Genomic DNA, 109,186 nt, shown 5'->3' with positions numbered 1-109,186 from the left:
GCTCCACGCCGACCCGGACGCCCCGGCCCTGCTCCTCCAGCCAGGCCACCACGCCGGAAGCGGCGTCGAGCCCGTACGCGCTGCCGCCCGTGAGGACGATCGCGTCGACCCGCTGCACCAGGTTGCGCGGATCCAGCGCATCCGTCTCCCGCGTCCCCGGCCCACCACCCCGCACATCCACGGCCGCCACCGCCCCGCCCTTCGGCGCCAGCACCACGGTGGTCCCGCTCAACGCCCCGACCCCGTCCACCTGCGCATGCCCGACCCGGATGCCGGCCACATCGGTCAACGCATCCAGCAACGGCAGCGCGTCCTGCCGCAACGCGTCCTCCTCCAGCAACGGCTGCGCTTCCTCCGACAACGGCGGACGCGGGTCCTCGGCGGCGGTCATCGGGTACTCCTCGGTTCGGCGGCCGTCGCCCACGACCGGGCGCGGCCTCGTCCACGTACGCTCCGAACGTACCGGCGCCACCCGGGCCTGTCCCCTGCGCCTGTCCGGGCGACCCGCTCACCCTCTTACCGCCCAGAACGGGTCCAACTGCTGTAAACGGTCCTACGGTGGCCGAGTGACCGAGCCGCCAGAAGCCTCCGCCGCCCCCGCCCCAGCCGACCCGGATCCCGCCGGCAACCACACGGACACGCACTCCGGCAACCGGACGGGCACGCGCCCCGGAGACTCCGCGAGCGCGGCTCCCTCCACCGGCCCCCGCTCCGTCACCGCACGGGCGACCCTGGCCGGCGTCGTGGTCTCCGCCCTCCTGATCCTCGCGATCGTGCTCGGCAGCCGCATGCTGCGCAACTTCGACTCGGCGCTCCTCCCGTACGCCGTCGCCACCGTTTTCCTCGCCTTCGGCGTCGCCTACCGCTACACGGTCTGGATCTCCGCCCCGGGCGCCCGACGCCTCTTCAAACAGGGCTGGCGCAGCCTCTTCTCGTACGAGAACTTCCGTCAGGCCCCCACCGCTCTGCCGAAGATGATCGCCACCTACCTCGGCTTCCAGAAGTTCCTCGGCGCCCGTTCCCACGCCCGCTGGGCCGCCCACCAGCTGATCTTCTGGGGCTGCGTCCTCGCCGCGCTGATCACCTTCCCGCTCACCTGGGGCTGGTTCACCTTCACCTCGGGCAGCGGCTCAGGACCCGGCTACGAGATGCGGATCTGGGACATCAAGATCCTCGGCTTCGACTCGCTCTCCTTTCTCGGCTGGCTGATGTTCCACGGCCTGGACATCGCCGCCGTGCTCGTCATCCCCGGTGCCTCGTACTTCTTGTGGCGCCGGATGAAGGACCGCGGCGCCTCGACCGGCCAGCGCTTCGCCTACGACCTGGTGCCGCTGATCGCGCTGATCGTCATCTCCGTGACCGGGCTGCTGCTCACCTTCTCCTCGATCTTCCTGCACGGCGGCGGCTACCAGTTCCTGGCGATCATCCACATGGCCTCGGTGGTCTTCACGCTCATCTACATCCCCTTCGGCAAGTTCTTCCACATCGTCCAGCGCCCGGCCGCGGTCGGCATGCAGCTGTTCAAGTACACCGGCCGCCAGGACGACAAGGTCTTCGCCTGCCGCCGCTGCGAGGAACCCATCGACACCGGCCCGTACGTCGAGAACCTGCGCGGCACCATGCGCGACCTCCGCCTCGACTTCGACGCGTGGGCCGAGTACTGCCCGCGCTGCAAGCGGGTGCTGCGCGGCAGCGCCTACCTCTCCCATGTGAAGAAGGGCTTCAAGTGACCGCGGAACCGCGAGCCGCCGCCGACCGCCGCACCTTCATCCCGCTCGACCCCTCCCTCGCCCCGCCCGGCACCCGCGCCTTCCGCGACGCCGGCTCCATCCCGGCCGACCAGTGGCACGCCGACCAGAACGGCGAGACCCTCGTCCCCACCCACTGCTGCTTCTGCGGCGTCCAGTGCGGGATGTATCTGCGCGTGGACCGCGGCGGCAAGGTCTTCGGCGTCGAACCCCGCAACCACGACATCAACCGGATGCGGCTCTGTCCGAAGGGCATCAACGCCTACCAGCAGGTCAACCATCCCGACCGGCTCACCGCCCCGCTCATGCGCCGCTCCCGCGACGAGGAGTTCCGCGAGGTCTCCTGGGAGGAGGCGCTCGACTTCACCGTCGCCGAGGTCAAGCGCATCCAGCAGACCTACGGCAACGACGCCTTCGGGCTGCTCGGCGGCGCCAGCCTCTTCTCCGAGAAGACGTATCTGGTCGGCAAGTTCGCCCGGGTCGCGCTCAAGTCCCGGCACGTCGACTACAACGGCCGCCTCTGCATGGTCAGCGCGGCCGGCGCCAACAAGCTCGCCTTCGGCATCGACCGGGCCGGCAACCCCTTCTCCGACATCCTCCTCACCGACTGCCTGCTCATCGCAGGATCCAACGTCGGCGAGTGCTTCCCCGTGATGACCCAGTACGTCTGGGGAGCCCGGGACCGCGGGGCCAGCCTCATCGTCATCGACCCGCGCGAGACCGCCATCGCCCGGACCGCCGACATCCACGTCGCCCTCAAGCCCGGCACCGACGCGGCCTTCTTCACCTCCGTACTGAACGTCGTCATCACCGAAGGGCTCACCGACGAGAACTACCTCGCCGCGCACGCCACCGGCTGGGAGGAGGTCAAGGCCAAGGCCGCCGAGTATCCGCCGTCCCGCGCCGCCGCGATCTGCGGAATCCCCGCCGAACAGATCGTCCAGGTGGCCCGCACCTTCGCCCGCGCGCCGAAGGCCATGGCCTGGCACGCCCGAGGCATCGAACACCACTCGCAGGGCGTCGAGAACTGCCTCTCCGTGATCAGCCTCTGCACCGCCACCGGCCACATCGGCAAGCCCGGCGCCGGCTACGGCACCCTCACCGGCCAGGGCAACGGGCAGGGCGGCCGCGAGCACGGCCAGAAGTCCGACCTCCTCCCGGGCGGCCGCTCCATCACCAACCCCGAGCACCGCCGCCAGATCTGCGAGATCTGGGGCATAGAGGAGTCCGAACTCCCGCCCGCCGGGACCTCCATGATGGAGATGGTCTGGCAGATGCGGCGCCGTGAGATCCGCGGCCTGATCGGCATCTGCAACAACCCCTTCGTCTCCCTGCCCAACTACCAGGTGGTCAAGGAGGGGTACGACGCCACCGAGTTCCACGCCCAATTCGACTTCTTCCTCTCCGAGACCGCCGCCAACGCGCACGTCGTCTTCCCCGTCACCACCTGGGCCGAGGACGAAGGGGTGATGGCCAACGCCGAGGCCCGCGTGGTCAAGCACAACAAGGCCCAGGACCCGCCGCCCGGCGTCCGCACCGACACCTGGGTCATGTGCGAACTGGCCCGCCGCCTCGGCGCCGGCGACAAGTTCGACTTCCCCGACTCCCGGTCCGTCTTCGAGGAACTGCGCACCGCCTCCGCCGGCACCGTCAACGACTACTACGGCATCACCTACGAACGGCTGCAGGAGACCGGCGGCATCGCCTGGCCCTGCCCGTCCACCGACCACCCCGGCACCCCGCGCCTCTTCGAGGACGGGAAGACCTATCATCCCGACGGCAAGATCCACCTCCAGGTCGTCGAGTGGCACCCGCCGATGGACCCGTACGACGACGAGCACCCCATGTCGCTCACCACCGGCCGGACCGTGGCCCACTTCCTCTCCGGCAACCAGACCCGCAGGCTCGGCGCCCTCGTCGAGCAGACCCCGCGCCCCTGGGCCGAGATCCACCCCTCCCACGGCTTCCGCAACGGCGAGCCCGTACGGATCGTCACCCGGCGCGGCAGCGAGGTCTTCCCGGCCCTGGTCACCGAGGCCATCCGCCCGGACACCGTCTTCGTCCCCTACCACTGGCCCGTCCCGACCGCGGCCAACGCCCTCACCATCGACGCGCTCGACCCGCGCTCCAAGATCCCCGAGTACAAGGTGTGCGCCTGCCGCATCGAGCACGCCGAACGGATCGACGAGGTCCCCGCGCCGCCGGTCGCTCCCGGCCATGTCGCCTACCCGGAGACCCAGGTCTCCCGTACCGACCCGCTGCCTCCCACGGCCCCGCAGGGTCGTGGCACCTCGGAGAGGAGCTGAGTCCCCATGATGGGCCGCACGATCTTCATCGACCCGGGCCGCTGCATCGGCTGCCAGGCCTGCGTCTCCGCCTGCCGCGAATGCGACTCGCACCGCGGCACATCGATGATCCATCTCGACTACACCGACGAGGGTCACTCCGTCGCCTCCCTTCCGACCGTCTGCATGCACTGCGAGGACCCGGTCGCGCCCTGCGCCGAGGTCTGTCCCGCCGACGCGATCCTGGTGACCGCCGACGGTGTGGTGCAGCAGGCCGACACCACCCGCTGCATCGGCTGTGCCAACTGCGTCAACGCCTGTCCCTTCGGCGTACCGAAGATCGACCTCGGAGCCAAGCTCCAGCTGAAGTGCAACCTCTGCTACGACCGCACCGCCTACGGCCTCGCCCCCATGTGCGCCACCGTCTGCCCGACCGGAGCGCTCTTCTACGGGACCGTCGAGGAGCTCCAGGCCGAGCGGCCCGGCGTCCAGGTCGCCGACACCTTCGTCTTCGGCGAGACCGAGGTCCGCACCGGCGTGGCCATGGTCGTCCCCGCCGAGAAGGTGCAGTGGCCGGTCCCCGGCGGCCTGCCCGTCGTCGAGATCAACGGGAAGGACGTCCGCCGATGAGCGTCACCGAACAGCAGCAGGGCGGCGACCACCCGACCGGAGGAGACCCGCGCGAGGCGCTCCACGACCGGATCGCCGCCGACTCCCTCACCACCCGGCGCGACTACCTCCGGATCGTCACCACCGTCTCCGGCGGCCTCGCCGTCGGCGGCATCGGCGTGGCCGCGGGCATCCTGCACCGCCACGGCGACGACGAGGACGGCAAGGCTCCCGAGGCCAGACGCATCGCCCAGCGGCTCCAGCCCGGTGAATCCATCGCCTTCCGCTACCCGGGCGAGGAGGACCGGGCCGTCGCCGTCCGGCTCGACGACGGCACGCTCGTCGGCTACTCCGCCGTCTGCACCCACCTCGCCTGCGCCGTCCTCTGGCGCAAGGACCGGGGCCGGGAGGGCGAGCTGTACTGCCCGTGCCACGAAGGCGTCTTCGACGCCCGCTCCGGCGAGGTCACCGCCGGGCCGCCGCCGCGCGGGCTGCCGAAGGTCGTCGTCATCGAGGAGACCGACGGCAGTATCTGGGCCGTCGGGACGACCCGCTCCGGCGAGAGCGTCGAGGCGGGCCTCTGCCGCCAGCTCGGCGGCGACCGCCCCGACCTCGCCGCCCGCATCGGCTGCCCCGACATCGGCTCCGGCGCCGAATCCCCGCCCCGGGCTCCCGGCCCCGCCGCTTCCGCCACCTCCGGCCCCACCGAGACCTCCGGCAGGCGGGCATGACCGACGCCCCGCACCCCGAGCAGCCGCTGCCGCCGCCGGGCAGCCACTATCCGACGTACCACCCGGGCAGCGCCGACCCCGCGCTGAACCGGCCCGTCCATGAGCGGTATCCGCAGATCCGCCCCACCAGCGGTTACGGAGACCCGCGCGTCCGCCGCACCGGGCCCGGCCCCGGTGCGGGCACCGACCAGGAGCCCGAGCGCTCCTCCAAGCTGACCGCCCGCCTCACTCTGGCGATGACCGTGGTCATCGGCCAGCTCTGGGGCCTGACGGTGCTGGTCGACGAGTGGATGGAAGGCAACACCGGGACGGCTTGGTGGGGAGCCGGCTTCCTCTGTCTGTCGTTCCTCGCCGTACTCGGCCTCTGGCTGATCGACCCGAAGGACCGCTGACCGCCGCCGGTCCCGGAAGCCGGACGCGACCCGCCGACGGATCTGCCCGGTCCGCCGGCGGCCCGCGCCCCGCACCCGGCCGCCGTACCCTGGAGACATGAGTTCCGCCCCCACACCCGGTCCGCGAGAGTCGAAGCAGCAGCGACAACATCGGCCGGCACAGCCGCCGCGGGAACCGCGACCGAAGCCCAAGCCGGTCCTGATCTTCGACGATCCGCTGGACCAGCAGTCGGCGGACGACACGGACCGGGGCTGGGGTGAGCGGCCCTCCGGCGGCTCCGGCGCCGCCGACCTCGCGCGCTTTCTCGACGAGAAGCCGCCCCACCACATCTGAACCGCCGGCCGGCGGACTACCTCTCCCCGTCCCGGCCCCGGCCCGGCAGCGTCCCTTCGCCCTCGCCCGGTCCACCGAAGCCGCCGGTCCCGGCACCACCGACGCCGCCCGCGCCACCACCGCGCTGCGCGACCAAGGCGTCGCGGATCTCCTTGAGCACCTCCAGCTCGCTCACCTCCAGCGTCTCGCGCACGCCTTCCTTGGCGGCCTGCGACGCCGCCCGCCGGGCCAGGTACTTGGCCATCGGCAGCACCAGCAGGAAGTACACGACAGCGGCGGTGATCAGGAAGCTGAGGGTGGCGCTGAGCACCGAGCCCCACAGGATCTCGATCCCGTCCATCTCGCCGGTGGCCGGGTCCGTCGTGCACGGGCCCCGCAGGCAGGAGCTGTAGTTGTCCAGATCCTGCGTGCCGAACGCGCCGACCAGCGGATTGATGATGCCCTTGACGAACGCGTTCACGATGTTCGTGAACGCGGCGCCGATGACGACGGCCACCGCGAGGTCGATCACATTGCCGCGCGTCAGGAAGGCCTTGAAGCCCTCCAGGAGACTGACCTTCTTCTCGCTCACAGGTGAGCCTTCTTTCGCACGTGCGGTGACGGGAGCAGACTGCTCCGCCACCTAAGGCGGGAGAAGGCGACACTGTCCAGTCCCGTAATACGCACGGGTGACCTGAGGGTGCGTCAGTTCGCATCGGACACCGCCACCGCCAGCCGCCCGGAAGCGCCCGCGCCCAGCAGCGCCGTAGCGGCGGACCGCTCCACGGACAGCACCACCAGAGCCCCCTCCGGCGCCGCGCCCATGCCGGCCACCCCGTCACCGCCACCACCACTCAGGCCACCGTCACCGCCGGCCGGTCCCGGCACGTGCGACACCCGCACTCCGCGTACCACCGCGCGGGCGTCGTCGCCCGCCTCGCCGACCGCGATCACATCGACGCGGTCTCCCGGACGCAGCAGCCGTACGGTCGCCGCGTCCGCGATCCGCACCGGCGCCGAGACGAGACCTTCCGCCGAGCGCCCGGCCTCCGCACCCGTGCCGCCAGTGCCCGAGAACCCCGCGCCCGAGACGCCCCTCTCCGAGACTTCCGTGCTCGGAGCGGTCGCATCTGGGACGGCGGCGCTGCCCAGACCCGTCGTGGCCAGCGCCGCGCCCGCCAGCGCGACTGCCGCCGCGATCGCGCGCCGCTGTCTGCGCAGCATCCGCCGCAGCCGGTACGTCCCGCCGCCCCGCACCCGCAGCGGCGCGAACGGCCCGACTCCGCACGGGGCGGGCGGCGGAGCGGGAGGGCGGGGCGGCGGTTTCACGCGGTCCACGGCGCTCGCGGGAGCGGCGGAGATGTGGGACGCGGGGAAAGGAGACGGAGACATGGCGTCACCTGCAATCGGATGCGAATGGATGCGAACGGACGAAGGAAGGCCGGCCGGTGGTCCCGGCCGAACTCCCCTCACGATCCACGGTCCGCGCGAATCCCGCTGAGGCCTGTGGACGGCCCCGCGCATGTGGATAACTCCGTCACCCGATCCGGCGACCCGCCTGCGGCACTCCCGGCACCCCCGGCGGGCCGCGACCCGCCGCGATCCCGGCGTCCCGACCCGCCGCGCCCCGCGTCCCGACCCGCCGCTACGGCAGCGCGACCCCCGTGTCGATCCCGTCCAGCGCGTGGGCGCAGGCGCAGTTGCGGGTTCCCGTCTCCGGCAGCCCGCTCACCGCGTCGAACAGCACCGACCGGAGCCGGTCCACGTTGGCCGCGAAGACCTGGAGCACCTCCTCGTGCGAGACGCCCTCACCGGCCTCCGCGCCCGCGTCCAGGTCGGTCACCAGGGTCATCGTGGTGTAGCAGAGTCCCAGTTCGCGGGCGAGCACGGCTTCCGGATGTCCGGTCATCCCGACCACCGACCAGCCCATCGCCGCGTGCCAGCGGGATTCCGCGCGGGTGGAGAAGCGCGGCCCTTCGACCACCACCAGGGTCCCGCCGTCCACCGGCTCCCAGCCGCGTCCGCGCGCAGCGGTGAGCGCGGCCTTCCGGCCCTCGGGGCAGTACGGATCGGCGAAGCCCAGGTGCACGACGTTGGGTACGGTCCCGTCGGCGCGGGCGTCACCGTCGTAATACGTCTGCACGCGGTTCTTGGTGCGGTCCACCAGCTGGTCCGGGACGAGCAGCGTGCCCGGGCCGAACTCCGGGCGCAGCCCGCCGACGGCGCACGGGCCCAGCACCTGACGGACACCGACCGAGCGAAGCGCCCAGAGGTTGGCCCGGTAGTTGATGCGGTGGGGCGGCAGATGGTGACCGCGGCCGTGGCGGGGCAGGAAGGCCACCCGGCGGCCGGCGATCTCGCCGAGGAAGACCGAGTCGCTGGGCTTCCCGTACGGGGTGTCCACGGCGACCTCGGTGACGTCCTCCAGGAAGGAGTAGAAGCCCGAGCCGCCGATGACCCCGATCTCCGCGCCCGGCGCCGTACCCGCGATGTCTGTGCCGGAGCTCGTGTCCGTATGTGCGTTCACCATGCGGTCACCGTATCCGGGTGCGTATCCGGAGCCGCGCGTGGGAAACGCACGGACCCCGCCGAGTCGTTCGGCGGGGTCCGGTGAAGCGTGTGGGGCGTACGCGGGCTCAGGCGGCCGACGTACCGCTCGACGACGAGGCCGGCGCGGCCGCCGACGACGAAGCGGAGGACGGGGACGACGACGAAGCGCTCGACTTCGCGTCCGAACCCGTCGACGGGGACGACGAACCGGAGTCGGACGACTTCGAGGACGACGACGCCGACGTGCTGCTCGACGAGGAGCCTCGGCTGTCGTTCCGGTAGAAACCGGAACCCTTGAAGACGATGCCGACCGCAGAGAACACCTTCTTCAGGCGTCCGTCGCAGCTCGGGCACACGGTCAGGGCATCATCGGTGAACTTCTGCACCGCCTCGAGGCCCTCGCCGCACTCGGTGCACTGGTACTGATAGGTCGGCACTTGCTCCTCCTGGCACTCTCACTCAATGAGTGCTAACGACGCTCCATACTGACGTATTCCGCGGGATCAGTCCACCGTGACCGGCTCGCGGTGACCGATCCCACGTGCCACCGTGCGGCCCACGGACCTCGGCGCCAGTCGCGAGCGCAGGGCCAGCAGGGTCGCCAGCGCCAGTACGGTACCGGCCAGCGGGACCAGGAAGCCGGTGCTCGCGCCGTGGGCGTCGGCGAGTTGACCCGCCACGGTCACGGCGGCGGCCTGGCCCAGGGCCACGGCGCCGGTCAGCCAGGTGAAGGCCTCGGTGCGAGCGGTGGCGGGCACCAGCGACTCGACCAGCGTGTAGCCGCTGATCAGCGCCGGAGCGATGCAGAGGCCGACCAGCAGGCCGAGCCCGGCCAGCAGCGGAACGGAGTGCACGGCCCAGAGGCCGGACGCCATGAGCGTCAGTGCCACATAGCCGACGACGAGGCGGCGCTGCGGGCTGCTCTTCCAGGCGATGGCACCGCAGACGATGCCGGCCAGCATGTTGCCCGCCGCGAAGATCCCGTACAGCAGACCGTTGACGCCGGGGTGGCCGATCTCCTCGGAGAACGCCGTCAGTGAGACCTGCATGCCGCCGAAGACCGCGCCGATGCCCAGGAAGGCGACGACGAGCACGCGGACGCCCGGCACGGAGAGCGCCGAGGTGTGCGGCCGGTCCGCCGTGGCGGCGGGCCGGGGAGGGGGCTGGGTGGCGCGCTGCGCGGCGAAGAGCAGACCGCCGATCAGCGTCAGGGCGGCCTCGGTGATCAGCCCGGCCGCCGGGTGCACGCCGGTGCAGAGCGCGGTCGCGATCACGGGACCGAGGACGAAGGTGAACTCGTCCGTCACCGACTCGAAGGCGGCGGCGGTGGACATCAGCGGAGAGGCGGGCCGGTCCGGGGTGGCTCCCAGCATCGCGGCCCAGCGAGCGCGCACCATCGGACCGATCTGCGGCACCGAGGCGCCGGTGGGCACCGCGGCGGCGAACAGCGCCCACAGGGGCGCGTCGGCCAGCGCCAGCGCGGTCAGGGCGCCGACGGAGACGGTGTGAATCAGGACGCCGGGCAGCAGGACTGCCCGCTGGCCGAACCGGTCGGCGAGTTTGCCGCCCTGCGGGGCCACCAGCGCCATGGAGACGCCGGCGACGGCCGCGACGGCGCCCGCGCTGCCGTAGGAGCCGGTGGTGTGCTGCACGAGCAGCACGATGCCGATGGTCAGCATCGCGAAGGGCTGCCGTGCGGCGAAGCCCGGAAGGAGGAAGGTCCACACACCGGGAGTGCGGAGCAGCTGCCCGTATCCGGGGCGGTCGGTGACCGTGGTCGCCACGGTCCTTGCCTTTCTGCTGCCTGGTAGCGCTGCTTCCTGGCGCCTTTGTGGGGCGGGCCGGACGGAAGCGGCCGAGAGCTGTCCTCTTCGCGCGGAACTGCGGTAGATGCCGGGCGACTCGCTGCCATCGGCGAAGAAACGCCGGGCGAAGAGACACCACGACCGCCATACGGTCGCGCCAGCTCTGCATCAGACAGAGTTGGTCGATCAGTGTGCCTTTTATCGTACAGGCCGGAAGCCCTGTACGCCTGTGAATGCGCACAGAGCCTCCTGGTGGGCCTGTGATCCGCGTCCTAGGAGCGACGCGTGTGCCTCCTTCTAGCGACGCGCGTTCGTCCTAGGCGTTTCGCTGGAGGAGTCACCAGGGATGTCGTCGGCCGGTCCGAGCTTCTTGACCGGCGTCACGGGTGTCACCGGCCTCACCGGCGTCACCCGCCTCACCGGTTTGACGGACCCAGCCGAGCCCGGGGCCTTCGGACGCCCGGACGGTCCGGGGTTCCCGGGTGTACCGGACGACCCGCTACCGCCGCCCGTGCCCAGCCAGCCGGCCAGCTTACCGCCCTCGCCGACTGCCCGCAGCCGGGCCTCCGCCTGGTCGCGTACCGGGTCGGTCGCCACCACCAGCAGCTCGTCGCCGCGCCGCAGGACCGTGGTGGGCGATGGCACGAAGCTCTCGTCCTCGCGGACCACCAGCGTGACCGCGGCCCCGGCCGGGAGCCGGAGCTCGCCGACCTCGACGCCGTGCATCTTGGACTTCTCCGGGATGTCGACCGACAGCAGGTGGCCGCGCAGCCGCTCCAGCGGAGCCGACTCGACGCCCAGGTCGTCGGCCTCGGCCTCGTCGTCGGCGATCTTCAGCTTGGCCGCGACCCAAGGCAGCGTCGGGCCCTGGATCAGCGTGTAGACGATGACCAGGACGAAGACGATGTTGAAGATCCTCGTGCTGCCCTCCACGCCGGAGACCATCGGAATGGTCGCCAGGATGATGGGCACCGCGCCGCGCAGCCCGGCCCACGAGATCAGCGCCTTCTCGCGCGCCGGAAGCCGGAACGGCGCCAGGCTGAGGAAGACCGACAGCGGCCGGGCCACCATGGTCAGCACCAGACCCACCACGACGGCCGGCCAGAAGTCGTCGACCAGGTCGTGCGGGGTGACCAGCAGGCCGAGCAGCACGAACATGCCGATCTGGGCCAGCCAGCCCAGCCCGTCGGCGAAGCCACGGGTGGCGGGCCAGTGCGGCAGCTTGGAGTTGCCGAGGATCATGGCCGCCAGGTAGACCGCCAGGAACCCGCTGCCGTGGGCCATGGCACCGGCCGCGTACGCCATCACGGCGATGGCCATCACGGCGATCGGGTAGAGGCCGGAGGCGGGCAGGGCCACGTGCCGCAGGCCGAGCGAGCCCAGCCAGCCCACCGTGATGCCGATGGCGGCGCCGATGGCCAGCTCCAGGGCGATCTCGCCGACCAGCAGATACCAGTGCTCGACCGGGCCGACCGCGGAGAACGCGACGACGAGGATGACGACCGGTGCGTCGTTGAAGCCGGACTCGGCCTCCAGGAGGCCGGTGATCCGGGACGGCAGCGGCACGCGGCGCAATACGGAGAAGACGGCGGCGGCGTCGGTGGAGGAGACGACCGCACCGATGATCAGGGCCTGGCGCCAGTCCAGGCCGACCAGGTAGTGCGCGGCGGCGGCCGTGATGCCCACGCTGATGCCGACGCCGATGGTGGAGACCACCGCGGCCGCGGGCAGGACGGGCCTGACCTCCTTCCACTTCGCTCCGAGTCCGCCCTCGGCGAGGATGACGACCAGCGCGGCGTAGCCGATCACCTGGGTCAGCTCGGCGTTGTCGAACTTGACGTCGAAGATGCCGTCCTGCCCGAGGGCGATCCCGATGCCGAGATAGAGGAGCAGGCTGGGAAGCCCGCTGCGCGAGGAGATCCGTACCGCCGCCACGGCGACGAGCAGGACGAGCGAGCAGACGAGCAGGAGTTCGTTGAGCGCGTGGACAGTCAGGGTCCGTTCCTTCCCTGCGTGCGCCTGCCGGATCGTCCTCCGGCAGCCAGTTACTTCGTTACCTTACCTAATCTTTAACGTTTTCTTGACGGCTTCGGCGAACGGATGACGGCCACGCGTGTCCCTACAAGGGATACGCGCAAATGGATGCATCCCTATACCGCGTCCGAGTGGCTTCCCGGCTGCGCCTATGGTTGCTCCTGCACTCCCAGGACCACCCTGCCCCTCGAAGGACAGCGATGCCCGCCAATACAACCGACTCTTCCGGCCCTTCCGACGACGCGAAGAAGCCCGGCAGGAAGAAGAAGGGGCGCCGCGTTCGCCTCCTTCTGCTCGTCCTGGTGCTGGCGCTCGTCGCGGGTGTCGGGTTCGGTGCCTACTGGTCCGTCTCCACCGTGCGGGCCTCGTACCCGCAGACCACCGGAACGGTCACCCTGGACGGCCTGTCCGGTGACGTCGAGGTCAAACGGGACTCGTACGGCATTCCGCAGATCTACGCGGACTCCGACGCCGACCTCTTCCGCGCCCAGGGCTTCGTCCAGGCCCAGGACCGCTTCTGGGAGATGGACGTGCGACGCCATCTGACGGCGGGCCGGCTCTCCGAGATGTTCGGCTCCGGACAGGTGGAGACCGACTCCTTCCTGCGCACGCTCGGCTGGCGGAAGGTCGCGCAGGAGGAGTACGACACGGTCCTGGACGAGGACACCAAGAAGAACCTCCAGTCGTACGCGGAGGGCGTCAACGCCTACCTGAAGGGCAAGGAAGGCCGGGACATCTCGGTCGAGTACGCGGCGCTGGGGCTGACCAACGACTACAGGCCGACCGAGTGGACCCCGGTCGACTCGGTCGCCTGGCTCAAGGCGATGGCCTGGGACCTGCGCGGCAACATGCAGGACGAGATCGACCGCTCGCTGCTGACCAGCCGGCTCGACGGCGACCAGATCCAGGACCTGTACCCGGACTACCCGTACGACACCCACAAGCCGATCGTCGACCGCGGCGCGGTCTCCCCGGGCACCGGGAAGTTCGACCTCGACGCCGACCCGTCGGCCGACGACACCGGCTCGCAGACCGCGCAGGGGGCCACCGAGGGCCTCAACACCCAGCTCTCCGCGCTCTCCGACACCCTGGACAAGATCCCCGCGCTGCTCGGCCCGAACGGCAACGGCATCGGATCGAACTCCTGGGTCGTCGGCGGCGCCCACACGACCACCGGCAAGGCGCTGCTCGCCAACGACCCGCACCTCGCGCCGATGCTGCCCTCGCTCTGGTACCAGATGGGCCTGCACTGCCGGCAGCTCTCCAAGAGCTGCCAGTACGACACCGCGGGCTACACCTTCTCCGGCATGCCCGGTGTGATCATCGGCCACAACCAGGACATCGCCTGGGGCCTCACCAACCTCGGCGCCGACGTCACCGACCTCTTCCTGGAGAAGGTCTCCGGCGACGGCTACCTGTACGACGACAAGGTGAAGTCGTTCGTCACCCGTGAGGAGACCATCAAGGTCGCCGGCGGCAGGGACCGGAAGATCACCGTCCGCGAGACGAACAACGGCCCGCTGGTCTCCGACCGCAGCAAGGAACTGGACAAGGTCGGCCAGAAGGCCCCGGTCGGCAACTCCGCCCCCGACCGCGCCGACGGGTACGCCGTCGCGCTGAAGTGGACCGCGCTGAAGCCGGGCAAGTCCATGGACGCGGTCTTCGCGATCAACCGGGCCAAGGACTTCGACACGTTCCGGGCGGCCGCCAAGAACTTCGAGGTCCCCTCCCAGAACCTCATCTACGCCGACACCGAGGGCAACATCGGCTACCAGGCGCCTGGAACCATCCCGGTCCGTCTCAAGGGCGACGGCACGCTGCCCAGCCCCGGCTGGGACCCGGCGTACGGCTGGGCGAAGGACCCGATCCCCTTCGACGAGCTGCCCTGGGAGTACAACCCGAAGCGCGGCTACATCGTCACCGCCAACCAGGCCGTGATCGACGAGAGCACGTACCCGCACCTGCTGACCAAGGACTGGGGCTACGGCGCCCGCAGCCAGCGGATCAACGACCTCCTCGCCCAGAAGATCAAGGGCGGCGAGAAGGTCTCGACCGACGACATGCAGAAGCTGCAGATGGACAACTCCAGCGAGATCGCCAGGCTCCTGGTGCCCGAGCTGCTGAAGATCAACATCTCCGACCCGAGCGTGCGTGAGGCGCAGAAGCTGCTGGAGGGCTGGGACTACACGCAGGAGTCCGACTCGGCCGCCGCCGCTTACTTCAACGGCGTCTGGCGCAACATCCTCAAGCTCGCCTTCGGCAACAAGCTCCCCAAGGAGCTGCGGGTCGAGGGCGACTGCATCAACGTGCCGCCGGCCAAGAACAGCGGCCCGGCCGACCAGCAGAAGAAGCTCGTACGCGAGTGCGGCCAGCGCGACGGCGACACCGCGCAGCCGGACGGCGGCGACCGCTGGTTCCAGGTGGTCCGCGACATCGTCAAGGACCAGGACAACGAGTGGTGGAAGGCGCCCGCCAGGGGCCGCGAGGCCGCGCTGGAGAACCGGGACGACCTCTTCGCCCGGGCGATGGAGGACGCGCGCTGGGAGCTGACCTCCAAGCTCGGCAAGAACATCTCCACCTGGAGCTGGGGCCGGCTGCACCGGCTGATGCTGAAGAACCAGACCCTCGGTACCGAAGGGCCCGATCTGCTCCAGCGGGCGCTCAACCGCGGCCCCTGGAACCTCGGCGGCGGCGAGGCGACGGTCAACGCCACCGGCTGGAACGCGGCGAGCGGCTACGAGGTGATCTGGGTGCCGTCGATGCGGATGGTCGTCAACGTGGGGGACTGGGACAAGTCCCGCTGGATCAACCTCACCGGCGCCTCCGGGCACGCGTTCAACGCGCACTACACCGACCAGACCGACAAGTGGTCCAACGGTGAACTGCTCGACTGGTCCTTCGGTACGGACGCGGTCGACGCGTCCACCGTCGACACGCTGACGCTGAAGCCCTAGGGCGTGTCCGGCGGACCCGGTCAGGATCCGCCGGACACGCCATAGAGGCCTCCGCGGTGCTTGACCGGCCGTCAGGCGGTGAAGCGCCGCGCTCCGGCCGGGGTGACCACGGCGTCCACGGGGTGGTCGTGCGGTTCCACAGGGACCCGCGCGACCACCTCGTTCGCGTACAGGAGCACGACCAGCGCCGGGTCGGCCCCGGCCGCCGCGAGCCGGGCCAGCACCCGGTCGTAGCTGCCGCCGCCGCGTCCCAGCCGCATGCCCGCCCCGTCCACGGCCAGCCCGGGCAGCAGGACCGTTTCGGCCTCCACGACGGCGGCCGGGCCGAGCCGGGGCCCGTCCGGCTCCAGGAGCCCGCGCCCGGCCGGCAGCAGGTGCTCCACGCCCTGGTACACCGCCCAGTCGAGGTCGTTGTCGGCCAGGAGCACCGGAAGCAGCACCCGTACGCCCCGCTCCCGCAGCGCGTCCAGCAGAGCCCGCGTCCCCGGTTCGCGTCCCACGGAGACGTACGCGGCGACCGTTCGGGCGCCAGCCAGTTCGGGGAGGGCCAGCGCGCCGGCCGCGAGAACCGTGGCGGCTTCCGTGACGTCCTCCTTGGTCAGGAGGGCCCGCGCGGCGAGCAGTTCGTGCCGGAGAGAGGCTTTTGCGGGCACCTTCACAGATGCCTTTCCGGACTTGTCAGGGTTCATTAGAGACTCGCACGGTTCTCGTATGGGCATATTTAAGGGCAAAGTTAACCGGAAGCTCATCTTCCGGGTGTGTGCACCCGTTAAGGTTCTGCGCATGACTCAGTCGCCCTCCAGGATCAGCAAGGCCGTCATCCCGGCAGCAGGTCTCGGCACCCGCTTCCTGCCCGCCACGAAGGCCACTCCCAAAGAGATGCTGCCTGTCGTCGACAAGCCGGCCATCCAGTATGTCGTCGAAGAAGCCGTGGCAGCGGGCCTCTCCGACGTACTGATGATCACCGGCCGGAACAAGCGTCCTCTTGAGGACCATTTCGACCGCAACTACGAACTGGAGTCCGCGCTCACCCGTAAGGGAGACGCCGAACGGCTCGCCAAGGTCCAGGAGTCCAGCGACCTGGCCACCATGCACTACGTGCGCCAGGGCGACCCGCGCGGCCTCGGCCACGCCGTGCTCTGCGCCGCTCCGCACGTGGGCGACCAGCCGTTCGCGGTGCTGCTCGGCGACGACCTGATCGACCCGCGCGACGCCCTGCTGGCCCGCATGGTGGAGATCCAGGAGCGGGAGGGCGGCAGCGTCGTCGCGCTGATGGAGGTCGACCCCTCCCAGGTCCACCTCTACGGCTGCGCGGCCGCCGACACCACCGTCGACAGCGACGTCGTCCGGGTCACGGGCCTGGTCGAGAAGCCGGAGCCGGCCGACGCGCCCAGCAATCTCGCCGTCATCGGCCGGTACGTCCTGGACCCCGCGATCTTCGACATACTGCGACACACCGAGCCGGGCCGCGGCGGCGAGATCCAGCTCACCGACGCTCTCCAACTGCTGGCCCAGGACGAGAAGATCGGCGGCCCCGTGCACGGCGTCGTCTTCAAGGGCCGCCGCTATGACACCGGTGACCGGAGCGACTATCTGCGTGCCATTGTCAGACTGGCGTGCGAACGTGAAGACCTGGGACCGGACTTCCGGACCTGGCTCCGCAAGTACGTCACCGAGGAGATGTAACCCCGTGAGCAGCACGATCTGGTCGGTGGACGAGCACCTGGACGACATCCTCGCCACGGTGAGGCCGCTCGAACCCATCGAGCTGCAGCTGCCCGACGCGCAGGGCTGCGTCCTGGTGAAGGACGTCGTCGTGGAGGTGGCCCTGCCGCCCTTCGACAACAGCTCGATGGACGGCTACGCGGTGCGGATCGCCGATGTCGAGGGGGCGAGCGAGGAGTTCCCCGCCGTCCTCACGGTCATCGGCGATGTCGCCGCGGGCAGCGCCGGGCTCGCCGACGACCAGGTCGTGGGGCCGGGACAGGCGGCCCGCATCATGACGGGCGCGCCGCTGCCCGCCGGTGCGGAGGCCGTGGTCCCGGTCGAGTGGACGGACGGCGGTACGGGCGAGGGCCCGGCGGCCGCCATGCGCGCCCACTCCGACGCGCCGGAGGGCGCCACCGGTGAGGTCCGTGTCCACCGTCCGGTCGAGGCCGGCGCCCACGTCCGCGAGCGCGGCAGCGACGTCAAGCCGGGTGACCTGGCCCTGCGCGCCGGCTCGATCGTCGGCCCGCCGCAGATCGGGCTGCTCGCCGCGATCGGCTGCTCGACCGTCGTCGTACGGCCCCGTCCACGCGTCGTCGTCCTCTCCACCGGCAGCGAACTGGTCCAGCCCGGCGAGGAGCTGACCGGCGGCCAGATCTACGACTCCAACAGCTTCGCGCTCACCGCCGCCGCCCGGGACGCCGGAGCCATCGCCTACCGGGTCGGCGCGGTCACCGACGACGCCGAGACCCTGCGCGCGACGATCGAGGACCAGCTGATCCGCGCGGACGTCATCGTCACCACGGGCGGCGTCAGCGTCGGCGCGTACGACGTCGTCAAGGAGGCGCTCTCCTCCGTCGGCGACGAGGACGAACCGGGCAGCGGGATCGACTTCCGCAAGCTCGCCATGCAGCCGGGCAAGCCGCAGGGCTTCGGCTCGATCGGCCCCGACCACACTCCGCTGCTGGCCCTGCCGGGCAACCCGGTCTCCAGTTACGTCTCCTTCGAGCTGTTCGTCCGCCCCGCCATCCGCGCCCTGATGGGCCGCACGGACGACCTCCACCGCCCCACCGTCCGGGCCGTCCTGTCCGTCGACAAGGCGCTCACCTCACCCGCCGGCCGCCGCCAGTTCCTGCGCGGTACGTACGACGAGGAGGCGGGCACCGTCACTCCGGTCGGTGGCTCCGGATCGCATCTGGTGGCCGCTCTCGCCCAGGCGGACGCGCTGATCGTGCTGCCCGAGGACACCACTTCCGCCGAGCCCGGCACGGAGACGGACGTGATCCTGCTCCGCTGACCGCCGCCCGGTGGCGGTACGGTATCTGCCGCCGTGCCTTCCGGAGACCGCTCCGGGCCCGGGCCGATCGGCGCCCTTACCGCTGGGTGGAGTGAGTTGAGTACGCAGAACAGGCTGACGCACATCGACGAGGCGGGTGCGGCCCGCATGGTCGACGTGTCCGAGAAGGACGTCACCACGCGCGTCGCCCGCGCGAGCGGCCGGGTCCTCGTCTCGCCGCGCGTCATCGAGCTGCTCCGTGGCGAAGGAGTCCCCAAGGGCGACGCCCTCGCCACCGCGAGGATCGCCGGGATCATGGGCGCCAAGCGCACCCCGGACCTGATCCCGCTCTGCCATCCGCTGGCCGTCTCCGGCGTCAAGGTCGACCTGAGCGTGGCCGACGACGCGGTGGAGATCACGGCCACGGTGAAGACGACGGACCGCACGGGCGTCGAGATGGAGGCGCTGACCGCCGTGTCGGTGGCGGCGCTGACGGTGATCGACATGGTCAAGGCCGTCGACAAGAGCGCGGTCATCACCGACGTACGGGTCGAGGCGAAGTCGGGCGGCAAGTCCGGCGACTACCGGCGCACCGCGCCGGCGGGACCGGACGCATGACGCCGCCCGAGCACGGAGCCCCGGGCCACGAACAGCCCGCGAACGCGCAGGCGCCGGCGCACCACCGGAGCGCACACCCGCCCGAGCCCGCCGGATCCGCCCCCACCTCCGCGTACCGCGCCCTCGTCGTCACCGCCTCCAACCGCGCCTCCGCCGGCGTGTACGCGGACAAGGGCGGCCCTCTGATCACCGATGGCCTCACCGCGCTCGGCTTCACGGTCGACGGCCCGCAGGTCGTGCCCGACGGCGACCCGGTCGAAGCGGCCCTGCGCGCCGGAGTGGCCGCCGGATACGACGTCATCGTCACCACCGGCGGCACGGGCATCTCACCCACCGACGCCACGCCCGAGGCCACCCGCCGCGTCCTGGACCACGAGATCCCCGGGATCCCCGAGGCGATCCGGGCCGAGGGGCTTGCCGAGGTCCCGACCGCCGCGCTCTCCCGGGGCCTCGCGGGCGTCGCCTCCGGCACCCTGATCGTCAACCTGCCGGGCTCCACCGGCGGGGTGAAGGACGGCCTCGCGGTCCTCGGCCGGCTCCTGGTGCACGCCGTCGACCAGCTCCGAGGCGGCGACCACCCCCGACCGGGGAGCCCGAGCTGAACATCGCGACCTGGCCGGTGACGCTGACCGACGGCGAGATCGTCCTGCGTCCGATAAAGATGCGCGACCAGCGGGTATGGCGTGAGGTCAACCGGCGCAACCGCGACTGGCTGCGCCCCTGGGAGGCCACCGTCCCGCCGCCCGCGCCCGGCGGCCCGGTCGCACAGCGACCCACGTACCGGCAGATGGTCCGCCACCTGCGCGCCGAGGCGCACGCCGGGCGGATGCTGCCGTTCGCCATCGAGTACGAGGGCCGGCTCGTCGGCCAGCTCACGGTCGCGGGCATCACCTGGGGCTCGATGTGCTCGGGTCATATCGGCTACTGGGTCGACCGGAGTGTCGCCGGGCGCGGAGTGATGCCGACGGCCGTGGCGCTCGCCGTGGACCATTGCTTCCGCTCGGTGGGGCTGCACCGCATCGAGGTCTGTATCCGTCCGGAGAACGCGCCGAGCCGCCGGGTGGTGGAGAAGCTCGGGTTCCGCTCCGAGGGCGTGCGCCCGCGCTATCTGCACATCGACGGGGCCTGGCGCGACCACCTGATCTTCGCGCTCACGGTGGAGGAGGTGCCGGAGGGCATGCTCCGGCGCTGGCGCCGTACGCGGCCGGTGACGCCGCACGGTCCGGTCGAGTCTGGACCGTGGCCGGAGCAGTCCGCGTAATAAAATAAGTGTTCGAATTTGATCGACAGATGACAGCAATGGGTTGCACTATCGGTGACTGTTGATCCGATCAATCACAAAAAAAGTCCGTGATATCAGCCGGATCGTGCGACACACCGGGCCAATTGGCGGATGCCTCCGCGTAAACCCCTCTACGGTGTGAGCGTGAGCAGCAGCGGCCTCATCTACGCAGTCATCGTCGGGGCCTGGGCCGCCTACTTGGTGCCGATGTGGCTCCGCAGGCAGGACGAGCTCAACGAAGCCCGTCCGACGGAACGCTTCAGCACCGCCATCCGGCTGCTGTCCGGACGGGCGGCGATGGAGCGCCGGTATGCCAGGGAGCTGCGGGAGCGCAGCGCCGAGGAGGCGGGGCCCGACGTGGACCCGGACGCCGAGACGGATCGTATGGATTCCGTCGACGTCCGGGCCTTTGCCGCGCCTCCGGCGCATACGGAAGCCAGGGTGCACAACCCGGCGCACGCTCCCGAGCGCGCCCCGGGCTCCCACGCCTCCGACCGCCAGGCGCACGACCGTCGGACACACCAGCCACCGGACCGCCCGGCGCACGACCGCCGGTCCGGCGAGCGTCCCGCGCCCCTCGGGCAATCCGCGCCTCCCGGCCCTCCGGCCCAGCGCCGTCCGCGCACCGGAGCCGCCGACGCCGACGCCGAGCGGGCCCGGCGCGCCCAGCGCTCCCAGGTTCTGGCGCGGCGCAGGCGGACGACCGTCATCCTCTTCCTCGCCTTCACCCTCGGCGCGGTGGTGGCCGCGGTCGGCGGGCTCGGCTTCCTGTGGGCACCGGCCGTTCCGGCCGTCCTGCTGAGCACGTACATCGTGCATCTGCGCGCCCAGGAGCGGCGCCGGTTCGCGTTCACCATGGACCGCCGCCGCGCCGAGGTCGCGGCACAGCGGCTGCGCGAGAACCGGCCCCGCAGGCACCAGCCCGCCACCTCCGCCCCGGCCGACCAGGACGACGACTCCGACTCCCACCACCCGGAGCCCGAACCCACCCCCACGGTCTCCCCGCAGGAGGCCGGCCGCCGTGCGCTCGTCGAGCAGACGGACCACGCGGAGTGGGTGGACCAGCAGCGCGAACGCGGCCGGGTCCAGGGCGACAGCTGGGAGCCCGTCCCCGTACCGCTCCCGACCTACGTCACCGCTCCCGTCGCCCCCCGGGCCACCGGCGGCGTCGAGGTCGGCGACCCGGAGACGTGGAGCGCGGCCCGCTCCAGCACCGCCGAGCCCACCCAGACCGGCACGTCGCACCCGGCGACCCCCGCGGTGGACCCGGCGCCGCGCCAGCGCACCAACCAGACCCGCCGCAGCCGCGACCGGGGCCGGACGCCGCTCTTCGACCAGTACGACGACGAGGACCGGCCGCGCGCCGCCAATGAGTGAGACCCTCGGAATCCCGGCACCGCTGACCAGCGGAGGAACGGATTTCCAAGCACCGGGGTGAGGGTGCTAGAGTTTCACTCGTTGCAAGGGCCTGTGGCGCAGTCTGGTAGCGCACCTCGTTCGCATCGAGGGGGTCTGGGGTTCAAATCCCCACAGGTCCACAACAACAAGCCGTCCGGCGAGTCAGCTCGCAGACGGTTGACGGAATCCCGTCCGATCACTTCGATCGGGCGGGATTTCTTCGTTCCCGGCCTATCGCCTCCTGTCGGCCGGCCTGATCATTCATCACGTCGCCCGCCGCTGTGGGTGACGGGCCCGGGCGGGTGCTCGGCCGGAGTTCCGGTCGGGTGCCCGCCCGGCGTCGTGTGCGGCCTCGGGCGGACAAGGGCGTGGATGCGGTGCGGGAAGCGACCGGAGGCGTAGCCGGCCGGCTTCCGCCGATCACGTCCGCTGTGTTTCCGCCGCGTTTCACTACAGTTCTCGGCCAGTTCTGTAGATAAGAGCCCCATCTCCGGTCCTTGTCGCGGCAGTTCCGTTTAGGCGAGAGTTCGAGGCGCGGCGACAGGAACATGTCATCGCCGCCGGGCAGTGTCCATGGAACACATCGCGCGTCCCCAAGCGTGGTGTGGCCACCCCCCATTGTCTGGACGCTTCGCCCGTGTAGCGGAAGGAATCGCGTGAAGCACGGAAAGAAGAACGCGCGCAGATACATCGTGGCGGCCTCCATCGGCGCCCTCCTGTCGGCCGGAGTCGCCACAGGGGCTTACGCCGGTGCGGCGGAATCCGCGCCGCTGAAGTATCAGCCGGAGATGGTCCAGGCTCTCGCCACCACCCTGGGCGTGAGCGAGCAGGAGGCCGTCGAGCGGCTGGACCGGGAAGCGCGGCAGCAGGGCCGGTTCGCGAAGTTGCGGGCCGAGAAGGTCTCCACCCTCGGGGCCTTCTTCGCCAAGGACGGGACGCTCGTCGTGAACGCCGCCGATGCCGAGGCGGCGAAGGAGGTCAAGGCGGCGGGACTCGCAGCACGGGTCCCGGAGCGTGGCGAGAGCGAGCTGAACCGAATAAAGGCGCAGCTCGACGCCAAGGCCCTCAAGAGCGCCCCGGCCGGCGTCTCGGCGTGGTCCGTCGACCTCGCCTCCGACACCGTGACCGTCGAGGTCAACGGGGCTTCCGACGCCGCCACCCGTACCTTCCTCAAGGCCGCGAAGAGCAACGGCGACGCCGTACGGGTCGTCCAGGGCCAGGAGAAGCTGGAGACGCAGGCGGTCGTGCCGCCGGGCAGCCGCATGACGTTCAACGGCTACCTCTGCTCCGTCGGCTACGGCGCCAAGGACCGCAACGGCAAGCAGGTGCTCGTGACCGCCGGGCACTGCATCGAGGACCTGCCGGCACTGGCCTACAACGGGACCCGGTTCGCCAAGGGCACCCACACCCGGTTCGCGCTCGGCACCCGCAGCGTGGACATGGGCATCGCCTCCGTGGACGCCGGCCACTCCATCGGCCTGGACATCACCACGTACGGCAAGGCCGGCACCGTCGCCGTCCGGGGCAGCCAGCGGGCCCCGCAGGGTTCGGCGCTCTGCAAGGCCGGCCAGACCACCGGCTGGACCTGCGGCAAGGTCGGTTCGTACAACGTCAGCGTCACCTACACCGACGAGACCGGCGGGCCCGACACCGTCGTGACCGGCCTCGCCAGCTCCTCCGTCTGCACCCAGGGCGGCGACAGCGGCGGCGCGTACGTATCCGGCAACCAGGCCCAGGGGATGACCTCCGGCGGGCCGATCGGCCAGCGGTGCAACGGCCAGGTGAACTCGCCCGGTTCGTCGTACTTCCAGCCGCTCGACGACGCCCTCAAGTACTACGGGCTGACGCTCAACACCAAGTAGCCCCGGACCGGGGTGAAGGTGCCGCATACGCGGGAGACCGTCCACTGACCCTGGGCGGTCTCCCGTTTCCATCATTTCCGCCATGCGCCATCCGTCATTCCGCCTTGTCGAAATCCCAGGCCACCCCGTGCACACCGGGTTTGCAGCGCGAGGCGAGCACATGGGTGCTGTGGGAATCGTTCATCGAAATGCGTCGCTGCGCGCGGGGCGGGGAGCCCACCTGGTCCCGGAAGTACCGCCGGCAGCCGGAGGGAAGCGCGTCCGGATGAAAGAAGACCTGCTGAAGATATTCGTGCAGATTCGCCCGCGACCAGCGTTCGTAGTGCGTGGCCGGTTCCCGGGACGGGCTCACATCGACCGCGTAACTCACCACTGTCGTATCGAGTTTGGCGAGTTCGCGGCCGAAGTGGATTTCCAGCACCAGCGATTTCAGTCCCTTGAGGTACGTCGCCTCGCCGAGGCGTCCGCTGGTGACCCGGATGTCGAGCGGCTCCGCCTGCTCGTCGTCGAAGCTGAGCACGAACAGCGCGCGGTCGGCCCCGGCGCGGCTGGCCCGCAGCACGTTCGTCGTGGAGAGGTTGCTCAGCGTTCCGCGCTCGCCCAGCGTCACCACATCGTGGATCAGCAGCGAGCCGGTCTCCTGGTTGAAGTGGCGGAACCGCTCGCCGAGCGCCTTCTCCACCACCGAGTCCTTGCCGAGCACCTGGAGCGCCGCGCTCTCGCCCCGGGCCGGCGCGACCCGGCCGCGCGGCCGGCGCGGCCCGAGCAGCGAGCGCAGCGCACCGCCCGGCAGCTCCAGGATCTCCTCCAGCACCTCCACCGCCCGCAGCGACCGGGCCCGCTCCGGCTGGCTCCGGCCGCGCTGCCAGCTGCTCAACGTGGCCTGGCTGACGCCGATCCCGCGCGCCCGCAGCCGTTCGCTGACCCGCTCCAGCGAGAGGCCCCGGCGGCCCAGCGCCTCCCGCAGCGCCGCCGGGAAGGCGTCGGAGGCCGGGGGAGGAGTTTCGGCGGCCGACGATGCCGACGACCGGCCGTGGGTGGACCCTTTGCCGGCAGGCCCGCCGTGAGGCGGCGTTCCGGCTGCCCCGGCCTTCAGCGTCTTCCGCAGATCGCGCGCGCTCGTGGCACCCGAGGCGCTCCGCGCGCCCTCCGCGTCCGGCAGACCGACGCCGGCTTCCATCCTGCTCGACATGTCCCTCCCCCATCCCGGCACTCCCGCCGCAGGGCATCCGCACGGCCCCCGCATACTGGTTGACCACCGGAGAGGGACCGGATAACAAAACCCCCGGGAGTGAGCTGTCCCACACTCCGGGGATGCGCTGACCGGCGGCCTCCGCACGGCCCGAGGAAGTGAGCACGTGGTGAACAGCGTGAACGGCGTGGACGCCACCGCCCTGGTCGTCGCGGCCAGGGACGGGGACCAGGTGGCCGGGGAGCGGCTCGCCGCTCTGTATCTGCCGCTGGTCTACAACGTCGTGGGCCGCGCCCTCAACGGCCACCCGGATGTGGACGACGTCGTGCAGGAGACCATGCTGCGGGCGCTCTCCGGCCTGTCCTCGCTGCGCGATCCGACCCGGTTCCGGTCCTGGCTGGTGGCCATCGCCATGAACCAGGTCCGCACCCGCTGGGCCGTCCTCGGTCACCGTCCCGCCGCGCTGGAGGAGACCGAGGAGCCCGCCGACCCGGCCGCCGACTTCGTCGACCTGACCATCCTGCGCCTGGAACTCTCCGGCCAGCGCCGCGAGACCGCCGAGGCGACCCGCTGGCTCGACGACGCGGAGCGCGATGTGCTCTCGCTCTGGTGGCTGGAAACCACCGGCGACCTCACCCGCGCCGAGCTGGCGGAGGCTCTCGGACTGCCGCCGCAGCACGCCGCCGTACGCGTCCAGCGGGTCAAGAACCAGCTCGACATCGGGCGCGCGGTCGTCCGGGCCCTGGCCGCCGAGCCCCGCTGCCCGGCCCTGGACGACCTGGTGGCCGACTGGGACGGCGCGCCGACGCCACTGTGGCGCAAGCGGACAGCCCGCCACATACGCGGCTGCGCCTCCTGCTCGGCGACCAGCTCGGGGCTCGTACCGCCGGAGGGTCTGCTCTCCGGGCTCGCTCTGGTGGTGCCGCTGTACGAAGGCGGCCAGCACGCCGCCGCCGCTGTCGCCCCGGCCGTGGCTCCGGCCGCGTTCTCGGCCGGAAAGGCGGCGGGGCTCACCGTCGCGGCGGCCGCCGTGACCGCCATCGCCGTACTCCTGTGGCCCTCCGCGCCCGCTCCGCCCGCGCCACGCGCCGAAGGCGGTACGACGCAGCTCCCGGCGCCCTCGCCGCCGCCGGTCACCACAGCGGCCTCGCCGTCTCCGACGCCCACCGCCACGCCGTCACCCACGCCGAGCACCGCCGCGCCGAGCGCCTCGCCGTCCACGGTCGTCCCGCCGTCACCGCGCCCTGCGCCCCGGGCGCGGCCGCGTCCCGAGACGCGCCTGGTCGCCGAGGTCAACACCCTGCGCGCCCGCAACGACTGCCCGCAGCTGGCCACCGATCCCCGGCTCACCGAGGTCGCTCAGCACCACTCCGAGGACATGGCGGCATACGCCTATTTCGGCCACACCGACTCGGCGGGCCGGGGCATGGGCGACCGGGTGACCGGGTCCGGTTACCTCTGGTCCGCCGTCGGCGAGACCATCGCCACCGGGAACGAGGACCCGGCTGCCGTCGTCGACGAGTGGCGCCGCAGTTCCGGCCGGGACGACGACATCCTGAACTGCGACTTCACGCACGTGGGCGTCGGCATCGCGGACTCGCCGCGCGGGCCCTACTGGACGCAGGTGCTGGCCACGCCGAGGTAGGCGGCTACGGCAGCCGGAGCGGCTTGGTCATGCAGATGCTGCTGTCGTACGTCCGGTAGTGGCCGAACTTCTCCGTGCAGACCGTGTAACCGCACGAGGTGTACAGCGCGACCGCCTCCGGCTGCTGGTCACCGGTCTCCAGGACCATCCGGACGCGGCCTGCGGCCCGGGCGTCCTCCTCCAGCGCGGCGAGCATCCGGCGGGCCAGGCCCCGGCCACGGCCCTCGGGGATCACGAACATCCGCTTGATCTCGGCGTCGCCGTCGCCGTAGCCCTCCTCGTTACGGTCCTGCGTCCGCCATCCGCCGGTCGCCACCGGGCGCTCCAGCTCGTCGTAGGCGAGCAGATACAGACCGTGCGGCGGCACGAACATGGCCGGATCGAGGTGTGTGACATCGCCCTCGTCGCCGTAGCGCTCGGCGTATTCGAGCTGGACCTGGTCGTTGAGTTTGACGGCGTCGGGGTGGTCGAAGCGGGACGAGCGGATGTTCATGCTGATTATCGTATATCTATGAGTGGGTGGGGTAGGTACTGTTTCTGGATGCTGACTGTTACATCAGTCACCGTGTTTAAAACATGCGGTACGGAGGCCGCGGTAGAGCGAGGCCGCCGCAGCGCCACCCGCGTACGGTACAGAACGTAGTGCGCCCCCGGAGCCGTACCCGCTCCGGGGGCGCACTGTTGCGGCGGGCTACTGCGGAGGCCCGCCCTCCTCGTGGTGGCAGGAGCAGGCGCACCGGCCCTTGGGGCGGGCGCACTCCATGTGTACCCTCGGCCGGTTGGCAAGGGCGGCAGCGCGGCAATGCGGGCCCGTGGGCATGCCAGTGTCAGCCCCAACCCTGACGACGATCTCGCGTTCCCTGCGGTGCTCCTGGGCGATCTCTCGCGCCTTCCGTGCCATCTGGGAGAGACGCTTTCCGTACGGGCAACTTCCGGGCCGCGCGCGGCATGTCTCGCACTGCGCCGTGTGGTCTATCACCGCCCGGTACAACACCATGTCATCCGTGACGAGGCGCCACTGAGTGGCCGGCTGAGTCACCACGTCACCACCGCCCACACGATTTTGCCGAACGCCCGCTCGGCCGTACCCCAGGACTCGGCGAGCAGCTCGACCAGGTGGAGTCCGCGGCCTCGGCCGCGCTCGTCCGAGGCCGGCCGAGGCCGCGGACGCTTCCGGCGGGTGTCGTGCACCTCGATCCGGCACCGCCCCGGCTCGGCGTCGACGACCACCCGAATGGAGTCTCCCGGCTCGGACCCGTAGCGCACGGCGTTGGTCGCCAGCTCGGACGCCAGCAGCTCCAGCATGTCGAGCGCGTCGGCCGTGACGCCCGGCTCTTGGTAGGCGGCAGCTTCGCGGACATAGAGCCGCACCGGTCGTACCGACTCGGGCATGGCATCGCAGATCAGCTGCGGTGGCACGGCGGGCGGGTCACAGGGCTGTGCGGGCGGTAAGGCGTGCGGACGCATGGTCATCATGCGGACCCCTCACGTTAAGCCGATCCGGACTCTCGCGGCCGTGTCGGCGCGGACGGAAATCTGGAATCATCGTGCGTCCCATACAGTGACGATTGCAAGTCTCTCACCGATGAAATCAGAATTTGCATATGCCGTGTAGAACGGCTGTAGGAAGGGGTGGTGAAAGGTGACAGGGCGGCGCGGATCGCGGCAGACTGATCCTGACCAAACGGCGAGAGGGCAGGGATTCGTGAGCGCACCGACGGTGAGACGGCGGCAACTCGGCCGTACGCTGCGGGCCCTCCGCGAGTCCATGGGGCTCAAGCAAGAGGACGTGGCGAGCCGTAGCGGCGGCAAGCTCAACGGTGCCAAGATTTCGCGCATAGAGACCGCAGTCACCGCGGCGTCAGCCGCAGACGTGAAGCTCATCCTTGACGCCTGCGGGGTCGATGACGAAGAGACCCGGGCGGGCCTGCTTCGACTTACTCGCGAGGGTGCGCGCCGCGGTTGGTGGCAGTCGTACCGCTCCGTCCTCACCCCGGCCTACGAGGATCTCATCAGCCTGGAGTCCGAGGCCGAACAGATCAGCACGTGGCAACCGGTCATGATTCCGGGCCTGCTCCAGACCGCCGACTACGCCCGCCGGATAATCTCTGCTACCGCCATGGGCGACGCGGTCGCGGAGCGGGTCACGGCCCTCGTCGAAGTGCGTCTCGCGCGGCAATCCGTGCTCACGCAGCATGATCCGTTGAACCTGTGGGCGATCATCGGTGAGGCTGCTCTCCGTACCCGCACGGAGGACCCACGGCTCATGTCCGATCAGCTCGGCAAGCTTTTGGCAGCGTCAACGTGGCCGAACGTCACGATTCAGGTGCTTCCGCTGAGTGAGCCGCCGCACGTCGGGCAGACCGGTGCTTACTCCATCCTGGGATACGGAGCGCACGCGAGCCTGGACGTGGTGCACATCGAGTCGCTGACACAGGCGCTGTATGTCGAGGGGCGAGAGAACGTCGTCGCCTACCAGGACGCCATCGGCACCCTTCGGACGCAAGCACTCTCCCCCGAGGCTTCCGCCGAAATGATCACTGAGATTAGGGACCAGATATGACCACTCGCACCGCCCCTGACGCTTCTGCCCTGCCCGTGAAGTGGTGGAAGTCGTCGCGCTCGGCTGCACAGTCCGACTGCGTCGAGTGCGGCCTCCTCGACGGCGGCGCGGTCGCCATCCGCGACAGCAAGCACCCGGCCGGGCCCGCGCTCGTCTTCAGCCGTGACGCCCTCGCGGCCATGGTCGGCGCGGTCGCCTTCGGCGCTCTGTAGCCCCTCGGGAACGACGAATCCGCCCCCTCCCGCACTGTGCGGGAGGGGGCGCGTTCACTTCTGGGCGAGCTGCCACAGGGTCAGGGTGAGGCCGATGACGGCCACCAAGGCGGCGATGCTCGGAAGCGGCCAGCGGGTTCGTTCGAGTGCGTCGAGCCGCTGCTCGTGGTCGCTGAGGATGCGGTCGGTCTGGTCGGTGCGCTGCGCCACCAAGGCCAACGACCCATTGACCGTGGCGAACCCGGTCTCCATCGTGCCGCGCAGCTTCTCCAGCTCGACGGCGACCGCAGCCGGGTCGGACGGGGTGGGGATGGTCACGGGCGCCCGTCCTCGGAGAGGCCGAGCCCGACCCTGTCGAGCAGCTGCTCGACCTGCGGGAGGGCCATGACGCGGGCGAGGCCAGCCGCGACGGCGAGGGCGCCGGCTACCCACGGCAGGGACTCGGGGATGCCGGACGCGGCGACGATCGCGGGGAGCGCGACCGCGACCCCTACGGCGGCCTGGAGCGCGGTACGGATCGTGCGCCTGGTGCTCGTCTTCATGCTGATCACTTCTTCCGGCCGTAGGCGATGGTGTGGAGGGCGGCCCACCCGCGCGGGCCGATAGCGGGGTCGTAGTGCCTCCCGGTGGCGCGGTACGCGGGGTGCGCCTGGTGGAAGCGGGCGACGGCGGCCTGTGTGGCAGGCCCGTAGTTGTCCGCCTCGGGGATGCCCTGGGACATGAATCCGCCGGCCTTGAGCGCGCGCTGAAGGCGGCGGGCCGACGGGGACTTCCGGCCCGGGGTGAGACCGGTGGGAAACACGGGCGGCACGTACGGCTTCGGCTTCGGAGGAACGCTCGGCGCGGTCGGCTCGTCCAGCTTCAGCAGCTCGGCGACGCGCGCCCGGATGCGCCCCATGGTCAGCGCGGAGCCACCCGCAGAACCGATCGGGCCGCGCGGGTCGATCTTGCCCGGCTGCCATTCGCTGTGCCCGATCACCGACCGCTCCGACCAACCGTGCGCGCGGCAGATACCGGCCGCGGCGCGGGCGATCGCCTCGACCTGTACGGCCGGCCACGGGTCGCGGTTGTCGCCCAAGTTGACGCACTCGAACCCGTAGAAGTACCGGTTGCCGTCGGTGTTGGACTCGTTGTCCGGGGGGAGCTGCGCGGCCTCCGCGATCACGGCGCGCAGCACGTCGCCATCGCCGAGCCCGGCGTGATTGGCCCGGCCGTTCGCGATCAGGTGGACAGTGCCCGCCTTGTCAATCACGCCATGACAGAGCGGGCCCGGCAGGGTGGCGTGCCCGTCGCGGCACAGCCGTACGGACGCGTCCGTACCGGTGCTCACGGTGTGGTGGATCATCACGCCGTGAGCGGGCCCCCAGGCCCCCTTGTGGTTGCGGTTCCGGGTGCGCCACCCGTCGACCTCGACGACGCGGGCACCCGCGCCCTGGATGGCGCCGAGCAGTTTCTCGGCAGTAAGCGGTGCGGCCATGAGCGGTGTCTCCAGACATGAAAAAGGCCCCGGCCGGATAGGCGCGGGGCGGGGTCGGGCGGAGTGTGGTGGCTACGGGAGCGGTTGAACGCTCAGCTCCCTCATCGCAATCGACCCGGTGCCGGCGGTGACCCTGTGAACAAGTCGCGCGTTGTACGTGCTGCCGGGGGCAAGTCCGGACAGAAACCGACAGATTCCGGTCCGGCTGAGGGTGTTGCCGTAGTTGCTGGTTCCGCTGGCGTCCGTGGCGGCGTCCACCACCGTGCCGGCGCCTACGGTGCTACCGGTACGGACCTCGGCTGTGACGAGCGTGCCGCCGGTACCGTTGTTGGTGAGGCGGGCGGCGAGGTCGCACCGGACCCGACCACTGGTCGGCGCGACGAAAACCACGGCCACCTCTGCGTACGCGCCGCCACTCGTAGCGGTCGTATACGCGGTGCTGGTGGTGTCGTAACTGGCGCTCGCCACCGCGCTCACCGCAGGAGGGGTATCAAGGGCCAGCATCGTCGTGCCGGCTAGCAGGTCAGGCATGGTGTCCTCTCTCGCTCATAGGGCGCGTACGGCCGGTCGAGCCAGGCGGACCCTGGCGCCAGTGCTATGCGGTTTCGTGATGCCGTTGACACCGCGCGTCACGCTGAATGCCTGGGCCGCGGTAATGCCGGTGCAGGTGGTCACCCGCATCACCTCGCCCCCCACCTCGATGTCCAGGGGGTAGGTAGTCGGGTACGTGGCAGTGTCTGCCCACCTCGGGCCCAGCGTGGTGAGAATGGACGCGGTGGTGGCTGCTGCGGTCATAGGGGCGCTTAGGTGCGTACCGGCGGTGTCTCTGCGGCCCTCATTTCGGACCCCGACCCGGTAGGGGCCGGCCGGAGTGCAGCTCAGCGTCATCGCCCACGCCCGAGGGCGGGGTTCGTGCTGGATCTGCCGAACGATCAGGTCCAGCGGACCCGGCCCCGTGTAAAGCGGGGGGTTGGTGATCCGTACGAGATCCCCGATGCGCAGCCGGAGCGCGGCCGGAAGCAGCTCCGGCCGTCGGTGCAGCTCGACATGGACCGTGGGGTATCGGGCCTCATCCCAGGTGCCGAGGTGAGCCCGCCATGCGGCGATCGGCTCCGTCTGCTCATCCGTACCGAGCGAGAGCGTCACCGCCTCTTCGTAGACGCCCACACCCCCGTCCTCGGGCGGTCTGGCGCCGTTGGGGCCGTCCTCGATCACCACGCGGCCGGAGCCGCCGCCGGCGCGCGTCACGGTTACGTCGTTGGGCCGGTCGGCGTCGTCCTCGGCAGGCTCCAGCGGCGGGGCGACCTGCCCGGCCGCGTAGTCCAGGACCAGGCGGGGCGTCTGGTTGTAGAGCGTCGCGCGGTCCCGGTAGACCAGCCCGAGCCGGTCCATGGTCTCTGCGAGGATGCCGCTGTCGGTGTCGACGATCTCGCCGAGCAGTGTCGTCAGCTCGGCCCGGCCCTGCGGTCCCATCGCCTCGGCGGCGGACCGGTTGTCGCCGTCCCGGCCGGACAGGCGGAGAACCGGCTCCTCGGCGGCCAAGCGGCGTACGCGGTCGAGAGCCGACTCCCGGTTGAAACCGCTGTCGGCGCCGTTGTAGACGGTGACGCCGGCCAGCGCCCCGTCACCGTTCTGCACACCCGGCACGTTGAAAGCGCCGAGATGGCCGAGGGTCATTCCTTGGGTGGCCGCTCCCCAGTTGCCCACGACCGCGGTGGCTGTGCCCATGGTCCCGGTGAACGTGGTGTTCGAGCGCCACCAGTCACCGGCAGCGATGTCGCGCCACGCGGCGATCAGGCGCGTCTGCGTGGCTCCCACAGGCGCCACGAAAAGCGAGAGCCGGTTCCAGACCCCGGCGAAATCCGCGATCGCAGCCGGGGTAGCGAAGTTGAAAAACTGGATGGTGCCACCGTCGGAGTTGCGGGCCTCCACCCGGATTCCCGTATTCGACGCGAACACGTGCGCGGTGGCCATCACCGACCCGGCGATGTTCACCCGCAGGATTTCGGTCAGTACGGCCGGCATGGTCGGCAGGTGGTAGACCATCTCGACGTGCCAACCCGGAGTGGGCGAGTGAGGAACCGTCGCGGTCATCGACGCCACGGCGTTGAGCGTTGGCAGCGGCGCCGAGCCCGGCAGGCTGTCATCCGCCGCAAGGGACATGCCGGAGGCCCGCAGCGGGCGGACACCCGGGGTCGGCGAGTAGAGCTGTGTGGCTCCGTCGGCGTCCTCCATCGGCCAGTACGCGAGCAGGCCCGGCCCGGACGGGACGCGCCGCCGGAGGGTGGACTCCAGCGGGCGGCGACCTTGGCCGAGCCGCCGCAGAATGCCAGCAGCCCGCACAGGCACCCACGCATCGTGTCCGGCTCCGGTCCAGTGCGGCGGCCAGTCCGGTACCTCGCCCGTGAACAGCGGTTCGCGCCGGCTGATCTCGGCCGCGCCGGTCAGCGACCACACCCGGCCCGCGCTGTCCGTTACGCCCGTGGCGCCGTCCGCCAGGCCCGTGAAATCGGGCGCGGTGAGGAGGGCCCCGTCGATGCCTGATCGGACCTCGGCCCGGTGGACGCGGCCGGCGAGCGGGATCCCTGGCAGGCCGAGGCCGGGCAGCGTGCCGATGACCAGGGGCGTGGAGGGCGTGGCCACGGTCGTCGTGCCCGCGCCCACCACCGGGTCGCCGAGCGCCGTCCACGGGCCCGCCATGGTCGGCGCCGTGTAGAACGTGGTCGTACACCCGGATGAACCGTTGTTCACGTCCAGCGTCGCGCGCAGGCACAGCCGACCATCGGCCGGCCCGCCCACCGCAACCGTGCTGATCGCGTTGCGCACACCTCCAGCCGCCCCGGTGGACGACCACGCCAGCTCGACCGTGCCGTCGGTCAGCACCGCCAGGCGGTACCCGAGCAGGACGGCCGCGGCATCCCACCGGGCGATCAGCGGCCGGACCCGCCCGTACACAACCCAGTCGTCCGGAGAGACCTCAACCCGCACGTCCAGGTCCCCCGGCGTGGCGAGCGCCGCCGAGTGCGGCGTAGCGGCGTACCCGCCGTCGAGCCGGAGCCACGACTCCGCCGCAGGCACCGTGATGCGCAGCGGAACGTTTCGGTTCAGGAGCCCGTAGTGGGGCCCCATCGCGTTGCGCGGAGAGTACCGGCCGGCCGCGTTGTTGAGCAGCAGCGAGCACGACGCGGGGTCGGGCTGCGCCCCCTCGTTTGCGGTGCCGTGCACGATCCGGATCGGCTCCCGGGTGAACACGTCCTTCGTGATGTTCACCCAGGAGCCGCCGAGCTGGAGCTCGGCCCGCAGGCCGAGCGCCGTTTCCGGGAACGCCACGGCGCGCCCTCCCTCCTACTTCTTGCCCGCTAGTACGAGCTGAACGTCCCCGCCGCGCACACGGATCGCGTGCCGCAGTTCTTCCACCAGGTAGTCGTCACGGCGCGAGCCGGACGACCTGATCTCGATCACCGTGCGGCCGGGGGCGGACGTGCCGCCTACCGCGCCGTACGAGCTGGCGGCGGATCCGGTCGGGATCGGCACGGCCGACGGGTCGACCAGAGCGGACAGGGACCGGTCGACGGCCGCCCGCCCACCGTCGATGCCGCGTACGAGCCCCTGCGGGATGAACCGGCCGATCGCCGCCATCACCCGCGACGGGGATTTGATCCCGAGCGCCTGCCGAATCGCCTTTTGCATTCCTCTGGCGATCAAGAGCATCTGACGCTCGATGGACTTCTGTTCCTTCTGAAGTCCCCTCACCAGGCCCTGCGCGGCCTGGATTCCCGCACCATACATGGCGTTACCGGCTGTGCTACCGGCCGATCCAGCAGCCTTTACGAGCGCTGCCTGCTGGGAATTGATCTGCTTGATTTGCGAGGCTGACGAGTTAGCAAGAACTGCAGCCGAGGCCGCACCCTGCTCCACACCGGCAGACGCAATCTGTGCGATCAGATCACTGCGGACGCCCTTCTTTCGCAGGGTCGCGAGCTGCTTAGCGAATTGCTGCGCCTGTGCTACCCGGGTCGCCAAGGTATGGATGATCGTGTCCGCCGTAGCGGGCCCGTCCATTGCCGTAATATTCCCGGAATCCAGGACGCTCTTACGGACATCGGCCGCTAGTTTATCGCGCGCCGCAATCTGATTCGCGAGCCGCTTTTGCGCGGCCTTCAGCTGGTTGGCTACCCGAACTTCCCGGTTCGCCAGTGCCACAAGCTTCTTACTACCCGCACTGATTTTGCCGAGTGCCTTCGACCGCTTCTTGCCCGGCTTCAGACCATCGGCCACCATGTCCGCAGCCCTCGCCGCAGCAGCCCTTATCTGTTTGGTGGAGCCGAGCAGCCCATCGATAAGGCCGCGAGCAATCCAGCGCCCTTGCTCCCTCGTGACGCGAGACGGAGAGTGAATCCCCAGCGCCTTAGCGATCGGGCCTGGAATGGCGCTCTTTGCCCAGCTGATCAGCTTGGATTTAATCCACCCGGTCATGCCCTGAATGCCGGTCCAAAGACCTTGGACGACGTTGCGGCCCTTATCGAGCAGCAGGCTACCCAAGGCTCCGAGAGCGGTCACCATCCGGCCTGGGAATCCACGCATCCAAGACACCAGCTGTGCGCCCTTGGTGGCCACGCCAGTTTTGATGCTGTCCCAGTGGCGGAGGAAGATCCCGACAAGCGACCACCTGATAAAGAACTGCAGGATCGCCGTACCAACCGACTTGAGCTTCCCCCAAACCCATTCCCAAGCCTGGCCGGTCCACTTTTTGATCTTGTCCCAGTTTTTCCAAATCAGAATTCCGAGACCGACGATTGCAGCAATTACCCAGCCGATCGGGCCCATGGCGATGACCCACGCTGCGGCCATCCGGGCACCCTGGATGAGCGACTGCACTCCCATGAGGAGCCAGGCCCCCACTACGCGGGCACCGGCGGCCACCTGCGCCGCTGCCGATCCGGCAGCAGACGCACCGGTCATCAGCCACCCAACCACGACCTGACCGGCGGACAGAAGCGCGCGGCCTCCCATGAGGAGCCACGCCCCCACCACGCGGCCGGCGGAAGCGATCTGCGTACCGGCCGACCGAAGCGAGGCGACACCGGACATAACCCAACCGGCTACAACCTGGCCAGCACGGACGGTTGCCGTGATACCCATGAGGATCAAGGCAGGGACAAGTACGCCCGTGACCACGGCGGCCACGACCTTGAGCGTCCCGCTATTGCGCTGCATCCACTGGCCGAGCGTCACCAGCGCCGGAACCACCCGACCGCCGATGATGTTCACTACGCCCTGCTGCATTCCGCGCTTGAATTGCTCAAGCCGTACGCTCGCATTGTCGCGCAGAGAATCGCCCATCTTGTCGGACGCGTCCTTGAAGGTGCCGAGCGCGCCAATGGCCTTTGACGGGTCGAGTGCCAGCAGAGCCTTTTGTAGATCCTCGCTCTTGGTGCCGAACAGCTCGGCTGATGCTGCGTCGCGCTGGACTTCATCGTCCATCGAACGAAGCTTGTCGAGCGTCATTTGCAGAGCCTTTGTGGCTTGCGGACCACCGGCCGAAATCATGTTGATCATGTCACCGGAATTCAGACCAATGGCCTTGAAGCCACTCACCATCTTTTCCGAACCGGCCACGCCTTCAATCGTGAATTCCTTGAAGGCGTCCGCGATTACGTCAGTGTCTCGCGCACCGGCCTTCAAGCCCTGCGACATAAGGCCGGTGGCCGTTTGGGCATCAAAGCCCAGCCGCTGAAAAATCACGGAATACTCGTTGAACGTATCCATGATGTCGTCCGCGCGCGGGCCCATTTGCGTCATGCCCTTGGCGATAACGTCAAGAGCAGTTTTCGCATTCGGCGCCAGGCCCGTTTTCATGATCTGGCCAACGGCATTTGCAGACTGCCCGAGGTCCAGTTCGAAAGTGGACGCGAGGTCGCTGACCTTCGTGCTGATCGCCTGAATCTGCGCGTCCGTCGCGCCGGTCGGCAAAAGACCGGCACGCATCGTCACGGATATCGCATCAGCAGCAGACTGGAAATCAGCCGTCACCGCATCCGCGTACATGCGCCCGGCGATCTTGCCGTACTTCTCGGCTACAGCAGGGGTCGCCCCAAGCTGCGCGCCGAGCCGCCCCGTGATCTGCGTCTGTTCCAGGTGCGAGGCGATGCCCTGCATCAGCACCGCGCCTGCGGCGACACCGGCCGCAGCAGCCGCCATCTTGATGCGGGAGAACCCGCTCTCGGCGGCGGTTACCGCGCCGTCGGCGCCATCGTCGGTACCGCGCCGCAGCCCGTCGCCGAGCACATCCCCCGCCGCCTGGCCGACGCGGCGGCCGGCCGCGACGAACCGACCGCGCGCGTCCCTGATGGACCCGTCCGCAGCCCGTACCATGCCTTCGCCGAGCGCCTGGCCGGCAGCCTGACCGGCGGCCTCGGAATCGCGGGTCATGCGGGTCCCGGACGCCCTGAGGTCCCCCTCCGTGCGTCGCAAAGCGGGCGCCACCTGCGTGCCGTCGATCGTGATGAAGCCCGTCAACTCGCCAACGGTGAGCGCCACTTACCGCCCCCGTTTCTGCCCAGCCTCGGGCGGTGCGAAGGTGCGGCGAATCCGGGACTCAGCGGAAAGCAGGCCAGTGATGCGGAGCCGGAGCCAGCGCCATGAGCGCTCGTCGAGAACGCCCGATGCAACGTCGATGCCGTAGACCTGGTGGAGGTCGGCCTCGATCAGTTCCCACCGGTCGAGCAGGGCATCCCACGTCAGCGAGACGCCTTGGCCTTGCCCTTGGCCTTGCGGGGAGCCGAGCCCGCCCTCGTACCACTCGTAGAGGCCCGTGGCTTCGTCGTACTCGCCGCATCCTTTGCCGAGGAGGCGCGCGTAGCCGACCGCCTCTCCGCCCGATTCGGCGCTTTTCCCGGGGCGGTCCCCGTGGCCCAGTACGCCTCTGCGGTCTCACGGTCGGCGGTGATCCACATCATGGCCGTGAGCGCCACGTGCCGGAACGCGCTCCAGGACACTTCGTCGAGCAGCTGCTCGTACGTCGCGCCGAGACACATCCGGTAGAGATCCAGCTCCTCATCGTCGTCAAGGACAGGGACCGTCGGCGCCTCGCCTCCGGCGGCTAGGCGTGCCGCCAGGGTGGTGATGCGCTCGATCTTGACCCCGTTCCGGGCGGAGGGACCGGTGATCCTGTACGTGCGCGTCTCGCCGTCCTCGCCCTTCACGGGCAGTTCGAGTGCGTCGTCAAGGAAGTCGCCGAGTGCGGCGAACCCAGCCATCAGCCCTCCTCGGCAAGCGGGTTATCGATCGGCAGGAGCGGGCCGTCACCGGCGAAGGTGATCTCGACCTGGCCCAGCGCCGTACGCTCGCCGCCGGCCGGAGCCCACGTCGGGATCGCGCGGCCTTCGTACGCCTCGGGCAGACCGGTACGGTCCATGTAGCGCAGATGAATCTTGTTGGGGTTGCCGTAGGCGAAGTGCGCAAGGCGGATGGCCTCGTGCACCGGGTTGAAGATCCTCGCGGTGGGCGAGATACGCCGGTTGATGGTGACGGAAAGCTCCCAGTCCTGCCCGGTCTTTGTCTTGCCGCCCCAGCCGTCGCCGTCGTAGTCGCCGCTGTCCTCGATATTGGGCTCAGACGCGGGCTGAAAGCTGGTGATGCCGGGGCAGACCTTCCAGTCCGGCACGGCCGCCGTGCCCATGTTGACCTCCAGTCGCCACTGTCGGGCGAGGGCGATCTCCTCGGGCTCTACGGGTGTACTCATGAGCAGTCCTATTCGTGCGAGTGCGCAGTACGGCGCAGCGTGCGGAAGTAGTAGTTGGCGGTGAGTTCCATCCGCCCGTTCGCGTCCAAGCCGAGGGATGCCTCGGACCGGCGCCAGGAAAGCGACACCGGGACCGCGCGCACCCGGTAGTGCTCGCGTCCGTCGAGCACGTCGAACACCTCGTCGGCGAGGTCGTAGGCGGCGCGCGGGTCTCGGCCGGCGCGCATGCGGACCTGTACGGCGGTGATCGCCTCCGGCCCTGAGGTGTCCTGAATCGGGTAGGGGGTGAGGCACAGCACCCGGTCCGGCTGTGCGGGCATGACGCCCAGTACGATCGCCGTCCCCGATGCGGGGTACGGCTCGTCCGGCGGCCCGTAGGTGCCGAGCCCCTGCTCGTCGAGCAGCTCGGCCAGGCCCTCGACTACGTCGGTGGTGTAGCTCACCGCAGGGCCCGGCGCATCTCGGCGGCGATGATCTCGCCCACCGTGTCGGCCTCCTCTGCCATCGGCAGCTCAAGGAACTTGGAGGTACGGCCGGCGTCGTGCCGGTAGTCCATCTCCTCGTGCTGCCGGACCGCGTACGGCGTGTCGTACGCAACGGCGGCACGGAGTTCGTCCTCGTCCACGGTCGCGGTGCCGCTGCGTTCGAGCGTGCCTTCCTCGATGGGCACTCGCTCACGGGACACCTGCAACACGTGCTCTGTGCCGAGCCGGAGGCCGCGAACCGCGCCCGCCCGGGTGCCTCGGAGCACGGCATCGCCGTTCCACTGCAAGCGTGCTCGGGTCATTCGGCGAAGACCTCCGTGGACTGTGGCAACGGGAGGCCCGGCGCGGTGTGGGCGGCGACGTGCAGCGCGGTCGTCTTGCGGCCAGACGGCAGCGTGATGAGCGACTGCGCGGGGCAGTCGAGATCCGGATCAGCGATGATCTGCGCGGTGCTCGTCACCTCGCGGCCGGTCCGGTCCCGTACGGTCCGCACCTTCTCGGAAACGAGTGCGCGCACCGGGTCGCCCGGCGGCCAGTAGACCGACCCGACAGGCCCTTCACCGCGGTACCGCTCGATGGTGATGCGGTGCGGCAGAAGCCACGTGGGCACCCTCACCAGATCACCCCCGGCAGCAGTCCCGCACGCGTGAGCGTGCGCAGGGCCCGCGGCCCGATGTCGACGGCAGACCCAACGGGCCCGCCCTTGCGTCCGGACATGGCGACAGGCCCGATGTGGACCGAGTCCCATTGGCCAGCCGCTCCGGTGTCGTCGCCGCCCTGCGCAGTCACGTACTCGACCTGTGCGCACGTGGCGGCGGCCAGGGCAGCGGCCACCTTCGGATCAGTCGGCATCCCGTCGGCGTCCACGTCGTAGACGGCGGTCAGGAGGGCGTCGTCTACGTCCTCGCTGGCGCGGGCCAGGAGTGCGGCCAGGTCTTCGCCCGGCGGTACGGGCCGCGCCCCGGGCCGTTCGTTGTACTGCTCGGGGTTGGCGTACATACCGGGCACCGGGCTACTCCTTCGGCTTGGCCTTGGACGACGAACGCCCCGCGGCCTTGGGCTGCGGGGCGTTGTCGGTGGGCTCGGCATCCTCGGTAGATTCGCCGTCCGGATCGGGGTCCGGGTGGTAGCGGCGCAGCATCACGGCGGCGCCCTCCTTCCTGATCAGGTGGTGGCGAGGGTGCCGACGCAGACGCCCTTGTCGTTCAGGCGCTTCACGGCGTAGTGCATGGTCGTGGTGATCACGTTGGAGCGCGCGAGGATGTCGCGGTCCGACTCGACCAGCGGGCGCCGCTTGTAGAGCAGGCCGAGAACGCCCGTCTTCATCAGCAGGAACTTGCCCGCCGTGATGCGGTTCGTGACGTACACGGGCACGCCGCCCATGCGGCCGATGCTGCCGGTGACGGCGGCGGAGGGGCCGTTGCCGAGCTTGGACGCGTCGATGAACTGCGGGTCGAGCATGGCCTCGCCGAGCTGCGCGCTGTTGAGGTAGAGACCGGAAAAGTCGTCGGGCTCCCACTCGTCGCCGAACGCGCCGATCGCGGGGACCACGGCGTCGGCCCACGTGAAATTGGTCTTTCCCGTGGCCGTGGTGAACGACAGCGGGGTACCTCCGCCCTGCGAGGTCTCGTTCGCCTGCGCCTGGGCGATCAGGTCGGCGTCGACCTTGCGCGCGGCGAGGATGCCGAACTGGCGGCGGGCCTCGGTCTCAGGGTCGCCGAGCGAGGTCAGCCGCGCCTTGTCGGTGATCTCGACGGCCTTGCCGACCTCCTTGATCTCGGCCGTGGCGTCGCTGGTCGACATGGCGGTGGGGACCATGGCGGTGGTCTCGGTCAGGGTGTCCAGCTCGCCGAGCGCGCCCCACTTCGGGAAGTGGATGGTGTCGCCCGGGGCTCCCTGAAGGGTGTTGTCCTCGATCACGGCGGCCGATCCGGCAACGCGGACCTTGCCGGTGAACTGGGCCTGCGCCATGTCGCCCCACACCTCGGGGACGATCATGGCGGCGGCGGTGGTCTGGGGCATGGTGCTTACTCCTCCTCCGGCTCGACGGCCGGGCGGCGTGTTGGTGTGCCCGGCGCGGTGCCGGGGTCAGGAACCGGCGAGCTGCCGGTAGGTGGCGGGGTCGTTCTGAAACAGCTCGGCGCGCTGGCCGTAGGACATGGCGGCGAACTGCGCGGGGGTGACGGCGCCGCCCTGCTGGCCGGTGAAGTCGACACCGCCACGGGCGGGCCCGGCCGGCGCGGCGGCGAGCTTCGGATTCGCGGTCACCGCGGCCTGAATCGCGGCCGTGATTGCGGTGCCGTCGGTCGGGTCGATGTCGGCGAGCGAGCGGACGAACTGCACGCTGTCGAGCAGTGCGTCAGGGTCGCCGCCCGCGTCCCGCGCGGTGCGGTAAACGGTCAGCTCCACGGCGGTCTGCCGGGCCTGCTGCTGCGACTCGGTGAGCTGCTGCGTCAGCTGCTCGGCGGTCGCGGGCTGCTCGCCCTTGGACGGATCGATCAGGGCCGTGAACTGGGCGAGCAGTTCGGCGCGCGCCTCGTCGGCGGCCTTCTGCTTCGCGGTAACCCGTGTCTTCCCGGCCTCGGCGCGCGTGTCCGTGAGGGCCTTCTGCGCCCACGCGGGGAGCGTGGACTCGTCGCCCTCGGCGGGCTGCTGGCCCTGCTGCTGACCGTTCGGGTCCTGCCCGCCCTGGCCCTGCTGCTGGCCCCCGGCCGCGCCCGGCTGCCCGGTGTCGCCACCAGCCGCGCCCTCGCCCCCCGCGCCGCCGCCCTCTCCGGTGCCGTCGCCTCCGGCAATGACGTGGATCGGCCGGCCGTCGGCGCGGTAGCCGAGGATGGCCCCGGCCGGGTAGGTGGCGAGCGGGTGACGGAAAGCGGGGGTGTTCATCGTGTGCACTCCTGGTGCGGTCGGGCCCGCGCCTGGCGGGCCGTGTGGGCATGCAAAAGGGGCCCGCACCTGGCGGGCCCCTGCGGTCGTGCTGGTCTGTGGTGCGCCTACTCGGCGTCGTCCTCGGAGGTGGCGAGCGGGCGGGCGCGGGCGTATCCGCGCACCCACGCGCCACGGAGCAGCGACGTACGCGGGTACGGGCAGGCGGTCGGAGGATCACCTCGGCGCCCGGCCTCGGCACCCTCCGACACTGCCTGCGCAATCTCCTCGCGGGTCCCCATGGTCACCTCTTGTTCTGGTGGGCAGACTCGTTCAACCGGGCCGCGGCTGCGTGGCGTTGGGTCTCGCCGGTCGCCTTCTCGATGAACTCGGCCTGCGTCAGCCTGCCATGCTTCGCCCACCACTCGCGCAGTTCGTCGCTGGCGCGCGCGTGAGCGATGCGAGCCGGGCCGGAGAACAGACTCATCGGGTCGACCCCGTCGGTCTGGGCCTTCTTGTTCAGCAGGTACCCGCGGCACGCGTCCTCGGCGTCGAGATACTGCCGGTAGACGTACTCGGCGTACATCTCCCGTGCCTTGGCCCGGGTCATGCGCTCGCGCGGTTCGGCGTCCCCGGTGCGCCGCTCGGCGGCGGTCACAGCCGCGGCGAGATCGTCGGCGAACTTGGCGTCACGGGCGAGCGCCCCCCACTCCTCCGGAACGGGCAGGGGGTTGAGCGCGTCGTCCAGGGCGGCGCGGTCGGCGAGCAGATCCTCGACGGCGTTCCCGGTCGCGGCCGGGGCCGGGAGCGGGTCAGGCGGATAGCGGCGATCCAGCTCGGCGGCGATCCGGGCGCGGTCGCGGTCGTCGAGCGAGGCGGCCCGCATGGCGGTGCCCATCTCGTCGTCGGTCATCTCGCGCATGGTCCCGTCGTCGCCGGACCGTACGCGGGCGGCCTGTGCGTACGGGGTGCTCGGCACGGTGCGCTGCGGCGCGGGCTGCCCGGGGGCGCGGGTGCGCAGCTCGGGCGGGAGGTTGCTCGCCCCCTCCTGCTCGCGGGCGCGGAGCCTCCGCAGGTTCGGGTGCGCCGCGAGGTGGTCGCGCATGGTGCCCTGCCACTGCCGGGTCTTGGCGTTCGCCGCGGTGCGCTCCTCCGGCGTCGTCGCCGCGGCGGCGCGCCGCTTGTACTTCCGGATGGTCCGTTCGATCTCCCGCTGTCGCTGTCCGGCCTCGTACCCCTCGGGGTCCGGGCGGGCGGTCTCGGTGCGGGTGATGCCCGGCGTGTACGCGGAAACGCTGTGGCGGCAGTTGGGGTGTTGGAGCCCCGCGCGGCGGGCTTCGTCGAGCGATCCGGCGACCCGTACGGGCACCATCTCGCCGTCGCGGGTGCCGTGCTCGACCTCGACCGTACGGGCCCCGTCAGGGCCGCCGATCGTCAGTACGCGGGTCTCCCACGGGCGGCAGAGCGGGCACTCCCGGGGCGAGTTGGACACGATGACCAGTTCCACCCCGGCGGCTTCCAGGGTCCGCATGTGGCCCTCGGTCGCGGCGCGGCCCACGGCGGTACGTACCGCCATCTCCGCGTACGACGTGAGCCGCCACGGGCGGCCGGCCCGGTCGACGAACGACGTGATCCCCTCGTCGGCCCACTTCCGCATCGCGTCCTGCGTGGCCTGGCGGCGGGTGCTCGTGCCGAGCAGCGGCAGCGCGGCCACCTGCCCGACGATCGCTCGGAACCGGTCCACGATCGTCCGCAGGATGCTGCGGTGCCTGTCGGTCACGCGGGTCACGGCCTGCTCGGCGAGCCGGTCAACGGCTTGCGCCTGCGGGGTGATCTCGTCGACCAGGCGGCGGGCGTCGTCGTCGAGCGCCCCGAGCTCGGCGACCCCGGCACGGTGCCCGGTGTTGAACGCCTCAGCCGTCACCTCGTAGACCTCCAGCGTGACGGCCTGGTCGAGCTGGTCGGTTACGGCGGTCGCCGCCCGCCGGAGCGCAGAGATTGCGGCGAGCTTCCGCTCGGCCCACTGCGGCGAGTCGTACCCGCCTTCCAGCTGGCGGGCGATGATGCGGAGTAGGCGCTCCTCGGCGGCGGCGTACAGGTCCCGCGTACCGGCGGCCAGATCCTCGACCATGCCCGGGTGGATCGGCACGCGGGCCACCTCCTACATGGGGTAGGTGTCGCCCGGGTCGGGTGCGCCCGCGCCGGTCTCGGCGAGGATCGCGGCCACCTCGGCTTCAACGTCGGCGTCGAGCATGTCGGGCGACCGGTACTTGACCTTGGTCGCCGTGCTCACGGCTCCCGCGCGGGCGTACAGCTCCAGCGTGGTGGCCTTGGACTGCTCCGACTCGGCGGCGTCGAGCCGGAACTCCACGGCCGGCCGCTCCGGCGTGATCCGCGCGCCGAACTGCTCGATGGCGAGCAGCTGGTAGGCGAGCAGGAAGTCAGGCAGGCGGCTTCGCCAGTAGCCCGCCTTTTTCTTCGTGGTGACGGTGCTGTCCTCGTCGCGGGCGTCTACCTCGGTCGCGGTGAGCGCCTGCCCCCCGCCCTCCAGCCCGAAGCTCTGCGCACTGTATCCGGCGCTCTCAACGGCCTTGCGGGTCAGGGCCTCGGCGGTGCGCTGGTGCTCCTCGACCCGGATGCCGAACTGGGCGAGGGTGAGACCACCGTTCTCGTTCGGCGGCATGTTCAGCCCGCTGTACACCTCGCGGTCGTCGTCCCACGCCGCGCCCTGGCCGGGGCCCATGCTGGTCAGGTACCCGTCGGGGACGACCAGCCGTGCGCGGGCGAGGCGGATGTCACGCATCCACGATGTCCATACGTCGTCGAGCGCGGCGAACTGGTCGTGAATGGGCGCGGCAAAGTCGCTGCGCCCGTACGGCGACGACCGGTGCAGCCGGTTCGGCGTCATGTTCGGCACGTACGTAGCCGTCAGCATCTTGATGCCGGTCTCGACCGACACCCCGTCGGGGCCGAGAGAGCCGATCAGCCCGGCCGTGTCGGCGTGCTCGGTGAGCGGCACGGCTCTGCCGAGGTTGTCGGGGGTGCCCTCGAAGAGCGCGTGCTCGATCCGGCCGGGCTCGTGACGCTCCAGGTGCCGGAACACGGTCTGCGTGTTGCCGCCGTCCAGCTCACGCCAGAACGTCACGGCGCGCATGACGCCGAACGCGTACTCGGGGACGGCGTTGTCCGGCTGCACGGTCGTCGGGATCGGCCGGTCCGGCACGATGTCCTTGTCCCACGTCAGCCGGAGGAAGATCCCGGAGACGGCGGCGGCCTGCTCCGCTGCGCCGAGCAGCAGCTCGTGAAGGTGCATCGTGTCGAGCGCGTCGCCGAGGAACGTGTTCGTGCCTTCGGTCGGTGCGGTGATTGTCGGCATGTCCGCGAACAGGAGGTTGGCGGACTTGGTGGCGATGTCGCCCGGCAGCGGCACGTGCAGGCGCCGTTCCCGCTTGCGGGGGTAGTCGGCCGGCTGCTGTCGGCCGAGCCCTCGCCGACTGCGTCCGGGACGGTCGGCGAGCCCGTTCTCCCGCCGGTCGGCAAGGGCTGCGAGCCGGGCAGGATCTCCGGCGTACCACATGGCGTCACGCCGCATCTCGCGGTAGACGGCGGCCATGTGCGGCGGCGGCCACGCGGACCCCGGTGCGGGCATGCTCACGACGTGGTCACCTCCTCGGCGGCGGGGATGTGCACGGCGGCGGTGAGCGGCTGCTCGCCGTGCTGGATGCGGCGGCCCTCGCGGTCGAGGACGTACAGGGCCGCGTGCACCCCGTCGCGGGCGTGTAGGCGGAGGTCGGCCACCATGGCGGGTGGCAGGCCCAGCGCACGGCAGGCTGCGCGCCGCTGGTCGAGGGTGACCTCGGCCGGGATGGTCGTCACGTGTCGGTCACCTCCTCGGCGGCGGTCTCGTAGTAGTCGGCGGCCTCGCGGAGGAGGGCGGGAAGGTCGCGGCGGAGGGCTCCCGCCACGTCGCCCGCCTCGACCGTGATCGCCCCCACCTCGCACGGCAGTCCGCCTACGGTGATCGTGACGGGCAGGGTGATGCTGACGGCGGGGATGTGCGCCACGGTGACGGCCTCCTATGCGGCAAGGGCGAGGATGTGCCGCCACTCGTGCGCGGCGCTGTGTAGGGCGTAGCGAAGAGCGTCACAACTGTGATCGTTGAGCTTGATCGGCTTGTCCTCGCCCTTCTCGGCGGCCTTCTCGTCCCAGACGTAGCCGGGGATTTCGTCGAGCAGCCCGGTACAGGACCGGTGGATGCGGAGTCGGCCGGCCGCGAGCGCGGACGCCACGGATCGGATGCCGTCGCTGACCTCGTTCGAGGCGCGGGCGATGCTCGGATAGCCGTCGCTCCACAGCTGCGTGATGAACGATGCGGCGGACGGGTCGATGAACGTCCACTCCGGCCGCACGCCCAAGCCCGAGACCCACTCGCGGATCGCGGTGCTGTACTGCGCGTCGGTCATCTGGCGCTGTGCGGCCCGGGAGTCGTGCCGCCACTCGGCTACCGCGTACAGCACGTCGTCGACACCGAGGCCGAGCAGGATCGCGCTCGTGGGGTTGACCGTGCCATAGTCCACGCCGATCCAGTAGCGGCGCATCTCCGGCAGGCTGTCGACGACGTGCTGTGCCTCGTCGTACGCCTCGTAGATCGCGCCTTCGGCCATGACCCACAAGCCCTGGACGTTCCGTTTGTAGAACAGCCCTCGGTACGACGCCTTGGTGCGAGCCTTGTACTCGTCCGACAACCCGGGATTGTCGTCCATGACGAAGTGCCAGGACCGGAGCCGGGTTTCGCGCGGGCGGAGTAGGTACTCCTTGCGGGCCCAGTGGTTCGGGTTGTCCGGGTTGGTCGTCCCGAAGATCGCCGAACCCTTGATCGAGCAGCGGGCGTTGAGCTGGTCATAGAACGTGCGCGGCAGGGTGGTCAGCTCGTCCACGTACGCGCCCGCGCAGGTGAGCCCTCGCACCTTCGGTTCGGCCTGCGCGTCGTTGGCACCCAGCGTGTGGACGACGCGGCCCAGCACGTTCGCGGTGGGGGCCCCGTTGGTGTACGTGATGTCGCGGGCGAGCGGCCCGAAGATCGACGGATCGGTCAGGGGGCCGAAGACGTTCCGCGCGAGCGAGTCGCGGGTGCGGCCGACCATGACCAGCTCGCCGCCCTCGGGCCGGTTGGCCACGAAGTCCAGCCAACGCAACAGGCTGGCGATCGTCTTGCCGGAGCGGACCGAGCCTTCCCAGATGTTTTGGAAGGCGCGCGCCTCCATGATCGAATCAATCTGCTTCGGGGAGAGCGCGAGGTTACGGCTCATCGGCGGCCTGGTCGTCGTCGGCGTCCGGGGGTGGCCCGCCGTGGCGTGCCACGTAGTCCCGGGCCAGTCCCGCCATGAGTTCGCCGACCACGCTGCGGCCCTGCTCGCCCGGGTCCTGCTTCGGCGGCAGCAGCTTGAGGGAGCGGTCGAGCGCGGCCCCGGCGGTCGCCATCATGGTGCGGCGGTCGGCCGGCATCGGCTCGGGCTGCTCCTTCTGCGCGTAGGTGTGGTCCTTGCCGCCCCACTCCCAGTAGAGAGTGGGGGCGGTCATCTTGCCGAGTTCGCGCTCGGCCACGTCGTGAAGCCGGTGCGCCATCTCGGTGCGCCGCTGGTCAAGGTCCGCCTTGCGTACGGCGGTTGCGGTGGCTACCTCGGCGGCGCGGTCGAAGCTGAGCGGGGGCTCAAAGCTGTTCGCGATCTTCGTGACAGTGCTCGACGACCGGTTGATCTTCTTCGCGATGGCGTTGCGGGACATGCCCGCGGCGTGGTGGCGGCGTACCGCTCGCCGGTCTGTCTCAGTGATGGGTCGGCCCATGGGTACGGGTCACCCCCTCGCCGCGGTGGTATGTGTGTCAGGTGGTGGAAAGCTCCACCTTGTGGCGGACGGCTTCGGCGGCGAGCTGCCACGCGTTTCGTACGGGCGCGGTGAGCTTGTCCCACTCGGGCAGTTCATCGCCGTTGACGCTGCGGTTGTCAGCGGCCTTGGCGTACGCCTCGTAGGCGGTCTGGCCGATCTCGCCGGTGGTCGGGCGGTGCTTGAACATGCGGCTCCTTGCGGTCGGGGGTGGGGCGGGCCGGGCGGGTTGCCACTTCCCGCCGCCCGCCGTCGCTACCGGCTCTTCCGGCCCGCCCCGGGCACGCAGAACACCCCCGCCGCTGTGTGCGACGGAGGTGCTTGTGGCGGCCGTTTTCGGGCACGCCGGGGCCGCCCTGATTAGATCACAGATCGATAACGGCGGGCAACTGGCGTCAGGCGGGGCAGAGCGTCGCCCGAAGCGCCGCGTTCAGCGCCTTGCCCTGCGCGTCGGTGAGCGGCCGGGCGTCGTTGCCGAAGCGCTGCGCGGCAAGCCAATCCGACTTGTCGTTCGGCGCGGCCAGGTGCGAGCACTGGTTCCGCCCGGCGTCGATGGCCTTCTCCTCGTCCTCGACGATCCGCGGATCCACGGCCTTGACCGCGGCGAGGTACGCGGCGCGGTCGGCGCCGGTCGGAGCGTCCGGTATGCCCGCGGCCCTCTCGGCGTCGCTGCTCTCCCCGCTGTCGGCGTCGTCGGCCGGCTGCTCCTGCGCGGCCGAGGTCGAGGCGGCCGGGGCGGGCGCGGCGTTGTCCTCCTCCGGGGTGCACGCGGAGAGCACGAGCAGGGCGGCGGCGAGCAGCGCGGCGGGCAGGGCGGTGGTACGTCTCACGATGACACTCCGTACGTAGGTATGTGCCGTGTGAGACAGGCGAGGCGGCCGAACGGTTGCAGTTCTACCCGCGCGCGCCGATCGGTACGACCGGTCGCACGGCTGCGCCCCGCCGTGTCGTACAGCGGGGCGCGGCCGGTCGTACGGGTGTCATACCTGCTGGTCGGCGGTCTGCTGGGTGTCCTGCCGTTGCACCGTTACGCGCATGAGCCGGGGCATGGTCGCATCCGGTACGGCGCCTGCATTCCAGGCGGATTCCAGCCCGCTGGCGAGGAATTGCACGGCGAGTCGTACGGCCTCGGCCTTGTTCATGCCGGCGCGCATGACCGTGGCGAGGGCGGCGTCGAACGCGTCGGTTCGGGGGACGGAAACGGGGCTTGGGCGGCGGGTACGCTTCGGGGTAGCCATCGGGTCGGGTTCGCTCCTGTTCGGTGGTCAGGGCCCGCCCAACGGTCTGTGAGGGACCGGGCGGGCCCGTATGCGTGTGCGGGGCTTACTGGGCGGCGCGGCGGCGCTGCTTCTCCTCGCGAAGGAACTGGGCAATCCGGCTTGCGGTGTAGCCGGTCTCGGCGGCGATCTGGTCGGGGCTCATCCCCTTCTCTCGGGCGGCGAGGGCGATCCGGCCCATGGCGGCCTGCACTGCGGCGGTGGCCGTGCGTAGGGCTCGCACGTCATCGAAGTGGAAGTCTTCGGCGAGGTTGCCGAGGAACTGTTCGAGGGCGCGGGGGTCATCAGCGGCGCGTGCCTCTTCGAACTGGTTTGCAAGGCGGTGTACTTCCTCGTAGGGCTCAAGGTCGTACGGATTGGTGTCGCCCTGCGCGGCGCGTGCGGCGGCCCTCTCACGCTCGTACTTGTTGAACAGGCCGAGCATGTCGGCGACCAGGCGGTCACTGGCGGTCGCGGGCTCGCCCTCGGTGCCCTTGTTGCCGTTCGGCTGCTGGTCCATCGGTGCTCCCTGTCGGGTAGGGGCCCGCCCTCGGGCGAGGGCGGGCCGGTGGGGCGGTTACTGGGCGGTGCGGTCGAGGAACAAGGCGCCCTGCTCCTCGGCGTGGTCGACGGCGAACAGGGCGTCGGCGGCCTGGTGCTCGCCGATCCACTCCCCTCGCCACGTTCCCTCGCTGGCCTCCGTCTCGGTGACGAGTTGGGCGGCATACAGGGCTTCGGCGTCCTCGACGCCGGCCTCGGCCTGCTCGGCGTGCTCGACGGCGTCGACGGCGCGCGCGGCGCGGTCGAACTTCTCGACGGCCTCGGTCACGACCTGGTCGTCGGCGGTCCGGGCGCGGGCGGCGATCCGGGCGGCGTAGGCAGTCAATAGGGCATCCTCGGCCTTGCGGTCGAGGGCGACTACCCAACCGCCGCTCTTCTTCGCCTCGCGGGCGGCCGTGGCGCGGTGCTGCGTGATGCCAGCGGCCTGCTCCAGTGCCTCGACACGGCGGCCGTGCGTCTCGCGGGCAGGCTTGCCGGCGCGGGTGACGCAACGGGCGCCCGCGGCGACGCGGCACGTCGGGCAGATGACATTTTCGGCGAGGTCGGCACGGTCGGCGAGCAGGCCAGCGGCGCCCTGCTCGAACGCGTTCGTGGGCGCGGGCGCGGTTTGCTCGATGGCGGCCTCGACCTGCTCGGGCGTCAGTTCGGACACAAGCAGGCGGCGGCGGCTGAATCCCTTGTGCTTGCGGATGACGGCACGGACCTCGGGCAGGGCCTCGGCGCGCAGGGTCATGTCCTGCCACGTCTCGCCGTAGACGCGGGTGATCTCCTCGCCGGTCACAGGGTCCATGATCGTCCACCAGTCGGACGGCGCGTCGCGGACGGCAGGCGGGGCCTGCTCGACGGTCTCGGCGAGGTCGACCGCGGCGGCGGCAAGGGGCGAGGCGGCGGCGAGGGCGCAGGCGTATGCGCGCTTCTCAGCGGCCTTGATGCACGGGGCGCACAGCAGGTCGTGACGCTTGTCGAGGCCGTCGGTGTATTCGGTGACCTCGCGCCCGCACAGGGTGCTGTCGTTGTTCGAGTAGTGCACGCGGCGGCCGGTGCCGACCAGGCAGTACCGGACGCCAGCGCGCACGGCGAGGACCGGGCCGTTCAGGTCGCGGTCCGCGGCGGTCTGCTCGGCGGCGACGCGGTCGCGCTGTTCGGCCTTGGTGCACGATCCGCAAACCCGCTTGGCGATGCCGGTGTTGGGCTCGGGCAGCAGGTCGCGGCCGCAGTAGCTCGTCTGGGTGCCGGGGCGCCGGTAGTGGCCGGTGTTGCCGTAGGCGTGAGAGTAGGTGTCCACGGGGTTCGCTCCCTTGGTGGGTGGGTGCCGGGTGAGGTCCGGCGGTCCTGTCGGGGTGAGGGCCCGTCAGGAATGCCTACAGTAGTCAGTGCAGCAATCGTTGCAGTAATCATTACCGTGTTCGTTACTGAACTGTGATCGAGGTGCGAGGGCGGGAAGCGCCCCCGGGTTCTCTGCCCCGGGGGCGCGCAGTCTTGGTCCGCTTGCTCTTCAGCTCCGTGCGGCCTCCAGCGCCACGAACAACCCGACCAGCTCGGCCCCGGACCACTCCCGGCGGCCCCGGCCGTTGAGCAGCACGGGCGCGGTGCAGCTGCTCCCCGTACCGCACACCACGGTCGCCGCGGCCGGGTCCCCGCTCCGGGTGTACGCGGTGAGCGGGCCCCGGCAGTACGGGCACGGCTGGTCAAGGGCGGTGGGCTGCCCGTCGCGGCCGAGGGCGCGTTCAACCCGGGCGCGGGCGCGGCGGGCGGTCGCCGTGATCTCGTCGGCGAGCAGCGGTCGGACCGGCGTGAACAGGTCGCCGGACTCCTCGCCGAGGGCGCGACCCTCCAGCCACACGGCGGCCCAGTGCAGCCCGTACGCACGGCTGCCCGGGTCGGTGGGGGAGGCGTACCTCCAGCGGGCGGGGTGGTCGCGGTCGGCTCGGTCGACGACCATGCGCATCCGCGAACGCGCGGGCGCTGTCCGACCGCTGTAGCTGGGGATGTTCAGGGACGGGCGGCGGCGTACGGGGCGCTGGACGGCGGCGGCCACGGTGTCGCACAGCTCGAACAGTTCGCGCTCCGTCTGCACGGCGGCGTCCAACGCGGTGAGGTTGAGCGGGGCCGGGTGCTCGCGGAGGACCAGCGGCATGCGGCCGACGGCGGGGGCGTCCTCGGCGGCTGCTGGCTGCTCCCACTCGCGGCACTCGCGCGGGGGCCACTCGACTTGGGGCGCGCGTCCGATTGCGGCGAGGAGGTCGCCCCACTGCTCACGGACGGCGGCGAGGTCGTCGGCGGCCTGGACGGTCGGCGCGGCGAGGGTGGCCTCGTCAAGGATGTACCCGGCGGGCCGGATGCCTCGGATGCTGCTCACGGTCAGCCCTCCATGGGTGCGTAGTGGGCCGGGCGGCCGTCGAAAATCAGGGCGAGGTCGTTTCGTACGTCCAGGCTGATGTCGTCGGCGTAGACGGCGGCGAGGTACTGCCGGACGGCGGCGAGGCGCTGCTCAGCGGTCTTCGCGCGGCGCTTCCACCGGCGGCGAGACGCCTGGACGACGCGGAGTTCGGACGCGGTCCGCTGGGCACGCTCGCGGGCGGAGTGCCACGCGGCATGGAACCGCTCGGCGTCCGACTCGGCAAAGCGGGCGCGGTCGGCCCAGTGGGTCAGCCACCCGCGTATGCGCTGCTGCTCGCCAAGGTGCGCGCGGGCACGACTGCGGGCCGATTGCCACGCGGCGTGGAACCGTTCGGCGTCGCCCATGTAGCGGGTGCCAAGCACGGCCGCAGCCTCGGCGCGCTCGGTGGCGTCCCGCTCGGCGGTGCTGCGCCAGTCGCGGGCACGGCGGCCGGCCTCGGTGGCGGGCAGGTGATAGTGCGTGCCGAGGGCCGTCCAGGCGTCTGCGGCGGTGCGGGCGTGCTTGATCCGCAACAGGGTTTGCGTCGCGCGGTCGGCGACACGTACGGCTTCGGCGCGGACTTGCTCAGCGGCGGCCAGCCGTCCGCCGGTGCGATTCAGGGTGCGGGCGGCGTACTCGGTGATCTCCTCGAACGGGGCGTCGGCTCGCAGGGCGAAGATCGCGGCGAGGGCGCGCCGGTGCCGGTCGTACGCCTTGGCGATCTCCTTCATGTTGGCCTCGACCTGCTCGGCGCGGGCGCGCACGTCGGCCACGTCCTCGACCACGCCCCGGATCGGGCCCATGCCGGTACGGCCGGTGGCGGCCTCGTGTATCTCGGCGATTGTCCGGCACGCGGCCTGGTGGTTGGCCCGGTGTATCTCCGCGTCTTCCTTGGCCGTCTCGGCGCGGTGCTCGGCAACGTCGAGTTGATCCGCGGCCTTGGTCAGTTTCTCTCCGGCGAGGCCGTACGCGGCGGCGAGGGCAGGGCGGAGCCGGGCGAGGGCGGCCTCGGCGTCCTGGAGAGCGAGGCGGGCGGCAACAACGGGGGTGGTGGTCACGGCTGCGTCTCCGGGATGGTGTCGAGCGTCTGCTCGATGCGGTCGGCGTAAATGGCGGCGGCGCCCTGGGGCGATACGGCGCGCATGCGGTGGGCGAGGGCGCGCACGCGGCCGAGGGTGGCCTCGGCGGTGAGTGCGCGGTTCAGCGCCTGTTCTGCCCCGGCGAGCAGTCCCACCGTGGTCTGCCGGCGGAGTGCGGCGAGGCGGCCCTCGACCGTGTCGGCGGCGGCCTGGCGGTACATCTCGGCGGTCTGGTACGTGCGCAGCTGCTCGCCGAGGTCGGCCACATCCTGCTCGGCGCTGCTGTGGAGTCCGGAGTACGTGGCGGCGGTCGTCTTCCACTCCGCGGCGTCCTGCTCGGCCTCGCGGATTGCGTCGTGTGCGGCGGCGAGCTGCTGCCGGTGCTGCGCCTCCTGCTGGCCGAGTGCGGCGCGGGCGGTGTCGGCGTCGGCCAGCTCGGCATCGACGTGCGCGCGAAGGAGAGCGGCCTCGGTCGGGGTGACGGGGATGCCGCGCTGGATACGGGAGAGCAGAACGAGGAGGGAATCACGGCGGGCGGTGCGCTCGGCGGTGGCGCGGTGGCGGGCGCGGCGCTCCTTGCTCGGTCGGGTGCGGCGGGACATCAGCGGCTGTCCTCGGCGGACGTGACCGCGACGATCCAGAGGACGGCGGCGATGGTCCAACCGATGGCGTTGAAGGTGTCGCCCTCGGCGGCGGCGGAGAAGGCGAGGGCGCTTGCGATGACGGCGAGGGCGAGGCGGAACAGGTTCACGGGTGGCGCTCCGGGGTGGTGGGGCCCGCCGTGGTGGCGGGCCCCGGTACGGGTTAGGTGTGGGGCTGGGAGCCGCAGCGTCGGCCGCAGCGGTGGCAGAACAGGGGCGAGCGGTCCTCGCTCACTTGCGGGCCCGGTCGGCGAGGGCCTGGCACGTGGTGCATCCGGGCGTGCATCCGGTGCGCTCCGTGCGGGCGAGGCGGGCGAGGGCCTTGTCACGACGGCGGCGGTGCTGCCCGGCGGTGCCGTACGGGACGCCGAGGAACTGGTACGCCGTGGACTGAATCAGCCCGCCGCGGTGTGCCCAGTAGCGCCACCGGAGACGGTGCGCCCGATACGTCATCGGCCGGCCTCGGCGTTCCGGGCGTTCGCCTCGGCGAGGGCGTCGGCGTCGAACGGCGGCTCGCCCACGGCGTCGGCCCTCTCGTCGAACCGGTCGGCGAGCTGGCGCAGGGCGTACGCGAACTCACGCGGGCTCATGCCCGGGTGCGCGGCGTCCACGACGTTGTCCCGGGTCGGCTCGTTGTCGTCGGTGGACGCGGGCCAGATGCCGACGTAGGCGGCGGCGCTGAGACCGGCGACGGCGAAGAGTCGGCGGTCGGCGCAGTGAATGTGTCGGGTGCTCATCGGGTGCCCTTCGGGGTGCAGTGGCCGGTGTGGCAGCGGGTCTCACCGCTGGCGGCGTAGTGGACGTGGTGGCCTTCGGCGGCGAGCTGGTCGGCGGCCTCGCGGGCGGCGTTGGTGCGCCCGAACATGCGGGGGTGCAGCACCGTGACGACGGGCGTCGGGGGCGGGGTGCTCATCGGCCGGCCTGCGTGGCGCGGTACGCCTTCGTGCGGTCCTGGTGGGTGTCGTTGGTGCGCTGCCGGGTGCCGCCGTGGCTGGTGCAGAGCTGCTTGGCAGGGGACCCGCAGCGGGGGCACGGCACGGCCAGCTGCGGGAACGCGAGCGGCTGCTCGGCGGCGGCGGCGGCCGGCTGCGGTACGGGCGCGGCGGGCTCGGGGGCGAGGGCGTCGGCGCGGGCGTCGAGCAGCTTCGCCACCTCGCTCATGCCGCTGCACCACGCAACGCGGCCCCGGTAGCCGTCCGCGCGCATCTCGGCGCTCCGCTCGGCCAGGCGCTCGCGGGCTTCGGCGGCGAGCAGGCGTGTGTACCGGGCGAGACCGGCAACGGCGTAGGCGCGGGCGCTGCCGTGCGGGAGCAGCGGTTCCAGATCGTCGGCCAGGTCGGCGAGCAGGGACGCGATGGTGTCGGGGTGCTCGGCGGCAAGGTGGTCGGCGTCGGCCTGGCCCTGCTCCAGCTTGGCGAGGCGGTCGCGGAGCTGGGTGTTCTCGCGGCGGGCGTCCTCCAGCTCGATGGCGGTGATGGCGTACAGGCGAACGGCGTGCTCGGCGCGGGCCTCCCACGTCAGCCCGGTCGGCTGCTCCGTGGTAGCGGTGAGCGAGGCGAGGCGGCGCAGCAGCTTCACGGCGTCACCGCGGCCCGGGTCGCACTCGTGATCCTCCGGCAGTGCCTCGATCGCGTCGGCCCCACCGAGCAGCGCACCACGGCGTACGGCGGCCTCGGTGAACGGGTCCAGGAACGGGGGCTCCTGGCCCTCCTCGCCGGCCTCACCCATCGCGGTCAACAGGGCCTTGACCGTGATCGCGTGGTACCCCGGGCGTCCGGCGCACAGCTGCTCGACGGCACGCAGTCGACGGGCAAACCGGCGGGCGGCGTCCTGGGACGACTCGACCCCGTCCGTGGACGGCTCAGCGGCGGCGCGCTCTTGGAGTCGGGAGACGCAAGCGGGCGGGTAGTCGGGCATGGGGGTTTCTCCTCAGGGTGTGGAGTGAGGGGCGTGGGTTGCTCACGCGCGCGGCGAGCGGTGCGACCGGTCGCCGCGCGGGGGACGGGTCAGAACGGGGGCTGTTGCTGTCCCCATCCGTTCTGCTGCTGGCCGGTGGTCCACTGGTCGCGGGCGGGCTGCTGTGCGCCGTATCCGCCGCTGCTGGGCTGCTGCTGGGGCTGGCGGCCCTGGTTGCCGTTGGTCTTCGTGACGGCGGCGGTGGCGCTCTTGAGCGAGGGGCCTACTTCCTCGGCCTCGACCTCGTACACGGTGCGCTTGACGCCTTCGCGGTCCTCGTACGAGCGCTGTTTCAGGGCTCCTTGGACGATGACGCGCATGCCGCGCTGGAGTGATCCGGCGACGTTCTCGGCGAGGGAGCGCCAGGCGGTGACGGTGAGGAACAGGGACTCGCCGTCTTTCCACTCGTTCGTCTGGCGGTCGAACGTGCGGGGCGTGGACGCGATGCGGAACTTCGCGACCGGGTGGCCGGCCGGGGTGAACTTCAGCTCGGGGTCGTCGACAAGGTTGCCGACGATGGTGATCACGGTTTCGCCTGCCATCAGGCTGCGGTCCTTTCGGGGGTGGTGGTGCGTGCGATACGGGCGGCGCGGGCGGCGGAGTTCTTGCAGCGCCTGCACTTCCGGGTCCCGTTGCGGGCTCGGATCGTGTTCTCGGCGTCGAACTCGTGGCCCCGGTGGCATGCGGTCTGTGCGGCGCGCAACGCAACGTGGTTTGTGGAAGCGAGGAGGTTCACGCGGTGTGTGACGGCGCGAAGGTGGCTCGGGCGGACGCAGGCGCGGTTGCGGCACCGGTGGTCGACGTCGAGTTCGGCCGGCAGGAGGAGACCGGCGAGCCGGTACGCGTAGCGGTGGGCCTTGACGGTGCGGGTGTGCCAGAAGGTGCCGTAGCCCTTCTCGTTCGTGGCGCCGGTCCATTCGTGGCAGCGGCCGGTGACTCCGCGTACGAGCGGGAGGGGGCCGTCGAACGCGACGCGGGACCAGTAGCGCCATGCGGCGGTCGGGCGGGGCCTGGCTGCCATGGGCGGGTCCTTCCGGTCTGAGCGACGGCTCACAGTTCGATACGGAGACGTACGTACGTTTCCGGAGAGAAACGTAGCACGGAGGGGAGTGCGCGGTAGCCCGCCGTAACACCCCCTCCACTGAGTGGCTACGCGGCCCGTAGAGCGGCTGCGATCACGTCGGGAGCGGCGATGGTCCACCCTGCCTCTCGCAGCTCCCGTACGGCCCTACGGCCCTGCTCCTCGGGGCTGTTGGTCGGGTGGTCCCGGATGGTGGCGGCGATGATCGCGGCCACGGCGTCGGGGATCACCGCTGGCTGCCGGTGACGTGGCGGGCGGTGGTCCGGCCGGCCGAATCGCGAGCCACCGGAGGGCGGCGCATCAGGGCGGCGATCCGGTCGCGGGCGGCGGCCTCCGCCTCATCGCGGGCGGCACGCTCGGCGGGCGTCATGCGGGCTGCTTCTGAGGGTGGTCGGTGATGACGACGCCGAACAGGTCCATCTGTTCTGCGCGGGCCGGTGCTTCGGTGGGCTTGGGAGCGGGCTGGTGGCAGCGGCAGTTGCACCAGACGCGGCACTCACGGTCAGCGAGGTAGACCGTGGCGTCGCCACGGTCCAGGCCGGAGGAGCCCCGGCAGGGGAAAGGGCCGTAGCCGAGGCCGATGACGGTCTCTTCCTCGGTGCCGCCCCACGCGATCCACTGTGTGTGGCCGCATTCGCTGTGTCGGTCGTGCTCGCAGGCGTTCGAGACGATCTGGCAGGGGCACCGGGCGGGCTGCGGCGGGATCTCGCGGGGTGCGAGGACGTACCGGCAGACCCATGCGGCGTGTTCGGGCGTCATACGGGCTGCTCCTCAAGGGTGGTGGTGCTGGCGGCTCGGGCTTCGGCCTCGGCGACGATCGCGGCCACACGGCGGTTACCGCCCACGGACCCGCGCCACATGCGCTGACCGGGCAACCGGTGCATCGCGGCGAGCAGGTCCGGGTGGGCGCTGACGAGTGCCAGGCGGCGGGCGTTCTCCTCGCGGCCGGCCCGATGCCCGGCCTTCATCCGGCGCACCAACTCTTCACGCTGGCGCACCTGCTCCGGGGTCTCCGGCGCGAGGGTGGTCGGGCCGATCGCACGGAACGTCACTGCGGGCTGCTCACCGGAGAGAACCGCGCGCATCGACCCACGGACGGCGGCGAAATACTCGCGGCCAGGAGCGGCGTCCGGGTCGATCTCCGGGTGCAACCGCGGCTCAAACGTGCCCGCGTGGCGGCGGATCACGTCGGCCCGAAACGCGTACCACGGGCGGGATACGTCGGACGGCTTGATCGGGTACGGGCTGGTTGCGACGTGGCGGCGTACGACGTGCGAGGCGTCCCAGTCGTGGCCCTCCGGGTGCGGGGCCCGAGGCTCGACCTCCAGCAGCACATCCGCCCACGCGTCCAGCCGTTCGAGGGCGGCCTCCTGCGTCGCCGGGGCGCGGCTCGGGTCGAGCTTGTCGACGTAGGCCAGCAGGGCGGCGACATGAGCACGCTTCACTGGGCTTCCTCCTTCGGGTCGTGCTGGATCGCGTCGGCCATCCACGCGGCGGCCTGGGCGGCGCGGCCGAGCGGGCGCGGAGCATCCGGGTGCAGCGGGATCACGGCGGCACCAGCACCGGCAGCGGGGCGGCGAAGGTCCGAAAGCGCGAACTGAAGCGTTCCGCCCGTGACCGGCTTCGAGGTCTGGCCGAGCCGATCGAGCGCGGCGGCCAGCAGCTCCGGGGCCAGGCCGTTGCCGAGGGCGTCCTCGACCGCACGGTGAACCGTCTTCCGGGACTGCGCCGTACCCCGGCCGTACGTTGCCCACCAGTCGTCGACCAGCGCGGTAGCTGCGCCCTTCCCCCCTTGGGGGTTAGGGGGTGTACCTCCGAAGGAGGTACTACGGGACGGGTCGGGTCGGGGGGACCGTGACGGGTCCAAACCGTCACGCTGTGACGACCCCTCCTGACCTGCGAAGAGATTCGGAAACTCGATGTTTTCCGAACCGTTTTCGTTTTTTTCGGCCGACCTTTCACCCGCGAAAGAGTCGCGATTCGACGACGAATCCACGTGATTACGCGTCTGGTTCTGTCGTTCTGCGGCGCGGTCGCGGGCCCGCTTCTGGCGGTCGGCGGCTCGGTCTCGGCCCTGCTCGACGCTCGCCTTAGTGGGGTTGTAGATCAGGAAGTCGTGCATGTAGTAGTCGCCGGGGGCGGGCTGCTGGCACTTCGGGTGCGGGCAGGTGTGGCCGTGCTCGTGCCAGAGGCCGGCTGAGATGAGTCGGCGCACCTGCGGGACGGTGCCGTACAGCTGGGCGACGACACCGGGCACCGTGCCCTCTGTGAGGTGCTGGGCGGCGTACGCGCCGCATCGCGTCCACAGGCCGAAGGCGGGGTTCCCGGCCTTGAGCACTTTGGGGTGCCCGTATGCCGTGTCGTCGACTTTGAACCACGTCACTGGGGTTGTGCTCCTTGCTCAAGGGGGTGGGCGCCGGGGGCGAGGGGCGCAGCGGCTCGGCCTCGCCCCCGGGCCGTCAGGGGGCTAGATGTCGAACAGGAGGCCGCGCTCGGCGGGGCCTTCGGGGCGGTGGCACTGGCAGGGGCAGCGCCACCGGCACGGCTGGCCAGCACGGTGGACCTCGGCGAGGACATTCCCCGCCTGGTCGGTGAGGTAGGTGTCCGGGTCTCGCCGCTCGTACCACTCGGGGTGTGTGCGGTGGCCGCACTGGTCGTGTCTGTCGGCATCGCAGTGCCCTGATGGCCCGTACTGGCAGGCGCAGAGCGTGAGTGTCGGGCCGAAGCTGGCAAGCACGCCGCGAGTCAGGGCATATGTCCGCACCCAAGCGGCCTGGTCCGGCGTCATGACTGCGGGACAGGGAGAGAGCATCCGCAGGCGCAGGCGAGGCCCTCGGCGGCGCGGACGGGGTGACGCCACTGGTGGAACGCACACGGGCCGAACAAGCGGTCGCCGGGCGGGTGCTGGACGATCGCGGCGCGGGAGGCGTACGGCCCGCCCATGGCCCGGATGGGGTGCGTATCGCAGCAGGCTAGGCATCGGCCCACCGTGCCGCCCGACAGCAGCTCGTACAGGTCCGTACGGGACCCGGGGCACCACCGGGGCAGGGTAAGGGTGCGCGGCCCGAAGAGCAGCCGTCGGCCGGCCGGACCGTCCGACTCCTGTCCGGCGCCGACGGCCCGCCCGTCGCATGTGGCGCATACCGGCAGGTCGTCGGGGATGGCCTCGGCGGTCTGCATCGCGGCGGCCCGGCTGAGTCCGCCGACCTGCTGCCCGCACCACACGGTGTAGATCGTGCGGGCGTCGGCCATGCGAACGCCGGAGCGGGGTCGGTGCCACCGGGACATGCCGCCCGTCCGCACAAACCGCGGGCCCTCCGTCAGGGGCGTGTCGTTGATGCGGGCGGCCAGGCCGTAGGAGGTTGGCGGCAGCAGAGTCACGGTCACGTCGCGCTCCTCGGCTGGTAGTAGGGGCGGGTGTTGGCGGGCTGGTGGTCGTCACACCGGGGGCCGCAGACGTACGGACGGGTCGGGAGCGCCCCGCACGGCGGGTTGCCGTCCTCGCACGGGCGCGGAGGGCGCTCGACCTCGACGGCGAGCTGTCCGGGGACGGTGGCGGGCGGCGGGGCGTCAAGGTGGCGGCGGGCCCGGTCAAGGCGGGCGGCGGCCGTCATCCGAGGGCCGTCGTTCGGGCCTCGGCGTCGGCCAGCTCTCCGGCCGCGGCGACATCGGCGCGGATGCTGATTCCCGCCTGGTCGAGCTCGTGCATGATGTCGTCGGGGCCGTAGTAGTCGCCCTCCTCCATGTCGGCGAGGACGCGGGCGAGCGTGGCGCGGGTGGTGCCGAGCTGCTGCTCGACCTCCAGCAGGCGGGCGACGATGGCGACGGTGAAGTGGGCGACCAGCCCGGCGGCAACAGAGTCGCGGGCGGTGTCCCGGGCGGCGGCCAGGGCCTCGCCGACTAGCTCGGGGGCGGCCGGGTTGTATCCGGCGGTCTCGGCGCCGATCTCGGCCCGCTGGTCGTGGGTCATGAGGGTGATGCGCATGGTGGTCCTTCCGGGGCCCGCCCGGTCGAGGCGGGCGGGCCCTGCGGCGTGGCTACGCGGTGGCCGGCTGATCGTCGGCCGGGGCGGCGGGGAGGGCGGGCGGCGTGTCCGTGCTGATCAGCCCGGCAGTAATCGCCTGGGCTGCCAGCTCGCGGCCGTCGAGCGGCTGCGACTTCGTTGAGCGGGTGAACAACCACCGGAAGTAGGCCCGGCGCGTCGGCCGGATCGCAACGCCCGGCACGGTGTGCACAACCCCCGTCGTCGGGTCGGCGTACTCGGGGCCATTGGCGGCGCTCACCGACGCCAACACGCGGTCCACGAACGCATCGTTGACCACGGTCACGGTGCTGGCCGGAACGATCTTGAAGTTCCAGAACTCCGGGTATGTGTCCCGAACCCACGCCGTGAACGCCTCGCGGTCCGTCACCTGCGCCTCGGCCTCGCCACCGACGCGGGTCACGGTCGCGAACTTCGTCTCGCCGTCCGGGAGCGTCACCTCGGCCTTCGTGCTCTTGGTGGCCTTGTACTGCTGCGCGAGCAGCGCGGAAGCGTCGGCGTCGACATCGGCGAACATGGCCTTGGCACGGTCGAGCTGGGCGGCCATGGCCTGCCGGTGCCGGAGAACGGCGGCGAGGTACGCCGGATCGGGGGCCTGCGGCTTCGGCTCAACGGCGGTCACTGGGCACCCCCGGCGGCCTCGATCTTCGCGCGGAACGTGTTGAGCTGCTGGGCGGTGGCCTGCTCCAGGGGGATGCCGTAGACGGTCTGGAAGTCGGCGTCCAGCGTGGGGAGGTTGGCGCGGGACGCGGCGAGCCGGAGCGCGTTCTCGGCCTCGGCGGCCTCCTCCGCCGGGTCCTTCGCCCGCTCCATGCGCGGGGCCTGCTGGGCGCTGGGTCGGTCCTGCCGTTCCTGCCGCGTGGTCGACGGGCGGCACTGTTCGCAGACCTCCCGGGGTCCACAACCACACCGGGCCCCGGCGGTGCTCTGCTGAGCGGCCTGGCGCTTCCTGGCGTCGATCGCGTCAAGACGGGCCAGGAACTCGGCCGGGGCGCCGTTCTCGGCGGCGGCGGCGCGGATCTTGGCGAACTGGTGTGGGTTGTCGGCGCGCTCGGCCTCGGCGAGGTAGTCGCGGCGCTGCTGCTGGGCCTGGGCCTTCTGCTCCCACGGGCCCGGCTCGGCGCGGTCGCTGCGCCGCGGCTGCTGTCCGCCCTGCTGGCGCTGGTTCCGCTGCTGGTTGTTCTGCTGGCGCTGCTGGCGGCGCTGCTGGGTCTGCTGACGCTCGGCGCGGTGCTCAGCCGGTAGCTGGTCACGGTCGCTGTCGTCCACGGAACGGGCGTCCACGGGGATCATGAACACCTGGAACAACATGTACTTGAGCGCGGCGCTCATGGCCTTGTTGGTGCTCTTGTCGGCCTGGTCCATCGCCTCACCAGGGACGGTAACGGCGATGCAGTCCCCAGCGGGCCCGAAGATGCGGTAGAGCATCTTGATGTTGGTGTGCGTGCCCTTGTCGCCGCGCGGGCGCTGGTGGTGCTCGACCACCTCGGGAGCGATGAAGCACCCGTGAGCACGCATCGGGCCCGCCATCGCCGACATGGCGTCGTCGACACCCCTGAACGAGTAGTTCTGCTGTTTGTTCTCCTGGTTCTTCCCGATGGGCATCACGTCCTTCATGACGCTGTGGATCACCTGGAAGACGCGGGGAAGGTCGGCGGCGGCCCCGGCAGGGGCGTGGCTGTAGACGATGGTCGGCCGGGGCGCCTCGGGCCCGGTCGGGGGCGCGGTCGCGGCGGAGCCTGCCGGGTGAAGGGCGGTAACGGTCATGGACGGCGGGCCTTTCGAGGGTGCAGACGGATGTGCGAGGCGAGACGGGTCAAGCGGGTGCCGAGGGTGATCGCGTCGTCCGGAGTGAGCAGTGGGTCCCGCTGCACCTCCTCCGGCAGCTCGCCGAGCAGGGCCTCGCGGGTGCCGTCCGCCTCGGCGGCGCGCATCGACCGCTCGTACTCCGGCATGTCGAGGGAGCACTCGGCGAAGTCCAGGGCGAGCACGCGCACCGCGTGCCCGGCGAGGAGCTGCCCCACTGCCTCGGGGGCCTCGGTGTAGGCGATGGCGAGGGCGTCGACCAGCGGGGCGAGCAGGGCGTCATGAACGGGCAGGCGGACGCGGTCACCGGCGGCGGTGATGCCGGGGCGGATCACTGGGCGGCCGGGGCGGTGTCGGTGCCGAGGGCGGCCGGGGCGGACGGGGTGGCGTCGACCATGCGGCCGTCGTGCACGTAGTAGTCGCGGGCCGTGTCCCAGCCGCTCGGGAACATGTGGCGGAGGAGTCGGCCGGCGGCGCGGTGGGCGTCGGCGTCGGCGACTGGCTGAGCCAGGTCGTTGAGCAGCATCACGTGCGTGCCGCGCACGCCGGCGGTGGTCACGGGCATGGTGCACACGACCGCGATGCCGGGGGCGATCTGGTCGAGCTGGCGGCGGATCACGGCGGTACGGGTGACGTGGCGGCGGCCGGCCTGCCCGCCACGGATGGCCTGGGCGGCGCGGAGCGAGCGGCGGGTACTGTGCTGGGTGTTCACGAGTCGTGTCTCCTCACGGGTCGTGGTCGGGCCGTCCCGGGCGCAATCCGGGGCGGCCCGAGTCGTTTTCAGGCGGCGTGGCGGACGGGCTGCTGTCGACGACGGCGGGCATACCGGGCCTCGGCAAGGCGCAGCCGGTCCACGGCGGCGGGATCGAGACGGCCTTCGGCGCGGTCGCGGGCAATCCGGTCGAGGGCCCTGTCCAGAACGGCGCGGGCGTTGCGGATGGCCTGTTCGCGGCTGATCGTGGGCGCGGTCATGCGGCGGTCCGGGAAATCAGCTGGCGGGCGGGCACTCCGTATTCGCGCTCGACGGCGGCGGCCGTGGTCACAGACGGCGCGGTGCGCCCGTTCCAGAGTCGCCACGCGGTGGCCCGACTGATGCCGAGGCGGGCGCCCATCTCCTCGTAGTGCTGGTCACCGCAGCTGTGGGCGGCGGCGAGCAGCTTGGTTCGGTCGTACGGCATGGCGGCGCTTTCCTCTCGGCGTCGAAACGTATGTTTCACGAGAGAAACGTAGCACGTGTGTTCCGTGGAACGTGAGCGTCGCCAGAAACCGGACCTCCGGTCTGGTTTACAGTTCCTTCACAAGCGAAGGCGCTTGACGCGTAGAGCGAGGCGAGAGACGATCGCTCAACCGTTCGAGCAAATTTACACAAGCGGGGGGTTTCGTCATGCTTTGTTCGACCAGTTCCAGCCGCACGGCAAGACCGGATGGCGTGCCCGTTTCAAGCGAGATACGTTTCACTCATGAGACGACGGACGCCCCACGATTTCGCCGGCTGGCTGCACGACCAGCTCACGGCCCGCGGCTATTCCCTGACCCCCCGCGGCGGCGGCCAAGCGCGCTTCGCTGAAGCCGCTGGAGTCAGTAAGGCCACCGTCAGCCGCATCCTGCGCGGCGAGCGCGTCACCGACATTGCCGTACTGGAAAGGGTCGGCCAGGCGCTCGGCGTCCGGCTCGGCGTCATCCTCGTAGAGGCCGGCGTCATCGACCCGGACGAACTCGGCGCCGCACAACGGCCCCAAGGCCACATGACAGCCGATGAGGCAGCCGACGAACTCGGCATCATCGACCCCACCGCACGCCAGGTGTTCCGGGGGGTCGTCGACACACTCACACCACCACCCGGTGACCCCACCGCCGGATAGCTCAGTACCGCCACGGAGGGCACATGCACCGCACCATCACCACCCCGGCCGCCATCGTCGTCGTCACCGGGGCCGCCATCGGTGTCAGCCTCCTTACCGTGTACCGGGTCACCCGCACCCCACAGTCCACCCCTCAGCAGCTCACCGACGCACACCGCGCCGGCTACGCCCTCGCACTCACCCACGTATCGCGCGGCCTGCTCACCGCCGCGCCGGAGGAGCCGTGACACCAGCACAAGCACCCGCTACCTTCCAGGGCTCGCACGTCGACACCGACAGCGAGCCCTGGCTCGGTTACATCCGAGTTTCGACCTGGAAAGAGGAGAAGATCAGCCCGGAGTTGCAGCGCGCGGCCATCGAAGCGTGGGCCAAGCGCACCGGGCGTCGCATCGTCGGCTGGATCGAGGATCTCGACCAAACCGGCCGTAACTTCAAACGCAAGATCATGAAGGGCATCGCGGCCGTTGAGAAGCGCGAGGTCAAGGGCATCGCCGTATGGAAGTACAGCCGGTTCGGGCGTACTCGTGACGGAGTGCCAGTCAACCTCAAGCGTCTGGAGGATGCCGGGGGGCAACTCGCTTCGGCCACCGAGGAGGTTGACGCCCGCACCGCCACCGGCCGACTCCAGCGCGGCATCCTGTTCGAGTTCGCAGCGTACGAGTCCGACGTGCGCGGCGAATCGTGGAAGGAAACGCACGACCACCGCCGCTACAAACTGCACCTGCCCGCCACCGGCCGGCCGCGGTGGGGGTACATCTGGACGCCGCGCCGGGTCCCGGACGCCACCGCGCCGACCGGGTGGAAGCTCCAAGAGGAGACGTACAAGGCGCACCCGGAGACCGGGCCCGCTGTAGCCGAGTGCTACCGCGAGTACGTCACAGGTACAAGCTTTTATGAACTGGTGACCCGCGTCAATTCTGCTGGTTACCGCACCGTGCGCGGAGGGATGTGGACCGTGCAGACGCTCATCCGGTACATGGATACGGGATTCGCTGCTGGGCTACTGCGCGTCCACGATCCAGCCTGTCAGTGCCCACCGGAGGGACGCAGCAACTGTCGAACCACCCTGTTCATACCCGGGGCCCAAGAAGAGCTGATCAGCGCGGAGCTATGGCAGAGCTACCGCGAGCGGCGCGAGGAGGTCAAGGCCACCCCGCCGCGAGCGCGGACGCCGGTGTACATGCTCACGAATCTGATCAAGCATGCTGAATGCCGCGGCACGATGCCAGCGCAGAGCGTTCAACGTTTCTCGCGCGGGCAGGTCACGAATGTGCAGGGGCACTCGTATGCGTGCGGCCGTCGCCACAGCACCGGAACGGCTGGCTGTTCGGGGGTGTGGACTACCCGCGAACACGTCGAGAAGCTGGTACGCGACTGGGTCAGTGACGAGGTGGCTGACGATGTGGACACCGAGCCACCGATCCCGGCCCCACGTAAAGCTGTCACCGACGGACGAACTACGGCAGCGCGCGAGCGCGCCCGCCTCGAAGCTGAAGCCACGAAACTGGCACGCGCGCTGACCAATCTACGCGCCGACAGGGCAATGAATCCCGACGACTACGGGCCCGGTGAGTACGAGTCTGCGCGGGACCGCATCCGGGAGCAGCAGACGGTGAACACAGCCGCCATGGAGCGCGCCGCAGTCGTTGAGTCCACACCGCACCGCGCCGATTATGAGCCCTTGCTCGTGACCCTCCTCGACGCGTGGACCGATATGGATCACGCGGAGAGGAACGCCCTGCTGAAGCAGGTGGTGCGTCGGGTGGCGGTGTCACGCGGGAACGGAGGGGCCGTCATTGAGGTTCACCCGGTGTGGGAACCTGACCCATGGGCAGCGGTCGACGTGTAGCTGTGGTCTGCAATATGCCCAGTTCAGAAGGGCCATGTTTTGTACACCGTGTCATCTGTGAATGTTAATGGGCTCCGGGCCGCCGCGAAAAAGGGCTTCGTGGAGTGGCTGGCCGGCACCGACGCCGATGTGGTCTGCCTCCAGGAGGTCCGTGCCGAGCCCGGCCAGCTGGCCGCGGAGGTCCGTGACCCCGAGGGCTGGCACACCGTGCACGCGCCGGCCGCCGCCAAGGGCCGCGCCGGGGTCTCGCTGTACTCCCGGCAGGCGCCGGAGCGGGTCCAGACCGGCTTCGGCGGGTTCGGCGTCGCCGGGGCCGAGGAGTTCGACGCGAGCGGCCGGTACGTCGAGATCGACCTGCCCGGTGTGACCGTCGCGAGCCTCTACCTGCCCTCCGGTGAGGTCGGCACCGAGCGGCAGGAGGAGAAGGAGCGCTTCATGGCGGCCTTCCTGCCGTACCTCCAGGGTCTGAAGGCGCGGGCGGCGGCGGACGGGCGCGAGGTCGTGGTCTGCGGTGACTGGAACATCGCGCACCAGGAGGCCGACCTGAAGAACTGGAAGGCCAACCAGAAGAACTCCGGCTTCCTCCCCGAGGAGCGGTCCTGGCTGACCCGGGTCCTCGACGAGGCCGCGTACGTCGACGTCGTACGGCAGCTGCACCCGGATGTGGCGGGGCCGTACAGCTGGTGGTCCTACCGTGGGCGGGCCTTCGACAACGACGCGGGCTGGCGCATCGACTACCAGATCGCCACGCCGGGACTGGCCGCGCGTGCGGTCAAGGCGTGGGTCGAGCGGGCCGCCACGCACGGCGAGCGGTGGAGCGACCACGCGCCGGTGACGGTGGTGTACGAGCGGTAGTTCCGCTCAGCCGGCTTTCGGAGGCTGTGTGCCGTCCTCGCGGCGCAACCTCCGGTCCAGCGCCATGGACAGCTCCGCGTCCACCACCGCGCGCGCCAGTGGCCGGAGTTGGGCCGGTTCGGTGTCGGTGGCGTGGGCATGCAGTACGCGTACGAAGATTTCGGCGAGGGCGTCCGCGTGCTCGCGGACGCGTCGGCCCGAGGAGAGCACCGTGGCGAGCGGCACCCCTTCCCGTACGAGCTCGGCGGACACCTCAAGCAGACGCCGGCTGATGTGGACGATCTCGTCGCCGTCGGTGGCGAGATAGCCGAGGTCCAGCGCGGTGGCCAGGTTCTCCGGAGTGACCTCGCCCTCGAAGTAGTCGGCGAGCTGTTCCGGAGTGAGGCGGACCGGGGTCTCCTCGGTCGGCTCGCCGAGCCCGAGCACCTCGGCGACATCGCGCCCGCTCTCGAAGGTGGCGGCCAGATCCGCGATGCCGTTGAGCGTGTGGCCGCGCTCCAGCAGGCCCGCGATCGTGCGCAGCCGGGCCAGGTGGTGGTCGTCGTACCAGGCGATCCGGCCCTCGCGGCGCGGTGGCGGGATCAGGCCGCGCTCCCGGTAGAAGCGCAGGGTCCGCACGGTGATGCCGGCCTCCTTGGCCAGCTCCTCCATGCGGTATTCGCGGTGCTCGCGTCCTTCAGCCACAGGGGCACCCTATGTTGTACCGCCAGTAACTTTCCTCGGTCCGACCCCTACCCATCAGTACGACCCTGCTCTACTCTCCGAACCATGCCAGTGATTGCTGGCGTAATCGCGTGACGTACCGCGGGAGGCGGCAGCATGGCCCAGCAGGAGCACGTACGTGTGGCGGTGATCGGTACCGGATTCGGGGGCCTGGGGGCCGCCGTCCGGCTGCGCCGCGAAGGCATCACCGATTTCGTCGTCCTGGAGCGGGCCGACTCCGTGGGCGGCACCTGGCGCGACAACAGCTATCCCGGCTGCGCCTGCGACGTACCGTCCCACCTCTACTCCTTCTCCTTCGCGCCCAACCCCGACTGGCCGCGCACCTTCTCCGGCCAGGAGCACATCCGGGCCTACCTGGAGCGCGTCGCCGACACCTTCGGGCTCCGCCCGCACATCCGGCTGAACCACGAGGTGAAGCTGATGAGCTGGGACAAGGAGAACCTGTACTGGGTGATCGAGTCCGCGAACGGCACGACCCTGCGCGCGGATGTCGTCATCTCCGCCACCGGACCGCTCTCCGACCCGAAGATGCCCGACATACCCGGGCTCGACTCCTTCCCCGGCAAGGTCTTCCACTCCGCGCGCTGGGATCACGACTACGACCTGGCGGGCAAGCGGGTCGCGATGGTCGGAACCGGCGCCTCCGCCATCCAGATCGTCCCGGCGATCCAGCCGAAGACCGCGAAGCTCACGCTCTTCCAGCGCACACCGCCGTGGGTCATGCCGCGCGTGGACCGCACGATCAGCAAGGCGGAGCAGGCACTCCACCGCGCGATACCCGCCACCGGCACCGCGCGTCGCGGACTGCTGTGGGGCATACGGGAGTTGCAGGTCAGCGCCTTCACCAAGCATCCCGACCAGCTGGGCCTGGTGGAGAAGATAGCCAAGTCCAACATGGCGCGGGCCATCAAGGATCCGGCGCTCCGGGCCAAGCTGACGCCCGACTACCGCATCGGCTGCAAGCGGATCCTGCTCTCGAGCGCCTACTATCCGGCCCTCGCCCAGCCCAATGTGGACGTCGTCGCCTCCGGGCTGAGTGAGATACGCGGCTCCACCGTCGTCGCCGCCGACGGCAGCGAGGCCGAGGTCGAGGCGATCATCTTCGGCACCGGCTTCCATGTGACGGACATGCCGATCGCGGAACGGGTCGTCGGCGAGGAGGGCATCACGCTCGCCGAGTCCTGGAAGGACGGGATGAACTCGCTGCGCGGCGCGACCGCCGCCGGGTTCCCGAACTGGATGACGATCATCGGCCCCAACACGGGCCTCGGGAACTCCTCGATGATCCTGATGATCGAGTCCCAGCTGAACTACATGGCCGACTACCTGCGCCAGTTGGACGTGCTCGGCGGCCGCGCGGCGCTCGGCGCCCGCACCACCGCCGTCACCGCGTGGAACCACAAGGTCCAGGAGCGGATGAAGCGCACGGTGTGGAACACCGGCGGCTGCACCAGCTGGTACCTGGACGAGGCCGGCCGCAACACGACCGTCTGGCCGGGCACGACCGGCGAGTTCCGGCGGCAGACACGGTCGGTGGACCTCGCGGAGTACGACGTCATCCGGGCGGCCGTGAAGCCGGTCGGGTCTCCGGGTGCCGGGAGCGGGCTCGTACCGGAGCAGCCGGGTCGCGACGAGCGCGAGACGGTGGCCGCCGGGGACGCGATGACCGAGGAGGCCGCACGATGAGCGCCTTCGGGCACCGCACGCCTGAGGAGGCCGCACGATGAGCCGCCTCCTGCACCGCGACGACCTTCCGCCCGTCCCCGCGAACGAACTCTTCGTCACGTCGGCCGACGGCGCCCGCGTTCACGTCGAGCTGCACGGCCCCGAGGACGCGCCGGCCGTGGTCCTCGCCCACGGCTGGACCTGCAACACCCACTTCTGGGCCGCGCAGATCCGGGACCTCGCCGCCGACCACCGCGTCATCGCCTACGACCAGCGCGGCCACGGCCTCACGCCCGAGCCGGGTCCCGGCGGCTACAGCGTCAACGCGCTCGCCGACGACCTCGAAGCCGTGCTCGCCGCCACCCTCGCGCCCGGCCGGAAAGCGGTGCTGGCCGGGCACTCCATGGGCGGGATGACGCTGATGGCCGCCGCTCGCCGGCCCGGCCTGCGCGAGCACGCCGCGGCCGTCCTGCTCTGCTCGACCGGCAGCGGCCGGCTCACCGCCGAGGCCACCGTGCTGCCGCTGCGGGCGAGCGCGTTCCGGACCCGGATGACGGCTGCGGTGCTGGGCGCGAAGGCGCCGCTCGGGCCGGTCAATCCGGTGTCGAAGCGTCTCCTCAAGTACGTGACCATGGGCGTCGGTTCGGCTCCGGAGCGGGTCGACGTCTGCGCGCGCATCGTGCACGCCTGTCCGCGCCGCGCGAGGGTGGGATGGGGTCACGTCCTCGCCGAGCTGGACGTGACGGCGGACGTACGCGAGCTGCGGGTGCCGACGGCGGTCATCGCCGGTACGGACGACCGGCTGACCCCGCCGGTCCACGCGCGGGCCATCGCGGCGGCGCTGCCGGTCGGCCTCGGACTGACCGAGCTGGCGGGCATGGGCCACATGACGCCGGTGGAGGCCCCGGAGGCGGTCACGGCGAAGCTCAGGGAACTGACCACGCGGTACGTCGCGACCCGGACGGCCTCGTCGGCCGCCACGTCCGAGAAGGAGGATGTCGCATGAGCAGCAGGCGGAGTCTGGAGGGCCAGGTCGTCGTCGTGACCGGCGCGGCCCGGGGCGTGGGCGAGCTGCTGGCCCGGAAACTGTCGGCGCGCGGAGCGACGCTGGCGCTGGTCGGGCTGGAGCCGGACGAGTTGAAGAAGGTCTCCGAGCGGCTGCACGGCGAGAGCGACCACTGGTTCGCCGATGTCACCGACCACGCGGCGATGGCCCAGGTGGCGCGCGAGGTCAAGGAGCGGTTCGGCAAGGTCGACGTGGTCGTCGCCAACGCGGGCGTCGCCTCCGGCGGCCCGTTTGTCGACTCGGACCCGGACGCCTGGCGGCGGGTCATCGAGGTGAACCTGATCGGCGGCGCGGTCACCGGGCGCGCGTTCCTGCCGGTGCTGATGGAGAGCCGCGGCTACTTCCTCCAGATAGCGTCGCTGGCCGCGATCACTCCGGCGCCGATGATGACGGCGTACTGCGCCTCCAAGTCGGGCGTGGAGGCGTTCGCGCACAGCCTGCGCGCGGAGGTCGGCTACAAGGGCGTGAAGGTCGGGGTCGGTTACCTCTCCTGGACCGACACGGACATGGTGCGCGGCGCCGACCAGGACGACGTGATGCGGGAGTTGCGCCGGCGGCTGCCGTGGCCGATGAACCGTACGTACCCGCTCGGCCCGGCCGTCGAGCGGATCGTCGACGGCATCGCGCGGCGCTCGCCGCATGTGTACGCGCAGTGGTGGCTGCGCGGGATGCAGTCGGTCCGGGGCTATCTGCCGTCCGTCATCGCGATCGGCGGACAGCGCGAGATGCGGCGTTTCGAACCGCGGCTCCACACGGTGTCCAAGGGGCTGGTGGGAGCCGGAGGAGCGGCGGACCAGGACGCGCGCGCGGAGCGTGCCGACCGTACGTGAAGGGCCGCGTGTCACCGTCGGTAGCGGTCCGAAATGCGCGGGATGTCGGTGCGTGTAACGCTGAGCACGGCCCCGCCAGGGGCCACCCCACATACACCCCAGGCATCCCACAGGAGTGAACAGCATGGGTATCGCAGACCAGTTCAAGGACAAGGCGCAGGACCTCGCCGACCAGGCCAAGCAGAAGGCCGGCCAGGGCAAGGGCCAGGCTCAGGACCGTGCCTCGCAGGGCCGCGACCGGGACCAGGACCGCGAGCACGGCTCCGACGCGTCGACCGGCCTGCGGGACCGGGCTCAGGACGCCAAGGACCAGGCGCGTGAGCGCTTCGACCGTTGACGGTCGCTGAGGTGTGACGCGTACGCGCTGCGCCGAGCGCGTGCGTGCGCGTCGCGTCAGGAGGCGCATCCGGGTGACCGGATGCGCCTCCTTCTTGTTGCCCGGAGCCGGATGCGGTGTCGATTCTTTGATCGGTTCCGGAACTGCTGTGCGTACGATGCGGGGTCGGTGCGGGGGCCTGAGGGTCTCTGCCACCCTGCCCTGCGCCACAGCCGCTCCGGAAAGCTTCCTTCTTCGTGTCCACAGCTCGAACAGCGAGTCCGTCACCCTCTTCCCGTCTCGTCCGCTCGGTACCGGCGCTCTGGACACTGGCCCTCGGCCTGTGGGGCCTGTCGCGGCAGGACAGCGTGTGGCGGGACGAGGCCGCGACCTGGCAGGTGGCCGGCCGCTCCACCGCCGAGATAACGGACCTGCTCGGCAACGTCGATGTCGTGCACGGGCTCTACTACCTGCTGATGCACGGCCTGTTCGAGCTGTTCGGACCCGGCACCGCCGTCCTGCGGCTGCCGTCGGTGGTCGCCATGGCGGTGGCCGCGTCCTGTGTGGCCGCCCTCGGCCACCGGCTGGCCGGCCCGTGGGCGGGGCTCGGAGGCGGGCTGGCGCTCGGGCTGCTTCCGGCGGTGCAGTTCTACCTTCAGGAGGGGCGGCCGTACGCCTTGGTGGCGGCCGGGGCCGGGATCTCCACGCTGCTCCTGGTCACCCTGCTGGAAGGACGCGGCCGGGCGGTGCACTGGGTGGCGTACGGCGGTACGGTCGCGCTCGGCGGCCTGCTGAACTGGCTCTCGCTCCTGATCCTCCCGGCGCACCTGGCGACCCTGCTCTGGAGCCGGGCGGGCCGCGACACCGGCAGGCGCTGGACGGCCGCCGCCGTGGCCGCGGTGGCCTGCGTGCTGCCGCTCGTCCTGTTCAGCCGGAGCCAGTCCGCGCAGGTGTCCTGGATACCGCCGCTGACCTGGCACATGCTGATCGGCCCGGCGATCCTGCTGGCCATCGGCGGCGCGGGCGCGCTGCTGGAGCGGCCGCGTCCTCGCAAGGGCCGGCTCTCGGCGGCGGCCGTCGGGCTGCCGCTGCTGGCGGTACCGCAGCTCGGCCTCGTCGGACTCTCGCTGATCCAGCCGCTGTTCCTGGACCGGTACGTCCTCTTCAGCCTCCTGGGCCTGGCGCTGCTGATCGGCGTGGCCATCGGCGCGGCGGTCCGGGCGGTGGCCCGTCGCCGCCCGCGCGCCGCGCCGTGGGTCCTGCCCGTGGTGATGGCCGTGGCGGTGGCGGCCCTGTTGCCGCAGTCGCTCGCCAAGCGGTCACCGGCGAGCCGGGTCGACGACGTGCTGGCCGCGGCCGCCGACGTACGACGGATGAGGAGTCCCGGAGACGTGGTGCTGTTCATTCCCGCGGCCCGCCGGGACACCGCACTGGTCTCTCCGGACGCCTTCGCCGGCCTCCAGGACATAGCGCTGGCCGAGAGCCCGGAGGAGTCCGCGACCCTGAAGGGCACGGAGGCGCGGCCGGACCGGATACGGTCGGCGATGCTCGCCCACCATCGCATCCTGCTGGTCACGGACGCCCCCGGCGTGGCCCGCCCGCCACCGCACGGGACAGGATGAAGCGCTCCGTGCTCCGGAACCACTTCCGCGTCACCGCCGACGGCCACGCCCGAGGCCGGCGGGTCACGGTCTACGAACGGCGTACGACGGGCCGGTCCGGGGCGAGCTGGTAGGCGGCCCTGTCGTGGTGCGCCCCGGGCGGCCGCGCCAAGCCTCTCCGGCGATTGCGGAGCCAAACCCGGAAAGGGACTACCGCGGCGGCAACGGCGGCCTCCGCAGATTCGGGGCCATGTCGTACGAAGGTGGCGTCGACGCCGGGTGCGTGGCCAGGAGGTCCAGCGCGACCCGGACCGCGTCGTCCAGGACCGCGTACCGGCCCTCCGCCCAGTCCAGCGGGGTGCGGAGCGCCTTCACGTCCGGTTCCACGCCGTGGTTCTCCACCGACCAGCCGTACGCGTCGAACCAGGCCGCGTTCATCGGCACCGTGATCGACGTGCCGTCGCCGAGGCGGTGGCGGCCGGTCATGCCGACCACGCCGCCCCAGGTCCGCTGGCCGACCACCGGGCCGAGCTTCAGCAGCCGGAACGCGGCGGTGATCATGTCGCCGTCGGAGGAGGTCGCCTCGTCGGCGAGGGCCACCACCGGGCCGCGCGGCGCGTTGGAGGCGTAGCTCACCGCCTGCGCGTTGCGGGTCAGGTCCCAGCCGAGGATCTTGCGGGTGAGCTTCTCCACCACCAGCTCGCTGATGTGGCCGCCGGCGTTGCCGCGTACGTCCACGATCAGCGCGGGACGGGACACCTCCAGCCGGAGGTCCCGGTTGAACTGGGCCCAGCCCGAGCCTCCCAGGTCCGGGATGTGCAGATAGCCGCACTTGCCGCCGCTCAACTCCCGTACGACCTCACGTCGTTTGGCCACCCAGTCCTGGTAGCGGAGCGGTCGCTCGTCGACCAGCGGCAGGATCGCCACCCGGCGCGACGGGCCGCCGCCCGCCGGCGTGAACGTCAGCTCGACCGTGGTGCCGCCGGCCGCCGTCAGCAGCGGGAACGGGCCCGTCACCGGGTCCACCGGGCGGCCGTCCACGTGGGTGAGGACCGCGCCCTCGCGGATGCCCGTACCGGCCAGCGGTGAGCGGGCCTTGGAGTCGGAGGAGTCGCCGGGCAGGATGCGCTGGAGGGTCCAGGCGCCGTCCCGGCAGACCAGGTTGGCGCCGAGCAGGCCGATCGCGCGCTGGTAGTGCGGCGGGCCCTCGTTGCGGCGGGCCGGCGAGACGTAGGCGTGCGAGGTGCCCAGCTCACCGAGCACCTCGCGCAGCAGGTCCGCGAACTCGTCCGGCGAGGCGACCCGTTGGACCAGCGGCCGGTACTGCTCCAGCACTCCGTCCCAGTCGATGCCGCACATGTCCGGCTCCCAGAAGTAGGAGCGGATGATCCGGCCCGCCTCCCCGTACGCCTGCCGCCACTCCGCGCCCGGGTCGACCTCGTGCAGGATGCGGCGCAGGTCCAGATAGACCGTGGAGTCGCCGTCGCCGGGCTCGGTCGCCGGTACGGCGCGCAGCTCGCCGTCGTCCATCACGACCAGGCGCGAGCGGTCGCCGCTGACCGCGAACCAGTCGAGGTGGTCGACCAGTTCGGTCTTCCGGGCCTTCGCGATGTTGAAGTGCTCCAGCGTCGGCCGCCCGGACATGTCGGCCGGGTTGGCGAACGTCTCACCCAACGCGCCCGAGATCGGCCAGCGCAGCCAGACCAGCCCGCCGCCGCTCACCGGCGCCAGCGCCGAGTACTTGGAGGCGGAGACCGGGAACGGCGTCACCCGGCTCTCCAGGCCCTCGAACTCGACCATCACCGTGGACCCCTCGCCCGTACCTCCTGCTTCCGGAACGTCTATCGGGTCCAGACCGCCCGCCGCCGGGCGGCCGTCCGGCGAGAGCGCGAACGGGGACGGGGTCGCGGAGGAGAGCGGGACCAGGTACGGGCGGCAGCCGAGCGGGAAGGAGAGGTCGCCGGTGTGGACGTCGTACACCGGGTCGAAGCCGCGCCAGGACAGGAACGCGAGGTAGCGGCCGTCCTCCGTGAAGACCGGGTTCTCGTCCTCGAAGCGGCCGTTGGTGACGTCCACGATCACCGGCGCGCCGGGGCCGGAGATCCGGGCCAGCTTGATCTGCCGCAGCGAGCGGCCGATGCCCGGGTGCGACCAGGTCAGCCAGTCGCCGTCGGGCGAGAACGCCAGATCGCGGACGGGTCCGTTGACCGAGCGGATCAGCTCGGTGAGGCCGGGATGTTCGTCGACCGGCGCGGTGCTGTCCGGGATCGCCGCGCCCGTCGCCGCGTACAGGTCGGCGCGGGTCGAGCCGCTGGAAGCCCGTTCCGCCGCCGTCTCCTCGCCCGTGCCTTCTCCGGTGTCCAGGAGCAGCAGCCGGCCGTCGTTCGACGCGATGGCGAGGCGCTCGCCGTCCGGGTCGGAGATCATCTCCTGCACCCGGCCCAGCTGTCCCGAGGCGAGCCGGCGCGGCGCCCGGTCGCCGCTGGCGCGCGGCAGGTAGGCGATCTCCACCGCGTCCTCGCCGTCCGCGTCGGTGACGTACGCAACCTGGCCTCCGCTGCCGAGCATCTCCGGCAGCCGCACCCGCACGCCCGGGGTGTCGCTGATGGTGCGGGCGGGGCCGTCGCGGTGCGTGAGCCAGTAGAGGCTGCCGCGTACGGTGACGGCGCTGGCCCGGCCCGTCTCGTCGACCGAGAGCGAGTCGACGTTGCTGGCGGCGGGCACCTGGTAGCGGCGCCGGCCGGTGCGCGGGCCGCCGAGCCGTACCTCCAGCTTGCGCGGCGCGGCGTCCGGCGACTCCAGGTCCTCGACCAGCCAGAGGTCGCCGGCGCACTGGTAGGCGACGCGGTGGCCGTCGCTGGAGGCGTTGCGGGCGTAGAAGGCGTCGTGGTCGGTGTGGCGGCGCAGGTCCGTGCCGTCGGTCCGGCAGGAGTAGAGGTTGCCGACGCCTTCGTGGTCGGAGAGGAACGCGATGCGCCGGCCGACGAACATCGGGTTGGCGAGGTGGCCGTCCATGTCCGGCAGCAGCCGCTCGCCGTGCAGCCAGAGGCGGCCCATGGCGCCGCCTCGGTAGCGCTTCCAGGCGGCCGGCTCGTGTGGTGGCGTGCCGGTGAGGAGCAGCGTGCGGCGCTCGCCGTCCAGGTCGGCCACGGCGATGTCGGAGACCGGGCCCCACGGGAGCCGGCCGCCGGGGCCGCCGTCGGTCGGGACGTTGTAGGCCCAGGAGAAGTACGAGAACGGCTGGTTGTGCGAGGAGACGGCGAGGATGTGGGCGGAGTCGGCCGGGTCGGGCGTCCAGCCGCAGACCCGGGCGTCGGTCGAGCCCCAGTAGGTGAGCCGCCGGGCCGGGCCGCCGTCGACCGGAGCGAGGTGGATCTCCGGGTCGAGCGTGCGCCAGGTCGTGTAGGCGATGGAGGTGCCGTCGGGCGAGAAGCGCGGATGGCTGACCCGGGTCCGGTCGACGGTCACCCGCCAGGCCCGTCCCGGCCGGTGTCCGGCGGCGGCGAGCGGCGCGACCCAGAGGTCGTCCTCGGCCGCGAAGCAGAGCATGTCCTGGTGGAGATGGGGAAACCGGAGGTACGCCACGTCATCACTCACCCCCCAATGCTTTCCGCGCGAAGGGCCCGGGGCAACTTGTGGTGCAGCCCACAAGCGAAACGATTTCGTTTCGCTGAGAGGGAGGAGTACGGTTCAGGTGTACGAAACAGTTTCGTTCGATGGTGAGCGGAACGCCGGAGCGATGGACTGACGTACGAAGGAGGTCGGCACATGGCACGCACCAGGCTGACCCCCGAGCGTGAGGGCGAACTGTACGAAGCCGTGCTCGACCTCCTCCGCGAGGTCGGTTACGAGGCCCTGACCATGGACGCCATCGCCGCCCGCACCCGGTCGAGCAAGGCCACCCTCTACCGCCAGTGGGGCTCCAAGCCCGAGCTGGTCGCGAGAGCACTCCGGCACAACAAGCCGGGTGATCTCGCGGACATCGACACCGGCTCACTGCGCGGGGACTTCCATGCCGTGCTGAGCCGGACCGACGACTGCCAGATGGAGAAGGACGCCGCGCTGATGCGGGGTCTGAGCCATGCCGTCCACGAGTACCCCGAGCTGCTCCAGGCCCTGCGCGAGCTGTTGATCGAACCGGAGATGACCGGCTTCGACCAGATGCTGCAACGGGCGGTGGACCGGGGTGAGCTGCGCCAGGACAACCCGGCGCTGAAGTACATCCCGCACATGCTGGTCGGCGCGCTGGCCGCCCGGCAGCTGATCGAGGACCGTCCGGTCGACCAGGCGTTCCTCATCGACTACGTGGATTCCGTGGTTCTCCCCGCCCTCGGAGTCTGACGTCCCCGCCGCACCACCCGCACGGCCCTCTCCCCGACGTCGCACCTGACCCCTGACACGCCGCTCTCGTCGTCGGGCCGGTTCCTCACGCCCCATTCCACTCATACGACCTGACCGGGAGTACGCCCCCGTGGCCACTTTCCTCTACAAGCTCGGACGGCTCACCTTCCGCCGCCGCCGCTATGTCGCCCTGATCTGGGTGGCACTGCTGGCGCTCGCCGGATTCGGTGCGGCCTCCGCGTCCACCGCCACCTCCAGCTCCTTCTCCATCCCCGGTACGGAGGCGCAGCGCGCCTTCGACCTGCTGGAACAGCGCTTCCCCGGCTCCAGTGCCGACGGTGCCACCGCCCGGGTCGTCTTCAAGGCGCCCGAGGGCGAGAAGGTGACCGACTCGGCCAACAAGAGCGAGATCACCGGCATCGTCAAGGAGCTGCAGTCCGGCTCCGACCAGATCGCCTCGGTCGCCGACCCGTTCGAGACCAAGGCCGTGAGCCAGGACGGTTCGACGGCGTACATCTCGGTCGCGTACAAGGCCAACTCCATGGAGCTGACCGACACGACGACGGACTCGCTGAAGGGCGCCGGCAAGGACGCGCAGAACAGCGGCATGAAGGTGGAGATCGGCGGTGACGCGCTCCAGGTCATGCCGCACACCGGGACCGCCGAGATCATCGGTGTGGCCATCGCCGCCGTCGTCCTGGTCATCACCTTCGGCTCGCTGGTCGCCGCCGGGCTGCCGCTGGTGACCGCGCTGGTCGGGGTCGGTATCGGGGTCTCCACGATCACCGCGCTGGCCAGTGTGCTGGACCTGGGCTCCACCACCTCGATCCTCGCCATGATGATCGGCCTCGCGGTCGGTATCGACTACGCCCTCTTCATCGTGTCCCGCTATCGCGCCGAGCTGGCTGAGGGCCGCGAGCGCGAGGAGGCCGCCGGGCGGGCCGTGGGCACCGCCGGATCCGCGGTCGTCTTCGCGGGCCTGACCGTGGTCATCGCCCTGGCCGGCCTGGCCGTCGTCAACATCCCGATGCTGACGAAGATGGGTCTCGCCGCCGCCGGTACGGTCGCCATCGCCGTCCTCATCGCGCTCACCCTCGTCCCGGCCGCCCTGGGCTTCGCCGGGAAGCGGGTCATGGGCCGCAAGGCGCGCAAGGCCGCCGAGGAGGAGAACCGTCCCGAGGCCAAGCCGAACATGGGCACCCGCTGGGCGCGGTTCGTGCTGCGCAAGCCGGTCTGGGTCATGCTCGTCGGCGTCCTGGGCCTCGGCATCATCGCCGTACCGGCCGCCTCGCTGGAGATGGGCCTGCCCGACGACGGCGCCCAGCCGAAGTCGACCACGCAGCGCCAGGCGTACGACACGCTCTCCGACGGCTTCGGCCCCGGGTTCAACGGCCCGCTGATGATCGTCATGGACGGCAAGGACAGCTCCGACGCGAAGGGTGCGGCGGAGCGGGTCCGCGAGGAGATCGAGGGGCTCGGCGTCGTCGCCGTCACCCCGGCCACGTTCAACAAGGCCGGCGACACCGCGATGATCACGGTCATCCCGAAGGACCGGCCGTCCTCGCACGCCACGGAGGAGGTCGTCCACGACATCCGTGACGCGGGCCAGGACATCAAGGCGGACACCGGTGCAGAGGTCCTGGTCACCGGCGCCACCGCCATGAACATCGACTTCTCGCAGAAGATGAACGACGCGCTGCTGCCGTACCTGGCGCTCGTCGTCGGCCTCGCGTTCCTGCTGCTGATGCTGGTCTTCCGCTCGATCCTCGTCCCGCTGAAGGCGGCCCTCGGCTTCCTGCTCTCGGTGGTCGCGGCGCTCGGCGCGGTCGTCGCGGTCTTCCAGTGGGGCTGGCTCGGCTCGCTCTTCGGCGTCGAGCAGACCGGTCCGATCATGAGCATGATGCCGATCTTCATGGTCGGTGTGGTCTTCGGTCTCGCGATGGACTACGAGGTCTTCCTCGTCACCCGGATGCGCGAGGCGTACGTCCACGGTGAGAGCCCCGGCCAGGCCATCGTGACCGGTTTCAAGCACGGCGCACGGGTGGTCACGGCGGCGGCCGTGATCATGATGGCGGTCTTCTCCGGCTTCATCGGCTCCAGCGAGCAGATGATCAAGATGATCGGCTTCTCGCTCGCCATCGCCGTCCTCTTCGACGCGTTCGTGGTGCGCATGGCGATCGTGCCGGCCGTCCTGGCCCTGCTGGGCCGGCGTGCCTGGTGGCTGCCGCGCTGGCTGGACCGGGCGCTGCCGAACGTGGACGTGGAGGGCGAGAAGCTGCAGAGGCAGCTGACGGACGAGCCCGCCTCCTCCGAGGGCGGCGGTGACGGCGGCGAGCGCGAGCTCGTACGCGTCTGAGCCGACGGGAGCGTGAAGGACTCCGTCGAGCCGTTCGAGTCCTCCGTGAACCCCGGGGCCGCGTCTGAGCGGAGCGCGGCCCCGGAAGCACCGGTTACCTGTGGGGACGGGGGACCGGGGCACGCGGAAGGCCCCTGTGCGATGAGCACGGGGGCCTTCTCCGTGGGCTTTTCCTGCGGCCGTCTCAGCCGCGGGTCGCCGGCGCGCCGTGCTCCGGGCGCGTGGTGGCGGTGGTGCGGGACGGTCGCTTCTCCGGGGTTCCGTCCGACGGCGGCGTGGTCGTGGCCGGGGCCTGCGCGCGGGTGCGGGCGAGGAAGCGGATCAGCGTCCTGGTCTCGAACTGGAACACCTCGACCCCGTCCGTCGAGTGCAGCTCCACGATCAGCTGCGTACGGCCGCAGGGCCAGACGCGGACGGCGCCGCGCTCGATCGGCGTGCGCAGACCGCGTTCCAGCAGGTCGCGGCCGAACGCCCAGTCGGTGCCGCCGGGCAGCGTGATGTGGACGGTGCGCGGGTCCTCGGCGGCGTCGTAGCGCAGGTCGACGGGGACCGGACGGGTCAGAGGGCCATCGGTGATGAGCCGGGCGCGTGCATGTGCTTCGATCACAGGGGACATGGGCCGGCTCCTCCTATATGTGACGTTCTGCCCTCTAATGTCCCATATTCCACGGAAGTGGCGCGGTGGGCGTCCGCTCACCGTGACAGCAGGTGAGGCGCGAGGTCTCACCGGCCGGTGGATGCGGCGCACATGCCGGTCACCAGCTCTTGCGTATGGTTCGCAGGAGAGCACTAATATTGATGGGTTCATGACCCCGCCCGCAGAGCCGCGTCCACGCGGACGCCGTGCGGAACCGCAGGAAGCGGAGCCTCCCCATGCATGTACCCGATGGATTCATCGATGCACCTGTCTCCGTCGCGGCCGGGGTGTTCGCCGCCGGAGCGGTCGCCGTCAGCCTGCGTGGCGCGCGCCGCGAACTGGACGAGCGCACCGCCCCGCTCGCCGGTCTGGTGGCCGCGTTCATCTTCGCCGTGCAGATGCTGAACTTCCCGGTGGCCGCCGGTACCAGCGGCCACCTGATGGGAGGAGCGCTGGCCGCGATCCTTGTCGGGCCCTGTACGGCGGTGCTCTGCCTGGCGGTGGTGCTGCTGATGCAGGGCATCTTCTTCGCGGACGGCGGCCTCACGGCGCTCGGCGTGAACATCACGGTCATGGGCGTGGTCACGGTCGTCGTCGCGTACGGCCTGTTCCGCCTGCTGACCGGCCTCCTGCCGCGCACGCGCCGGTCCGCGACCGCGTCGGCGTTCGTAGCCGCGCTGGTCTCCGTACCCGCGTCGGCCGCCGCCTTCACGCTCCTCTACTGGATCGGCGGCACCACCGACATCCCGATCGGCAAGGTGTTCACGGCCATGGTCGGCGTGCACATCCTGATCGGCATCGGCGAGGCGGTGATCACCACGCTGACCGTTGGCACGGTCCTCGCCGTACGTCCCGACCTCGTCCACGGCGTCCAGGGCCTGGCCGCGCCGCTCAAGCTCCGGGTCGACGGCGAACTGGTCGACGCTCCGGCCGCGACGCGCGAACCGGAGCCCGCTTCCGCCACCGCCGCCCGGTCCACGCGTGGCTTCTGGATCACCGGCCTGGTCTCGGCCCTCGTCCTCGCCGGGTTCGTCTCCTTCTACGCCTCCGCCAACCCGGACGGCCTGGAACGGGTCGCCGCCGACCAGGGCATCGACGAGAAGGTGGAGGAGCACGGCGCGGCCGACTCCCCGCTCGCCGACTACGGCGTCGGCGACATCGCCGACGCCCGGCTCTCCGGCGGCCTCGCCGGAGTGATCGGGGTCAGCGCCACGGTGGTGGTGGGCACGGGCGTGTTCTGGGTGGTGCGGCGGCGCAAGGAGGAGTCCGGCGAGGCGTCCCGCGACCACGAGAACGTCTGACCAGGCAGTGGTCCTCCACGGCGAGCGGTCCGACAGGGAAGAGGTCTGACCATGGGAGCGGGCCACGCGCACAAGCTCTACCGGCACGGCCACAGCCCGGTCCATTGGCTGCCGCCGCACTGCAAACTGGCCGCCGTCTTCGCCTTCGTCCCCGTGGTCGTCTCCACTCCGCGCGAGGCGATGTGGGCCTTCGCGCTGTACGCGGCACTCCTGGCGGCCGTCGCGGCGGTGGCCCGCATCCCGGCCGGCTTCCTGCTGAAGCGGCTGGTCATCGAGGTGCCGTTCGTGGCGTTCGCGCTGCTGATGCCGTTCGTGGTGCCGGGTGAGCAGACGACCGTGCTCGGCCTCTCCGTCAGCATCCCGGGCCTCTGGGGCGCGTGGAACGTGCTGGCCAAGGCCACGCTCGGCGTCGCCGCCTCCGTGCTCCTGGCCTCCACCACCGAGCTACGGGCCGTCCTGCTCGGCCTCCAGAGGCTCAAGCTGCCGCCGCTGCTCGTCCAGATCGCGTCGTTCATGATCCGGTACGGGGACGTCATCACCGACGAGATGCGGCGCATGTCGATCGCCCGCCGCTCGCGGGGTTTCGAGGCGCGCGGCGTACGGCAGTGGGGCGTCCTGGCCGCCTCGATGGGCGCGCTGTTCATCCGCTCGTACGAGCGTGGCGAGCGGGTCCATCTGGCCATGGTGAGCCGGGGGTACGCGGGCACGATGCCGGTGATCGACGAGGTGACGGCGGACCGGACCCAATGGGCGTACGCGGCGGCCCTCCCCGTACTCGCGCTCGCGATCTGTCTGCTGGGATGGACCCTGTGACTTCCTCCACCGCGCCTCAGGTACCGGCCCCGTCGCTCGACGTCCGGGGCCTCGCCTACGCCTATCCCGACGGCCACCAGGCCCTCTTCGGCGTGGACCTCACCGTGGCGCGCGGCGAGCGCGTCGCGGTCCTCGGTCCCAACGGAGCCGGCAAGACCACGCTCGTCCTCCACCTCAACGGCATCCTGGAGGCGGGCTCCGGCACGGTCCACGTCGCCGGACTCCCGGTGGCCAAGCGGAACCTCGCGGAGATCCGCCGCCGCGTCGGCATCGTCTTCCAGGACCCGGACGACCAGCTCTTCATGCCCACGGTCCGCGAGGACGTCGCCTTCGGCCCGGCCGCGGCGGGCCTGCGCGGCCAAGAGCTGGAGGAGCGGGTCCTGCGGGCGCTGAAGCAGGTGGGCATGGAGGAGTACGTGGCCCGCCCGCCGCACCACCTCTCCTTCGGCCAGCGCCGCCGCGTCGCCGTGGCGACCGTCCTCGCGATGGAGCCGGAGATCCTGGTCCTGGACGAGCCCTCGTCCAACCTGGACCCGGCCTCCCGCCGCGAACTGGCCGGCATCCTGCGCTCGTTGGACGTCACGGTGCTGATGGTCACGCACGACCTGCCGTACGCGCTGGAGCTCTGCCCGCGCGCGGTGATCCTCAGCGAGGGCGTGATCGCCGCGGACGGACGTACGCAGGAGCTGCTCTGCGACGAGGAGTTGATGCGGGCGCACCGCTTGGAGCTGCCGTTCGGCTTCGACCCGAGGTCGGTCACCGTTCCGTCGCCGTAAACAGCTCGTGACAGCCTGAGGAGACCCACGACCCGGCCACCGCCCACCCGGCCGGGCCGTGCACCATGGGGGGATGAGCGGGAGCGAGGGCACGGTCACAGCGTCGGGTACAGAGGAACGTACAGAGGCAGGCGTGGACATACGGGGCACGGTGGCGCCCGGGTTCGAACCGGTCGCGGACGCCTTCGTCCGTAACTTCGAGCAGCGCGGCGAGCGAGGCGCGGCCGTCGCCGTGTACCGGGACGGGCGCAAGGTCGTGGACCTATGGGCCGGTACGCGGGACGTGGACGGCACCGAACCGTGGGCCGTCGACACGGTGCAGGTCGTGCGCTCGGCGGGCAAGGGCATCGCGGCCGCCGTCCCGCTCCTGCTCCACCAGCGCGGCCAGGTGGACCTGGACGCGCCGGTCTCCACGTACTGGCCGGAGTTCAAGGCCAACGGCAAGGAACGCGTCCTGGTCCGCGACCTCCTGGCCCACCGCGCCGGCGTCCCGGCCCTGGACCGCACGCTCACACCCGCCGAGGCGGCCGACGGCGTCTCCGGTCCGGCGGCGGTCGCCGCGCAGCGCCCGGAGTGGGAGCCGGGCACGGACCACGGCTACCACGCGCAGACGTACAGCTGGCTCATCGGCGAACTGGTCCGTCGCGCCACCGGCCGTACCATCGGCCGCTGGATCGCGGAGGAGATCGCGCGCCCGCTCGGCCTGGACTTCTGGTTCGGGCTTCCGGCGGAGGAGGCGCACCGCATCGGCCGCATCGGCCCGGTGGAGCCGCCGGCCTCCGCCACGGCCTCCGGCGCCTTGCGCGTACGACCGAAGCGCTCGGTGGTCGACGCCTACCGCGACCCGGAGTCGCTGACCCGGCGGGCGTTCGGCGCGATCGACCCGTTCCCCGACGAGAACGACGCCGCCTACCGTACGGCGGAACTCCCGGCCTCCAACGGCATCGCGACGGCCCGGGGCCTGGCCCACTGCTACGCCGCGATGATCGGCCCGGTCGACGGCCACCGCCGCCTCTTCGCACCGGCGACCTTGACGCTGGCCCGCACGGAGGAGTCGGCGGGCCCGGACCGGGTCCTGGTCGTCAACACCCGTTTCGGCCTGGGCTACATGCTGCACGGCCCGGCGGCGCCGCTGCTGGGCCCGGGCTCGTTCGGCCACCCGGGCCGAGGCGGCTCGCTCGGCTTCGCGGACCCGGAGTCGGGCATCGCACTGGGTTACGTCACCAACGGCCTCCAGAAAGGAGTCACCGCCGACCCTCGTGCCCAGGCGCTGGTCAGAGCAGTACGGTCGGCGCTATGACACGACCTCGCTTTGACGGTTACAGCATCCTGATCACCGCCGCCGGCCAGGGCATCGGCGCGGCAACAGCCCACCGCCTGGCGGCGGAAGGCGCCTCGGTCCTCGTCACCGACCTGGACGCGAAGCGCGCCTCGGACACGGCGGCGGCGATACGCGAGGCGGGCCACACGGCCGACTCCATGGCCTGCGATGTGGCGGACCGTATGGCGGTGGAGGCGGCGGTGGCGTACGCGGTCGAGACCTTCGGCGGCCTGGACGTCCTGGTCAACAACGCCTACGCGGCGGGCCAGGACGAGAGGCTCTTCGAGGACGAGTCGGACGAGATCTGGGAACGCGACCTGGACATCACGCTCTCCGGCCCGTTCCGCTGCGCCCGCGCCGCGCTGCCGCACCTGGTGGCCTCGGGCCGGGGCGTGATCGTCACCATCGGCTCGGTCAACGGCGAGCAGGACTTCGGCGGCCACGCGTACAGCGCCGCGAAGGCGGGCCTGGCGAGCCTGACCCGTACGCTGGCGGGCCACGCGGGCCCGCGCGGCGTCCGGGTCAACCTGGTGGCGCCCGGCACGATCCGCACGGCGGCCTGGTCGGGCCGGGACGCCGAGCTGGAACGCGCGGCGGCGCTCTACCCGCTCGGCCGGGTCGGCACTCCGGAGGACATCGCGTCGGCGGTCGCCTTCCTCGCCTCCTCCGACGCGTCATGGATCACGGGGACGACGTTGCGGGTGGACGGCGGCATCCTGGCGGTGAACACGGGCTTCCGCCAGGCGATGGCGACCGGGGAGTAATCCTCTGGCGCGGAACCGCAGCGCGCTCCTACCCTCCCCGCATGATCATCACGTACGACCACACGGACAAGTCGGGCCGCCCGGTCACCCTCCACGAGGTGGACGCGGACAACTGGCGGGCGGTCGCCGACTGCGCCCCGCACGACGACCAACGCACCTGGGTCGCGCCCTTGGCCGCCCGCTACCTGGTTCTGACATCATGCGAGGACACCTGGAACTCCTTGGCGGTCCTGGCCGGCGACGAGGTGACCGGCCACATCATGTGGGCGCGGGACGAGGACGGCTCGCACTGGATAGGCGGCATGCTGATCGACGCCGCCCACCAGTCCCAGGGCATCGGCGCAGCCGCCGTACGCACGCTGACGACCTGGCTCTCGGCCCGTCCCGGCTGCACAGCGGTCCGCCTCTCCTACGCCCCGTCCAACGAGGCCGCCGCCCACCTCTACGCCGCACTCGGCTTCCGCCCGACGGGGGTGGAGGAGGACGGGGAGGTGGTGGCGGAGTGGGCGGGGTGATCAGTCCGTGGCTTTGGGATGCCCGGTGCCCGCGTAGGTGATCCACACGGTGCGGCCGACGGGGTCGATCACGTACCAGATGCGCCCACCGCCGGTGACCTCGTACTGCCAGCGTTCGAGCTCCTGGCCCTTGAGAACGGTGCTTCCGAGCTTCCCCTTGAGGCGGTGCTGACGCTGAGGGTGGTCGTGGGAGGCGGGGGCGGCGCGCAGCGCGTCGAAAGCGCGGCGTAAGTTGCCTGCCGTGCGACGGCTGAGGTGTTCCCAGCCGTCGGCGGCCTCGCTGTTGGCGAACCGGAGGTCGTACTCGTCACCGACCGGCGGCGGTGCCGCCCGGTCTCCGCGCTTAGGGCTCACTCGGCGGTGCCAGGTGCTGGAACAGGGCCGAGATCGCCCTCGTGGTCACGGGTGAGGATCGCGAGGAGGGCAGGGTCGGCGTAGACCTCCGCGCTGTGCCGCCACTGCGTGAGCAGCAGGGCGATGGGAGCCAGATTGTCGAGCGCCACGGCCCCGCTCGCCGTGGCCACCAGCTCGGAGATCAGGGTGTCGATGTCGGCTTCCGGCAGGAAGGTGGTCCACGGCAGTGCCTCGGGCAGCGCCTGGTGGAGGGCATCGATGTTTCCCGTGCGGACGAGACCGGTCAGCAGGCGGGCGGTGAAGTCCACCACCGTGGCGTCCCGCTCCATCTGGTCGACACGCATCAGGGCGAGGTCCTCGGCGTCGCGCCGCCTCAGGCGCAGCGCACGGACGGAGTCCAGCCGGCGCGTGGTGACAGCCGGTCTGTGGAGCAGCTCGCTGAACGGCACGTCCTCATAGGCTGCAGTCATGACATCCACACTAGCTCGGATGTCGGACGAGTGGGAGGTGTCGCTGCACCGGTCCTCACCACCGGAGGTCTACGGGGTGGGGCCGAGGATCATCAGCCGCTCGGGATCGGGTACGGGGACGAACCCGACCTTCGCGTACAACTCGTGCGCATCCAGCGTGGAGAGCATCGTCCGCTTGAGTTCGTACGGGGCGAGGTGGTCGCGGACGGCGGTGGCCAGCCGGGCGCCGAGCTCCCGGCCGCGATGCGCGGGCGCCACGTAGACGTCGCAGAGCCAGGCGAAGGTCGCCCGGTCCGTGACGACGCGGGCGTAGGCGACCTGGTCTCCATCGGGGCCGTACGCACCGAAATTGAGCGACCCGCCTACGGACCGCTCGACGGTGTCGCGGCTGCGGCCCAGCGCCCAGAAGGCGTCCGTGGAGAGCCAGTGGTGCACGAGGCCGATGTCGAGGCGGCCGGGGTCGGTGTCGATCTCGTACCCGTCGCTCCCTGCGTCCGTGTCCTCGTCCCTGTTCCTGTCGTCGCTGCGCGTGGTGGGGGTCATGGGCTGGGAGCCTAGTCGCGGCGCGCAGCACTCTGGGCGGAGCCGACTGACGTTACGCTCAGGCGGCGGTTTGGGCGTGTCCGACTTCGTTCCGGCAGTCGCGGCAACGGCCGGGTGTGGGTGAGCGGAAGGCGCGTTCGCAGCCGTCGCAGGTCTGGAACGGAGTCACGGCGATGCGTGGGCGGGCGGGGGCGGCGAGGTCGTCGGCGCCGGGGAGGGGTGGAGGGAGGAGGGCGGTGAGGCGGTGTTTGAGGAGTTTGGCGGGGTGGCGGAGGAGCCGGGGTGGGTCGTTGGTGAGGACGTGGCGGATGGTGTCGGGGTGGGCGTCGCGTTCGAGCCAGGCGGCAACTGCCGGGGCGAGTTGGCGGATGTCGTTCTCGGAGAGCGTGAACTGCGGTGCGTGGCGGCGGAGGTCGCTGAGGAGCGCGGTGGCGGCGCGGTGCAGCTCGGCGGTGAGTTCACGGGGCTGGGGGAGGGGAGGTGACGGCTGCCTGGGTGCGGTGGGCGGCGGGACGAGGGAGACGAAGGGGTCGTGGTCGTGATCCTGCGGGTCGGGCGCTTCGGGTGCCTGTTCCTGTTGTACGTCGGGGAGTGCGGGGGCCTGCGGGGCGGCGGCCTCCGGGGTGGCGGGCGGCGCGGGCTCTGCGTCCTGCACCGGAGGCGGGGTCTGCGGTTCGGCTGGAGGCAGCCAGGGTGGGGCCGCCGCCACTTGGGCCCGTAACAGCGCTGTTGGCTGGTTGCAGAAGACCGTGCGGGTGACGATGCGGCCGCTGGGCAGACGGGTACGGGCCCGTCGCAGGTAGCCGTGGGCCTCCAGTTCGCGCAGGGCGGTGGCGATGAGCTTCTCGCCTTCGCGGAAGCGGGCGGCGAGGGCCTTGATGCCGATCTCGGTGCCTTGGGGCAGCGACTGGATGCGTACGGCGAAGCCCACGGCCACCGTGCTCAGGCCGGCGTGCTGGGCGAGGTGGTTGCCGACGACGGTGAAGCGGTCGGTGTGCGGGATCACGATCTGGATCACGCCTCGGGCCGGGAGAGGGCCGGGAAGCTCTGTCAGGGCGCGCGCGAGCGCAGTATTCTGCGAGGTATCCATCGGGAAGGTTCCGTCTTCCTTGGTGGTCAGGCCCTCGATCGGGATTGCAGTCCCGGCCGGGGGCCGACGTATGTGTGCTGGTCCGGTGGCGTGAGCATATGCCTGCCAACCGGTGCGAAATCCAGCTGAGTTGGCAAAACTCACCCGTGTGGGTGACGCGCCCTAGGGATGCGTCAGGTGGAGGACGGGTTGGGTCGGGTGGGGTTATTTCTCTAGTTCTTCAAGTAGTTGATGTCGCTCGCCACCGCGTCGCGGCCGGGCACGATCCGGTGGGCGGTTTGTGCTGGTTACCGGGTCGCGCCCGCGCGCGACCCGGTCGGGATCGTCACCGTACGAGGTCGATCTCGGCCCAGACGGTCTTGCGCGGTACGGGGCCGGGGACGACGCCCCAGTGGTCCGCCAGTGCCTCCACGATGACCAGGCCGCGCCCGTGCTCCGCGTAGTCGTCCTCGGGCGCTTTCACCGCACCTGGCCCCGGCGGAACGCTGTCGCCCCGGGTGTCGGTGACCTCGATCCGGAGCCTCTGTCCGCTGACGGCCAACCTGAGTTGGAAGTCCCGGCCCTGTACGCGGCCGTGGACCGTGGCGTTCGCCGCCAGCTCGGCGACGATGTGCGCGGCCGACTCCGAGGGGAGCCCCCAGGCGCCGAGATGGGCCACGGTGAGCAGCCGGGCGAGCCGGGCGCCTCGGCGGGTGGGGGAGAGCAGGACGGTGAACGCCTGTTCGGTGGAGGGGTGTTGAGTGTGGAGGGTTTGTTGGTTCATGTCACTCAGCGTGGCCGTCTCTGCGTACCGTGAACAGTGACGGAGCCCTTGCGTACGGTGAGTGTCTGGGGCTTGTCCCGTGTTGTCTTGGCTGTCTGGAGTGACGTGCCGGGAACGGTCGCTGTTGAGGGAAGAACGGCACGCACGTCGGAAGTGGGGCTCGCATGAGCGTGGTTGGCGACGGTACGGAGCGCGGGGACGCCGGGGTGGACGAGCCCGGCTGGGAGGTCGACCCGGACGACGAGCCGGGCGCTGCGGTGGTCGCCGCCGTGGGCCGCCAGATCAAGGCGTGGCGCGAGGCGGCGGGGATGCGGGCGGCGGAGTTCGGGACGGCGATGGGGTACAGCGAGGACCTCATCTACAAGGTGGAGGGCGGCCGACGCATCCCCCGCCCGGAGTTCATGGACGGCGCGGACGGGGTGCTGGGGGCGGAGGGCAAGCTCGCGGCGATGAAGGCGGACATCGCGGAGGTGCGGTATCCGAAGAAGATTCGGGAGCTGGTCAAGTTGGAGGCCGCGGCGGTGGAGTTGCTGACCTATAGCAACAACAGCGTGGAAGGTCTGCTGCAGACGTCCGAGTACGCGCGAGCGCTGTTCGCGATGCGCCAACCCGCCTACCCGCAGGAAGAGATCGAACGGGCCGTGGCCGCGCGGATGGCCCGCCAGACCATCTTCGAGCGGTCACCCGCTCCGACGCTCGGATTCGTCCTCGAAGAGGTGGCGCTGCGGCGCCCGCTCGGCGGCAGGATGGTGTTGCGCCGCCAACTCGAACACCTTTTGGTGGTAGGCGAATTGCGAAACGTGACAATTCAAGTGATGCCGATCGATCGCGAGGAGCACGCGGGAATCGACGGTGGGATCCAGCTGCTGAAGTTCAAGGACGGCACGGCGGTGGGGCGTTCCGACGGGGCGTTCGGCGGGCGCCCCGTCTCGGACCCCAAGCAGATTTGGATCCTGGAATCGCGGACTAGCATGGTCCGGGCCCAGGCTCTCAACCCTTGGGAGTCGAGGGCCTTCATCGAGCAAGTGCTGGGAGAGACATGATCCGCAAGCTGCCTGCTAGGGACGCTTCCGCTCCTGAGCTGCGGTGGTTCAAGAGCAGTCACAGCGACAGCGGCAGTGGCAGCGAATGCGTGGAGGTCGCTGCTGCCCCGGACGCTGTCCACGTGCGCGACTCCAAGAACGCCCACGGCCCTCGTCTCGCCGTCGCGCCTGCCGCGTGGGCGGGCTTCGTCTTGTACGCCGCCGAACACTGACCCTCCTCGGGAGCGACATGATCAGCGAGCCCCCTGCTGGGCTGCGGTGGTTCAAGAGCAGCTACAGCGACAGCAGCAACAGCAACGAATGCGTGGAGGTCGCAACCGCCCCCGACGCCGTCCACGTCCGCGACTCCAAGAATGCCCACGGCCCCCGCCTCATCCTCGCCCCCGCCGCGTGGGCGGGTTTCGTCTCGTACGCCGCGGCGCACTGACCTCTCCAGAGGGACATGACGGTGCTCTCCGGGATGGCGGGCCTCTTCGCGGAGCATTTCCTTGAAGCGCCACGAGGCCACCGCTTCGTCCTCCTCATCGAGGAAGCGGAACTCCAACTCCCTCGTCTCCGTCGAGCTGGTCCCCACCCGGGTCCGCATAACCGGCCCTGCGCTTCCACCCGTTCCTGGCGGGGAAGTTCGGGTACCCGGTGGTGACGACAGAACCGACGGACGAGCAGGGAGAGCGCCATGGCGAAGACAAAGGCATCCGGCACTACGGGTCCGAAGGCCGCCTCAGCGGCGGGCCGGGCCGCTCGGGGCGGGAAGTCGAAGAGCAGCCGGACGGCCGCTGCGAGCACGCTGTCGCAGACCTCCGGCAAGGCGGGTACGGGCGACACCAAGAGCACCAGGTCCGGGCCGGCATCCGCCGCGGGCAAGGTCGTGCGGTCCAAGAAGCGGTCGAAGTCCGAGAAGAAGGCCGCAGCCAGCGCCCTGGCCCAGTCTCCGACCGCATCGCCGGGCAGGCCCCGCAAGAAGATACTCACCGCCGCCGCCAAGGTGCTGGCCGACAAGAAGTCGACCAAGGCGGAACGTTCCGACGCAGCGAGCACCCTCGCACAGGCTGCGGCGTACGCACTGAAGTGAAGTAGCGCGAACGATCGCGTCTCAGGGACGTGAGCAGCCGAGTTCGGGTGGCTGAGTGCCTGGCGCGCCCGAGCTTCGATTGCGACTGCTGTCCCACCCGTTGGCCGCTCGGCTGCGGGCTCGCGAGGACATGCGCCGTTTCGGCTACCAGGTGTTGAGGCGCTTGCCCGCGACGTCGGCGAACGCGTTGATCGCGGACCGCAAGGCCTCGTGCTGTTCGTGGGCTTGATCCGGCACCGCCGGGTCCAAGCCTTCGTCAGGGTTCTCGAAGCCGCCCTCGATGCCGGTCAAGGTGACTGCGAGTTGCTGGGCAGCTGCCCGAACAGCCTTGGCGGCCTCGGCGACGCGGGTCGGTCCCTCCAGTTCGACCTGCCGGACAGAGGCCGCCACCGGCTGCGGCATGGCTGCCGAGGAGATGGCACTTCGGTACCGGGCACGCTCGTCCGGGTCGGAGTGCAGGAGGCGCGCGTACCCGAGCGCCGTGGCCGTCTCTGCCTCGTATGTGTCGGCCGCCTTGAGCAGCGCGACGTAGGCCTCGCGCTGCCCCTCGCGGCGCGCGACGTCCAGCGGCCCGAAGTAGGCGCTCCGAGCCGCCCTGGCCGCTCCCATCACCGCCGCCGCCCCACCGACCAGGGCACCCGTGAGGGCGCTCCCCGCTCCGATCAGCGCGATCATCATCTCTCTACCCATGAGGTCCGATCCTGCCCTCACTCAGCAGGACGGGTCCAGCGGACCCGGGCGGGAGGTCTGGACCAGTGGCGGCTCGGCGGTGACCCTCACGTAGGTGTCCGATAAACGCATCTGGTGATCCGCATAACGATGACATCACTGCACCAGCACCTTCGTCCCAGTCCTCCCTGAATGTGAACCACGTCACTAAAGAATCGGTAAACATCGTGGTACAAATGCCCGACTTCGCTGACGGAACCACCGTCGCGGCGGAGCGCCGGGTCCCACCCGGCAGCAAGCCAGAGCGGCCACCGTCGTAGTCCGCCCCATGGGACACGCCGGGTCGCCGACCGGACAACGTCGTTCGCTCATCCCCCATCGCACACCGATCGGCGAAGGCACCCCCCAGTCCGCCGTCCCCGCGTCATCGAGGTAGCCAACGTGTCACTCGACTCCATCACGCAGAACATCGATGAATCCGTCAGTGGGTTCTTCGAGCCCATAGCCACCTGGCTGGGCGACATCGTCTTCTACTCCGTCAACATCGGCGGGGCGGACGTGCCGCTCATCGTCACCTGGCTGGCGGTGGCGGGACTGGTCTTCACCGGCTGGTTCGGCTTCGTCCAGGTGCGGAAGTTCCGGCTCGCCCTCGACGTGGTGCGCGGTAAGTACGACGACAAGGACTCCGCCGGCGAGGTCAACCACTTCCAGGCCCTGACCGCCGCCGTCTCCGGCACGGTCGGGCTCGGGAACATCGCGGGTGTGGCCGTCGCCGTCTCCATCGGTGGCGCCGGAGCCACGTTCTGGATGATCGTCTGCGGTCTCCTCGGCATGGCCACCAAGTTCGTCGAGGTGACGCTCGGCGTGAAGTACCGCGAGGTCCACGCCGACGGCACCGTCTCCGGCGGACCGATGCACTACCTGCCCAAGGGGCTGGCCGAGCGCTTCGGGAAGAACGGCAAGAGCCTCGGCAAGGTCCTCGCCGTCCTCGCCTCCATCATGATCCTGTTCTTCGGCCTCTTCGGCGGCAACCTCTTCCAGGTCAACCAGTCCTACGCTCAGCTCGTCTCCGTCACCGGCGGCGAGAGCGGCGCGATCGGCTCCTCCGGCGGGGCGCTCTTCTTCGGCATCCTCGTCGCCGCCCTCGTCGGCGTCGTCCTGCTCGGCGGCATCCGATCCATCGCCTCGGTCACCAGCCGGCTCGTGCCCGCGATGGCCGGCATCTACGTCGTCGCCTGCCTCGTCGTCATCCTGGTCAACGTCAGCGCCGTGCCCGCCGCGATCGGCGCGATCATCGAGGGCGCGTTCAACCCCGAGGGAGTCGCGGGCGGTGTGATCGGCGCACTGATCATCGGCTTCCAGCGCGCCGCGTTCTCCAACGAGGCCGGGATCGGCTCCGCGCCGATCGCCCACTCCGCGGTCAAGACCAAGCACCCGGCCAGTGAGGGCCTGGTCGCGCTGCTGGAGCCGTTCATCGACACCGTCATCATCTGCACCATGACCGCGCTGACCATCGTCATCGCCAACCCGGCCAGCTGGGGCGAAGCCCGGGACGGCGAGTCCATCGGCGGCGTGACGATCACCTCGGACGCCTTCGCGACCGTGCTGCCCTGGTTCCCGTACATCCTGACCGTCGCGGTCATGCTCTTCGCGGTCTCCACCGTGCTCACCTGGGGTTACTACGGCCTCAAGTCCTGGACGTACCTCTTCGGCCGCAGCCGCACCAGCGAGACCGTCTACAAGAGCCTCTACACGCTCTTCGCCGTCGCCGGTTCCCTGCTCACGCTGGAGACCCTCATCAGCCTGGCCGACGCGGTCCTCTTCACCCTCGCCGTCATCAACATCATCGGCCTGTACCTCCTCGCCCCCGTGGTCAAGCGCGAGCTCAACAGCTTCCTCGAGTACGTGAAGGTCCGGAAGGCCGGCGGATCGGGCGGGGACGGCGGAGGCAAGAACGGCGAGTCGGCGAAGGTGACGGCCTGACCCGGTCGAGTACCTGACCTGATCCCGCTGGATCCCGGAGTCGCCCCGGCCCCCTCTTGGAGGGGACCGGGGCGACCGCCCTATACGGCCCGACCTGCCAGGTCCGGATGCTCCTTCAGCCTGTCGTCGCATAGATTGCCGTGTCGCGAGGGCGGCCACGTCGGCGTCACGAAAGGATCTTGAACGCCCTCGTTCTCGTCCTTGCAGGCGCCCCTTGGACCACGCCACCAGGAGGAACCGTTGTCATATCCGCAGCCGCTCACCCCGGAGGAGAGCCTCGCCGCCGCGAAGAAGCAACTGAGCCTCCCGCGGATCGTCGTGATCTGCGGCTCCACCCGCTTCATGGCCGAGATGAACGAGGCCGATGTGCGGGAGACCGAAGACGGAAAGATCGTCGTCAAACCGGGCTGTGACCTCAAGTCGCCGCACGCGCTCCGGGCCGCTCCTGCCGAGGCCGAGGCGCTGAAGGTTCGACTCGATGACCTGCACCGGGCGAAGATCCGGCTCGCCGATGAGGTGCTGGTCGTCGGCGACTACATCGGAGACAGCACGCGAGCCGAAATCGCCTACGCCCGGTCGCTGGGCAGGCCCGTGCGGTTCACGCATCCCGATATCGACCCTGACGCCTGACCGCAGGCCAGCCGGTGCGGTGTGACCGATGGGCGCCTCAACTCGTGTGCAGCATCAGCCCGATGCCCACCACCATCAGCCCCGCCGCCGCGATCCTCGGCGCCCCGAAACGCTCCTTGAAGAACAGCGTGCCGATCGCCGCGCCCACGATGATCGACGACTCCCGCAGCGCCGCGATCGGTGCGAGCGGGGCCCTCGTCTGGGCCCAGAGGACGAGTCCGTACGCGACCACCGAGAGGGCCGCGCCGAGCAGGCCGCGTACGGCGAACGGGCGGAGCTGGGCGGCCAGTTCGGAGCGGCGGCGGTAGTACGCGTACGCCGGGATCGCCAGGCCCTCCAGGATCATCAGCCACGCGACGTAACCGAGCGGTGTGCCGGAGGCCCGTACGCCGACGCCGTCGACCGTCGTGTACCCGGCGATGGCCAGGCCCGTGCCGAGGGCCGCCACGATCGCGGGCCAGTGCGGGCGGGTGCCGGAACCGCGGATGCCCCAGAGCGCCAGCCCGACGAGCCCGGCCGAGGCGACCGCGACGCCCGCCGTCGCCCACGCGTCCGGTCGCTCACCGACGAAGACCGCCGCGAGGACGGTCACCACGAGCGGGGCCGTACCCCGCGCGATCGGGTACATCTGGCCGAAGTCGCCGAGGGTGAACGACCGCATCAGCAGCATCATGTACGCGACGTGCAGCACGGCCGATACGAGGAGGTACGGCCATGCCTCCGCCGCCGGGAGCGGAGCGAAGAGGGCCAGCGCCGCGCCGATCAGCAGGCCGCCGCCGGAGATCAGCGTGAAGGAGAGGAGCTGGTCCTTGATGGCGTGGGCGATGGCGTTCCAACTGGCATGCGTTATCGCGGCGATGAGCACCGCGAGGGCGACCAGCGGGGTCACTTCGAGGGCTCGCGCACATCCGCAACCGTCGCGCCCGCGTGGGCGATCAGCGTCTTGGGGTCGAGCGGGAAGACCGTGTGCGGAGTGCCCGCCGCCGCCCAGACCACGGGGTGGTCCAGGAGGCGCCGGTCGGCCAGGACGCGGGTGCGGGTCGCGTGGCCGAAGGGCGGTACGCCTCCGATCGCGTAGCCGGTCGTCTGCCGGACCAGGTCCGCGTCGGCCCGCTTGACCTTCTGCGCGCCGAGCTCCCGCCGTACGAGCTCGACGTCCACCCGCGAGGAGCCGTCCATGAGGACCAGCACCGGGACGCCGTCCGCCGTGAAGACCAGGGACTTGACGATCTCGCTCAGCTCGCAGCCGACCGCCGCCGCGGCCTCCGCCGCCGTACGGGTCGCGTCCGGGAAGCGGCGCACCTCGACCTGGAGGCCCAGCTCGGCGAGCGCCTCGGCGAACCGGGGGTGGGCGTGCGGGACGGGGGCGGCGGGAGGGGTTTCGGGGGTTTCGGGTGTGCTGCTCATGGCTGCACGCTAGCGGTCCGTGCATGGTGCACGCGAGAGGGTTCCGAGGGGCGGTCCTGCGACCCCATTCGTGCGCCCGCGCGCCCTTTCGCCAGGTCATCCGGCCAATCCGGCGGCGGTCGCCGGCCGGAAGCGGCCGGTGTGGATCACGGCTTCGCTCCCGCGCGTCACCGAACCGGCCCACGCCGTCGGCTGCTCGCCGCCCAACACCAGCCAGCAGCTCGCGATCCTGCGCGAGGCCGGCCTCGCCCGGGCCGATACCCGGATGACATAGAGCTAGAGCCCTCCTACCCTCACCCCATGGACGCGGATTCGGGCACGGGCGAGCAGGTGCTGCTGAACGTGGTCGATGTCGAGGCGACGTGCTGGGAGGGGCAGCCTCCGCCCGGTCAGGTCCACGAGATCATCGAGATCGGCCTCACCGTGGTCGACCTGCGCGTGGGCGAGCGGGTGGCGAAACACCGCCTGCTGGTCCGCCCCGCCCGCTCGCGGGTCAGCCCGTTCTGCACGGAGCTGACGGGCCTGACGCAGGCGGAGGTGGAAGGCGGCCTGACCTTCGCCGAGGCGTGCCGGGTGCTGGCCTCCGAGCACCGTACGGGCCGGTTGCCGTGGGCCAGTTGGGGCGACTACGACCGCAAGCAGTTCACGCTGCAGTGCGAGCGGACGGGCACGTCGTACCCGTTCGGTCACCACCACACCAACGCGAAGGCCGTCTTCACCACCGCGTACGGCCTCCGCCGCCGCCCTGGCATGGCCCAGGCGCTGCACCTGGCGGGCCTGCCACTGGAGGGCCGTCACCATCGGGGCGACGACGACGCGTGGAACATCGCCGCGCTGGTGCTGGAGGTGGCGGGACGGGGCAACTGGCCGACGCATTGACCGGGTTGTGACAGCCGGTATCGCCGCCGGCCCGTGACGGGTGGCGGCGACGTCGGTGCGGTGGCGGTACGAGGACGATGAGCCCCGACGTCCACTGGGCGCCCATCAGGATCGCGCGCCGTCATCGTCCCCTGGGCAGGCAGCGTCTCGATCTCAGGTGGTTGATCCCGAGGAGGCGATGAATCATGATCGGCCAACCGCAGGGCAGCCGGACGCCGGGATGGTGTGCACAACGCTCTTGTTGACAAAGGGGGTTGGCCGTCCAGCTGCCTGGCGGTGGGCCTCCTCAGTCGCCCGCGCGCAGCACCTCCGCCACCACCGGCCCCGCCGCGTCGCCGCCGTGGCCGCCTTCCTGGACGACCGCTGCCGCGGCGAGGTCGTTGCTGAAGCCGGTGAACCAGCTGTTCGACGTCTGCCCGTCGACCTCGGCCGAACCGGTCTTGGCGCCCTTGTCGCCGCCGACGCCAGCCATGGGCTCGGTGCCGGTGCCGGTGGGGCTGGTCGCGGTGTACCGCATCATCTGGCGCAGCTGCTCCGCCACGTCGGCCGGCAGCGGACGCGCGCCGGCGAACGGCCTGTCGTCCAGCTCACGGGCGATCAGGTACGGCTGCTTGAAGGCGCCGTTCTTCACCGTGGCGCTCACCGAGGCCATGTTCAGCGGGCTCATCAGGACCTTGCCCTGACCGATGTACGAGGCCGCCGTCTCGGCCCCCGAGGACTCCGGGATCCTGCCGTCGAAGGAGGGCACGCCGGTCTGCCAGTTGTCCTGGCCGAGGCCGAAGTAGTCACGGGCCTCCTGGCCCAGCGCTGATCCGGCCCGGTCGCCGAGCGGTTTGACCGGCTTGATGAAGGTGGTGTTGCAGGACCGCGCGAACGCCTCGCGCAGCGTGGCGTTGCTGATGGAGAAGTCCTTGAGGTTGTGGAAGGTCACGCCCTCCCATTCCACCGTGGACGGGCACTCCACCGCCGAGTCGATGCTCCCGAGACCGTTCCGGATGATCATCGACACGGTGACGATCTTCATCGTGGATCCGGGAGCCAACTGGCCGCTCATGGCCGCGTTGTAGCCGTCCTCGCGGTTGTTGGCGATGGCCAGGATCGCGCCCGTGGACGGCTGGACCGCCGCCACCGAGGACTCGCCGTACCGCTTCACCGCCTTCTCGGCCGCCGCCTGGACGTTCGCGTCGAGCGTCGTCCGGACCTTGCCGGGCTTGCCCTTGGCGAGGGTCAGCAGGTTGATGTCGGCCTGTCCGTCCTCGGCGGGCTCGATCCAGGTCTCGATGCCGGGCGAACCGCCTGCGGAGGCACCGTACTTCTGACGCAGGGTGTCCAGGATCGTGCTGAGCGAGGGGTACTTCTCCTTGGTGAGCACGATCCCGTTGCGGTCGACGGCCTCGATGGCCGCCGTCGGCGACTCACCGGTCTTCAGCGTCGCGCCCTCGGTCAGCCGCGGATGGACGACGGTGGGTTCCCAGTCGACCAGGGCCTTCCCGGTCGTCAGTCCGCGGACGACGGTGAGCTCGGAGGCGTACGACAGGGGTCTGGTCTTCCCGCCGTGGGAGACGGTGGCCTCGACGGTGTACGGCACCTTCGCGCCGACGGCCGGTCCCGGCGTGATCTTCACGTTGCCGATGTGGGCGGCCTCACCGTACGAGGCGAGCACGGGCTCCGCGCCGGCCTCGTTGTTGGTGAGCAGCGCCGCGCTCGCCGCGTCCCCGGCCGTCCAGGCGTCGAAGAAGGACTTCGACGTCTCGGTTATCTCCTCCGCGCTCGGAGGCCCGGTCTTCACCTCAGGTGTCGCGTTCTGGGAGGCGACCTTGCCGTCGTCTCCGTCGCTCCCGAGCACGCCGTACGCCCCGTAGCCGATCCCGCCGGCCACCAGGACGAACACTCCGCCGACCACGGCGACCTTCGCTCCACTGCGCATCAGTGCAGTCCCCCTCCCCAGGAGAGCCTCTTGACCACGTTCCATGTTCAAGGGGCAACCGTGAGGAACCCTAAGGGGTTGCCGTGCCGGCTGAGGGTGTTGTTACCGGACCGGAACGCTTGGCCGGATGCGGCCGGCGCCCCGGTGGGAGAGGGCTCACAGCCGGTCTGGGAACAAATTTTCGTTGAGGTGCGTGAACGCGGGGTTGCCGGGCACAAGGACCAACGCAACGAGGTCCTGGCGACATTCGAAGCCGGGACGTACCGGTGGGGTGAACTGAGGCCGTTGTGAAGTGAGGCGCGCAAGTGCCTAAACCGGACTTGACGATGGGAACTGAAAAATGATCATCCTTGGACTTCTTCTGCTGATTATCGGCCTGCTTGTCGGTATGTCGCTGCTGACGACCATCGGCGGGATCCTCATCGTGGTGGGTGCCATCCTGTGGATCCTGGGTGCGACCGGCCGCGCGGTCGGTGGACGAAAGCACTTCTTCTAACCTGCGGTGTTGGAAGGAGACGGGAAATCTGCTGCTGAAGCGGATTCCCGCACATGCGGGCGGGCCACGACGGAATTCGTCGTGGCCCGCCCGCATGGTGTGTGACCTGTCGCTGTGCCTTCAGGAGGCCGGCGTACTACGAGACGGGCCCGGCGCGCATACAGCGTGCCGGGCCCGTCCGTTACCTACGTGTACCTACGTGCGAGTCAGTGACCCGCGGCCTTCTTCCGGCGCAGGAAGAACATCGCCGCGCCACCCGCCGCGAGGAGGGCCACCGCGATACCGGCGATCATCGGCGTGGCGCTGGAGCTGCCGGTGACCGCGAGGTCACCGCCGCCGGTGGAGCCGCCGGTCGTGTCACCGGTGGTGCCGCCGGTGGTCTCGCCGGTCGTGCCGCCGGTGGTGTCACCCGTGGTGCCGCCGGCCGTGTCCTCGGACGGGCTGGGGCTCGGGCTGGTCTCCGGGGTCTCGCCGCCACCGCTCGTGCCGGGGGGCGGGGTGCCCTGGGTCTCGCAGTCCAGGACGCCCTGGAAGCGCTCCGTGAAGCCGTCCGGACCGGTGACGGTGATGTCGTACGCCTCGTCCTCGCCGACCGGGACGGTCACGGTCTTGCTGTCGCCACCGGCGACCGTGTGCTCCGCACCGGCGAGCTCGAAGGTGAAGTCGCTGTCACCGGCGTTGTCGACCTTGACATCGATGCCACCCGCGGTGCAGTTCTTCTCCGCGGTGACCGACGGGATGGCGCCCTTCTTGGCCCAGTTCGCGGTCGCGTCCGCGGTGATCGTGGACTCGGTGGAGCCGGCCAGGATCTGCGTCTGGCTCTTGCTCGCGCTCGCGAAGGCCCGGCCGACCGGAACCTGCGTGGTCGTCTTGGCCGTGAGCGAGGCCTTGCCGTCGGCGGTGCCCGCGGGCACGTCGAAGTACAGCTCGGTGCCGTTGACGGCCGAGGTGACGGGCTGGCCGTCCTTGTCGGTCACCTTGACGCCGGCCGCAGTGGCGTCGGCGTTGGCGGCGACGGAGACCTGGTCGGCGTCGGTGCGCACGGTCACCGGACCGAGCTTGTCGCCCGACTTGCCGGACACCGCGTTCGGGTCCAGGGTCAGCGAGGTCTTCGGCTCCTGAAGGTTCTGGGCCTGCGCCTCGAGCCAGTCCGCGAGCTTCTCGGCCTGCGGGTTGTTCGCCTCGACCTTCGCTCCGTCCGAGAACCGCCAGATGGCGACCTGCGTACCGGCGGCGGCCGTCTCGGGCGTCAGCTGTCCGGCACCGGCCTTCTGGCCGAGCGCGTTCAGGTCGCCGGCCTGCGGGTAGGAGTTCCGGAGGATCCAGAGGATCTTCCCGGCGTCATTGTTGGTGCCGAGCGAGGTCTGGGCCCAGGGGGTCTCCAGGTACTTCGCTTTCTCCAGAGTCGGGTTGTGGATGTCGATGCAGTACGTCTGCAGTCGGCCGCCGCCCTCGACGTTCATCTCGAACAGGCCCGCGGAGACGCCCTTGGTCTTGCCGTCGCGGGTATGGATGGTGGCGCCGCCGAACGTCTTCAGCCCGTCCAGCGTGGCGATCGCGCCACCCTGGTGGTGAACGTTGTCGCCGTCGGCCGAGGCGGTGCCGGCCCCGGCGAGCGAGCCCAGGACCAACACGCCGACGGTGGCGGCCGTGGTGGCTATCCGGCGGCCCGCGGCCCCGCGGCGGGTCGCGGCGGAAGCTGAGAAGGTTGTCAACACAGAAGTCCCCTCCGGTGCGACCCGTCCGTACTTAAGGCGCGTCAGATGCGCCACACGAGATACGTGGTGGGAGAGTCGCGAACACAGTCTCAAGTGCCCAGTGAGCACGTGGAGATAGTATGAAGAGAAGGAGGGTGGGTAACCTCCATGGCCACCTTTTGAGTCTTCCGAATCGGAATCGTTACCTCCGACGACCGGTCAGCTCCTCCCGGCGGCCGCGTCCCGAGGGGCACCGCTCCTACACCCAGGTGTCCAGCCACATCCGGTCCCGCCACAGGTCCTCCGGGATCGAAGTCCCGGTGTAGAGCGGCCAGAAGTAGATGAAGTTCCAGATGATCAGGAGCACCAGCACGCCCGCCGCGATCGCGCCCAGCGTGCGGCGGCGTTCGCCGTTCGGGTCGTTGCCGGTGAGGCCCAACTCCGCGCGGGCGCCCGTGCCCGCCGCCGGGCCCACGATCGCGCCCAGCAGCATCGTGACCGCCAGGCAGAGGAACGGGACGAACACCACCGCGTAGAAGAGGAAGATCGTGCGCTCCTGGTAGAAGAACCAGGGCGCCCAGCCCGCCGCCACGCCGCACGCGATCGCGCCGGCCCGCCAGTCGCGGCGGAAGAGCCAGCGCCACACCACGTACGCGAGAGCGAAGCACGCCAGCCACCAGAGCAGCGGCGTGCCGATGGCCAGGACCTCGGCGGCGCACTTGCCCGTCGAGGACTCCTTGCAGCCCGTCTGCTCCTCGTAGAAGTACGAGACGGGGCGGCCCAGGGCCAGCCAGCTCCAGGGGTTCGACTCGTACGTGTGGCCCGAGGTCAGGCCGACGTGGAAGTCGTACACCTGGTTCTCGTAGTGCCACAGGCTCCGCAGCCAGTCCGGGAGCCAGCTCCAGGAGGAACCCTTGCCTTCCGTGGCGGCCCAGTTGCGGTAGTAGCCCTTGTCCGTGACGATCCAGCCGGTCCAGGACACGATGTACGTGACGACCGCCACCGGGACCGTGGAGAAGAACGCGGGTACCAGGTCCCGGCGCAGCACCGCCATGTACGGGCGCGCCGCGCCTGCCGTGCGGCGCGCGCCCACGTCCCACAACACCGCCATCAGGCCGAACGCGGCCAGCACGTAGAGGCCGTTCCACTTCGTCGCGAACGCCAGGCCCAGCATCACGCCCGCCGCCAGCCGCCACGGCCGCCGGCCCAGGCGCAAGGTTTCCGCGATCCGGGCGTCCGGGCGCAGCACTCCGTCCTCGTCCACCGGCAGCGCGGCGGCCAGTCGGCGGCGGGAGCGGTCCCGGTCCACCACCAGGCAGCCGAACGCCGCCAGGACGAAGAACATCACGATCAGGTCCAGCAGCGCGGTCCGGCTCATCACGAAGTGCAGCCCGTCCACCGCCAGCAGCAGCCCCGCCAGGCAGCCCAGGAACGTCGAGCGGAACAGCCGCCGGCCGATCCGGCAGAGCAGCAGCACCGAGACCGTGCCGAGCACCGCCACCATGAACCGCCAGCCGAACGGCGTGAAGCCGAACAGCTGCTCACCGAACCCGATGATCCACTTGCCGACCGGCGGGTGCACCACATAGCCCGGGTCGGTCGGGATCGGGACCGAGGACGGGTCCTTGAGGATCAGCTTGTCGACGTCCTTGGGCCATGAACCCTCGTACCCCTGGTTGACCAGCGCCCACGCGTCCTTCGCGTAATACGTCTCGTCGAATATCACCGCGTTCGGCTGGTCCAGCCGCCAGAAGCGCAGCAGGCCCGCGACCAGGGTCACCAGGAGCGGGCCGCCCCAGCCGGACCAGCGCACCAGGCGGTCAGCGACGTGCGGAGGGATCGCGAGCACCGACCACACCTGCCGGCCCGGCCGGTTCCAGGGCGGGTCCAGCCGGTCGCGGAGCGAGGTCTCCGGGCGGGGAACATGGCCGAAGCGGCGCAGCCGCCGTTGCCAGGAGGTCGGCTGTTCGCCGAGCGGGTCCCCGGCGTCTTGGCCCCGCTGGGTCTCGGGTGCGGTACTGGTCACCGCGCCATCGTAGGGAACGCATCTGTGCGAAGGGTGCTGCCCGTGCTGCGAGGATGGCTGATGTGACTGGAACGACTGGAACGCTCGTGCTCGCAGGGACCCCCATCGGTGACGTGGCGGACGCCCCGCCACGCCTGGCCGCCGAACTGGAGCGGGCCGACGTCGTCGCCGCCGAGGACACCCGGCGGCTGCGCCGGCTCACCCAGGCGCTCGGCATTCACACCTCGGGGCGTGTCGTCTCCTACTTCGAGGGCAACGAGTCCGCCCGTACGCCGGAGCTGGTGGAAGCCTTGGTGGGCGGTGCCCGGGTGCTGCTCGTCACGGATGCCGGGATGCCGTCCGTCTCCGACCCCGGCTACCGGCTCGTCGCCGCCGCCGTGGAGAAGGACATCCGCGTCACCGCCGTGCCGGGGCCGTCCGCCGTACTCACCGCGCTGGCGCTCTCCGGGCTGCCCGTCGACCGCTTCTGCTTCGAAGGCTTCCTGCCGCGCAAGGCCGGTGAGCGGCTCTCCAAGCTCCGTGAGAACGCCGGCGAGCGGCGCACCATGGTCTTCTTCGAGGCGCCGCACCGGCTCGACGACACGCTCGCCGCCATGGCCGAGGTCTTCGGCGCCGAGCGGCGCGCGGCCGTCTGCCGGGAGCTGACCAAGACCTACGAGGAGGTCAAGCGCGGTCCGCTCGGTGAGCTGGCGGTGTGGGCCGAGGACGGCGTACGCGGAGAGATCACCGTCGTGGTCGAAGGCGCCTCCGACTCCGGTGACGAAGGCATGGACGCCGAGGAGCTCGTGCGGCGCGTGCGCGTGCGCGAGGAGGCGGGCGAGCGGCGCAAGGAGGCCATCGCCGCGGTCGCCGCCGCTGCCGGAGTGCCCAAGCGGGAGGTGTTCGACGCGGTGGTGGCCGCCAAGAACGCGGAGAAGGGCGCGGGTGAAGCCACCAAGCCGTAGGCGTCGCGCGTCAGAGTGTGCTTGCGCCGGAGCCCACCCGCACCGGAGCGGTCAGATGCCGAGGTGTCGGATGGGACCCGGCCGGGAACTCGTGATCCATCGAGCACACAAGCCACCAGGAGGATGCTGTGGAAGCTGGTCCGGTGCGATGGGTGGGCGCGGCGACCGCTGCCTACGGTCTGGGTGTCCTCGTACGGCCGGCGTTGATGGCGCGGCCGTGCGGCCTGGAGGACGAGGACGGGTCCGTTCCGGCTTCCGCCGCTCTGCTCATCCGGGCCATGGGTGTCCGGGATGCGGCGATCGGCATCGTCATGCTGGTCGCGAAGGACCGTTCCGTTCGGCAGGCGGCAACCGCGTGCCGGGTCGTGGCCGACCTCGGTGACGCGGCGCTTTTCGGCACGCAACTTCCCGATCCGGCCGCGCGCCGCAAGGCTGCCGCGGTCGCAGGAGCCTGGGGAGCGTTGTGCGCGGTGGCAGGTCTGGCGGCGGACCGGGGCCGTGGCGCGTAAGTCCGTCGTGCGCCGCCGGGAGCACTTCTGCCACTCACGCAAGTGGCTGTCGCGAACCTCTTGCGGCCGTCAGGTGATCACCCATCATGCCGGCCACCGCGAAAGCGGTGGCCTGCGGTGACCGAACCGGCGACGGCACAGCCGATGCCGGCCGTCCGAACAGGGCTGGGGTGTCCTACGCGCCCGATCGCGTGCGATTCGGATCCGTCGGCGACAGGCCCTCGGGCACGCCGGAAGTGCGATCGGGATGCGGGCGGTCACGCGTGAGCCTCGGCGGCTCACATGTGAAACCCGTGAACCCTGGCGCTGCTCACGGCGTCTCCGTTAGCAGCTCGTACGCCGTCGCCACGAACGTGTCCTTCCGGTGCACCCGCCGCGTCGCCGTCGCCGCCACCGCCAGGCCCGTCTCCGGGCGGAAGCCGAGGAACGCCTGCTGGCCGAGGGTCGCTCCGGCGTGGAAGAGGGCCGGGCCGTACGGGGTCGGGTGCTGGAACCACGTCAGCGTGTGGGTGTGCGCGTGGCGCCGGCCGCGCCGCAGCACCGGACGGGTCACCTCGGCGAGCGCGGTGCTCAGCGAGGTGTCCTGGAGATCGGCGGCCCCCAGGTGCGCCTCCAGGAACGTCAGCAGGTCCAGCGGCGTCGACCGCAGCGCTCCCGCCGCCGTGAAGCCTCCCGTGTCCAGGGCCGGCAGCGGTGTGCCGTCGCGGCGGTGGCCGATCGCGTCGGTCCCCTCCGGGCCCGGCCGCAGCAGCGTGGCCTCCAAGGCCAGCGGAGCCAGCACCTGTTGGTGCAGCAGCACCTCCCACGGGGTTCCGGTGGCGGCGGCGAGCGTGTGGCCGAGGACCGAGACCGCGAAGTTCGAGTAGTGCCAGCGGGTGCCGGGCCGGTGGCGCGGGCGGGCGCGGAGGAAGGCCCGGACCACCCGGTCCGCCGGATAGTTGCCGTACGGGTCGCTCGACCAGCGCGGCACCGCCTGCGGGTAGAAGTCGGCGGGCAGGCCCGGCAGTCCCGAGGTGTGGGTGAGCAGATGGCGCAGCGTGATCCGGCGTACCGAAGGGTGCACCGGGAGGCCCGGAGCCAGCAGGTCCGCCGCCCGGTCCTCGTACCGCACCCGCCCCTGCGCCACCAGCCGGGCCAGCAGCAGACCCGCGAACGGCTTGGACGCCGAGCCCAGTTCGTGGTGCAGCCGCTCGCGAGGGACCGGGCCCGGCTCCGCGCTGCCGCCCGTGTGGACCGTACGTACTCCGCCCCGGCTGACCGCGATCACCACGTCCGGCGCGTCGATCCGCCCGGCCGCCCCGGCCAGGAGGCGGGCTGTCGTGGCCGAGGAGTCGACAGCCGTCACCGGGAACGCCGTCACGTCCGTCATGCCGGAGCCGGTGCGGCGCTCAGGTCCGACAGCGCCCGGCTCATCGCCAGCGCCGAGGCGAACGCGGCCACCACCGTCGGGTGGTAGACCAGGTCGAACACCGACTCCTCGTCGCCTTCCGGCATCTCGCCCACCACCGGCATCGCGCCGTCCGGCTGCTGCGCCTGCGCGAAGCCCTGCCAGGCCGCCGCGTCCAGCGTCGGTTCCGGCAGGCACGCGTCCACGACCAGCAGTTCGCCGAGCAGGTCCCAGCGCTTCAGGTCCAGCCAGTCGTCCAGCCAGGCCGGCAGCCACAGCTCCAGGTACTCCGCGATGTCGGCGGGCAGCCCGGCCGGCTTCTCGCCCCAGTCCGTCAGGTGGAAGACCGTGTGCGTGATGTCGTAGCCGATGTGGCCCTCGACCGTCCACGGTTCGGCCCGCCGCGCCAGCCAGGTGTGCGCCAGCGCCGCCGTCTCCGGCACGCTCGGCTCCACGCCGAACCGCCGCTCGATCGCGCTCAGTCCCAGCCGCCGCACCGGCAGCACCTCCAGCCCGGCCCAGCTGGCCAGGCGGTGGTTGAGCCGGATCGCGGACTCCAGGTCCGGCTGCCGGTAGCCGAGCTCACGGAACGGTACGTAGACCTCCAGCGGCACCGGCGAGAGCGGCTCGCGCCGCTGGCCCTCCAGCAGCCGCGCCCCGGAATCCAGCAGCTCGTGCCAGGCGTGGTCCAGCAGCTTGTGCGCGAGCGCCGACTGCTGCGAACCCGCCACGCCCTCGCGGAAGATGACCTTCCCGATCAGCGCCAGCTCGCCCAGCGGTTTGAACCGGTCCAGCATCCCCGCCTCCGGCGACGGATCCGCCTCCAGCCGGAACCCTTCGCGGTGCTCGTACAGCCAGCCCAGGGCCTTCGCGCCGACGTCGTGGATCTGCTGGATGCCGCTGCTCATGCGGTGCGCCTTTCCCGGGCGGACCCGGACCCGGCCGTCAGCGACCTCAAGGACAGAGCCGCCGCGAACGCCGTGACGAGGGTGGAGTGGTAGCAGTCGATGAAGGGGTACGGGTCCGGCGACGGGTCCTGGACCGGTGCGCCGGTCTCCGGGACGCAGCCGGTCGGGTGCTGGACGCCGGCCAGCACCGGCCAGAGTGTGTCCAGCAGCTCCACGGCCGCCGGGCCCGGCAGCGAGGCGGCCGCCGCCAGCAGCTCGCCCGTCAGGTCCCACTGGCCGCTCTCCACACAGCCGTCGGCCCACGCGGGCAGCCAGGTGCGCAGGTACGCGTCCGTCTTCTCCGGCACCCGGTCCGGCATCCGGCCCCAGTCGGTGAGGTGGAAGACCGTGTGCGTCAGCGCGTAGCCGGACGGACCCTCGAACGTCCACGGCTCCGCGAGCCCGCCCAGCCAGGTCCGCGCCAGCACCGCACCGGCGTCCGTGTGCGTCACCACGCCGACCCGCCGCTCCGAGTTGATCAGCCCGAGCTGCCGGTTGGCGTGCTGCTCGGTGTGGGCCCAGGCGCGGGTCGCGGTGAGCGGCCGGGCCAGCGCCTCGAACCCGCCGTGGCGCAGCCCGTGTCCGGCGAAGGCGGCGTAGATCTCGTACGGGTAGGCCGCGAAGGGCTCCGTACGCAGCAGCTCAAGGAGCAGGTCACCCGCGCCGACCTGCTCCCAGGCGTACGTGACGAGGTCGCCGGCCACCTCGTGTTCCGGGGTGCCGGGAGCGGTGGCGGCGTGGACCGTGGAGCAGAGCTGGGCCAGTTCGCCGAGGGGTTTGAGCGTGGCGTTGACCTGGGTGCGGGCGTCCAGGACGTCGTCGGGCAGGGCGAACTCGGCCCGGTGCGCGTCGGTCCAGGCCAGGGCTTGGCGCAGGAGGTGCGGGAGGACGGCGAGCGCGGCGCCGGAGGCAGCCCGGCCCGGGTGCGCCCCGGGGTGCTGGGGCGTCGCGGTCGCCGTCATCGCGCCCTCGCCTCGGCCATCAGCCGGGCCGCCCGGACGTGCAGCGTGACGCGCGGGTCGTGGCCGCCCATCAGCTCGACGAAGTCCAGGCCGCGCTCCAGACCCAGCGTGGCCGGTTCGCCGCCGATCGCCGCGAGCCAGCGGCCCGCGCCCGCCGCCTGGAGCCAGTCGCGCCGCCGCACCGCCCGGACGAAGCCGCGCGCGAGGTCGACGGCGCGCGCCGCCGCCGCCCGCTGCACGGCCGAAGGCGCGGCCGGTACGGCGAGAGGCGCGAGGACGGAGAGCTGGTGGGTGAAGGACTGCCAGGGCGCCTGCTCCAGCCAGGCGGCGTCGGGCTCCTCGTACGTCCCGGTCGCGCCTGGTGGCTGCGCCACGCGCTGGAGCGTGGAGATCATGTGCCAGTGGCTCCAGGCGGTCGCGGCCGGAGCATCGGGCTTGGGCGGGAATTCCCGTACCGCCCGGTCGAGCACGGCGACGTCTCCCGGATGCGGATGACGTCCGTACAGCACACTCGGCAGCAGCAGATCGGCGCCGATGACCCGCACGGCCGCGATTCCGGTCCGGTTCTCCTCGTCGATTCCTGCCGCGCCGCACACCGTGGCGAGGTGGTCCCCGCTCCGAAGAGCGAGGACCACCTCTGTCGCCAGGTCATGCACGGCACCCGCGAGCGGGGACGAAGCATGTGTCTGGTCCATGTTCCGACGTTCAGCCCTTCTTCGGGCGCGGGGTCGGAGGCGAAAGCAGCAGGGCGCCGCCGCCGGCGAGAAGCGCGAGGTAGGCGCACTCGCGGGAGTCGCGGTAGACGCCGTCGATCTCGCCCGGGTTGAGCGCCGTGTCGAGGTCGAGCTCGATGTCGGTGGCAGCGGTGTCCGTGGTGTACATGGGTGCTCCCCATCCTGTGGACAATCGGGTTGATGTACGTACCGAGTCACGATTTACGTACGTTCCGAGTCAAAGGGAGGAATGCGGGCGCCGCAAATCGGGGCCGGACAGGCCTGGTAATAGGGGATTCAATTGAATGATGAATTCATGCGGCGAACGGGTGAGAAAAGGCCGGGAATTCGGGGAATTATGAGGGGCCGCACGGGGGTGGTGCGCGGGCGCATTCGGTCCGGTGGCCCGCGCGTACGGGGGCGCGCGGCGGTATGCCTGTCACCCGTTGTCCCGTCCGCCGGTCACGGGTCGGCCTGTCGTGGGCCATGCGGCGGCAAAGGGCGGCAAAAGGAGGCCAAGAACGCATCAACATCGGCTCTGAGCTGGTGCGTCCGTTCCCGCACGGGTGTCCACTGGAAGGGACGGGCCACCTGTTCGAAACCCTCGGGCGGGCCGGCCGTCCCCGGAGTGCCTGACCGGCGGACAAGAGGA

Annotated in this window: 126 protein-coding genes, 1 tRNA gene and 1 pseudogene (1 of these 128 running past the window's edge); 46 read left to right on the top strand and 82 right to left on the bottom strand. The window is 70.9% G+C overall.

The window, feature by feature from the left end; genetic code table 11:
- Positions 1–307, bottom strand: the 5' end (the start) of a protein-coding gene (locus ABZ267_RS18335) for a P1 family peptidase (RefSeq protein ID WP_356746736.1). Its footprint begins 743 nt before the window's first position; only the first 307 of its 1,050 coding nucleotides appear in the window; it begins with the start codon at positions 305–307; its stop codon lies off the left edge, out of view.
- A gap of 259 nt (positions 308–566) precedes the next feature.
- Here ABZ267_RS18335 and ABZ267_RS18330 point away from each other — a divergent pair, with 259 nt between their 5' ends.
- The 6 genes from ABZ267_RS18330 to ABZ267_RS18305 all read left to right on the top strand — a co-directional run bounded on the left by ABZ267_RS18330 (position 567) and on the right by ABZ267_RS18305 (position 6,099).
- Positions 567–1,730, top strand: coding sequence for an MFS transporter (locus ABZ267_RS18330; RefSeq protein WP_356746549.1), 1,164 nt, complete (start codon positions 567–569; stop codon positions 1,728–1,730).
- Positions 1,727–4,054, top strand: coding sequence for a molybdopterin oxidoreductase family protein (locus ABZ267_RS18325; RefSeq protein WP_356746548.1), 2,328 nt, complete (start codon positions 1,727–1,729; stop codon positions 4,052–4,054). Before ABZ267_RS18330 ends, ABZ267_RS18325 begins: the two co-directional genes overlap by 4 nt.
- Positions 4,055–4,060: 6 nt before the next feature.
- Complete coding sequence (locus ABZ267_RS18320; protein ID WP_070203589.1) at positions 4,061–4,663, top strand: 4Fe-4S dicluster domain-containing protein; 603 nt, start codon at positions 4,061–4,063, stop codon at positions 4,661–4,663.
- Complete coding sequence (locus ABZ267_RS18315; RefSeq protein ID WP_356746547.1) at positions 4,660–5,373, top strand: Rieske (2Fe-2S) protein; 714 nt, start codon at positions 4,660–4,662, stop codon at positions 5,371–5,373. The genes ABZ267_RS18320 and ABZ267_RS18315 overlap by 4 nt, the downstream gene beginning before the upstream one ends.
- Positions 5,370–5,765 (top strand): hypothetical protein, encoded by a 396-nt coding sequence (locus tag ABZ267_RS18310; protein WP_356746546.1) that lies wholly within the window; start codon positions 5,370–5,372, stop codon positions 5,763–5,765. Before ABZ267_RS18315 ends, ABZ267_RS18310 begins: the two co-directional genes overlap by 4 nt.
- Positions 5,766–5,862: 97 nt before the next feature.
- Complete coding sequence (locus tag ABZ267_RS18305) at positions 5,863–6,099, top strand: hypothetical protein (protein WP_356746545.1); 237 nt, start codon at positions 5,863–5,865, stop codon at positions 6,097–6,099.
- A 16-nt stretch (positions 6,100–6,115) separates the two neighbouring features.
- On the opposite strand, the gene ABZ267_RS18300 is transcribed toward ABZ267_RS18305, so the two are convergent.
- The 6 genes from ABZ267_RS18300 to ABZ267_RS18275 form a co-directional block, all read right to left on the bottom strand.
- Positions 6,116–6,670 (bottom strand): MscL family protein, encoded by a 555-nt coding sequence (locus ABZ267_RS18300; RefSeq protein WP_356746544.1) that lies wholly within the window; start codon positions 6,668–6,670, stop codon positions 6,116–6,118.
- Between the two features lie 113 nt (positions 6,671–6,783).
- Positions 6,784–7,335: a hypothetical protein gene (locus ABZ267_RS18295; protein WP_356746735.1), complete on the bottom strand. Its 552-nt coding sequence runs from the start codon at positions 7,333–7,335 to the stop codon at positions 6,784–6,786.
- Positions 7,336–7,723: 388 nt separating this feature from the next.
- The gene (locus ABZ267_RS18290) at positions 7,724–8,608 is read right to left on the bottom strand and encodes an S-methyl-5'-thioadenosine phosphorylase (RefSeq protein WP_356746543.1); all 885 of its coding nucleotides are present in this window, start codon (positions 8,606–8,608) and stop codon (positions 7,724–7,726) included.
- A gap of 106 nt (positions 8,609–8,714) precedes the next feature.
- On the bottom strand, positions 8,715–9,065 hold the full coding sequence (locus ABZ267_RS18285; protein WP_356746542.1) for an FmdB family zinc ribbon protein: 351 nt from the start codon (positions 9,063–9,065) through the stop codon (positions 8,715–8,717).
- A gap of 66 nt (positions 9,066–9,131) precedes the next feature.
- The gene (locus tag ABZ267_RS18280) at positions 9,132–10,412 is read right to left on the bottom strand and encodes an MFS transporter (RefSeq protein ID WP_356746541.1); all 1,281 of its coding nucleotides are present in this window, start codon (positions 10,410–10,412) and stop codon (positions 9,132–9,134) included.
- A 318-nt stretch (positions 10,413–10,730) separates the two neighbouring features.
- Complete coding sequence (locus ABZ267_RS18275; RefSeq protein WP_356746540.1) at positions 10,731–12,368, bottom strand: potassium/proton antiporter; 1,638 nt, start codon at positions 12,366–12,368, stop codon at positions 10,731–10,733.
- 299 nt (positions 12,369–12,667) lie between these two features.
- Here ABZ267_RS18275 and ABZ267_RS18270 point away from each other — a divergent pair, with 299 nt between their 5' ends.
- Positions 12,668–15,421, top strand: a complete 2,754-nt coding sequence (locus ABZ267_RS18270) for a penicillin acylase family protein (protein ID WP_356746539.1) — start codon at positions 12,668–12,670, stop codon at positions 15,419–15,421.
- Between the two features lie 71 nt (positions 15,422–15,492).
- Here the strand turns inward: ABZ267_RS18270 and ABZ267_RS18265 are convergent, their stop codons facing one another.
- Complete coding sequence (locus ABZ267_RS18265; protein ID WP_356746538.1) at positions 15,493–16,110, bottom strand: 5-formyltetrahydrofolate cyclo-ligase; 618 nt, start codon at positions 16,108–16,110, stop codon at positions 15,493–15,495.
- 94 nt (positions 16,111–16,204) lie between these two features.
- Here ABZ267_RS18265 and galU point away from each other — a divergent pair, with 94 nt between their 5' ends.
- The 8 genes from galU to ABZ267_RS18225 all read left to right on the top strand — a co-directional run bounded on the left by galU (position 16,205) and on the right by ABZ267_RS18225 (position 23,564).
- Positions 16,205–17,107 carry a UTP--glucose-1-phosphate uridylyltransferase GalU gene (gene galU / locus ABZ267_RS18260; protein WP_356746537.1) on the top strand — a complete coding sequence of 301 codons (903 nt, stop codon included), beginning with the start codon at positions 16,205–16,207 and terminating at the stop codon, positions 17,105–17,107.
- A 4-nt stretch (positions 17,108–17,111) separates the two neighbouring features.
- Complete coding sequence (glp, locus tag ABZ267_RS18255) at positions 17,112–18,425, top strand: gephyrin-like molybdotransferase Glp (protein WP_356746536.1); 1,314 nt, start codon at positions 17,112–17,114, stop codon at positions 18,423–18,425.
- 96 nt (positions 18,426–18,521) lie between these two features.
- Positions 18,522–19,022: a cyclic pyranopterin monophosphate synthase MoaC gene (gene moaC, locus ABZ267_RS18250; protein WP_356746535.1), complete on the top strand. Its 501-nt coding sequence runs from the start codon at positions 18,522–18,524 to the stop codon at positions 19,020–19,022.
- The gene (locus tag ABZ267_RS18245) at positions 19,019–19,624 is read left to right on the top strand and encodes a MogA/MoaB family molybdenum cofactor biosynthesis protein (RefSeq protein WP_356746534.1); all 606 of its coding nucleotides are present in this window, start codon (positions 19,019–19,021) and stop codon (positions 19,622–19,624) included. The genes moaC and ABZ267_RS18245 overlap by 4 nt, the downstream gene beginning before the upstream one ends.
- 17 nt (positions 19,625–19,641) lie before the next feature.
- Positions 19,642–20,283, top strand: coding sequence for a GNAT family protein (locus ABZ267_RS18240; RefSeq protein WP_356746533.1), 642 nt, complete (start codon positions 19,642–19,644; stop codon positions 20,281–20,283).
- A 165-nt stretch (positions 20,284–20,448) separates the two neighbouring features.
- Positions 20,449–21,681, top strand: coding sequence for a gephyrin-like molybdotransferase receptor GlpR (gene glpR, locus ABZ267_RS18235; RefSeq protein WP_356746532.1), 1,233 nt, complete (start codon positions 20,449–20,451; stop codon positions 21,679–21,681).
- An 87-nt stretch (positions 21,682–21,768) separates the two neighbouring features.
- Positions 21,769–21,842, top strand: a tRNA-Ala gene (locus tag ABZ267_RS18230).
- A 516-nt stretch (positions 21,843–22,358) separates the two neighbouring features.
- Positions 22,359–23,564: a S1 family peptidase gene (locus ABZ267_RS18225; protein ID WP_356746531.1), complete on the top strand. Its 1,206-nt coding sequence runs from the start codon at positions 22,359–22,361 to the stop codon at positions 23,562–23,564.
- A gap of 94 nt (positions 23,565–23,658) precedes the next feature.
- Here ABZ267_RS18225 and ABZ267_RS18220 read toward each other — a convergent pair whose 3' ends face one another.
- Entirely contained in the window at positions 23,659–24,756 is a 1,098-nt protein-coding gene (locus ABZ267_RS18220) for a helix-turn-helix transcriptional regulator (protein ID WP_356746530.1), read from the bottom strand.
- A gap of 166 nt (positions 24,757–24,922) precedes the next feature.
- Between ABZ267_RS18220 and ABZ267_RS18215 the strand changes: the two genes are divergently transcribed.
- Positions 24,923–26,401: a sigma-70 family RNA polymerase sigma factor gene (locus ABZ267_RS18215; RefSeq protein ID WP_356746529.1), complete on the top strand. Its 1,479-nt coding sequence runs from the start codon at positions 24,923–24,925 to the stop codon at positions 26,399–26,401.
- A 4-nt stretch (positions 26,402–26,405) separates the two neighbouring features.
- Here the strand turns inward: ABZ267_RS18215 and ABZ267_RS18210 are convergent, their stop codons facing one another.
- Entirely contained in the window at positions 26,406–26,894 is a 489-nt protein-coding gene (locus ABZ267_RS18210; RefSeq protein ID WP_356746528.1) for a GNAT family N-acetyltransferase, read from the bottom strand.
- 542 nt (positions 26,895–27,436) lie between these two features.
- Positions 27,437–27,877: an ATP-binding protein gene (locus ABZ267_RS18205; RefSeq protein ID WP_356746527.1), complete on the bottom strand. Its 441-nt coding sequence runs from the start codon at positions 27,875–27,877 to the stop codon at positions 27,437–27,439.
- Between the two features lie 229 nt (positions 27,878–28,106).
- Between ABZ267_RS18205 and ABZ267_RS18200 the strand changes: the two genes are divergently transcribed.
- Together ABZ267_RS18200 and ABZ267_RS18195 are read left to right on the top strand one after the other, a co-directional pair.
- Positions 28,107–28,964, top strand: coding sequence for a helix-turn-helix transcriptional regulator (locus ABZ267_RS18200; protein ID WP_356746526.1), 858 nt, complete (start codon positions 28,107–28,109; stop codon positions 28,962–28,964).
- Positions 28,961–29,176 (top strand): DUF397 domain-containing protein, encoded by a 216-nt coding sequence (locus ABZ267_RS18195; RefSeq protein WP_356746525.1) that lies wholly within the window; start codon positions 28,961–28,963, stop codon positions 29,174–29,176. Before ABZ267_RS18200 ends, ABZ267_RS18195 begins: the two co-directional genes overlap by 4 nt.
- 54 nt (positions 29,177–29,230) lie before the next feature.
- Here ABZ267_RS18195 and ABZ267_RS18190 read toward each other — a convergent pair whose 3' ends face one another.
- From ABZ267_RS18190 to ABZ267_RS17935, 52 genes are all read right to left on the bottom strand, one after another.
- The gene (locus ABZ267_RS18190; protein ID WP_356746524.1) at positions 29,231–29,494 is read right to left on the bottom strand and encodes a hypothetical protein; all 264 of its coding nucleotides are present in this window, start codon (positions 29,492–29,494) and stop codon (positions 29,231–29,233) included.
- Complete coding sequence (locus ABZ267_RS18185) at positions 29,491–29,718, bottom strand: hypothetical protein (protein ID WP_356746523.1); 228 nt, start codon at positions 29,716–29,718, stop codon at positions 29,491–29,493. Before ABZ267_RS18185 ends, ABZ267_RS18190 begins: the two co-directional genes overlap by 4 nt.
- Before the next feature lie 5 nt (positions 29,719–29,723).
- Complete coding sequence (locus ABZ267_RS18180) at positions 29,724–30,653, bottom strand: N-acetylmuramoyl-L-alanine amidase (RefSeq protein ID WP_356746522.1); 930 nt, start codon at positions 30,651–30,653, stop codon at positions 29,724–29,726.
- A 72-nt stretch (positions 30,654–30,725) separates the two neighbouring features.
- Positions 30,726–31,184, bottom strand: coding sequence for a hypothetical protein (locus ABZ267_RS18175; RefSeq protein ID WP_356746521.1), 459 nt, complete (start codon positions 31,182–31,184; stop codon positions 30,726–30,728).
- A gap of 15 nt (positions 31,185–31,199) precedes the next feature.
- The gene (locus ABZ267_RS18170) at positions 31,200–33,983 is read right to left on the bottom strand and encodes a hypothetical protein (protein ID WP_356746520.1); all 2,784 of its coding nucleotides are present in this window, start codon (positions 33,981–33,983) and stop codon (positions 31,200–31,202) included.
- Positions 33,984–33,998: 15 nt separating this feature from the next.
- On the bottom strand, positions 33,999–37,193 hold the full coding sequence (locus ABZ267_RS18165) for a phage tail tape measure protein (RefSeq protein ID WP_356746519.1): 3,195 nt from the start codon (positions 37,191–37,193) through the stop codon (positions 33,999–34,001).
- A gap of 200 nt (positions 37,194–37,393) precedes the next feature.
- A complete protein-coding gene (locus ABZ267_RS18160) occupies positions 37,394–37,912 on the bottom strand; it encodes a hypothetical protein (RefSeq protein WP_356746518.1) in 519 nt (172 codons plus the stop codon).
- Positions 37,912–38,397 carry a hypothetical protein gene (locus tag ABZ267_RS18155; protein WP_356746517.1) on the bottom strand — a complete coding sequence of 162 codons (486 nt, stop codon included), beginning with the start codon at positions 38,395–38,397 and terminating at the stop codon, positions 37,912–37,914. Before ABZ267_RS18155 ends, ABZ267_RS18160 begins: the two co-directional genes overlap by 1 nt.
- 8 nt (positions 38,398–38,405) lie before the next feature.
- Positions 38,406–38,840 (bottom strand): minor capsid protein, encoded by a 435-nt coding sequence (locus ABZ267_RS18150; protein ID WP_356746516.1) that lies wholly within the window; start codon positions 38,838–38,840, stop codon positions 38,406–38,408.
- On the bottom strand, positions 38,837–39,184 hold the full coding sequence (locus ABZ267_RS18145; RefSeq protein ID WP_356746515.1) for a hypothetical protein: 348 nt from the start codon (positions 39,182–39,184) through the stop codon (positions 38,837–38,839). Before ABZ267_RS18145 ends, ABZ267_RS18150 begins: the two co-directional genes overlap by 4 nt.
- The gene (locus ABZ267_RS18140) at positions 39,181–39,492 is read right to left on the bottom strand and encodes a hypothetical protein (RefSeq protein ID WP_356746514.1); all 312 of its coding nucleotides are present in this window, start codon (positions 39,490–39,492) and stop codon (positions 39,181–39,183) included. The genes ABZ267_RS18145 and ABZ267_RS18140 overlap by 4 nt, the downstream gene beginning before the upstream one ends.
- Before the next feature lie 2 nt (positions 39,493–39,494).
- Positions 39,495–39,881, bottom strand: coding sequence for a hypothetical protein (locus ABZ267_RS18135; RefSeq protein WP_356746734.1), 387 nt, complete (start codon positions 39,879–39,881; stop codon positions 39,495–39,497).
- 13 nt (positions 39,882–39,894) lie between these two features.
- The gene (locus ABZ267_RS18130; RefSeq protein WP_356364064.1) at positions 39,895–40,026 is read right to left on the bottom strand and encodes a hypothetical protein; all 132 of its coding nucleotides are present in this window, start codon (positions 40,024–40,026) and stop codon (positions 39,895–39,897) included.
- A 20-nt stretch (positions 40,027–40,046) separates the two neighbouring features.
- Positions 40,047–40,904 (bottom strand): N4-gp56 family major capsid protein, encoded by an 858-nt coding sequence (locus tag ABZ267_RS18125; RefSeq protein WP_356746513.1) that lies wholly within the window; start codon positions 40,902–40,904, stop codon positions 40,047–40,049.
- 66 nt (positions 40,905–40,970) lie between these two features.
- On the bottom strand, positions 40,971–41,768 hold the full coding sequence (locus ABZ267_RS18120) for a hypothetical protein (RefSeq protein ID WP_356746512.1): 798 nt from the start codon (positions 41,766–41,768) through the stop codon (positions 40,971–40,973).
- A gap of 107 nt (positions 41,769–41,875) precedes the next feature.
- The gene (locus tag ABZ267_RS18115; RefSeq protein ID WP_356746511.1) at positions 41,876–42,019 is read right to left on the bottom strand and encodes an Rmf/CrpP fold protein; all 144 of its coding nucleotides are present in this window, start codon (positions 42,017–42,019) and stop codon (positions 41,876–41,878) included.
- 32 nt (positions 42,020–42,051) lie between these two features.
- Entirely contained in the window at positions 42,052–43,896 is a 1,845-nt protein-coding gene (locus ABZ267_RS18110; protein WP_356746510.1) for a phage minor capsid protein, read from the bottom strand.
- 12 nt (positions 43,897–43,908) lie between these two features.
- Positions 43,909–45,396 (bottom strand): phage capsid protein, encoded by a 1,488-nt coding sequence (locus tag ABZ267_RS18105; protein WP_356746733.1) that lies wholly within the window; start codon positions 45,394–45,396, stop codon positions 43,909–43,911.
- Between the two features lie 2 nt (positions 45,397–45,398).
- Positions 45,399–45,623, bottom strand: a complete 225-nt coding sequence (locus tag ABZ267_RS18100) for a hypothetical protein (RefSeq protein WP_356746509.1) — start codon at positions 45,621–45,623, stop codon at positions 45,399–45,401.
- The gene (locus ABZ267_RS18095; RefSeq protein WP_356746508.1) at positions 45,620–45,811 is read right to left on the bottom strand and encodes a hypothetical protein; all 192 of its coding nucleotides are present in this window, start codon (positions 45,809–45,811) and stop codon (positions 45,620–45,622) included. Before ABZ267_RS18095 ends, ABZ267_RS18100 begins: the two co-directional genes overlap by 4 nt.
- A 12-nt stretch (positions 45,812–45,823) precedes the next feature.
- Positions 45,824–47,056, bottom strand: a complete 1,233-nt coding sequence (locus ABZ267_RS18090; RefSeq protein WP_356746507.1) for a PBSX family phage terminase large subunit — start codon at positions 47,054–47,056, stop codon at positions 45,824–45,826.
- Complete coding sequence (locus tag ABZ267_RS18085; RefSeq protein WP_356746506.1) at positions 47,046–47,531, bottom strand: helix-turn-helix domain-containing protein; 486 nt, start codon at positions 47,529–47,531, stop codon at positions 47,046–47,048. Before ABZ267_RS18085 ends, ABZ267_RS18090 begins: the two co-directional genes overlap by 11 nt.
- Before the next feature lie 97 nt (positions 47,532–47,628).
- A complete protein-coding gene (locus tag ABZ267_RS18080; RefSeq protein WP_356746505.1) occupies positions 47,629–47,820 on the bottom strand; it encodes a hypothetical protein in 192 nt (63 codons plus the stop codon).
- Positions 47,821–48,025: 205 nt separating this feature from the next.
- Complete coding sequence (locus ABZ267_RS18075) at positions 48,026–48,460, bottom strand: hypothetical protein (protein WP_356746504.1); 435 nt, start codon at positions 48,458–48,460, stop codon at positions 48,026–48,028.
- 150 nt (positions 48,461–48,610) lie between these two features.
- Positions 48,611–48,868 (bottom strand): hypothetical protein, encoded by a 258-nt coding sequence (locus ABZ267_RS18070; RefSeq protein ID WP_356746503.1) that lies wholly within the window; start codon positions 48,866–48,868, stop codon positions 48,611–48,613.
- 85 nt (positions 48,869–48,953) lie between these two features.
- Positions 48,954–49,406 carry a hypothetical protein gene (locus ABZ267_RS18065; protein WP_356746502.1) on the bottom strand — a complete coding sequence of 151 codons (453 nt, stop codon included), beginning with the start codon at positions 49,404–49,406 and terminating at the stop codon, positions 48,954–48,956.
- 57 nt (positions 49,407–49,463) lie between these two features.
- Positions 49,464–50,732: a hypothetical protein gene (locus ABZ267_RS18060; RefSeq protein WP_356746501.1), complete on the bottom strand. Its 1,269-nt coding sequence runs from the start codon at positions 50,730–50,732 to the stop codon at positions 49,464–49,466.
- A 210-nt stretch (positions 50,733–50,942) separates the two neighbouring features.
- A complete protein-coding gene (locus tag ABZ267_RS18055) occupies positions 50,943–51,806 on the bottom strand; it encodes a hypothetical protein (protein WP_356746500.1) in 864 nt (287 codons plus the stop codon).
- A gap of 2 nt (positions 51,807–51,808) precedes the next feature.
- Positions 51,809–52,885, bottom strand: a complete 1,077-nt coding sequence (locus ABZ267_RS18050; RefSeq protein ID WP_356746499.1) for a hypothetical protein — start codon at positions 52,883–52,885, stop codon at positions 51,809–51,811.
- A complete protein-coding gene (locus ABZ267_RS18045) occupies positions 52,882–53,508 on the bottom strand; it encodes a hypothetical protein (RefSeq protein WP_356363539.1) in 627 nt (208 codons plus the stop codon). The genes ABZ267_RS18050 and ABZ267_RS18045 overlap by 4 nt, the downstream gene beginning before the upstream one ends.
- The gene (locus ABZ267_RS18040; protein ID WP_356746498.1) at positions 53,508–53,657 is read right to left on the bottom strand and encodes a hypothetical protein; all 150 of its coding nucleotides are present in this window, start codon (positions 53,655–53,657) and stop codon (positions 53,508–53,510) included. The genes ABZ267_RS18045 and ABZ267_RS18040 overlap by 1 nt, the downstream gene beginning before the upstream one ends.
- 121 nt (positions 53,658–53,778) lie before the next feature.
- Positions 53,779–54,000, bottom strand: coding sequence for a hypothetical protein (locus tag ABZ267_RS18035; RefSeq protein ID WP_356746497.1), 222 nt, complete (start codon positions 53,998–54,000; stop codon positions 53,779–53,781).
- Positions 53,997–54,284, bottom strand: coding sequence for a hypothetical protein (locus tag ABZ267_RS18030; RefSeq protein WP_356746496.1), 288 nt, complete (start codon positions 54,282–54,284; stop codon positions 53,997–53,999). Before ABZ267_RS18030 ends, ABZ267_RS18035 begins: the two co-directional genes overlap by 4 nt.
- A complete protein-coding gene (locus ABZ267_RS18025) occupies positions 54,281–54,460 on the bottom strand; it encodes a hypothetical protein (RefSeq protein ID WP_356746495.1) in 180 nt (59 codons plus the stop codon). Before ABZ267_RS18025 ends, ABZ267_RS18030 begins: the two co-directional genes overlap by 4 nt.
- Complete coding sequence (locus ABZ267_RS18020) at positions 54,457–55,464, bottom strand: hypothetical protein (protein WP_356746494.1); 1,008 nt, start codon at positions 55,462–55,464, stop codon at positions 54,457–54,459. The genes ABZ267_RS18025 and ABZ267_RS18020 overlap by 4 nt, the downstream gene beginning before the upstream one ends.
- A gap of 89 nt (positions 55,465–55,553) precedes the next feature.
- Positions 55,554–56,045, bottom strand: coding sequence for a single-stranded DNA-binding protein (locus ABZ267_RS18015; RefSeq protein WP_356746493.1), 492 nt, complete (start codon positions 56,043–56,045; stop codon positions 55,554–55,556).
- On the bottom strand, positions 56,045–56,524 hold the full coding sequence (locus ABZ267_RS18010) for an HNH endonuclease signature motif containing protein (protein WP_356364288.1): 480 nt from the start codon (positions 56,522–56,524) through the stop codon (positions 56,045–56,047). Before ABZ267_RS18010 ends, ABZ267_RS18015 begins: the two co-directional genes overlap by 1 nt.
- A gap of 128 nt (positions 56,525–56,652) precedes the next feature.
- A complete protein-coding gene (locus ABZ267_RS18005) occupies positions 56,653–56,814 on the bottom strand; it encodes a hypothetical protein (RefSeq protein WP_356746492.1) in 162 nt (53 codons plus the stop codon).
- A complete protein-coding gene (locus ABZ267_RS18000) occupies positions 56,811–56,954 on the bottom strand; it encodes a hypothetical protein (RefSeq protein WP_356746491.1) in 144 nt (47 codons plus the stop codon). Before ABZ267_RS18000 ends, ABZ267_RS18005 begins: the two co-directional genes overlap by 4 nt.
- Complete coding sequence (locus ABZ267_RS17995) at positions 56,951–57,343, bottom strand: hypothetical protein (RefSeq protein ID WP_356746490.1); 393 nt, start codon at positions 57,341–57,343, stop codon at positions 56,951–56,953. The genes ABZ267_RS18000 and ABZ267_RS17995 overlap by 4 nt, the downstream gene beginning before the upstream one ends.
- Positions 57,340–58,029, bottom strand: coding sequence for a hypothetical protein (locus tag ABZ267_RS17990; protein ID WP_356746489.1), 690 nt, complete (start codon positions 58,027–58,029; stop codon positions 57,340–57,342). The genes ABZ267_RS17995 and ABZ267_RS17990 overlap by 4 nt, the downstream gene beginning before the upstream one ends.
- Positions 58,026–58,967 (bottom strand): mucin-2, encoded by a 942-nt coding sequence (locus ABZ267_RS17985; RefSeq protein ID WP_356746488.1) that lies wholly within the window; start codon positions 58,965–58,967, stop codon positions 58,026–58,028. The genes ABZ267_RS17990 and ABZ267_RS17985 overlap by 4 nt, the downstream gene beginning before the upstream one ends.
- A gap of 84 nt (positions 58,968–59,051) precedes the next feature.
- Positions 59,052–59,372, bottom strand: a complete 321-nt coding sequence (locus ABZ267_RS17980; protein ID WP_356746487.1) for a DUF6248 family natural product biosynthesis protein — start codon at positions 59,370–59,372, stop codon at positions 59,052–59,054.
- The gene (locus ABZ267_RS17975) at positions 59,369–59,971 is read right to left on the bottom strand and encodes a hypothetical protein (protein WP_356746486.1); all 603 of its coding nucleotides are present in this window, start codon (positions 59,969–59,971) and stop codon (positions 59,369–59,371) included. Before ABZ267_RS17975 ends, ABZ267_RS17980 begins: the two co-directional genes overlap by 4 nt.
- Positions 59,968–60,198: an aromatic ring-opening dioxygenase LigA gene (locus ABZ267_RS17970; protein ID WP_356746485.1), complete on the bottom strand. Its 231-nt coding sequence runs from the start codon at positions 60,196–60,198 to the stop codon at positions 59,968–59,970. Before ABZ267_RS17970 ends, ABZ267_RS17975 begins: the two co-directional genes overlap by 4 nt.
- Positions 60,195–60,569 carry a hypothetical protein gene (locus ABZ267_RS17965; protein WP_356746484.1) on the bottom strand — a complete coding sequence of 125 codons (375 nt, stop codon included), beginning with the start codon at positions 60,567–60,569 and terminating at the stop codon, positions 60,195–60,197. The genes ABZ267_RS17970 and ABZ267_RS17965 overlap by 4 nt, the downstream gene beginning before the upstream one ends.
- A 52-nt stretch (positions 60,570–60,621) precedes the next feature.
- Positions 60,622–61,248 (bottom strand): hypothetical protein, encoded by a 627-nt coding sequence (locus tag ABZ267_RS17960; protein WP_356746483.1) that lies wholly within the window; start codon positions 61,246–61,248, stop codon positions 60,622–60,624.
- On the bottom strand, positions 61,245–62,393 hold the full coding sequence (locus tag ABZ267_RS17955; RefSeq protein WP_356746482.1) for an ERF family protein: 1,149 nt from the start codon (positions 62,391–62,393) through the stop codon (positions 61,245–61,247). Before ABZ267_RS17955 ends, ABZ267_RS17960 begins: the two co-directional genes overlap by 4 nt.
- Positions 62,390–62,767 (bottom strand): hypothetical protein, encoded by a 378-nt coding sequence (locus ABZ267_RS17950; protein WP_356746481.1) that lies wholly within the window; start codon positions 62,765–62,767, stop codon positions 62,390–62,392. Before ABZ267_RS17950 ends, ABZ267_RS17955 begins: the two co-directional genes overlap by 4 nt.
- Entirely contained in the window at positions 62,764–63,144 is a 381-nt protein-coding gene (locus tag ABZ267_RS17945) for a hypothetical protein (RefSeq protein ID WP_356746480.1), read from the bottom strand. The genes ABZ267_RS17950 and ABZ267_RS17945 overlap by 4 nt, the downstream gene beginning before the upstream one ends.
- Positions 63,145–63,212: 68 nt before the next feature.
- Complete coding sequence (locus tag ABZ267_RS17940) at positions 63,213–63,404, bottom strand: hypothetical protein (protein WP_356746479.1); 192 nt, start codon at positions 63,402–63,404, stop codon at positions 63,213–63,215.
- Entirely contained in the window at positions 63,401–63,610 is a 210-nt protein-coding gene (locus ABZ267_RS17935; protein WP_356746478.1) for a helix-turn-helix transcriptional regulator, read from the bottom strand. The genes ABZ267_RS17940 and ABZ267_RS17935 overlap by 4 nt, the downstream gene beginning before the upstream one ends.
- 282 nt (positions 63,611–63,892) lie before the next feature.
- Here ABZ267_RS17935 and ABZ267_RS17930 point away from each other — a divergent pair, with 282 nt between their 5' ends.
- The 4 genes from ABZ267_RS17930 to ABZ267_RS17915 are packed head-to-tail and all read left to right on the top strand — an operon-like array spanning position 63,893 to position 66,998.
- Positions 63,893–64,294, top strand: coding sequence for a helix-turn-helix transcriptional regulator (locus tag ABZ267_RS17930; protein ID WP_356746477.1), 402 nt, complete (start codon positions 63,893–63,895; stop codon positions 64,292–64,294).
- 23 nt (positions 64,295–64,317) lie between these two features.
- Entirely contained in the window at positions 64,318–64,521 is a 204-nt protein-coding gene (locus ABZ267_RS17925) for a hypothetical protein (RefSeq protein ID WP_356363692.1), read from the top strand.
- Positions 64,518–66,143, top strand: coding sequence for a recombinase family protein (locus ABZ267_RS17920; RefSeq protein ID WP_356746476.1), 1,626 nt, complete (start codon positions 64,518–64,520; stop codon positions 66,141–66,143). Before ABZ267_RS17925 ends, ABZ267_RS17920 begins: the two co-directional genes overlap by 4 nt.
- A 39-nt stretch (positions 66,144–66,182) precedes the next feature.
- On the top strand, positions 66,183–66,998 hold the full coding sequence (locus ABZ267_RS17915; RefSeq protein WP_356746475.1) for an exodeoxyribonuclease III: 816 nt from the start codon (positions 66,183–66,185) through the stop codon (positions 66,996–66,998).
- Between the two features lie 6 nt (positions 66,999–67,004).
- Here the strand turns inward: ABZ267_RS17915 and ABZ267_RS17910 are convergent, their stop codons facing one another.
- Positions 67,005–67,649 carry a MerR family transcriptional regulator gene (locus ABZ267_RS17910; protein WP_356746732.1) on the bottom strand — a complete coding sequence of 215 codons (645 nt, stop codon included), beginning with the start codon at positions 67,647–67,649 and terminating at the stop codon, positions 67,005–67,007.
- 168 nt (positions 67,650–67,817) lie between these two features.
- On the opposite strand from ABZ267_RS17910, the gene ABZ267_RS17905 reads away from it, so the two are divergent.
- The 5 genes and pseudogenes from ABZ267_RS17905 (at position 67,818) to ABZ267_RS17885 (ending at position 73,333) form a co-directional block, all read left to right on the top strand.
- Positions 67,818–69,407, top strand: a complete 1,590-nt coding sequence (locus ABZ267_RS17905; protein ID WP_356746474.1) for an NAD(P)/FAD-dependent oxidoreductase — start codon at positions 67,818–67,820, stop codon at positions 69,405–69,407.
- A gap of 37 nt (positions 69,408–69,444) precedes the next feature.
- Positions 69,445–70,392 carry an alpha/beta fold hydrolase gene (locus ABZ267_RS17900; RefSeq protein WP_356746473.1) on the top strand — a complete coding sequence of 316 codons (948 nt, stop codon included), beginning with the start codon at positions 69,445–69,447 and terminating at the stop codon, positions 70,390–70,392.
- Positions 70,389–71,282 carry an SDR family oxidoreductase gene (locus tag ABZ267_RS17895; RefSeq protein WP_356746472.1) on the top strand — a complete coding sequence of 298 codons (894 nt, stop codon included), beginning with the start codon at positions 70,389–70,391 and terminating at the stop codon, positions 71,280–71,282. Before ABZ267_RS17900 ends, ABZ267_RS17895 begins: the two co-directional genes overlap by 4 nt.
- Positions 71,283–71,406: 124 nt before the next feature.
- Positions 71,407–71,619 carry a hypothetical protein gene (locus ABZ267_RS17890; RefSeq protein ID WP_356746471.1) on the top strand — a complete coding sequence of 71 codons (213 nt, stop codon included), beginning with the start codon at positions 71,407–71,409 and terminating at the stop codon, positions 71,617–71,619.
- 236 nt (positions 71,620–71,855) lie between these two features.
- Positions 71,856–73,333 (top strand): annotated as a pseudogene (locus ABZ267_RS17885) (glycosyltransferase family 39 protein).
- A 76-nt stretch (positions 73,334–73,409) separates the two neighbouring features.
- Here the strand turns inward: ABZ267_RS17885 and ABZ267_RS17880 are convergent.
- The gene (locus ABZ267_RS17880) at positions 73,410–76,796 is read right to left on the bottom strand and encodes a S41 family peptidase (RefSeq protein ID WP_356746470.1); all 3,387 of its coding nucleotides are present in this window, start codon (positions 76,794–76,796) and stop codon (positions 73,410–73,412) included.
- Between the two features lie 171 nt (positions 76,797–76,967).
- Here ABZ267_RS17880 and ABZ267_RS17875 point away from each other — a divergent pair, with 171 nt between their 5' ends.
- Both ABZ267_RS17875 and ABZ267_RS17870 read left to right on the top strand, forming a co-directional pair.
- Positions 76,968–77,540 carry a TetR/AcrR family transcriptional regulator gene (locus ABZ267_RS17875; RefSeq protein ID WP_356746469.1) on the top strand — a complete coding sequence of 191 codons (573 nt, stop codon included), beginning with the start codon at positions 76,968–76,970 and terminating at the stop codon, positions 77,538–77,540.
- A gap of 130 nt (positions 77,541–77,670) precedes the next feature.
- Positions 77,671–79,896 (top strand): MMPL family transporter, encoded by a 2,226-nt coding sequence (locus tag ABZ267_RS17870; protein WP_356746468.1) that lies wholly within the window; start codon positions 77,671–77,673, stop codon positions 79,894–79,896.
- Positions 79,897–80,080: 184 nt separating this feature from the next.
- On the opposite strand, the gene ABZ267_RS17865 is transcribed toward ABZ267_RS17870, so the two are convergent.
- Complete coding sequence (locus ABZ267_RS17865) at positions 80,081–80,512, bottom strand: SsgA family sporulation/cell division regulator (protein WP_356746467.1); 432 nt, start codon at positions 80,510–80,512, stop codon at positions 80,081–80,083.
- Positions 80,513–80,769: 257 nt separating this feature from the next.
- Here ABZ267_RS17865 and ABZ267_RS17860 point away from each other — a divergent pair, with 257 nt between their 5' ends.
- The 6 genes from ABZ267_RS17860 (at position 80,770) to ABZ267_RS17835 (ending at position 86,023) form a co-directional block, all read left to right on the top strand.
- Complete coding sequence (locus ABZ267_RS17860; protein ID WP_356746466.1) at positions 80,770–81,834, top strand: energy-coupling factor ABC transporter permease; 1,065 nt, start codon at positions 80,770–80,772, stop codon at positions 81,832–81,834.
- Positions 81,835–81,885: 51 nt separating this feature from the next.
- Positions 81,886–82,647 (top strand): cobalt ECF transporter T component CbiQ, encoded by a 762-nt coding sequence (gene cbiQ, locus ABZ267_RS17855; RefSeq protein ID WP_356746465.1) that lies wholly within the window; start codon positions 81,886–81,888, stop codon positions 82,645–82,647.
- On the top strand, positions 82,635–83,423 hold the full coding sequence (locus tag ABZ267_RS17850; RefSeq protein ID WP_356746464.1) for an ABC transporter ATP-binding protein: 789 nt from the start codon (positions 82,635–82,637) through the stop codon (positions 83,421–83,423). Before cbiQ ends, ABZ267_RS17850 begins: the two co-directional genes overlap by 13 nt.
- Positions 83,424–83,556: 133 nt before the next feature.
- The gene (locus ABZ267_RS17845; RefSeq protein ID WP_356746463.1) at positions 83,557–84,723 is read left to right on the top strand and encodes a serine hydrolase domain-containing protein; all 1,167 of its coding nucleotides are present in this window, start codon (positions 83,557–83,559) and stop codon (positions 84,721–84,723) included.
- A complete protein-coding gene (locus ABZ267_RS17840; protein WP_356746462.1) occupies positions 84,720–85,508 on the top strand; it encodes an SDR family NAD(P)-dependent oxidoreductase in 789 nt (262 codons plus the stop codon). The genes ABZ267_RS17845 and ABZ267_RS17840 overlap by 4 nt, the downstream gene beginning before the upstream one ends.
- Positions 85,509–85,549: 41 nt before the next feature.
- Positions 85,550–86,023 carry a GNAT family N-acetyltransferase gene (locus tag ABZ267_RS17835; protein WP_356364052.1) on the top strand — a complete coding sequence of 158 codons (474 nt, stop codon included), beginning with the start codon at positions 85,550–85,552 and terminating at the stop codon, positions 86,021–86,023.
- Here ABZ267_RS17835 and ABZ267_RS17830 read toward each other — a convergent pair whose 3' ends face one another.
- The 5 genes from ABZ267_RS17830 to ABZ267_RS17810 all read right to left on the bottom strand — a co-directional run bounded on the left by ABZ267_RS17830 (position 86,024) and on the right by ABZ267_RS17810 (position 89,243).
- Positions 86,024–86,377, bottom strand: a complete 354-nt coding sequence (locus ABZ267_RS17830; RefSeq protein WP_356364055.1) for a hypothetical protein — start codon at positions 86,375–86,377, stop codon at positions 86,024–86,026.
- Positions 86,374–86,847 (bottom strand): hypothetical protein, encoded by a 474-nt coding sequence (locus ABZ267_RS17825; protein ID WP_356746461.1) that lies wholly within the window; start codon positions 86,845–86,847, stop codon positions 86,374–86,376. The genes ABZ267_RS17830 and ABZ267_RS17825 overlap by 4 nt, the downstream gene beginning before the upstream one ends.
- 69 nt (positions 86,848–86,916) lie before the next feature.
- Positions 86,917–87,390, bottom strand: a complete 474-nt coding sequence (locus ABZ267_RS17820) for a GNAT family N-acetyltransferase (RefSeq protein ID WP_356746460.1) — start codon at positions 87,388–87,390, stop codon at positions 86,917–86,919.
- A 58-nt stretch (positions 87,391–87,448) separates the two neighbouring features.
- The gene (locus ABZ267_RS17815; RefSeq protein WP_356746459.1) at positions 87,449–88,480 is read right to left on the bottom strand and encodes a hypothetical protein; all 1,032 of its coding nucleotides are present in this window, start codon (positions 88,478–88,480) and stop codon (positions 87,449–87,451) included.
- Between the two features lie 325 nt (positions 88,481–88,805).
- Positions 88,806–89,243, bottom strand: coding sequence for an ATP-binding protein (locus ABZ267_RS17810; protein WP_356746458.1), 438 nt, complete (start codon positions 89,241–89,243; stop codon positions 88,806–88,808).
- Between the two features lie 164 nt (positions 89,244–89,407).
- Here ABZ267_RS17810 and ABZ267_RS17805 point away from each other — a divergent pair, with 164 nt between their 5' ends.
- The 4 genes from ABZ267_RS17805 (at position 89,408) to ABZ267_RS17790 (ending at position 91,358) form a co-directional block, all read left to right on the top strand.
- Entirely contained in the window at positions 89,408–90,286 is an 879-nt protein-coding gene (locus ABZ267_RS17805; protein ID WP_356746457.1) for a helix-turn-helix transcriptional regulator, read from the top strand.
- Positions 90,283–90,498, top strand: a complete 216-nt coding sequence (locus ABZ267_RS17800) for a DUF397 domain-containing protein (RefSeq protein ID WP_356746456.1) — start codon at positions 90,283–90,285, stop codon at positions 90,496–90,498. The genes ABZ267_RS17805 and ABZ267_RS17800 overlap by 4 nt, the downstream gene beginning before the upstream one ends.
- Positions 90,499–90,515: 17 nt before the next feature.
- Positions 90,516–90,713 (top strand): DUF397 domain-containing protein, encoded by a 198-nt coding sequence (locus tag ABZ267_RS17795; protein WP_356746455.1) that lies wholly within the window; start codon positions 90,516–90,518, stop codon positions 90,711–90,713.
- Between the two features lie 249 nt (positions 90,714–90,962).
- Positions 90,963–91,358 (top strand): hypothetical protein, encoded by a 396-nt coding sequence (locus ABZ267_RS17790; protein WP_356746454.1) that lies wholly within the window; start codon positions 90,963–90,965, stop codon positions 91,356–91,358.
- Between the two features lie 144 nt (positions 91,359–91,502).
- Here ABZ267_RS17790 and ABZ267_RS17785 read toward each other — a convergent pair whose 3' ends face one another.
- Positions 91,503–92,048 (bottom strand): hypothetical protein, encoded by a 546-nt coding sequence (locus ABZ267_RS17785; protein ID WP_356746453.1) that lies wholly within the window; start codon positions 92,046–92,048, stop codon positions 91,503–91,505.
- A 420-nt stretch (positions 92,049–92,468) separates the two neighbouring features.
- Between ABZ267_RS17785 and ABZ267_RS17780 the strand changes: the two genes are divergently transcribed.
- Positions 92,469–94,010, top strand: coding sequence for an alanine/glycine:cation symporter family protein (locus ABZ267_RS17780; RefSeq protein WP_356746452.1), 1,542 nt, complete (start codon positions 92,469–92,471; stop codon positions 94,008–94,010).
- A gap of 240 nt (positions 94,011–94,250) precedes the next feature.
- Positions 94,251–94,640, top strand: coding sequence for a hypothetical protein (locus ABZ267_RS17775; protein WP_356746451.1), 390 nt, complete (start codon positions 94,251–94,253; stop codon positions 94,638–94,640).
- A 37-nt stretch (positions 94,641–94,677) separates the two neighbouring features.
- On the opposite strand, the gene ABZ267_RS17770 is transcribed toward ABZ267_RS17775, so the two are convergent.
- Complete coding sequence (locus ABZ267_RS17770) at positions 94,678–95,529, bottom strand: DMT family transporter (RefSeq protein ID WP_356746450.1); 852 nt, start codon at positions 95,527–95,529, stop codon at positions 94,678–94,680.
- Complete coding sequence (locus tag ABZ267_RS17765) at positions 95,526–96,047, bottom strand: YbaK/EbsC family protein (protein ID WP_356746449.1); 522 nt, start codon at positions 96,045–96,047, stop codon at positions 95,526–95,528. Before ABZ267_RS17765 ends, ABZ267_RS17770 begins: the two co-directional genes overlap by 4 nt.
- A gap of 139 nt (positions 96,048–96,186) precedes the next feature.
- On the opposite strand from ABZ267_RS17765, the gene ABZ267_RS17760 reads away from it, so the two are divergent.
- Together ABZ267_RS17760 and ABZ267_RS17755 are read left to right on the top strand one after the other, a co-directional pair.
- Positions 96,187–96,321: an ArsR family transcriptional regulator gene (locus ABZ267_RS17760; protein WP_356746448.1), complete on the top strand. Its 135-nt coding sequence runs from the start codon at positions 96,187–96,189 to the stop codon at positions 96,319–96,321.
- 26 nt (positions 96,322–96,347) lie between these two features.
- Complete coding sequence (locus tag ABZ267_RS17755) at positions 96,348–96,926, top strand: 3'-5' exonuclease (RefSeq protein ID WP_356746447.1); 579 nt, start codon at positions 96,348–96,350, stop codon at positions 96,924–96,926.
- Positions 96,927–97,212: 286 nt separating this feature from the next.
- Here ABZ267_RS17755 and ABZ267_RS17750 read toward each other — a convergent pair whose 3' ends face one another.
- Positions 97,213–98,853, bottom strand: coding sequence for a penicillin-binding transpeptidase domain-containing protein (locus tag ABZ267_RS17750; RefSeq protein ID WP_356746446.1), 1,641 nt, complete (start codon positions 98,851–98,853; stop codon positions 97,213–97,215).
- A 340-nt stretch (positions 98,854–99,193) separates the two neighbouring features.
- Between ABZ267_RS17750 and ABZ267_RS17745 the strand changes: the two genes are divergently transcribed.
- Positions 99,194–99,349 carry a hypothetical protein gene (locus tag ABZ267_RS17745; RefSeq protein WP_356746445.1) on the top strand — a complete coding sequence of 52 codons (156 nt, stop codon included), beginning with the start codon at positions 99,194–99,196 and terminating at the stop codon, positions 99,347–99,349.
- Positions 99,350–99,555: 206 nt separating this feature from the next.
- Here ABZ267_RS17745 and ABZ267_RS17740 read toward each other — a convergent pair whose 3' ends face one another.
- Complete coding sequence (locus ABZ267_RS17740) at positions 99,556–101,010, bottom strand: Cys-Gln thioester bond-forming surface protein (protein WP_356746731.1); 1,455 nt, start codon at positions 101,008–101,010, stop codon at positions 99,556–99,558.
- Positions 101,011–101,305: 295 nt separating this feature from the next.
- Positions 101,306–103,072 (bottom strand): phospholipid carrier-dependent glycosyltransferase, encoded by a 1,767-nt coding sequence (locus tag ABZ267_RS17735; protein WP_356746444.1) that lies wholly within the window; start codon positions 103,070–103,072, stop codon positions 101,306–101,308.
- Positions 103,073–103,125: 53 nt separating this feature from the next.
- On the opposite strand from ABZ267_RS17735, the gene rsmI reads away from it, so the two are divergent.
- Positions 103,126–104,016: a 16S rRNA (cytidine(1402)-2'-O)-methyltransferase gene (gene rsmI, locus ABZ267_RS17730; RefSeq protein ID WP_356746443.1), complete on the top strand. Its 891-nt coding sequence runs from the start codon at positions 103,126–103,128 to the stop codon at positions 104,014–104,016.
- A gap of 128 nt (positions 104,017–104,144) precedes the next feature.
- The gene (locus ABZ267_RS17725) at positions 104,145–104,525 is read left to right on the top strand and encodes a DUF4267 domain-containing protein (protein ID WP_356746442.1); all 381 of its coding nucleotides are present in this window, start codon (positions 104,145–104,147) and stop codon (positions 104,523–104,525) included.
- A 310-nt stretch (positions 104,526–104,835) separates the two neighbouring features.
- Here the strand turns inward: ABZ267_RS17725 and ABZ267_RS17720 are convergent, their stop codons facing one another.
- The 5 genes from ABZ267_RS17720 to ABZ267_RS17700 are packed head-to-tail and all read right to left on the bottom strand — an operon-like array spanning position 104,836 to position 108,703.
- Positions 104,836–105,894: a serine hydrolase domain-containing protein gene (locus ABZ267_RS17720; protein ID WP_356746441.1), complete on the bottom strand. Its 1,059-nt coding sequence runs from the start codon at positions 105,892–105,894 to the stop codon at positions 104,836–104,838.
- Positions 105,891–106,820: a hypothetical protein gene (locus ABZ267_RS17715; RefSeq protein ID WP_356746440.1), complete on the bottom strand. Its 930-nt coding sequence runs from the start codon at positions 106,818–106,820 to the stop codon at positions 105,891–105,893. Before ABZ267_RS17715 ends, ABZ267_RS17720 begins: the two co-directional genes overlap by 4 nt.
- Entirely contained in the window at positions 106,817–107,821 is a 1,005-nt protein-coding gene (locus ABZ267_RS17710; protein WP_356746439.1) for a hypothetical protein, read from the bottom strand. The genes ABZ267_RS17715 and ABZ267_RS17710 overlap by 4 nt, the downstream gene beginning before the upstream one ends.
- Positions 107,818–108,516, bottom strand: a complete 699-nt coding sequence (locus ABZ267_RS17705) for a hypothetical protein (RefSeq protein WP_356746438.1) — start codon at positions 108,514–108,516, stop codon at positions 107,818–107,820. Before ABZ267_RS17705 ends, ABZ267_RS17710 begins: the two co-directional genes overlap by 4 nt.
- 10 nt (positions 108,517–108,526) lie before the next feature.
- Positions 108,527–108,703: a hypothetical protein gene (locus ABZ267_RS17700; RefSeq protein ID WP_356746437.1), complete on the bottom strand. Its 177-nt coding sequence runs from the start codon at positions 108,701–108,703 to the stop codon at positions 108,527–108,529.
- Positions 108,704–109,186 lie beyond the last annotated feature (483 nt).

The organism is Streptomyces sp. NPDC006174 (assembly GCF_040614075.1).
In the GTDB taxonomy this organism is placed as follows: Bacteria; Actinomycetota; Actinomycetes; order Streptomycetales; family Streptomycetaceae; genus Streptomyces.
The sequence above is the reverse complement of the archived record's forward strand: the minus strand, read 5'-3'. Positions and strand labels throughout refer to the sequence as shown.

What these genes read in the sequence shown, in the direction of transcription:
- ABZ267_RS18320 (WP_070203589.1), top strand. Translation starts at nt 4,061, where the DNA reads ATGATGGGCCGCACGATCTTCATCGACCCGGGCCGCTGCATCGGCTGC.
- ABZ267_RS18315 (WP_356746547.1), top strand. Translation starts at nt 4,660, where the DNA reads ATGAGCGTCACCGAACAGCAGCAGGGCGGCGACCACCCGACCGGAGGA.
- ABZ267_RS18310 (WP_356746546.1), top strand. Translation starts at nt 5,370, where the DNA reads ATGACCGACGCCCCGCACCCCGAGCAGCCGCTGCCGCCGCCGGGCAGC.
- ABZ267_RS18305 (WP_356746545.1), top strand. Translation starts at nt 5,863, where the DNA reads ATGAGTTCCGCCCCCACACCCGGTCCGCGAGAGTCGAAGCAGCAGCGA.
- ABZ267_RS18290 (WP_356746543.1), bottom strand. Translation starts at nt 8,608, where the DNA reads ATGGTGAACGCACATACGGACACGAGCTCCGGCACAGACATCGCGGGT.
- ABZ267_RS18270 (WP_356746539.1), top strand. Translation starts at nt 12,668, where the DNA reads ATGCCCGCCAATACAACCGACTCTTCCGGCCCTTCCGACGACGCGAAG.
- ABZ267_RS18265 (WP_356746538.1), bottom strand. Translation starts at nt 16,110, where the DNA reads ATGAACCCTGACAAGTCCGGAAAGGCATCTGTGAAGGTGCCCGCAAAA.
- galU (WP_356746537.1), top strand. Translation starts at nt 16,205, where the DNA reads ATGACTCAGTCGCCCTCCAGGATCAGCAAGGCCGTCATCCCGGCAGCA.
- ABZ267_RS18245 (WP_356746534.1), top strand. Translation starts at nt 19,019, where the DNA reads ATGACGCCGCCCGAGCACGGAGCCCCGGGCCACGAACAGCCCGCGAAC.
- ABZ267_RS18220 (WP_356746530.1), bottom strand. Translation starts at nt 24,756, where the DNA reads ATGTCGAGCAGGATGGAAGCCGGCGTCGGTCTGCCGGACGCGGAGGGC.
- ABZ267_RS18210 (WP_356746528.1), bottom strand. Translation starts at nt 26,894, where the DNA reads ATGAACATCCGCTCGTCCCGCTTCGACCACCCCGACGCCGTCAAACTC.
- ABZ267_RS18205 (WP_356746527.1), bottom strand. Translation starts at nt 27,877, where the DNA reads ATGATGACCATGCGTCCGCACGCCTTACCGCCCGCACAGCCCTGTGAC.
- ABZ267_RS18195 (WP_356746525.1), top strand. Translation starts at nt 28,961, where the DNA reads ATGACCACTCGCACCGCCCCTGACGCTTCTGCCCTGCCCGTGAAGTGG.
- ABZ267_RS18185 (WP_356746523.1), bottom strand. Translation starts at nt 29,718, where the DNA reads ATGAAGACGAGCACCAGGCGCACGATCCGTACCGCGCTCCAGGCCGCC.
- ABZ267_RS18180 (WP_356746522.1), bottom strand. Translation starts at nt 30,653, where the DNA reads ATGGCCGCACCGCTTACTGCCGAGAAACTGCTCGGCGCCATCCAGGGC.
- ABZ267_RS18175 (WP_356746521.1), bottom strand. Translation starts at nt 31,184, where the DNA reads ATGCCTGACCTGCTAGCCGGCACGACGATGCTGGCCCTTGATACCCCT.
- ABZ267_RS18160 (WP_356746518.1), bottom strand. Translation starts at nt 37,912, where the DNA reads ATGGCTGGGTTCGCCGCACTCGGCGACTTCCTTGACGACGCACTCGAA.
- ABZ267_RS18155 (WP_356746517.1), bottom strand. Translation starts at nt 38,397, where the DNA reads ATGAGTACACCCGTAGAGCCCGAGGAGATCGCCCTCGCCCGACAGTGG.
- ABZ267_RS18145 (WP_356746515.1), bottom strand. Translation starts at nt 39,184, where the DNA reads ATGACCCGAGCACGCTTGCAGTGGAACGGCGATGCCGTGCTCCGAGGC.
- ABZ267_RS18135 (WP_356746734.1), bottom strand. Translation starts at nt 39,881, where the DNA reads ATGTACGCCAACCCCGAGCAGTACAACGAACGGCCCGGGGCGCGGCCC.
- ABZ267_RS18125 (WP_356746513.1), bottom strand. Translation starts at nt 40,904, where the DNA reads ATGCCCCAGACCACCGCCGCCGCCATGATCGTCCCCGAGGTGTGGGGC.
- ABZ267_RS18120 (WP_356746512.1), bottom strand. Translation starts at nt 41,768, where the DNA reads ATGAACACCCCCGCTTTCCGTCACCCGCTCGCCACCTACCCGGCCGGG.
- ABZ267_RS18105 (WP_356746733.1), bottom strand. Translation starts at nt 45,396, where the DNA reads ATGCCCGCACCGGGGTCCGCGTGGCCGCCGCCGCACATGGCCGCCGTC.
- ABZ267_RS18090 (WP_356746507.1), bottom strand. Translation starts at nt 47,056, where the DNA reads ATGAGCCGTAACCTCGCGCTCTCCCCGAAGCAGATTGATTCGATCATG.
- ABZ267_RS18085 (WP_356746506.1), bottom strand. Translation starts at nt 47,531, where the DNA reads ATGTCCCGCAACGCCATCGCGAAGAAGATCAACCGGTCGTCGAGCACT.
- ABZ267_RS18080 (WP_356746505.1), bottom strand. Translation starts at nt 47,820, where the DNA reads ATGTTCAAGCACCGCCCGACCACCGGCGAGATCGGCCAGACCGCCTAC.
- ABZ267_RS18070 (WP_356746503.1), bottom strand. Translation starts at nt 48,868, where the DNA reads ATGGCTACCCCGAAGCGTACCCGCCGCCCAAGCCCCGTTTCCGTCCCC.
- ABZ267_RS18065 (WP_356746502.1), bottom strand. Translation starts at nt 49,406, where the DNA reads ATGGACCAGCAGCCGAACGGCAACAAGGGCACCGAGGGCGAGCCCGCG.
- ABZ267_RS18045 (WP_356363539.1), bottom strand. Translation starts at nt 53,508, where the DNA reads ATGTCCCGCCGCACCCGACCGAGCAAGGAGCGCCGCGCCCGCCACCGC.
- ABZ267_RS18035 (WP_356746497.1), bottom strand. Translation starts at nt 54,000, where the DNA reads ATGACGTATCGGGCGCACCGTCTCCGGTGGCGCTACTGGGCACACCGC.
- ABZ267_RS18030 (WP_356746496.1), bottom strand. Translation starts at nt 54,284, where the DNA reads ATGAGCACCCGACACATTCACTGCGCCGACCGCCGACTCTTCGCCGTC.
- ABZ267_RS18025 (WP_356746495.1), bottom strand. Translation starts at nt 54,460, where the DNA reads ATGAGCACCCCGCCCCCGACGCCCGTCGTCACGGTGCTGCACCCCCGC.
- ABZ267_RS18020 (WP_356746494.1), bottom strand. Translation starts at nt 55,464, where the DNA reads ATGCCCGACTACCCGCCCGCTTGCGTCTCCCGACTCCAAGAGCGCGCC.
- ABZ267_RS18015 (WP_356746493.1), bottom strand. Translation starts at nt 56,045, where the DNA reads ATGGCAGGCGAAACCGTGATCACCATCGTCGGCAACCTTGTCGACGAC.
- ABZ267_RS18010 (WP_356364288.1), bottom strand. Translation starts at nt 56,524, where the DNA reads ATGGCAGCCAGGCCCCGCCCGACCGCCGCATGGCGCTACTGGTCCCGC.
- ABZ267_RS18000 (WP_356746491.1), bottom strand. Translation starts at nt 56,954, where the DNA reads ATGACGCCCGCCGAGCGTGCCGCCCGCGATGAGGCGGAGGCCGCCGCC.
- ABZ267_RS17995 (WP_356746490.1), bottom strand. Translation starts at nt 57,343, where the DNA reads ATGACGCCCGAACACGCCGCATGGGTCTGCCGGTACGTCCTCGCACCC.
- ABZ267_RS17980 (WP_356746487.1), bottom strand. Translation starts at nt 59,372, where the DNA reads ATGACGCCGGACCAGGCCGCTTGGGTGCGGACATATGCCCTGACTCGC.
- ABZ267_RS17970 (WP_356746485.1), bottom strand. Translation starts at nt 60,198, where the DNA reads ATGACGGCCGCCGCCCGCCTTGACCGGGCCCGCCGCCACCTTGACGCC.
- ABZ267_RS17965 (WP_356746484.1), bottom strand. Translation starts at nt 60,569, where the DNA reads ATGCGCATCACCCTCATGACCCACGACCAGCGGGCCGAGATCGGCGCC.
- ABZ267_RS17955 (WP_356746482.1), bottom strand. Translation starts at nt 62,393, where the DNA reads ATGACCGTTACCGCCCTTCACCCGGCAGGCTCCGCCGCGACCGCGCCC.
- ABZ267_RS17940 (WP_356746479.1), bottom strand. Translation starts at nt 63,404, where the DNA reads ATGACCGCGCCCACGATCAGCCGCGAACAGGCCATCCGCAACGCCCGC.
- ABZ267_RS17935 (WP_356746478.1), bottom strand. Translation starts at nt 63,610, where the DNA reads ATGCCGTACGACCGAACCAAGCTGCTCGCCGCCGCCCACAGCTGCGGT.
- ABZ267_RS17930 (WP_356746477.1), top strand. Translation starts at nt 63,893, where the DNA reads ATGAGACGACGGACGCCCCACGATTTCGCCGGCTGGCTGCACGACCAG.
- ABZ267_RS17925 (WP_356363692.1), top strand. Translation starts at nt 64,318, where the DNA reads ATGCACCGCACCATCACCACCCCGGCCGCCATCGTCGTCGTCACCGGG.
- ABZ267_RS17910 (WP_356746732.1), bottom strand. Translation starts at nt 67,649, where the DNA reads ATGGAGGAGCTGGCCAAGGAGGCCGGCATCACCGTGCGGACCCTGCGC.
- ABZ267_RS17905 (WP_356746474.1), top strand. Translation starts at nt 67,818, where the DNA reads ATGGCCCAGCAGGAGCACGTACGTGTGGCGGTGATCGGTACCGGATTC.
- ABZ267_RS17900 (WP_356746473.1), top strand. Translation starts at nt 69,445, where the DNA reads ATGAGCCGCCTCCTGCACCGCGACGACCTTCCGCCCGTCCCCGCGAAC.
- ABZ267_RS17895 (WP_356746472.1), top strand. Translation starts at nt 70,389, where the DNA reads ATGAGCAGCAGGCGGAGTCTGGAGGGCCAGGTCGTCGTCGTGACCGGC.
- ABZ267_RS17890 (WP_356746471.1), top strand. Translation starts at nt 71,407, where the DNA reads ATGGGTATCGCAGACCAGTTCAAGGACAAGGCGCAGGACCTCGCCGAC.
- ABZ267_RS17875 (WP_356746469.1), top strand. Translation starts at nt 76,968, where the DNA reads ATGGCACGCACCAGGCTGACCCCCGAGCGTGAGGGCGAACTGTACGAA.
- ABZ267_RS17865 (WP_356746467.1), bottom strand. Translation starts at nt 80,512, where the DNA reads ATGTCCCCTGTGATCGAAGCACATGCACGCGCCCGGCTCATCACCGAT.
- ABZ267_RS17860 (WP_356746466.1), top strand. Translation starts at nt 80,770, where the DNA reads ATGCATGTACCCGATGGATTCATCGATGCACCTGTCTCCGTCGCGGCC.
- cbiQ (WP_356746465.1), top strand. Translation starts at nt 81,886, where the DNA reads ATGGGAGCGGGCCACGCGCACAAGCTCTACCGGCACGGCCACAGCCCG.
- ABZ267_RS17850 (WP_356746464.1), top strand. Translation starts at nt 82,635, where the DNA reads ATGGACCCTGTGACTTCCTCCACCGCGCCTCAGGTACCGGCCCCGTCG.
- ABZ267_RS17840 (WP_356746462.1), top strand. Translation starts at nt 84,720, where the DNA reads ATGACACGACCTCGCTTTGACGGTTACAGCATCCTGATCACCGCCGCC.
- ABZ267_RS17835 (WP_356364052.1), top strand. Translation starts at nt 85,550, where the DNA reads ATGATCATCACGTACGACCACACGGACAAGTCGGGCCGCCCGGTCACC.
- ABZ267_RS17825 (WP_356746461.1), bottom strand. Translation starts at nt 86,847, where the DNA reads ATGACTGCAGCCTATGAGGACGTGCCGTTCAGCGAGCTGCTCCACAGA.
- ABZ267_RS17820 (WP_356746460.1), bottom strand. Translation starts at nt 87,390, where the DNA reads ATGACCCCCACCACGCGCAGCGACGACAGGAACAGGGACGAGGACACG.
- ABZ267_RS17815 (WP_356746459.1), bottom strand. Translation starts at nt 88,480, where the DNA reads ATGGATACCTCGCAGAATACTGCGCTCGCGCGCGCCCTGACAGAGCTT.
- ABZ267_RS17810 (WP_356746458.1), bottom strand. Translation starts at nt 89,243, where the DNA reads ATGAACCAACAAACCCTCCACACTCAACACCCCTCCACCGAACAGGCG.
- ABZ267_RS17805 (WP_356746457.1), top strand. Translation starts at nt 89,408, where the DNA reads ATGAGCGTGGTTGGCGACGGTACGGAGCGCGGGGACGCCGGGGTGGAC.
- ABZ267_RS17800 (WP_356746456.1), top strand. Translation starts at nt 90,283, where the DNA reads ATGATCCGCAAGCTGCCTGCTAGGGACGCTTCCGCTCCTGAGCTGCGG.
- ABZ267_RS17795 (WP_356746455.1), top strand. Translation starts at nt 90,516, where the DNA reads ATGATCAGCGAGCCCCCTGCTGGGCTGCGGTGGTTCAAGAGCAGCTAC.
- ABZ267_RS17790 (WP_356746454.1), top strand. Translation starts at nt 90,963, where the DNA reads ATGGCGAAGACAAAGGCATCCGGCACTACGGGTCCGAAGGCCGCCTCA.
- ABZ267_RS17785 (WP_356746453.1), bottom strand. Translation starts at nt 92,048, where the DNA reads ATGGGTAGAGAGATGATGATCGCGCTGATCGGAGCGGGGAGCGCCCTC.
- ABZ267_RS17765 (WP_356746449.1), bottom strand. Translation starts at nt 96,047, where the DNA reads ATGAGCAGCACACCCGAAACCCCCGAAACCCCTCCCGCCGCCCCCGTC.
- ABZ267_RS17755 (WP_356746447.1), top strand. Translation starts at nt 96,348, where the DNA reads ATGGACGCGGATTCGGGCACGGGCGAGCAGGTGCTGCTGAACGTGGTC.
- ABZ267_RS17750 (WP_356746446.1), bottom strand. Translation starts at nt 98,853, where the DNA reads ATGCGCAGTGGAGCGAAGGTCGCCGTGGTCGGCGGAGTGTTCGTCCTG.
- ABZ267_RS17745 (WP_356746445.1), top strand. Translation starts at nt 99,194, where the DNA reads ATGATCATCCTTGGACTTCTTCTGCTGATTATCGGCCTGCTTGTCGGT.
- rsmI (WP_356746443.1), top strand. Translation starts at nt 103,126, where the DNA reads ATGGCTGATGTGACTGGAACGACTGGAACGCTCGTGCTCGCAGGGACC.
- ABZ267_RS17720 (WP_356746441.1), bottom strand. Translation starts at nt 105,894, where the DNA reads ATGACGGACGTGACGGCGTTCCCGGTGACGGCTGTCGACTCCTCGGCC.
- ABZ267_RS17715 (WP_356746440.1), bottom strand. Translation starts at nt 106,820, where the DNA reads ATGAGCAGCGGCATCCAGCAGATCCACGACGTCGGCGCGAAGGCCCTG.
- ABZ267_RS17710 (WP_356746439.1), bottom strand. Translation starts at nt 107,821, where the DNA reads ATGACGGCGACCGCGACGCCCCAGCACCCCGGGGCGCACCCGGGCCGG.
- ABZ267_RS17705 (WP_356746438.1), bottom strand. Translation starts at nt 108,516, where the DNA reads ATGGACCAGACACATGCTTCGTCCCCGCTCGCGGGTGCCGTGCATGAC.
- ABZ267_RS17700 (WP_356746437.1), bottom strand. Translation starts at nt 108,703, where the DNA reads ATGTACACCACGGACACCGCTGCCACCGACATCGAGCTCGACCTCGAC.